Below are 98,311 nucleotides of genomic sequence, written 5' to 3'. Positions count from 1 at the left end.
AGCGCGAGGCCGAGGCCTCGAAGAATTCCGTCCCGCCTGACTGGCTGACCGGAGGTTTCCGTTCAACCCGGCCCGTCGGGGAGGCCGTCTTTTAGAGAAGCGAGAGATCGTCGTCAACCTCTTTTTTCTCTTTTCTCTCCGCCGCTTCACCCGGGCCCGAAGGCCGTCGGCTCCGCCGCGGAAGGCCGGGTTTCTATCGAACCACCCGGACCCTGTCAACCGGAATTTTCGGCCCGCCGTGGCGGCCGACCCGAAGGCCGAAGAAGACACCAATGCACCGCGTGCAGTTGCCTGTCACGAGGCGGTGGGGCCGTTGTTCCGGAAGCCGGAGGCGGAGATGACCGCCGCCGGAAGACGCAATATAGGCGGACCGCCGAACCGCCGCAAGGGAAAAATGCGATACAAAAACCGCGCGCCTGTCCGGGGCCGGTCGGACCGGGCTCACCCCTCGGGGAAGGCCGTCTTGCAGTATTGGCCGAGCGCCTCCAGACGCCCGCACAGGACCTCGGCCTGCTGGGCGGATGAGACGGGGCCGGCATTGAGCCGCCAGTAGGTGCCCTTCCCGGGTCCCAGGTCGACACGCCCCAGCTGAGCCTCCAGACCGGACAGCACCTCGGGGTAGCGCCGGCGCAAGGCGGTCCAACCCTCCCGGGCCTGCTCGGCATCGCGATAGGACGCGAGATGCAGCACCACGCCGCCGCCCGGGGCGGGAGCGCCATTCGCATCGTTCGTGGCTGCGGCGCGTGGCGGAGTCGCGGCGTCCGTCCCGGGGGAGACGGGATTTAGGGTCACCGTCGGCTCCTGCCCCATCATGCGGCCCCGGGCATCGGGGCCGGCACGACGGGCCGCCAGGGCCTCGGCATCCCCTTGCGGAACCAGCACCCGGCCGGCGGGATCAGCGGCCCGCGCCGGACGCGACGGCGGCGGCGTCGGCGCGGCAGCCGCCCGGCGATCGGGCGTATTGCCGTTGATGAGCGTTTCGCGGTCGGCAGCCCCGGCACCGTTGCGCGAGACGGTGCGTGCCTGCGACTCGAGCGCCTTGCGCTCGCGGGCGTACTCGGTGGCCGAGATCACGCCGAGGTCGCGCAGCCGCTGGAGCGCATCCGCCCGCTCTGCCGCGTCGGCCATGGAAAGCGGCGGCGCCGGCGGCGGTGCGGTGGTCACCGGGTCGGCGGGCAGAATGGCGTCCAGAATGGCGCGGCGCTCCGCCGCGTGCTCCTCGGGCGTGAGCGCGCCGGCGGCGAGGGTGCGGCGCAATGCCTCCAGCCGCATCATCACCTGCTCGGCGGTGGGGACCGCCTGCCCCAGCCCCTCGGCCGGGCGGGCGTCGGTGCTGTAGGGCAGGAGCGCGCCGATGTTGGCCGCGCGGCGCCGGGCGTATTCCGATTCGCTGACGAGGTCCTGCTGCAGCAGCTTCTCCAGCACGCGGAAGCGCTCGGCCGCGTTGAGCAGGGCGATCCCCGACAAGGGCGGCGCCTGCCGCTCCACCAGGTCGGAGGCGGGTGGCGCGAGGTCCGGAGCCCCAGCGGCATCCGGACCCGTCAACAGCCCGGCCGTGGCGGGCGCCCCGGCGCTGCCGGTTGAGGCGGCGGGCGCCGGCGGCTCGACGGGCATGAGCGGAGTGGCCGGGCGCACGCCGAGCGTCTCCAGGCGGGCGCGGGCCAACGCGGCGATGCTGCGGTCGTCCTGGCGCGCGCCGGTCCAGCCGCCGCCGATCATGGCCTGTTCGGCTGCCGGCATGGCCGCAAGCCGCTGATAGAGGGCGCGGGCCTGGTCGGTGGCATCGGTGTATTCCAGGGCGACGCCTTGCGCGAACAGGGCGCGGGCGTTGTCGGCATCGCGTTCAAGGGCCTGGGCGGCGCGGCGGGCCGCCGCCGGATAGTCGCCACGCGCGAGGGCCGCGTAGGCCAGATCCGTATAGTCGGCGCGGGGGCCGATCAGGCTGTCGAAGGGCGATACACCGTCCTTCTCGGCACAGGCGGACAGGGTGGCCACCACCGCCAAGTGCACCAGAACTCGTTTCAGACACGTCACCCGCATATCCCCCGCGTGCCGAGTCGCGGGCGGGCCGCCGCGCGACGACGATCCTTCGGACCGAGGGGCGCGCTGCCACCCCCATCGAAAGTCGTGGATACCCTACCCACCCCCATCTTTCGATGCAAGCATCCCACCATTCCGAAAATTTCGATGAACCCCGGGAACTTCGGGTTACACTCCCGCTCGCTCTCGGGGAGCCTGCGGCGGGGGCGGATCGTTCGAAGGGGGTAGGACACAGCCGCGCCGCGACGGGACCACAGCGTCAAGGAGGCAAGGCCTGCCAATGGTCGACGACAACACCGAGATCGAATTGAAGCTGGAAGTGGCCGAACCCGATCTGGAGCGGCTGCGGCGGCATCCGCTTCTCAAGGAGACCAGGAAGGGGCGGGCCACCAGCAAGACGCTCAAGTCCGTCTACTACGACACTCCCGACTTCCTGCTGTTCGATGGCGGCGCGTCGCTGCGGGTGCGCCACTCGGGAAAGCGCCGCATTCAGAACGTCAAGGCCCGCGGCGGCAACGGCGGCGCCGGGCTGTTCTCCCGCAAGGAGTGGGAACGCGACATCGACGGCGACACCCCCGATACCGATGCCATCATGGAAACGGGCCTGGCCGACGTGTTCTCGCGCCCCGGCGTGCTGGACGAGTTGAAGCCGCTGTTCACCACCGACTTCAAGCGCACGGAATACACGCTGGGCAACGGCACCTGGCAGGTGGCGCTGACGCTGGACAAGGGCGCGGTGGTCACCGACACGGGCTCAGTGCCGCTGTGCGAGGTGGAGCTTGAACTGATGCACGGCGACCCGGCCCACCTGTTCGAGATCGCCCGCACGCTGCACGAGGCCGCGCCCATGCGGCTCAGCACCCGCTCCAAGTCCGAGCGCGGCTACGCCCTGGTGGGCGGCCTGGACCGCGTGCCGGTGAAGGCGCCGGAGGCTCCGGTCACCGCGGACATGTCGGTCGCCGAGGCGATCCAGACCATCTGCCGCTCGTGCCAGCGCCACCTGCTGCAGAACGAGGCGCCCCTGCGCGAGTTGCGCGATGCCGAAGCCGTCCACCAGATGCGCGTCGCCCTGCGGCGCCTGCGCAGCGCGCTGTCGGTGTTCAAGGACGTGGTCGGCGGCCCGGAGACCGAGGACCTGAAGGTTGAACTGAAATGGCTGACGGGCGAGCTGGGCCCGGCGCGCGACACCGACGTGTTCATTGACGAGATTCTCGGCCCCGTCCGCTCCGCCCATCCCGACGAGGACGGGCTGACGGCGCTGATCGGGCGGTTCCAGCGCCGCAACAAGGACCACTACCGCAAGGCGCTGGCGGCGCTGGACGACCGCCGCTACACCGGGCTCATGCTGCAGATCGGCGCCTGGATCGAGGGCGGTGCCTGGCTGCGGCCCCAGGACCCGGCGATGCGGGACCTGCTCGACACGCCCTGCGGCGGCTACGCGGCCAAGGTTCTCCAGGGGCGGCACAAGAAGGTGCTCAAGCGCGGCAAGCGGTTCAACGAGCTGGACGCCCCCCAGCGCCACCGCCTGCGGGTGCAGATCAAGAAGCTGCGCTATGCGTCGGAATTCTTCGGCGACGTCTGGGGCGAGAAGAAGGTGAAGGGCTACGTCAAGGCGCTGAAGGCCCTGCAGGACGACCTGGGGGACCTGAACGACATCGCCGTCGCCCACGACCTGCTGCACGAGATCGTCGGCAAGGATGGCGCCGAGAATCGCGAGGTATGGTCGGCAGGCCTGACTGCCGGCTGGCACGACGCGCGCCAGGCCGCCCTCATGGACTCCGCACGGTCGGCATGGAAGGCATTCGCCGGCACCGACGTCTTCTGGCCCAAGCCGAAGAAAGCGGCCGCGAAAGCGGAAAAGGCGGCCCGTCAGGCGGCGCGGGGGCGGTAGTACCCGCCGCCTGGGCGCGCCCGTGCCGCCGACAGTGGATCAGGCCCCGGCCGGACCGCGGTCGTCCCGCTGATCGTCGTTGGTCCGCTGACCGCCCTCGCTCCGCTGATCGTCCTCGCTCCGGGGGACGGCGGCGCCCGGCCCGGCGCGGTCCGCCAGCCGCTTGCCGCTCAGGTCGCGGTCGGCGCGGGCACGCTCGGCGTCGGTGGCGCGGCGCTCGGCTTTGGTACGGCCGTGCTTGCGGCGGTTGTCGGCCGCCTGCTGCTCCTTCTCCGCCCGGGCGCGTTGCTTGCGGGCGTGGCGGAGGTTGATGATCTCGGCCATGCAGAATACGTCCTTTCCGTCTGCCGGCATGACGCCGCGCGGCGGCGTTCGGTGTGCATCACGATGTGGCACGGCGGCGGCGACGGCTCAAGCCTTCCGCCGGGCTGCCCCGATCTTTTCACGATGTTGCCCCTGGGCGGCCCGGAACGGTCCGCAGTATGGTGGCCGCCGCCGCCCCCGCCGCGCCTGAAGAAGGAGCCCCCGTTGCGCGCCACCATCATCGCCCTGTTCGCGCTCGCCTTGCCCGCGCTGGCCGCCGTGCCCGCGGCAGCCCAGGGGCAGCCCGTGCCGCCGCGTCCCGACGTCAAGCCGGACCCGCTGGCGCCGGATGCGCCCGTGCGCGAGCCCGTCATTCCCGGCGGGATCAATACCGAGGTGCCGCCGCGCGTGATCAAGGACGACAAGGGCATCCTGACCTTCCAGCTGGAGAACGACCTGTTCACCGGCACCGACCGGCACTACACCAACGGCGTTCGCCTGTCCTACCTGTCGGCAGAGAACGCGGTGCCCGACTGGGTGGAGAACGCCGCCCGGCCGCTGCCCTTCTTCGCCGACGAGGGCAACCTGCGCGTCTCGTACGCGCTGGGCCAGACCATGTTCACGCCCGAGGACATCACCGTCGCCGGCCCTCAGCCCGACGAACGGCCATGGGCCGGGTTCACCTGGGGCACCATCGGCCTGACCAACGACGCCGGTTCGCGGCTGGACAACCTGGAACTTATCCTGGGCATCGTGGGGCCGGCCTCGCAGGCGGACGACACGCAGGAGTTCGTCCACGACCTCATCGACACCACCGACCCCAATGGCTGGGACAACCAGTTGCACAACGAGCCCATCGTGAACCTGTCCTACAAGCGCACCTGGCGGGGCTGGGTGGAGTCCGAGGCCCTGGGGCTGGAGGTGGACGCCGCGCCTTACGTGGGCGGCGCGCTGGGCAACGCCTTCACCCACGGCAACGTCGGCCTGACCCTGCGCTTCGGCGACGACCTGCCGGCGGACTACGGACCGCCGCGCATCCGGCCGACCCTGCCCGGATCGGACTTCTTCGTGCCGCAGCAGGATTTCGGGTGGTACGTCTTCGCCGGCGTCGACGGGCGTCTCGTGGCGCGCAACATCTTTCTGGACGGCAACACCTTCCGCGATAGCGCCAGCGTCGAAAAGAACGTGGTTGTGGGCGAACTTCAGGCGGGGGTCGCTGTGACCATCGGCGAGGTCCGCCTGGCGTACACGCATGTGGTCCGCTCCCGCGAATACGAGGGCCAGGACGACCTGGACCGCTTCGGGGCACTCAGCGTCTCCCTGCGCTTCTAGCGTGGGATGTGAGAAAAACTTTCTTCGCGCGCATAATTCCGTGTGACAACAACGGTGGTCGGCCGTTATAATGGCGCGCCTGCATCGAGAGCGGCGTAAGCGCTTGGATCAGGCCGGATGCCAAGGGGCGTGGCAAGGGATTCCGCTTTTTCCCACTTGCCAACCGGCGCCGCTTCCTCCAGTTTCGGAGTTGTCGAAACGGCCCTGTTCTTCAACAGTTTAGCGACGTTTTCCCGGACCTGCGCCGCGCCATGTGCCAGTGCCGACCCACGGAAAACGAGAAAGCGACCGGCACGAAAACGAGGGCACCCCCCTTTCCCCAATGCCCTTTCGCCGGTCGTCGGGCCGCCGGGATCCCCAACCCGGCGGCCCTCCCCCATCCAGCCGGTGCCCGTCCCGCGGGCCAGCCGCATGTGCGGCGGTCCTCGACGGCGACTCCGCGATCCCGTAAAAGGTGATCGTGTCCCACGAACGCCGGAGCCGGATCGACCATGCCTTGCCTTCCGCGCCCCTTCCTGCTTGCCGCCGCCCTGGTGCTGACGCTCGGCCTGGCCTCCTGCGGCGGCGGCCGGCCGGCCGCGCCACCGGCGCCGACTGCGGTGTCGGGCCTGCCGACCGAGGGACCGGCCTGTGTGGTGAACCTCGTCGCCGCCAACGTCGCCTTTGACCGCGTCACCGACTTCCGCAACCAGCGCGGCTGCGGCATCACCACGGCAGTCTCGCTCTACGAAGGTGCGGCGGTGCCGCTGAACCGGCCGGTGAAGGTGAGTTGCGGACTGGCGGCGGCGGTTCTGGCGTGGGAGACGCAGGTGCTGCACCCGCTGGCGCAGCGTGTCGTCGGCCAGCCGCTGGTGAAGGTCCACCACGTTGGCGGCTACGTCTGCCGCGGCCGCACCTCCGACCGCTCGCGGCTGTCGGAACACGCGCACGGCCGCGCGATCGACGTCATCGCCTTCGAATTCGCCGACGGCCGCATCGCGCGCGTCGCCGAGCACTGGGACGACAGGGGGCCGCTGGGCCGCTTCCTGCGCGAGGCGAGCCAGGGAGCCTGCGGCGTCTTTCAGGTGGTGTTGAGCCCCAACGCCGATGCCGCCCATCGCGACCACCTGCACCTGGACGTCGGGCCCTGGAAGCTCTGCCAGGGATGACCCAAAGGAAAGGCCCGCACCATGCCGGAGCGAGCCCTTTCTCGGCTGATCACGGGTCAGCGGCGCGGCGCCGCCCTCACCCCCTTTCGCGGGAGAGGTTGCGCTTGTTCATGCGGCGCGCCAGCATGTCGCCGGCCGTCTGCACCGCCTGCACCATGACGATCAGCACCACCACGACGGCGATCATCACTTCGGGCTGGAAACGCTGGTAGCCATAGCGGATGCCCAGGTCGCCCAGGCCGCCGCCGCCGACCGCGCCCGCCATGGCTGAATAGCCGATCAGGCTGACCAGCGTGATGGTCAGGCCCGCCACGATGCCCGGCCAGGCCTCGGGCAGCAGCACCTTGCGGATGATCTGCAAGGGACTCGCGCCCATGGACTGGGCGGCCTCGATCAGTCCGGCATCCACCTCGCGCAGGGCCGTTTCCACCAGCCGCGCGGCGAAGGGTATGGCGGCCAGGCTCAGCGGCACGATGGCCGCCGCCGTGCCGATGGAGGTGCCGACGATCATGCGGGTCAGCGGGATGATCGCCACCATCAGGATGATGAAGGGCGTGGAGCGCGCTGCGTTCACAATGGCGCCCAGCACCCGGTTCACCACCAGGTTCTGCACGACGTGGCCGCGATCGGTGACCACCAGGATCACCCCCAGCGGAATGCCGAACACGGCCGCCAGCGCGCCCGAGACGCCGACCATGACGGCTGTTTCCTTCAGCGCCTCAAGCAGCAGCGCGATGATCTGCGGTGACATGACCGATGATCTCCCCTTTCAGGCCGATGGCGTGCAGGTACTCCAGCGCGTCCGCCATGGCGGCGGCGCCGTTGAGCACCTCAACGGTGAGCACGCCGAAGGGCTTGCCCTGGATGTAGTCGATGGAGCCGTGCAGGATGTTCGCCAGCAGGCCCTCGGCCATCAGCTCGCCCAGGATGGGGCGGTTGGCGGCCGGGCCGGTGAAGGTGATGCGCAACAGCGGGTTGGCGCCCTCCGCCACCGGCACGCCGTCCTCGTCCACGGCGGGGGCCTCCACCAGGCGGGCGGCGACGGGAGCCGGCAGGTCGTGGTTGAGCAGGTCGCCGACGAAGCTTCGCGCCACGGCGCTGGCCGGGGCGGTGAACACGTCGAAGACGCTGCCCTCCTCCACCACGCGGCCCTGATCCAGCACCACCACACGGTCGGCGATCTCCTTCACCACGGCCATCTCGTGGGTGATGAGCACGATGGTCAGGCCGAGGCGCGCGTTGATGTCCTTGAGCAGCGCCAGGATGGACTGGGTGGTCTCGGGGTCGAGCGCGCTGGTCGCCTCGTCGCACAGCAGCACCGCCGGATCGTTGGCCAGCGCGCGGGCGATGCCGACGCGCTGCTTCTGACCGCCCGAAAGCTGGGCGGGATACTGGCCGGCCTTGTCGCCCAGACCGACCATCTCCAGCAGCGGCCCGACGGTTTCGCGGATGTGGGCGGGGTCGCGGCCGGCGATCTCCAGCGGCAGGGCCACGTTGTCGTAGACCGTGCGCGCGCTCAGCAGGTTGAAGTGCTGGAACACCATGCCGATCTGATGCCGCGCGCCCCGCAGGGCCTTTTCCGACAGCGCCGTCATGTCCTGCCCGGCGACCACCACGCGGCCGGCGGTCGGGCGCTCAAGCATGTTCATGCAGCGCACCAGCGTCGACTTGCCGGCACCGGATCGGCCGATGATCCCGAAAATCTCGCCCTGGCGGACCGACAGAGAAATATCGTCCAGCACGGTGGCCGGACCGGATCGGGCGCGGAAGGTCTTGCGGATGCCCTCCAGGCGGATCACCGGCTCGTCCGCCGCGGCCGTGCCCTTCTGCGGGTCCGTGTCCTGTCGCGGTTGGCTCACGGAACTGTCCTCCCTGCACGGCGCACGGCCCTGAGCCCGGGTACGCCGACAAACTACATGCACTGCATCGAGAATGAGCCCCCAACAACAGTCGAATCCGTGTTGTTTGGCGGCCAAGGCGGCACCATAGCCGAGCCGCCGCCACGGGGCAAGATGACCGCTGTGCATGGCCGATCCGCGCCGGCGATGATCCGGAGCCTCGGGCGGGGCGTTGAAAGACCAATGCAACGCCGACAGGAGGACGCCGCCCATGCCGGCCCAGATCATCGACCTGACGTCCGTGCGCCTTGTCCGCGACCTCGACGCCATCAACGCCCGTGCCCGCCATCTGAGGACCCTGGCGGACCGTCAACTCGCAGCCTGCGCGCGCGCCGCCCTGGGCCTGGCGGAGTTGCGCACGGGCCTGCACCGCTTCTCGGACCGCCTGGACCACCACCGCCGCCGCTGCGAAGCCTCGGCCGCCGACCTGCGCCGCGCCACCGACGCCCTGGAGAGCGACGACATCGACCGCATGATCGAGGCCCGCGACACGCTCGCCGACCGCATGGGCTCCCGGGGCCATCAGGCCTGCCGCCAGTGGCCGGCGGTCCCCCGCCGACGCCGCTGAGCCTGCCGGAACGGCCCTTTCCCACCGTCAGCGGCCCTGCTACGGTCCCGCCCTTCCGCCGGCGCGCCGGTGGCACCAAGACCAAGATCAAGAGAAACGTCAGGACCTTTCCCGATGAGCACCCCCGACCGGACGGCGCCCGCCGCCCCGGAAACCGTTACCCTGTTCCGCAATGGCTATCCCGAGAGCCACCACCGCGTCAGCGCCGTTGTCGCCGATGCCGCCGGCCGCGTCCTGCATGCCTGGGGCGATGCCGACGCCACCGTCTTCCCGCGCTCGGCGCTCAAGCCCCTGCAGGCCCTGCCGCTGCTGGAAAGCGGCGCCGCCGACGCCTTCGCCGTGAGCGACGAGGAACTGGCGCTTGCCATCGCCTCGCACAACGGCCTGCCCATGCATGTGGAGCGGGTGGCGGCGTGGCTTGCGCGGCTCGGGCTGTCGACGGACGACCTTGAGTGCGGCGCCCATCCGCCTTTCGACGCGGGCGCGACCAAGAGCCTCTACCACGACCACGCCGAGCCCAACCCGCTGCACAACAACTGCTCGGGCAAACACACCGGCATGCTGGCGACCTGCCTGCACCTGGGCCTGCCCACCGCCGGCTATTCCCGCCCTGAACATCCGTTGCAGCAGCGCATCCTGGAAGTCTACGCCGAGACGACCGGCACGCCGGCGGCCGCCATGCCGCAGGGCATCGACGGCTGCTCCCTGCCCGCCGCCGCCATGCCGCTGGCCGGCCTGGCACGCGCTATGGCCCGGTTCGCCGCGCCAGACGACCATTTCGCCGCCGACCGCGCCGCTGCTGCCCGCCGCATCTGCCGTGCCTGGGCGACCCATCCCGAGCTTGTCGCCGGCCCGTCCACCTTCAACACCGACGCCATGACCCTCACCGGGGGGCGTGCCTTGCTGAAGCGCGGCGCCCAGGGGGTCTACGGCGGCCTCGTGCCGGACCTGGGGCTGGGGCTCGCGATCAAGGCCGAAAGCGGGAGTTCGATCGCCGCCGACGCCATGACGGCGGTGGTGCTCCGCGTTCTGGGGGTGGCCGACGAGACCATTTGGCGGCGCATGACCGATCTGCCATACTTCAAGGAGACGAGTTGGCGCGGCCTGCCCGCCGGCGAATATCGGCCGGTGGAGGGTTGGCCGGGCTGACACGGGACGCCCCCGGCACGCTCGTGCGATCCCAAGGGGGTGACGGGGGGTACCCAGATGTCGGACTCAACGGTTCCGCCCCGGGCGGACAACCCTTCCGTTGCATCGGCCGAAGACGACGATCCCGTTTTCGAACTGGACGCGCACGGCCTCGCCCGCGCGCGCAACAGCGCCGCGTGCCGCCTGCTGGGCGGGGCGGCAGCATCGCCCCTTGCCGACCACCTGATGCCCGCAGACCGTGCCGCCGCCGCAGCCGCGCTTCCCGTCGGTCTTCCCGCCGATGTCCGGTTCTCGGCCGAGCCGCGCCGCTGGTGGTGGATGCGTCCGCGCCGCACACCGGAGGAAGACGGCAGCCGCCTGGTGGTCGCGGTCGAGGTCACCACCCGTCGCGACGCCGAGGCCGCCGCGCGCCAGGGCGCCATAGACCTGGTGCTGTCGGCGCTGGACGAGATCCGGGACGCCTTCGTCATTTATGACCGCGACGGCCGCCTGACCGTCTGCAACCGGCGCTTCCGCGACCTCTACGGCTATAGCGAGGACGAGGCGGCGCCCGGCGTCCACTTCCGCACCCTTGGCGAGATCGACATGATGCGCGGCAGCGTCGTGACGCCCGAAGGGGCCGACGCCGAGGCCTACCTCGCCCGCAAGGCCGAATACCGCCGGACCCTCAAGGGCACCTTCGAGGTTCAGCTCAAGAACGGGCGCTGGCTGGAAACCCGCGACCGACGCACCGCGGACGGCGGCTTTGTCTCCATCCAGACCGACATCACCAAGCGCCGCGCCGCCGAATCCGCCCTGGTCGCCGCCAAGGAGCGGGCCGAGGAGGCCCTGGCCGAGGTGGGGTCGGTCAATGCGCAGCTGGAGCAGTTCGCCTACGTCGCCAGCCACGACCTGCGCGAGCCCCTGCGCATGGTCACCGCCTATCTGGACCTGCTGGAGCGCCGCTGCGCCGATCTGCTGAACGCGGACGGACGCGAATTCATCGCTCATGCCCGCGGCGGGGCCAAGCGCATGGACGCGCTGATCCTGGACCTGCTGGCCTACACCCGCGTCGGCCGCAGCGGCCAGGCGGATGGCCCCGTCGACGCCGGCACCCTGCTTGCGGCCGTGCGCGCGAACCTGGACCTCGCAGTGAGCGAAAGCGGCGCCACCATCCGCCTGCCCGACTCGCCGCCGCCGGTGACGGGCTGCGAGCCCGAGTTGACCAGCCTGTTCCAGAACCTGATCGGCAATGCGCTCAAGTATCGCCACGCCGACCGCGCGCCGGTGGTGACCGTCACCGCCGAGGCCGATGCAGCGGCCGGCCGCGTGTGGTTCGCGGTCGCCGACAACGGCATCGGCATCGCGCCGGAGTACCACGACCGCATCTTCCAGCTGTTCCAGCGCCTCCACCCGCGCGAGGCCTACTCGGGCACCGGCATGGGACTGGCGCTCTGCCGCAAGATCGTAGAGCGCCACGGCGGCCAAATCGGTCTGGCTTCGCAGGCAGGCGAGGGCAGCACATTCCGCTTCGACCTGCCCCTGGCCCGCTGACCACTCCGCCCGCGCGCCCGTTGGCGGATGGCGCGCATGCATTCCGCCCGGAACGACCTGTTCGCGACAAAAAAAGAGCCGTGGCGAAAGCCACGGCCCAAGTCTAGGGAGGAAACGTCCAAGAAAGGCAGACGGTTGGACTGTCAAAGACCGTCCGGTTGCTGCAATGCAAAAACTAACGGTCCGGCCGCCGTCGCGCAAGCCTAAAAAATGGGCGTGACTTAAAACTGGTCAGTGAGACAGCAGGAAATTCGAATTTTTCCTTTTAAAACATAATCTTGACGAGCGTTCCCGCGAACGCGAAGCCGCCATGACCCTGACGCATGGCTTGCTGGCACAGCCGTTGCGCAAACGTTTGCGCCGGGGGTTTCGGCTGCCGCCGTCCACATTCGGCGCCGGAAAGGTGGCACGAGGGGTGCATCGCCCTACCTCAAACGGCATCATTTGCCGCGTCTCTGTTTCGTCCATGGGTGCCCGATCGATCATGGCTGCTCTGCTGCCCCGCATCGTTGCCGCTCTTGTTCTCGCCGCCGCGGTCGCGCTCGTGCCCGGGCAGGCGCCTCTGGCCGCACCCGCCGGGCTGGGGGCCGACCTCTGCCGCGCCGCCACAACGCGGGAGGAAACCCGCGCCACCATGCCCGACAACCTGCTCACGGCGATTTCGCTGGTGGAGTCGGGCCGATGGGACAAGGCACGCCAGGCAAGAGTTGCCTGGCCCTGGACCGTCATGGCCGAGGGGCGGGGGCGCTATCTGCCCAGCAAGCAGGCGGCCATCACCGAGGTGAAGCAGCTTCAGGCGCGCGGCGTGCGCAACATCGACGTGGGCTGCATGCAGGTGAACCTGCACTGGCACGGCGATGCCTTCGGCAGCCTGGAGGAAGCCCTGGACCCCGCCGCCAACGCCGCCTACGCGGCCCAGTTCCTGACGGAACTGCATGCCGAAACCAGCGATTGGGACGTCGCCGCCGCCTGGTACCACTCCCGCACGCCCGAGCGGGCCGACTACTACAGCGGCAAGGTCCAGGTGGCCCTGGCGGAACTGGAAGGATCGCCCGCCGGCGCCGGTGCGGGGGCTGTCAGCGGTCTTCAGTCCGCCCCGGCGCGTCCCGATCCGGTGCGCCTGCGCGTGCTGGCCATCCGCAAGCAGATCGAGGAGCGCCGCCAGGAACTGGCCGAGGAGCGCGAGCGCGCCCGCCGCATCACCGAGGCCCGCCGCGCCACCGCCAAGGCCTTTGCCGAGGACTGGCGCCGGCGGAAGATGGAAGAATACCTCCACGACGAGGCCGAAGAGGCCGTGGACGCCATTCTCCAGCGCCTGTGAGGCACGCTCAGCCCGCCGTTTCCAATCCTGCCGCAGCGCGCAGCCCGGCCACAGCCGCCGGGGCAGCCTGATACCCGCCTGTTCGCCTGTTCGTTGCTATCCCCTTCGATAAAACCCGTTTTCCGGGTCCGACAGGGTGTTCATTCGCGCCGCATCTTGCTACGGTTAAAGGGAGTTGGCTTCACCGCTTTGATTCTGTTCACGAACCGGACAGCATCTTCAGGCATTGGCTGTCCGGGAGCCGGATCGGTTACCCCCTTCGAGGTAGAAGGGCCCGCAACCGCCGGAACAGGGAAGGACAAACGGATGCCAAGCGACCTGCCCCGGCCCACGCAACTGGGCCTCAAGGCCATCGTCTACGACCTGGACGGCGTGGTCACCCGCACCGCCGACCTGCACGCCGCGGCGTGGAAGGATCTGTTCGACGCCTACCTCAAGGACCGCGCCGCGCGCACGGGCGAGCCGTTCCAGCCCTTCGACATCGCCACCGACTACATGACCTATGTGGACGGCAAGCCGCGCTACGACGGCGTGCGGTCGTTCCTGGAGTCGCGCGGCATCGCCCTGCCCTTCGGCGCCCCCGGCGACGGCCCCGAGCAGGAAACCGTCTGCGGCCTGGGCAACCGCAAGAACGCCCTGTTCCGCAAGGTGGTGGAGGAGAACGGCGTCACGGTCTTCCCCGGCGCGCGGCGCTTCATCGAGGACACGCGCGCCGCCGGCATTCGCGCCGCCCTGTGCTCCTCGTCCAAGAACGCCCGGCTGATCCTGGAGCAGGCGGGCATGCTGGACCTGTTCGACTACATCATGGACGGCATCGTCGCCGCCGAGATGGAACTTCCCGGCAAACCCAAGCCCGACACCTTCATCGAGGCCGCTCGCCAGGTCGACGCCACCCCCGCCGACTCGGCCATCGTCGAGGATGCGACGGTCGGCGTGGAGGCCGGCCGCGCCGGCGGCTTCGCCCTGACCATCGGCATCGACCGCGGCGCCGGCGCCGACATCCTGCGCGAGCACGGCGCCGACGTGGTCGTCTCTGACCTGGGAGATTTCGAGCGTGTCTGACGAAACCGCCTTCACCCACAAGCCCGTCTCCGAGGTGCCCCACGCACTGAGCGATTTCGACGCCGTGCGCCGGGCGCTGGGCGGCCGCAAGCCGGCGCTGTTCCTGGACTACGACGGCACCCTGACCGGCATCGTCCCGCGTCCCGAGGACGCCGTGCTGACCGACGACGCCCGCGCCATCGTCAAGCGCGTGGCCGACGCCCTTCCCACGGCCGTCGTCTCGGGCCGCGACCGGCCCGACGTGGAGGCGCTGGTGGGCATCGACGGCCTGATCTACGCCGGCAGCCACGGCTTCGACGTGGAACTGCCCGAAGGCGGCCATCTGGAGCCGCCGGTGGCGGGCGACTGGACGGAAACGCTGGACGCCTGCGAGGCCCGCCTTCACGAGGGCCTGGACCCCATCAAGGGTGCGCTGGTGGAGCGCAAGAAGTTCTCCATCGCCGCCCACTACCGCCTGGTCTCGGACGCCGACTATCCGAAGTTCCGCGAGGTGCTGGACCGGGTGGAAGAAAGCTTCCCCGACCTCAAGGAAAAGACCGGCAAGAAGGTCTTCGAACTCCAGCCCAACATCGACTGGCACAAGGGCAAATGCGTGCTGTGGCTCATGCGCGCGCTCAAGCTGGACCGCCCGGACGTGGCGCCGATCTTCCTGGGCGACGACGTCACGGACGAAGACGCCTTCCGCGCCCTGCAGACGGTCGGGGGCGGCTTCGGCGTGGTCGTCAGCGAGCCCGAGGACGACGCCACCGACCGCCGCACCGCCGCCGCCTTCCGCGTTTCCGACCCGAAAGAGGTGCTGATGCTGCTGCAGCGGCTGGCGGGGGAATAGGCCGGCCGCGGCAAGATACGAACGAGAGACCGAAGACGAAGACACCGAGAAGCAGGGCGCCGGCGCCGCATCGCACGGCCCGCGCCACCGCGAGGGAAAGAGAGGAGACCCGCCCATGCCGCAATGGACGCTCGCCTACGACGCCTTCAAGCCCGAACAGCAGGGCCTGCGCGAGGCCCTGTGTGCGGTGGGCAACGGCTATTTCGTCACGCGCGGCGCCTTCCCCTGGTCGGCGGCGGACGAGATCCATTATCCCGGCACCTACCTCGCGGGCGGCTACAACCGGCTCGTCACGCCCATCGCCGGCCGCGACATCGTCAACGAGGATCTGGTCAACATTCCCAACTGGGCCTACCTGACCTTCCGCATCGACGGCGGCGACTGGTTCAACGTCATGGCCGGCGAGATCCTCGCCTTTCGGCAGGAGCTGGACCTGCACGCCGGAATCCTTGCCGTGCACCTGACGCTAAAGGACAAGCAGAACCGCGAGACCGAGGTCACGGCGCGCCGCTTCGTCCACATGGAATATCCGCACCTGGCGGCACAGGAGCTGACCATCCAGCCGCGCAACTGGTCGGGTTCGGTGGAGGTTCTGTCGGCACTGGACGGGCGCGTCATCAACAGCGGCGTCAAGCGCTATGGCCAGCTTGCCAACAGCCACCTGGACCCGCTGGAGGCCGCCCCCTTCATCGGCGAGGAAAGCGGCGAGGAGATGCTGGCGCTGGTCACCCAGACCAACCAGAGCAAACTGCGCATCGGCCAGGCCGCCCGCACACGCCTCGTGCGCAAGGGCCAGCGGCTGGACGCGCCGCACCGCATCGAGCGCGAGTTGGCCTGCGTCTCGCAGGTGTTCCAGGCCGACTGCGGCCCCGAGGACCCGCTGACGGTGGAGAAGGTGGCGTCCGTCTTCACCGGCCGCGACGTCGCCATCAGCGAGCCCGGCCTGGCCGCCCGCGAGTCCATCGACGGCGCCCCCATCCTGGGCGACCTGGAGGCGACCCACCGCCGCGCCTGGGACCGCCTGTGGCGGCGCTGCGACATCCAGGTCAACGGTGCCGACCGCACCCAGATGATCCTGCGGCTGCACATCTTCCACCTGCTGCAGACGCTGTCGCCCAACAGCATCGACCTGGACGTCGGCGTGCCGGCGCGCGGCTGGCACGGCGAGGCCTATCGCGGCCACGTCTTCTGGGACGAGATGTTCATCCTGCCGTTCCTGAAATTCCGGCTGCCCGCCATCGGCAAGGCCATGATCCGCTACCGCCACCACCGCCTGGGCGCGGCGCGCAAGGCCGCCCACGCCGCCGGCCTGAAGGGCGCCATGTACCCCTGGCAGTCGGGCTCCGACGGGCGCGAGGAAAGCCAGGTCATGCACCTCAATCCCCGCAGCGGGCGCTGGGTGCCGGACAACACCTGGGTGCAGCGTCACGTGTCGCTGGCGGTGGCCTACGACTGCTGGAAGCACTACACCGCCACCGGCGACAAGGCGTTCCTGGAAAGCCGCGGCGCCGAACTGATCCTGGAGGTCGCCCGCTTTTTCGCCTCGCTGACCCAGTTCAATCCGGCGCGGGAGCGGTATGAAATCCACAACGTCATGGGCCCGGACGAGTACCACGACGCCTATCCCGACAGCGACCAGCCGGGCCTGAACAACAATGCCTACACCAACGTCTTCGTCACCTGGCTGATGATGACGGCGCACGAGCTGCTGGAGGTCATAGACCCCGAAACCAAGGCCGAACTGTGCGCCAAGCTGCAGATCACGCCCGACGAGACCGAACGGTGGGAGGACATCAGCCGGCGCATGTTCGTGCCCTTCCACGACGGCGACATCATCAGCCAGTTCGAAGGCTACGGCGACCTGAAGGAATTCGACTGGGAGGGCTATCGCGCCAAGTACGGCGACATCCACCGCCTGGACCGCATTCTGGAAAGCGAGGGCGATTCCGCCAACCGCTACAAGCTGTCCAAGCAGGCAGACGTGCTCATGCTTTTCTACCTGTTCCCGGAACCGGTGATGAAGGAGATGCTGGAGCACCTGGGCTACGCCTTCTCGGCCGAGACCTGGCAGAACAACATCGACTACTACCTGGCCCGCACCAGCCATGGCTCGACGCTTTCATACCTCGTGCATACGTGGGTCATGGCACGCAGCCATCCCGAACAGGCGTGGGAACTGTTCAAGACGGCGCTGGAATCCGACGTCGAGGACATTCAGGGCGGCACCACGGCGGAAGGCATTCACCTGGGCGCCATGGCGGGCACCGTGGACCTGGTCCAGCGCTGTTTCACCGGCCTGGACGAACGGGGCGGCGCGCTGCACTTCGACCCGGTCATGCCGCACCATCTGAAGGATGTGGCCCTGCGCGTGCGGTATCAGGAACGGTGGCTGGACGTGGCCATCAAGGACGACTGCCTGACATTGACAGCCGCGCCGGACTGGCGCGAGCCCATGCCGATCGTGGTCCGGGGCGCGGAAACGACTCTCAACGCCGGCGAGAGCAAGACGTTCCCCTTGAAGGAGCCGCCGCAACAACTGGCGGGCGGGCAGGCCTGAGCGACGGCGTGAGGCGATACGAAAAAGGAGGAAGACCCCTTGTCGAGACTGGTGGTGGTGTCCAACCGTGTGGCCGTGCCGACCGACGGCCCGGCCCAGGCGGGCGGCCTGGCCGTCGCGCTGCGCGAGGCATTGCAGGAAAACGGCGGCATCTGGTTTGGGTGGAGCGGCAAGACCTCGCCCAAGCCGCAGGACGAGCCGACCATGACGGAGGTCGAGCCCGTCACCTACGCCACCCTGGACCTGTCGCGGCGCGACCACCAGGAATACTACAACGGGTTCGCCAACCGCACCCTGTGGCCGCTGTTCCACTACCGTCTGGATTTGGCGGACTTCAACCGCCAGGACTATGCCGGCTATTTGCGCGTCAACACCCACTTCGCCGAGCGCCTGCGCCCCCTGATCCGAGAAGACGACGACCTGTGGGTCCACGACTACCACCTGATTCCCTTCGCCAGCGAACTGCGGCGGCTGGGGGTGGAGAACCGCATCGGCTTCTTCCTGCACACGCCGTTTCCCACCATGGAGGTGCTGCTGGCCCTGCCCAGCCATGACCGGCTGGCGCGGTCGCTTTGCGCCTACGACGTGGTAGGCTTCCAGACCGTCAACGACCTGCGCGCCTTCCACGAGTACATCGTGCACGAGGCGGGCGGCGAGATCCTTGGCGACAACATGGTGCGCGCCTTCGGCCGCACGCTGAAGGCAGAGGTCTACCCCATCGGCATCGAGGTGGAGACCATGCAGCGCACGTCCGCCCATGCCATGCAGGAACCCGCCGTGCGGCGGCTGGTCAAGCACATGGGCGAGCGCAACCTGGTCATCGGCGTCGACCGGCTGGACTATTCCAAGGGCATCCCCGAACGCTTCCGCAGCTTCGAGCGCTTCCTGGAGAAGTTCCCGGCCCACCAGGGCAAGGTCTCGCTCATGCAGATTGCTCCGGTCTCGCGCGGCGAGGTGCCGGAATACAAGAACATCCGCGAGGAGCTGGAGGCGCTGGCCGGCCACATCAACGGGGTCTACGGCGAGCTGGACTGGATGCCCATCCGCTACCTCAACAAGGGCTATCCGCGCGAAACCCTGACCGGTTTCTACCGCACCTGCCGCGTCGGGCTGGTCACGCCCTTGCGCGACGGCATGAACCTGGTCGCCAAGGAGTACGTCGCCAGCCAGAACCCGCACGAACCGGGCGTGCTGGTGCTGTCGCGCTTCGCCGGAGCGGCGCGGGAACTGGACGCCGCGTTGCAGGTCAACCCCTACGACCAGGATAACGTGGCCGAGGCCCTCAACCGCGCCATCACCATGCCGCTGGAGGAACGGCGCGAGCGTTGGGAATCCATGATGGCGAAGGTCCACGACAGTTCTCTGGACAAGTGGCGCGAGCGCTTTCTGTCCGTCCTCCGCAGCGTCCCGCCCGGCGGCTTCGGGAATGCGTGAGCGTGCGGGCGCGCACGCCCGCTTTGAAGGTGTAGGGAAAACGCCGACAGCCTCCAGTATATATGCGGCAGGGTGGCGAACGCCGGTGATGGACCCCCGCTTTCGCAGGGGTGACGGTGATTTTTAAAGAGAATCACAAACTTAAACAGCCGTCATTCCTGCGAAGGCAGGAATCCACCTCCGCTGCTGGCCATTCTGCCGCGCGCCCGTCAGGGGAACGTTCACCGATTTCTTCACACCCTCGAAGGCAAGAATTCACTACTGCTGCCAGACGACTCGCGACATGCCCCCTAACGGATCACGCACCATGACCGCCCCCCACGACGACACCCCCGCCCCGCCGGTCACCGACACCACCCCACCGCCCGCGCGGCCGGGCCTCGGGTTGATCGCCGATATCGGCGGCACCAACGCACGCTTCGCCCTGGTGGACGACGCCGGCGCGACCCTCTCGCCCCGCACGCTGCTGTGCGCCGACTACGACGGACCGGCAGAGGCCGCCGAAGCCTACCTGCGCGAGATCGAGGCGCACCAGCCGGTTAACCGAGGCGCCTTCTGTGCCGCCTGTCCGGTGCTGGGTGACCGCGTGAAGCTGACCAACAACCCTTGGGACTTCAGCGTCGATGCCGTGCGTCGGCGCCTGAAGCTGGATCGGCTGGAGGTGGTCAACGACTTCGTCGCCAATGCGCTGGCCGTGCCGCACCTGGGTGCGGACGACCGGGTGCGCGTCGGCGGCGGCCCGGCGGTGGAGCGGCTGCCGGTGGCCGTGCTTGGCCCCGGCACGGGGCTCGGCGTTGCGTTGCTGGTGCCGCTGGGCGGCGGCAAGGTCATGCCGGTCGCGACGGAAGGCGGCCATGTCACCATGCCCGCCCGCACCCCGCGCGAGGCCGAGGTGCTGGGCGTCCTGCGCCGGCGCTTCGACCACGTCTCGGCGGAGCGGGTGATTTCCGGGTCGGGGCTTGTGAACGTCTATCAGGCGGTATGCGGGCTGGACGGCGCCACGCCGGACACCGACGATCCGGCTGAATTGGGCCGCCGCGCCGCCGCCGACGAGGACCCGCGGGCGCGCGAGGCGCTTGACCTGATGTTCGCCATGCTGGGCACGGTGGCCGGCAACCTGGCGCTCTCGTCAGGGGCGCTGGGCGGCGTGGCGATCATGGGCGGCATCGTGCCGCGCTACCTGGACCTGTTCCAGGCCGGCCCCTTCCGCGAGGCCTTCGAGGCCAAGGGCCGCTTCCGGGCCTACATGCGCGGCATTCCCGTCGACGTGGTCACCCACGCTTATCCCGCCTTTGTCGGACTGGCGGGACTTGTACGGGGCTGAACCGGCGGAAAAGGGGTGGGCGCTTCCCGAAAGGTGGAAACCAGGAACAAATCTGGGGCTTTCTCCGTTCTCCTCGGCACAGAGCCAGCAACGACGATCGGAGACCTTTCCCATGCCGCAGTCCTTCACCGCCGTCACCTGCCCGGAGTGCCGCACGGGACAGGAGATTCCCTCTGCGACGCCGACGCGCTGTATTTGCTGCGGCGCCGAGATCGATGCGATGCCGGGGAAATACATGCGGGTCATCCCCAACCACGCCGGCCAGCATGTCGAAGACGAGGTGTCGCGGCACTCCCGCTGAGGATGAGGCTGGAAGGAAAGGGTCAGGCCGCCTCCGAGGAGGGCGCAGCGAGTGAGCAGCACCGCCCACCGAGTCCCACTTTCGCAGGAAATCCGAGTATTTTGCCTGCTATAACAATGACTTGTTAAAACCGTCGCCCCGGCGGAAGCAGGGCCCCCGCACGCCGTCAGCTGCCCTTGCAAGGCCGATTAAAGGCGGTAGAACTCGTTCAGCGCCCGACCCTGCGTCACCCCGCCCTCAGGACGGCAGCGGAACGGGCACCGGGCGCACGTCGGGCCGCACGGGCCACTGGGCGTCCAGGCCGCATTCCGTCACCGCCGGGCCCAGCATGTCGCGCAGGTAGGCGACGACGCCCGGCCGGTGGGCGATGCCGATGGCGGCCCAGGTCACGCGCAGGTCATCCGCCTGGGCCGTCAGCGCCGGATCCTCGCGCAGCAGGCCGACGGCCGCCGCCAAGTCGCGCGTCTGCCCCACATAGAGGCACCGGCCCGCCGGTTCGTCGGCGCCGGCCCGGGCGCCGTCCCAGACCACGACCACACCCGGCACATCCGACAACCCCTCGCGCATCGGATCGATGGACGCCAGCGGCGGATAGGTGAAATCCACCCTGGACCGGCGCCACATCAGCGGTGCCGCGGGCGGACGGGCATGGGCCGTGGCGGAGCTGGAGATCCCGTGGATGGACATGCCGTGGTGAGCCTTTCCCCGGAGCGGCTGGTTTTTCGGTCGTTATCCCGTCATTATCCCCCAGCACGCAGCCGGGACAACCTCGCTGGACGTCATGGATTTCGTGAACTTTCGGGATAGCACCAATGTCTGAAGACCTGGACGCCCGCCGCATCATCGCCCTGCTCGGCCTGGAGCCACACCCCGAAGAAGGCGGTTTTTTCGTCGAGACCTGGCGCAGCGAACGGCAGGTTTCCGCCGAGGCGCTGGGCGGCGTCTACGAGGGGCCGCGGTCGGTGGGCACCGCCATCTACTATATGCTGACGCCCGACACCTTTTCGGCCCTGCACCGCCTGAAAAGCGAAGAGGTCTTTCACTTCTACATGGGCGACCCGGTGGAGATGCTGCACCTCTACCCCGACGGGCGCGCCGAAACGGTGATGCTGGGCCACGACATCGTCAACGGCCAGTCGCCGCAGGTGGTCGTCCCCGCCGGCGTCTGGCAGGGCGCGCGCCTGGCCGAGGGCGGCCAGGTGGCGCTGCTGGGCTGCACGGTCTCGCCGGGCTTCGAATTCGCCGACTACGAACACGGCCGGCGGGCGGAGCTTCTGGACGGCTGGTCCGCCGCCGCGCCGCTTATTGAAGCGCTGACGACCTAATACGCGTCGATGATTGCAATCATCGACGCTGCGTTCATGCGCCACGCAGGCTCACGCGCCTGACCGGCGCGGGGTCGCAGTCGCGACCCTATGCCGCTCATTTCGATCACCCGGATCGAAATAAGCGGCCAGACACGGAGGCCGCCCCATGCTCGCCTACGACATGCCGCTCTACCGCCCGCCCTCGGAAGGCGATAACCTGATCGTCCAGGCGACGCTGGGGTGTTCGTTCAACCGCTGCGGCTTCTGCTCCATGTACCGCAGCAAGACCTTCAGCGTCCGCCCGCTGGAAGAGGTGGAGCACGATGTCCGCCGCGCCGCTGCCGTCTGGCCGGAGGCGCACCGCGTCTTCCTGGCCGACGGCGATGCCATGACGCTGCCGGCCGACCACCTGCACGCCATCCTGGACATCCTGCACGCCCACCTGCCCCGGCTGGCGCGCGTCTCGGCCTATGCCACGCCGGCCAACATCCTGAAGAAGACGCCGGAGGAACTGGTCGCCTTGCGTGCGCGCAAGCTGTCGCTGGTCTACATCGGGGTCGAGTCGGGCGATGCCGACATGCTCAAGCGCATCACCAAGGGAGCGAGCCCGCGCGGCATCGCCACCGCCCTGAACAAGGCGCGCGACTGCGGCATCAAGACATCCGCCACCGTCATCCTGGGCCTGGGCGGGCGCACCCACTGGCGCAAGCACATCGAGGGCACGGCCCAGGTCATCAACGAGGCGCCGCCCAACTTCCTGTCGACCCTGCAGCTGTACCTGGAGCCCGAGCGCCGGACCGACTTCCTGGACACCTTCGCCAAACAGGGCGATGCCTTCGTGCCCCAGGACGATCTTGCCGTGCTGGACGAACTGGAAACCCTTCTGCGCCTGCTCGCCCCGCCGCGGCCGGTGATTTTCCGCTCCAACCACGCGAGCAATGCCCTGCCGCTGGCCGGCACGCTGCCCAAGGACTCCCAGCGTTTGGCCGACACGGTGAAGGCTGCGCGCGCCGGCTTGGTCGGTATGCGGCCTGCCCATCGTCGTAGCCTGTAGCACATAACCAACGTCCAGGTACGCCCCCTCTCCCCGCAGGGATATAGTGACGGTTGAATGACTCGGGCCGAACGCACGCCCGATCCGTCACAAGGGGGAGTACGATGAGCTTCAAGTCCAAGGTCCTGGCCGTGCTGGCGGCCATCATGCTGATGGCCGGCGCGGCGGGGGCCGCCGTCCTGTGGACGGTATCCGCGCAGCGCCCGGCGCTGAACGACCTCGACCACCAGGCCCACCACCTGGCGGAAACGGTGACGCCGCTGGTGCATGCGGTGGACCGGGTGCTCATCGATATACCCCAGGTGCAGCAGTGGCTGACCGACGTCGCCGCCTCCGGCAACCGCGAGGGCTATGCCGAGGCGGACGCGCACCTTGAAGACGCGCGCCAACAACTCGCCAAGGGCATCGATCTGGCGCGCAGCGGCGACATGCCCGCAGTCGCGGCGGCGCTGGAAGACGTGCAGGTCGGGCTCGCACCCTGGTACGAGGCCGGCCGCGCCATGGCCGAGGCCTATGCATCCGAGGGCCGCGAGGCCGGCAACGCCCGGATGGCGGCCTTCGACGAGGAGGCCGAGGCCATGAACGCCGCTCTCGCCACCGCCGCCGCCCGCGCCGCCGAGGTCCAGGCGGAGGCCCTGGCCGCCGCCACACGCGATGCCCGCGCCGCCGATGCCGCCGCCGAGCAACTTACTACCCTCGTCATCGTGCTGACGGCCGTCGGCGCCGCCGTGGCGCTCATCGGCGGCACGATCCTGGTGCGGCTGGTCAACGGCGTCGTGTCGGGGCTGGAACACGACGTGGCCGTGGTCTCGGCCAAGGGGAGCGAGCCTCTGCGCCTGACCGCCGGCCGCAAGGATGAATTCGGCCGCATCGGCGCGCGGCTGGAGGAATTCCGCGACGCCCTGGTGCATGCCGCCGAGATGGAGCGGGACCAGGCCGCGCAGGCCGCCCGCGCCGAAACCGACCGCCGCGCCCTGCTCGACCGTCTGGCCGACGAACTGCGCGAGGGCGTCCAGGCCGTGGTGGACGGAATCACCTCGGCCGTCGGCGAAATGCACGCCACCGCCGAGGCCATGTCCGACACCGCCAGCGAGACCAGCGACCAGGCGGGCATGGTCAGCGCCGCCGCCGAACAGGCCGCCGCGAACGTCCACACCGTCGCCGCGGCGGCCGAGCAACTGTCGTCTTCCATCGCCGAGATCAGCCGGCAGGTGGAAGAAAGCTCGGATATCTCGCGCGAGGCCGTCGACAAGGCCGCCCGCGCCAGCGACATCATGAACAGCCTGTCCACCGCCGCCGACCGCATCGGCGAGGTGGTGGCCATGATTACCGACATCGCCGAGCAGACCAACCTGCTGGCCCTGAACGCCACCATCGAAGCCGCCCGCGCCGGCGAGGCGGGCAAGGGCTTCGCCGTGGTGGCCAACGAGGTGAAGAACCTCGCCAACCAGACCAGCAAGGCCACCGAGGAAATCGCGACGCAAATCGGCGGGGTGCAATCGGCGACCGAAGAGGCCGTGGCCGCCATCGGCGAGATCACGACCACCATCGACCGCATCAGCACCATCACCCATCAGGTGGCCGACTCCATGGATCAGCAGGACAAGGCGACGCAGGAAATCGCCCGCAACGTCGCCGAGGTCTCCAGCGGCACACAGCAGGTGACCGACACCATCGGCACGGTGAACATGAACGCGCAGGAAACCGGGCAGGCGGCCCAGCAGGTGCTCGCCAGTTCCGACAGCCTGGCGCAGCAGGCAGACCTTCTGAACAGCCGTGTGGCCGAGGTGGTCGACCACATTCGGGCCGCGTGACGGGCTGCCGGCGCAGCGGCCGTGTTCCCGCAGGCGTTGCGCCACGGGCTTCGGCGCGCCATCTTCCAGGGCACCCATCCACGTCACGGAGCCCCGCATGTCCGCCTTCTGGGACGACAAGTTCGCCGGCCACGCCCATGCCTACGGCACCGAACCCAACGCCTTCCTGGTGTCGCAGCGCCACCGGCTGGAGCGCGGGATGGAGGTGCTGGCGGTGGCCGACGGCGAGGGCCGCAACGGCGTCTGGCTGGCCCAGCAGGGCATGCGCGTGACCACCGTCGACGGCTCGGCGGTGGGGGTGCAGAAGGCGCTGAAGCTGGCGCTCGACCGCCGGGTGAACATCCGCGCCCAGGTGGCCGACCTGACCGACTGGCGCTGGCCGGTGTCCACCTTCGACGCCGTGGTGGCCGTGTTCATCCACTTCGCGCCGGAGCTTCGCCGCGACATGCACCACGCCATGTACGCCGCGCTCAAGCCCGGCGGGCTGCTGATCATGGAAGGCTTCCATCCGGCCCAGCGCGACCTGGGCCTGACCAGCGGCGGCCCGCCGGTGCGCGACATGCTGTTCGACGCCGAAACGCTCGCCGCCGACTTCCAGGGCATGGATATCCTGGAACTGGAGGAGGCCGCGCCGCACCTGGACGAAGGCCCGCTGCACCAGGGCGAGGCGCGGACGACCCGGCTGGTGGCGCGGCGGCCTGAATAGCGAACGCGCGAGGTCAGTCCCCGGCCATCTCCGCCAGTTCGGTGCGCGAGTAGGGCACGACGACCCGGCCGTCGGCGTCGACACTGACGTCGTCGACGGGGACGATCAGCGTGTTACGTCCGGCGGGGACCCAGTCACCCTTCAAGGCGAGCGACAGGCGCGGGTTGCCCTCGGCGTCGCCGACCACGTCGTCCAGATCGCCCACGGCCTGACCGTCCGCGGCATGAACCGGACGGCCCATCAGGTCGCCCAGGCGCGCCGACCCGCCGTCCTGTGCGGCGATCATGCGGTCGACGAAGCGATCGGTGGCCGCGTTGACCTCCTCCACCTCCTCCTCGGTCACGCCGGGCGCGTCGGCGTCGGCGGGGGCGGCCGTGGCGGCCTGGTCCGCCTTGGGGACGGGGTTCTGAACGGTCTCGGCCTGGGGCTCGGCCGTCGGCGCCTGCTTCTGCTCAGTCGCGGACTGGCCCATCCAGCTTTCGTCCGGTTTCGTGTCCTTGGCGGGCTCCGCGGCCGCCGCCAGTCCGGCGAAGGCGATCAGCGGTACGGCGAGCGCGATGGTGCGGCGAAACGGGGTCCTCATGGGCGTCTCCCTTGGCGCGTCGGGCCGTCCTTTCAACGGCCGTTGGATTATTATCAACGCGCCACGCCTGTCCGGGATCGTTCGTCGTTGGTGGAAGCGGTCCTTACAGCGGCGGCAACTCCTCGATCTCCAGCGCCCGCGCCGCTGCCGGCCGGTCCTGCACCCGGCGCACCAGGGCCTGATAGGTCGGATAGCTTGCCGGATCGTGGTCCATGCGCGCCGCCCAGCGCAGGAAGACCGTCAGGTGGGCGTCCACCACCGAGAAGCCGCCGAGCGCGAACCCCTCCCCGGGAAGGCGGCCGTCGATCTCGTGCATCAGGGCGTCGTAGCGCTGCCGTGCCGCCGCCTGCATGGGCTCCTTCGCCTGCCCCTCGCCCAGGAAGCGCTCCGGGCGGAAAAAGGTGGCGAAGGTGACATGAACGGTGGACGCCAGCCAGTTCATCCACTCGTGCGCCCGTGCCCGCCCCAGCGGATCGGTCGGAATCAGCTTGGCGTCGGGGTGCGAATCGGCCAGGTAGCACATGATGGCGTGGGTCTCCGTCAGGACCTGCCCGTCGTCCAGTTCCAGCACCGGCACCCGGCGGCGCGGGTTGATGGCGCCGAAGGCGTCGGTCATGTGCTCGCCCTTGGCCAGCGTGATGCGCACGGGCTCGTAATCCGCTCCCGTTTCCTCGATGACGATGTGGGGCGCCAGGGCGCAGGAGCCGGGGGAATAGTAGAGACGCATGGGCGGCAACCCTCCTTCAGGACATTCCGCCGCCAGAATACCCGACCGATCGGTTCGGGTTAAGGGCCGCTACGGGAGTCGTGGCCGGCGCCGGCGCCGGACGCGGGCGCGCGCGGGGCCCGCGCCTCGTCGCCTTCACGCGGGTGCATTCCGGCGTGGTGCCGGCCGGGCTCCACCACCACGTTGGCGGGCTCCTCCGGGGCATCGGGCGCGGCTTCGGCTTCCACGGCCGCGTCGGCGTCCTCGGGCGTTTCGGCCTGGACCACGTGCGTCTCGTGCGCCGACTGCGCCCGGCGGCGCACCGACTCCACGGCGTCGCGGGTGATGAGCCCCAGGCCGCAGGCGTGTTCGGCCATGGCCGTGCTGTCGGACGCCAGCAGCAGGCTGGAGCCCTTTTCCACCGCCTCTTCCGCCATGGCCTCGATCTCGCCGACCCGGCTCTCGTCCTTGGAGACGTTGCGGATGTAGACTGCCAGGATGCGGTCGCAGTGGTCGTGGATGATCTGGCGATAGACCTCGGGGTCGTGCTGGCCGCTGTCGCCGATGAGGATCACCGGCAGGTCGTCGTAGAGGCCCAGCATGCGATCAATGAGCTGGCGCTTGTGGTCGACGGCCTTGCGTGGCAGCGGGCTGCTCCACCGCAGGCCCCACTCGCGCAGGAACAGGATCGGCCCCACGGGAATGTTCCGCGCCTGGAAGAAGGTGTCCAGCATGTCGTAGATGCCCCACGGCCCCCGCGAGACATAGAGCATGGGGTTCTTCTCGTCCCCGCTGACCCCGTCGTGCAGCGCGCGGTAGAAGGCGGAGACGCCGGGAAAGGCAGTGCGGCTGTCGGCATCGGCGACGAACAGGCGCCACAGCATGCCAAGGCGGTTGGCGACGCCCGTGTACATGATGGTGTCGTCAATGTCGCTGATGACCACATAGCGGCAGTGATCGGGCGGGATGAAGACCTGCGCCTCGGCCTCGACCGGCTCTGGCTCCTCCAGGGTCAGGCGCACCGCGTGCCATTCCCGGCCGTCCTCCACCGGCTCGGCGAGGCGCAGGTGGATGCGGAAATAGCCGTCGGCGTCGGTCTCCACCTCCTGCGAGGCGCCCTTGAAGCAGGCGGCGATCTTCGCGCCCTCGATCCCCCGGCGGGAGACGCGGCGGCCGATGTCGCGCAGATGGCGGCGCAGCGACTCGTCACCGTCGCCGGCGTTGCGCCCGCTCTGGCGGAAGACGCGGCCGATAAGAAAGATTTCCGTGCGCGAGCCATAGCCGCGGTAAGGCTGAACCACCACGCCGCCCTTGCCGGCGGAATGCCGCACGGGCCGCGCCGCCAGGCGGGCGGCGGAATAGGTGGCTTTCGACAGGCGCTTGAAAAAGCCGGAGCCGGGCATGGGGCGCATCCTTCCGGTGATACGGGTCCTTGCCGTATCAACGGGTGGAATCATCCCCCGTTTCGCGCCGCCCTAATAGGCGTAGGCTGCCCACAGCGGCTCCAGGCTGCCGTTCCACTGCTTCTCAAAGGCTTCCAGAAGCTCGTCGGCCGGCGTCTGGCCGCTTTCGGCGATGCGCTGGAGGGGTTCCAGGAAGCCGCTTTCGTCGGCGCCGTCGGCCGACAGGATGGAGCGGCGGCCCAGGCCGTCGCGGCAGATGCGCAGAGCCTCAAGCGCCAGGTCCTGCACGGTGCCGTCGCGGAAGGGGGTCTTTAGCGCGGTCCCCGGCACGCCGGCGTGGAGGGCGGCGCGCTCCTCGGCCGTCCAGTCCTTCACCATGTCCCAGGCGGCATCCAGCGACTGCGTGTCGTACAGAAGCCCCGCCCAGAAGGCCGGCAGGGCGCACAGCCGGCTCCACGGGCCGCCGTCGGCGCCGCGCATTTCCATGTATTTCTTCATGCGCACGTCGGGGAAGGCGGTGGAGGCATGGTCGGCCCAGTCGCCCATGGTGGGCGTCTCGCCAGGCAGTTCGGGCAGCTTGCCCTCCATGAAATCGCGGAAGGAGCGGCCGGCCAGGTCAACGAACTTGCCGTCGCGCACCACGAAATACATCGGCACGTCCAGCAGGTAGTCGACATAACGCTCGAACCCGAATCCGTCCTCGAAGGCGAACTCGGGGAAGCCGGCGCGCTGGTTGTCGGTGTCGGTCCAGATGTGGGCGCGGTAGCTGCGATAGCCGTTGGGCCGACCTTCCGTGAACGGCGAATTGGCCCACAGCGCCGTCGCCACGGGCTGCAGCGCGGCCGCGACGCGGAACTTCTTCACCATGTCCGATTCGCTGGCGAAGTCCATGTTCACCTGCACGGTGCAGGTGCGCAGCATCATGTCCAGCCCAAGCTGGCCGACGCGCGGCATGTGCGCCTTCATGATGGCGTAGCGGCCCTTGGGCATCCAGTGCATCTGGTCGCGCTTCCAGGTGGGCGCGAAGCCCAGGCCGATGAGCCCCACACCCAGGCTTTCGGCCACCTCGCGCACCTGGCGGCGGTGCGTGGTGACCTCGGTGCAGGTTTCGTGCACGGTGCGCAACGGGGCGCCCGACAGCTCCAGCTGCCCGCCCGGCTCCAGGCTGATGGAGCTGCCGTCGGGGCGCGTCATGGCGATGACGTTCTCGCCCTCGGTCACCGGCGTCCAGCCATAGGCCTCCAGGCCCTTCAGCATGTCGCGGATACCCGGCCCGCCGGCCGGGTCGGCGTAGGGCAGCGGGGCCTTGTCCGACAGGCGGTAACAGAACTTCTCGTGCTCGGTGCCCAGGCGCCAGTCCTCGGCCGGCTTGCAGCCGCTCTCCAGCCAGGCCACCAGGTCGTCGCGGCCGGTGACGGGTTGCAGGTTCGGCTTGGAGGGTCCGGACATGGACGGGGGCTCCGATGGGAAGGCGTGAAGATGGAAGGAACGCGGCGCATGAGCCCGACGCTTCAGCGGAAGGCAGGACCGCCGGATCGCCAGTCGCCGCGCACCGCCTGCCAGACGGTCAGCGCCGCAAGCGCGGCCGTCTCCGCCCGCAGAATTCGCGGGCCGAGGCCGACGGGAACAACAAAGTCCAGGCTGCGGAGATGGTCAAGTTCCGATTGGGCGAAACCGCCCTCCGGCCCGATCACAAATGCGGCAATGGCCCCTTCGGACCCCGCCGCCACGTCGGAAAGCGGGGTGCCACGGCCCGTCTCGTCGGCGATGAACAGCGGGCGGCCCGGCGCGCGCTCCGGCCAGCCCGCAAGCAGGTCGGGCAGGGCGACGGGCTCCGCCACCTCCGGCACCGTCAGGCGCTCGCACTGCTCGGCGGCCTCGATGGCGTTGGCCCGCGCGCGCTCGGTGTTGAAGCGCGAGGCGTTGGTGCGCGCCGTCATCACCGGCTGAAGGCGCGAGACGCCAAGCTCCACGGCCTTTTGCACCACCATGTCCGTCGCGTCCTTCTTCAACGGCGCGAAACAGAGCCACACGTCGGGCTCCGGTGCCTGCGGCCGCATCCGGTCGGCCACCGTCAGCGTCGCGGCCTTCTTGGACACGCGCGCGATCTCGGCCCGCCATTCGCCGTCGCGCCCGTTGAACAGCGCCACCGTCTCGCCGTCCTTCGCGCGCATCACCGTGCCCAGATAGTGCGCCTGGGCCTGGGGAAGGTCGACGGCGGCGCCTTCGGTCAGGTCCGCCTCCACGAACAGGCGATAGCGCGGGCGGGCGAGCGTCTCGGACATGGAAAACGGCACCTCTTTCGGCGTGGTCGCGACTCCGCCGGCTTGAGCAGCGGGCGGTCCTTGTATATGAATCGGCCCATGGCGAATGGCAAACTTCTCGTCGGCGACATGCCCGTGGACGGCTGGGTGGACCGGTTCGCGCCCGTGCGTCTGCGCCCCTACCTCAAGCTGATGCGGCTCGACCGCCCCATCGGCACATGGCTTCTGCTGCTGCCCTGCTGGTGGAGCATCGCCATGGCGTCGCCCGGCCGCTGGCCCGACTGGGGGCTGATGGCGCTGTTCGGCATCGGCGCCATCGTCATGCGAGGGGCCGGCTGCACGGTCAACGACCTCGCCGACCGCAACTTCGACGGCAAGGTGGAGCGCACCGCCGCCCGCCCCATCCCCTCGGGCGCCGTCACGGTCTTCGGCGCGCTGGCGTTCCTGGGGCTGGAGCTGCTGATCGGTCTGATGGTTCTGATCCAGCTGAACACCTTCACCATCCTGCTCGGCGTCGCGTCGCTGGCGCTGGTGGGCACCTATCCGTTCATGAAGCGGATCACCTACTGGCCGCAGGCGTGGCTGGGGCTGACCTTCAACTTCGGCGCGCTGATGGGCTGGGCCGCCGTGCAGGGGGAGTTGCATCCCGCCGCCGTGGTCATGTACATCGCCGGCCTGTTCTGGACGCTGGGCTACGACACCATCTATGCCCACCAGGACAAGGAAGATGACATCATCATCGGCGTGAAGTCCGCCGCGCTGAAGCTGGGGGAGCGCACGGTGCCCTTCCTCTTCCTCACCTACGCGGTGACGTCGACCCTGCTGATCCTGGCCGGCTGGCTGGCGGGGCTGGGATGGCCGTTCTATCCGCTGGCGCTGCTGGCCTGCGGGCAACTGCTGTGGCAGGCGGTGGACGTGGACATCCACGACGGCCCCGACTGCCTGCGCAAGTTCAAGTCCAACCGCTACTTCGGCTGGATGTTCCTGGCTGCCATCATCATCGGCCAGGCCACCGGCGCCGGTCCGGCGTGACGTTCGCGCAAGCGCGCAGCCACGACACCTTCATCCGGGAGCAGACGGCGCTCTCGCGCCCGCCCCTGGTGCCCGAAGTGCGCCTTTACCTGGCGACCGAGGTGACGCCGCTGTGGCAGGCGACCCAGCACCAGCTCGAATCGCTGGACGTGCCGCCGCCCTACTGGGCCTTCGCTTGGCCCGGCGGACAGGCCGCCGCGCGTTACCTGCTCGACAATCCTTGGCTTGTGCGGAACCGCCGGGTCCTGGACTTCGCCGCCGGCAGCGGCCTCATCGGCATCGCCTGCGGGCTGGCCGGCGCGGCATCGGTGGAGGCCGCCGACATCGACCCCGTCGCCCGCCGCGCCATGGCGCTCAACGCCGAGGCCAACGGCGTGCGGCTGACGGTGCGCGAGGACGACGTGCTGGAGACCCGCCCCACCGCCGCCGGCCTGTGGGACGTCATCGTCGCCGGCGACGTTTGCTACGAAAAACCCATGGCCGAGAAGGTGCTCGCCTGGCTGCGGGCACGGGCGGCCGAGGGTGCGGTGATCATCATGGCCGATCCCGGCCGCGCCTACCGCCCGGCGTCGGGACTGGAAACGCTGGCGGAGTACATCGTGCCCACCAACACGGACCTGGAAGACCGGGACCGGCGAGCGACGGCGGTGTACCGGGTGCTGGCGGAGGCGTGAGCGGCTGCTGGCGCCGCTTGGGCTGCCGCGAGATCCTCCTTGGCACGCCTCTGGCGCGCCCCCGCCCGGAGGCGGACGCCTCCGAGCCTCCATGCGTGGACGGCCCCTGCTTTCGCAGGGACGACGGATCTTTTTAAGCTATTGTTGTATAACATGGAAATGATCGTCATTCCTGCGAAAGCAGGAATCCACATACGGCCCCAACCATCCTGCCGCACCCCTCCGGTGCCCGTACCGATGCCCTGACAGCCTCTTTCGCGGGTGGGGCGAGCATTCCCTTCTATTACAATAGCTTACAAAATCCTTCGCCGCTGCGAAACCATGGCCCTGCCGCAGCCCCTAAGCGGGAGCGCGAGGAGCCGTGCTCCTCGCACCACTTCCCTTTGCGGGCAGCGCAAAAGCACCCTGCCCGGCCGCTACTCGATCCGGTGCGGGATTTCCGGGCAGGTCTCGGGTGCGAAGTTGGTCTCGCCGCGGTGGCGGTGGTGGGCTTCCAGGGCCCAGCGGACCGAGGGGAAAGCCAACTCGGACCAGGGGATGTCCGCCCAGTCCACCAGCGCCACTTCCTGGCTTTCGTAGCCGGCGCCGTGGTCGGGGGTGGTCATTTCGGCACGGTAGATCAGGTGGACCTGGTTGATGTGGTGCAGGCTGTAGACGCCCAGCAGCGCGCCCACCTCCACCTCGGCCTGGGCTTCCTCCATCACCTCGCGGGCCGCACCCGCCTCGGCGCTTTCGTTCAGTTCCATGAAGCCGGCGGGGATGGTCCAAAAGCCCTTGCGCGGCTCGATGGCGCGGCGGGCGAGCAGGTACTTGTCGCCCCAGGTGACCACGGCGCCGACGATGATCTTGGGGTTTTCGTAATTGATGAACCCGCAATCGTCGCAGACCATGCGCGGGCGCTCGTCACCCTCGGGCACGCGCTCCACCACGGGCCCGCGCGGGGCCTCGGTGACGTCATCCATGGAAGAAGTCCGCATCCTGTCCGTCATGCCGGATAATGTGCGGCCTTCGGCGCGGGCTTACAAGCCTCGGCGAGTCCATGCGTGCCGCTGCGCGGCACTTGGCGTTCAGTCGGCACGCAACCTCATGCGCCTGACCGGCGCGGGGTCGCACTTGCGGCCCTATTCGCGGGGCTCGTCCACGGACGTGGCCGAGCTACGCTCTAAAGCCAGTCCTGCAGGATCGGGATCAGCGGAATGTCGGCCGGCGGCATCGGGTAGTCGCGCAGTTGGTTGGCACGGACCCAGGCCAGTTTCTGCCCCTCGCGCGGCTCGGGCCGGCCTTTCCACTGGCGGCAGACGTAGAGCGGCATCAGCAGATGGAAGTCGGCATAGCCGTGGCTGGCGAAGGTCAGCGGGGCGAGGCAGCTTCCCGTCACGTCGATACCCAGTTCCTCGTCCAGCTCCCGGATCAGGGCGCGTTCGGGCGTCTCGCCGGGGTCGACCTTGCCGCCGGGAAACTCCCACAGCCCGGCCATGCTTTTGCCCTCCGGCCGCTGGGCCAGGAGGATGCGGTTGTCGGCATCCACCAGGGCGACGGCAGCCACCAGCACGGTCTTGAGCCGCGCCCGTCGTCCGGCGTCGAAGGCGTCCGCGGTGATCTCCGCCAGCCGCACAACGCACGGCCCGCCGCGCGCCTGGGACGGCCGCTCCTCCGTCCCCAGAAGGCGGAAGCCGGCACGCTCCAGCACGCGCAGCGAGGCCGCGTTGTCCTCGAGCGCGGTGGCGGTGACGCGGGCAAGCTTCAGGTCGTCGAAGGCATAGGCCAGCACGGCCGCCAGCGCCTCTCCGGCGTAGCCCTGGTTCCAGGCGGACTCGGCCATCCAGTAGCCGGCCTCGGCCGTGCCGGCCGCCGGGTCTATGCGCAGAAGCCCGCACGCACCGATGAGCGCGCCGTCCTCCGGCCGTTCGACGGCGCAGACGACGCCCTTGCCGGCGGAGCGGTCGTCGACGACCTCGCGCAGAAAGACGATTTCCGCGCCCTCGGGCAGCGGGTGGGGGATGTCGATGGTGCGGGTCGCCACCGATGCGCTGGAGACACAGACCCGCACCGCCGGCGCGTCCTCCAGCCGCAGGGGGCGCAGGCGCAGGCGGGCCGTGGTCAGCGGAAACACCGACCAGCAGCCGCCGTCCGACTCGTCTCCCAGGCCGGGGAGGCTGTTCATGAGCGGTAGGACCCGTTGATGTCGATATAGCCGTGGGTCAGGTCGCAGGTCCAGACCGTGGCCTTGCCCTTGCCGATGTTCAGGTCGACCTCGATAAGGATGTCGGTGCCCTTCATGTGGGCGGCCACCGGCGCCTCGTCATAGCCTTCCACGGCACGGCCCTTGGCAGCGATGGTCACCCCGCCGACGGAAATCGCGAGCTTGTCGCGTTCGGCTTTCTCTCCGGCCTTGCCGATGGCGGCGACGATGCGGCCCCAGTTGGCGTCCTCGCCGGCGATCGCGGTCTTGACCAGCGGAGAGTTGGCGATGGAGAGCCCGACGCGCCTGGCGGCCTTGTTGCCGTCCGCCCCCGTGACGCGGATTTCCACGAACTTGGACGCGCCCTCGCCGTCGCGCACCACCTGGTGGGACAGGTCGCGCAGCAGGTCCTCCAGCGCCGTCTTGAACCCCTTCAAGCGCTTGTCGTCGGCGTCCTTCACCGGCTTGTTGCCCGCCGAGCCCGTCGCGAACAGCATCAGCGTGTCCGATGTCGAGGTGTCGCTGTCCACCGTGATGCAGTTGAAGGTCCTGTCGGTGGCCTTGCGCAGCACCGCGGTCAGGGCGTCCGCACCGATGGCGGCGTCAGTGACCACATAAGACAGCATCGTCGCCATGTCCGGCGCGATCATGCCCGAGCCCTTGGCGATGCCGTTCAGCGTCACCGTCACGCCGTCGATCTCGGCGGTGCGGGTCGCACCCTTGGGGAAGGTGTCGGTGGTCATGATGGCCGCCGCCGCGCTCTTCCAGTCGCGGCCGGCCTCGCCCTCGGTCATGGCCTTGGCGAACACCGTTTCCAGGTTCTTCGTGATCCGCTCGTCGGGCAGGTCCTCGCCGATGGTGCCGGTCGACGAGACGAAGACGTGGCTGGGATCGCAGCCGATGACCTCGGCCGCCTTCTTCACCGTGCGCTCCACCGAGGCCATGCCCGCCGAGCCGGTGAAGGCGTTGGCGTTGCCGGCGTTGATGAGCACGGCGCGGGCGCGGTGCTTGCCGTCCTCCAGCGCCTGACGGCACCAGTCCACCGGCGCCGAGGGGCACTTGGACCGCGTGAACACGCCCGCCGCCGTGGTGCCCGCCGGCAGGACCATCAGCAGCAGGTCGTCGCGATCCTTGTAGCGGATGCCGCAGGCGTGGGCGGCGAAGGACACGCCGGTCATCGCCGGCATGGCGGGGAACTGGGCGGGAGCCAGGGGAGAAACGGGCACCTTCATGATCGACGCGGGGCTCGCTGAACGGGGGTTGAAAACAGGGACCGGACGGCGCGGCGGCGGCTCCTGACCCAGAAGCCGCCGCCGGTCTTGCGTCCGCGTGGGGCGCAGTATGCCGTTACTCGGCGGTGCTGTCGCCCTCGGTCTTGCCGGTGGGGCCGTAGATCTCGACCTCGGTGTCCTCGCGCAGAGCCTGAACCTTCTCGGCCACCACCGTCTGCGCGAGCTGCTGGCGGAGCTGGCCTTCCACCTGCTCAAGCGGCGGCGCCTCGGCGGTGCGGCGGTCTTCCACCTTGATCACGTGCCAGCCGAACTGGGTCTGCACCGGGCTTTCGCTGATGTCGCCCGGCTCCATGGCGAAGGCGGCGGCTGCGAAGGGCTCGACCATGTCGCCCTTCTTGAACCAGCCCAGCTCGCCGCCCTTGGCGCCCGACGGGCCGGTGGACTCGGTCTTCGCCAGTTCGGCGAAGTCGGCACCGCCTTCCAGCTTGTCGATGATTTCCTGCGCCTTCTCCTCGGTCTCGACCAGGATGTGGCGGGCGCTCACCTCGGGTTCTTCCGGGGTCTGCTGCTTGAACTGCTCGTAGGCTTCCTGGATGCGCGCGTCGGTCAGTTCCTCGTCGATCATCTGCTCCAGGTAGACCTGCTGGATGATGCGGCTCTTGGCGTCTTCCAGGCGCTTCTGGACCTCTTCGCTGTCGGCCAGTCCGGCGTCACGGCCCGCCTGGGTCAGCAACATGCTGTCGATGGCGCGCTCCACCAGCGGCTGGAAGACCGCCTCCATGGGCATCATGGCGACCTGCGGCACCTGCTCGGCCATGCCCTGCTTGATGGCCTGCAGTTCCGAGCGGCGGATTTCCTGGTCGCCGACGCGGGCCACGACCGGGTCTTCGTCCTGGGCGAAGGACGGCGCCGGTGCGGCGACGACGGCCGGCAGGGCGATGGCGGTGGCGAACAGGGCGGCGCGCAGGGACTTGAATACCATGGACGGGCTCCTTCGGGGCCTTGGGTGAAAAGTGTCTTTCGTCTATGCAACGCCGGAGGCGGCGCAACGCGGCACAAAGACCGCCACAGCTTTCCGGCGAAATTAAGGGTGGACAGATCACCACATCGGACGCCCGCCCGCAAGGTCCGCCCCGGCATGGCGCGGCGCGCCCCACCTGCGTTGACACAGAAGCGGGGCCGCTCTATGTGTTTCAGCGTCCGGAAAGGCGTCCGCCTCTCTTCTACAGTCTACGTCCGAGGTAACCATCCCCATGATCGGCGCCATCGCCCGGCGGATCTTCGGCACCGCGAACGACCGCATCGTCAAGTCTCTGCGCAAGACCGTCGACCAGATCAACGCGCTCGAAGCCGACTTCGAACAGCTCTCCGACGACGCCCTGCGCGGCAAGACCGCTGAATTCCGCGAAAAGCTGGCCGGGGGCGCCACACTGGACGACATCCTGCCCGAAGCCTTCGCCGTGGTGCGCGAGGGCGCCAAGCGCTCGCTCGGCATGCGCCACTTCGACGTGCAGCTCATCGGCGGCATCGTCATGCACCAGGGCCGTATCGCCGAGATGAAGACCGGCGAGGGCAAGACCCTGGTCGCCACCCTGCCGGTCTACCTCAACGCCCTGTCCGGCGAGGGCGTGCACGTGGTGACGGTCAACGACTACCTGGCCCGCCGCGACGCCAACTGGATGGGCCAGGTCTACCGCTTCCTGGGGCTGAGCGTGGATTGCATCGTCCACGAAATGTCCGATGCCGAGCGCCGCGCCGCCTATGCCTGCGACGTCACCTACGGCACCAACAACGAGCTGGGCTTCGACTACCTGCGCGACAACATGAAGTTCCGCCTGGAGGACATGGTCCAGCGGCCCTTCAACTTCGCCATCGTGGACGAGGTCGACTCCATCCTCATCGACGAGGCGCGCACGCCGCTCATCATCTCGGGCCCGGCGGAAGACGGGTCGGCCATGTACACCGCCGTCAACGCGCTGATCCCAAGCCTGACGGAAGAGGACTACGAGAAGGACGAGAAGGCCCGCGCCATCACCTTCACCGAGAGCGGCACCGAGCACATGGAGCAGCTGCTCCGCGAGGCCGGTCTGCTTGAGGAAGGCGGGCTGTTCGACATCGACAACGTCAGCCTCCTGCACCACGCCAACCAGGCGCTCAAGGCGCACATGATGTTCACGCGCGATGTGGACTACGTGGTCAAGGACGGCAAGATCGTCATCATCGACGAATTCACCGGCCGCATGATGGAAGGCCGCCGCTACTCCGAGGGCCTGCACCAGGCGCTGGAGGCCAAGGAAGGCGTGACCATCCAGGCCGAGAACCAGACGCTGGCCTCCATCACCTTCCAGAACTTCTTCCGCCTGTACCCCAAGCTGGCCGGCATGACCGGCACGGCCATGACGGAAGCCGGCGAATTCGCGGAAATCTACAAGCTGGAAGTGGTGGAAATCCCCACCAACAAGCCCTTCGTCCGCGACGACCAGGACGACGAGGTCTACCGCACCGCGCGCGAAAAGTACGACGCCATCGTGGAACTGATCGCCGAGGCCAACGGGCGCCAGCAGCCGGTGCTGGTGGGTACGACCTCCATCGAGAAGTCGGAATACCTGGCGGACCTCCTGCGCCGCACCAAGAAGATCAAGCCCAACGTCCTGAACGCCCGCTTCCACGATCAGGAAGCCCAGATCGTCGGCGACGCCGGCATTCCCGGCGCGGTGACCATCGCCACCAACATGGCCGGCCGCGGCACCGACATCCAGCTGGGCGGCAACCTGGAACTGCGCGTCTGGCGCGAGTGCGAGGGGCTGGAGCCCCATACGCCCGAATACGACGCCAAGGTCGACGCCATCAAGGCCGACATCGAGGACAAGAAGAACATCGCGCTGGATGCCGGCGGGTTGTTCGTCATCGGCACGGAACGCCACGAAAGCCGCCGCATCGACAACCAGTTGCGCGGCCGTTCGGGCCGCCAGGGCGACCCCGGCGCCTCGCGCTTCTTCCTGTCGCTGGAAGACGACCTGATGCGCGTCTTCGGGTCCGAGCGCATGGAGGGCATGCTCCAGCGCCTGGGTCTGGAGGAAGGCGAAGCCATCGTCCACCCGTGGATCAACAAGGCGCTGGAAAAGGCCCAGAGCAAGGTGGAAGCGCGGAACTTCGAAATCCGCAAGAACCTGCTCAAGTTCGACGACGTGATGAACGACCAGCGCAAGGTCATCTACGAACAGCGCCGCGAACTGATGCAGGCCGAAGACGTCCACCAGGACGTCATCGACATGCGCCACGAGGTCATCGAGGAGATGGTCCACCGCGCCATCCCGCCCAAGGCCATGCCCGAGCAGTGGGACGCCAAGCTGCTGCACGAGGAAACGCTCCGCGTGCTGGCCATCGACGCCCCCATCACCGAATGGTTCGACGAGGAGGGCATCGCCGAGGAAGAGGTGCGCGAGCGCCTGACCAAGGCCTCCGACGAGCGCATGCGCGCCAAGGCCGCCAACTACGGCCCGGACATCTGGCGCATGGTGGAAAAGTCCATCCTGCTGCAGATCCTGGACACGGTCTGGAAGGAGCACCTGCTGGGGCTCGACCACCTGCGCCAGGGCATTTCCTTGCGCGCCTACGCCCAGCGCGATCCGCTGAACGAGTACAAGGCGGAAGCCTTCGAGATGTTCCAGAAGATGCTGGTCCATCTGCGCGAGCGCGTCACCACCACCCTGTCGCATGTGGAACTGCAGACGGAGCGCAAGCCCGAGCAGATTCGCCCGCAGGAGCGCGAGGCACCCATGCAGGCCGAGCACGCCGAGCCGCAGCAGGCCGTCGGCGGCGGCGGCGTGCCGGGCGTGCCGCGCAGCCACCCGGCCATGCAGTCGGGCGACCGCGACCCCAAGAATCCCGAAACCTGGGGCCGCGTGGCCCGCAACGAGCCCTGCCCCTGCGGCTCCGGCAAGAAGTTCAAGCACTGCCACGGTGCCCTGGCCTGAGGCCGCGCCATCGGGCCGGGCCCGCCACGTTCGGTTGCAAGGGTGCGCCTTTGGGCGTATCCTTGAGCCGAATTACGGGGAGAGTCGCACCATGTCGATCGACAGCCTGAACATGGTCAACCGCGCCGAGGAGCGCGGCGAACTGATCCGCCAGCAGGTCCAGGGCCAGCTGGCGACGAAGATGGTCAAGTCGGCCACCCAGTCGGCCCTGGCGCAGGTGGAGGCGGTGGCCGAGTCCGTCGCACAGACCCGCGCGCTGATGGACGCCGAGCAGGGTCGCGGCACGCAGGTGAACACGGTCGCCTGACGCCGCGCCGGTGCTTGGCGCCGTCTGCTTTACCGGAAGGACGTTTGAACCATGGCCGGACCCGGCCGCGTCGGAGGAAGCCCCGCCAGCCGGGCACCCGTTTCGGGGGCCCGCGACCGTCGGCGCGCCTCCACCTCCGCCTTCTGGGACTCCATCGAGGAGCGCGAGTCGCCCGACGACCGGCCGCGCCACCGCAACCACGTGCGGATCGACGGCGTCACCTTTGACCGCAACGCCCCGCGCGGAACCTACCTGAACATCGTGGTGTGATGCCTGCGCGACGGACGGCGGTCGTGTCGCGCGCAGGCTTCGGACGCCGACGCGCACGTTGACGTGCATGATGGCGTCACTTGCGGCACTCGTACGCCTCGATGATTGAAATCAACAAGGCTGCGATCACGCGCTACGCTGGCTCATGCGCCATAAGGCGCGGCGGCCAGTCGGCCTTGCCGGACAACAAGTGTATGTTTTCGAGTGTCGTCCGGTATCAGACCGCCGTTTCCTGCCGCGGCCTGGCCGTCATCACGCGGTTTCGCCCCTGGCTCTTGGCGGCGTAAAGCGCATCGTCGGCCCGCTTCATAATCCCTTCCAGCGTCTCGACGGTCTCGGCATCCGCCGTGGCCACGCCCAGGCTTACGGTGAAGGTCACGACTGTGTCCGCGTAGGGAACCTGCGTCTCCGACACCGCCAGGCGAACCCGTTCCGCCACGACCGCGGCCCCCGCGTGGTCGGTTTCCGGCAGCATGGCCGCGAATTCCTCGCCGCCCAGTCGTCCCAGGGCGTCGGTTTCGCGCAGTTCACCCCCAATGGCCGCCACCAGCGCCTTGAGCACGGCGTCGCCGGCTTCGTGGCCGTGGGTGTCGTTGATCGCCTTGAAGTGGTCGGCGTCGATCATGGCGAGGGAGAAGGGGCGCCCGTGCCGGCGCGCCAGGGCATGGGCCTCGGTGGTGCGCTCCATGAAGGCGCGGCGGTTCAACGCGCCGGTCAGTCCGTCCGTCGTCGCCAGCTCGACAAGCTTGGCCTCGGCCCGCTTGCGGCGTGAGATGTCGCGGATGATGAACACCATGCTGCCGGCCTCGGCATCGCCGGCCAGTTCGCCGGCCCAGCATTCCGCCGGGAACAGATGCCCGTCGGCGTGCCGCGCCACCGCATCCTCGGGCCGGCCGGGATCGTAATCCGGCACGAGGTCACTGAACCGCAGGCGGGCCACCTGCCAGTCGGAATAGCCGAACACCTGCATGGCCGCCGGGTTGAATTCCAGGATGTTGTCGTCCTGGTCGGTGACGATGACCGCGTCGTGGGCGGCGTCCATGAAGGCACGGCTGCGCGCCTCGCTGTGCTGGAGATCCAGCGTGCGCTCCACCACCCGGGCTTCCAGCTCCTCGTTCAGGCGGGCCAGGGCGGCGCGGCTTTCGACCAGGGCATCCACCGCCCGCCGCCGGCGCGTGGTCTGCCGGTAGACCATGGCGAACAGCAGCACGATCAACGCGTTGCCCATCCCGCCGATCATGAGATAGGCGCCGGTCATGTCGTCGTGCGTCGCCAGGACCTCGGGGCGCCCGACGCTCACCAGCGTCACCGTGCCCCACTCGGGATCGTATTCATAGGATACCAGCCGTTCCCGCTGGTCCAGCGGCGAAACTGTGGCGAAGGACCCTTCCGGCGCGGCGGGAAGATAGCGGGTGAACAGCGGCGCGTCAGAGGCATCGCGCCCCACGTAGTCCTCGTTGGACGGCTCACGCGCCAGGACGATGCCGTCCTCGCGCACCAGGACGGCGGTGCCGCCCGCCGTGCCGGCGTCCGGAAGGATGCGCAGCAGGTCCGTCGGCGTCACGGCAGCAGCCACGACGCCGGCAAAGAAACCGGCCTCCGTGTAGATGCCCCGCGCCACCGGGATGACCCATTTCCCGGTCGTCCGCGACGTGATGGGGCGCCCGACGAACAGGGGCCGCTCGGGCCGCCGGTCGGCGAAGTTCCGGAAGTAGTCCCGGTCGGACACGTTGATGACGGGCGGCACGGCCATGCCGGAGTGGCCGATGATCTCGCCGGCCGACGACACGACGATCATTTCGCGCGTGATTTCCTGGTCGGCAGCGCGAGAGGCGATGAAAAGCTGGTCTTCCTGCCCCAGGCGCTGCGGCAGGTCGAGAACGCGAAGGTAGTCCTCGACGCTGCGCAGAACCTGCGACACCTCGCCCAGCGCGCCGGAGACGCGGGCGTCGGCCACGGCGACGCGGGCGCGCGTCAGTTCGAAGGCGTTCTTGACGGCTTCGGCGCGGCCGTCCCGGTCCAGCGCCCACAAGCCCAGGGACAACGTCGCGCAGGCAGCCAGCGCCAAGGCGCTCCAGGCGATTGCGCGTCCCGTCATCCGTCTCCCCAGGCCGTCCTTCATCAAACTGCCACAACCATAAGGCCCGGACCTTAACAAAGCCTCTCTCCCGTGCCGACCATTGCCGAAGGTCAGCCCTTGCGGCCCTCGTGGACCCGGTGGCCGCGGTTCATGAGAACCATCACCTTTTCCTCCAGCTGCTCGGGCGGGAAGGGCTTGGCGATGTAGGCCGTCACGTCGTGGGCCATGGCCTCCTCCACCGCCGGCTGCGTGGCAAGGGCCGTGACCATCAGGAACGGCAGCTTGGAATGGGTGCTGCGCACCTGCTTCAACAGATCGATGCCCGACATGCGCGGCATCATCCAGTCGGAGATGACGAGGTCGAAGGCATCGTCCTGCTCGGCGAACAGGTCGAGGGCCTGATGCCCGTCTTCGGCGCTGGTGATCTGCGAAACGCCCATATCGCCCAGCACCATGCGGATGTAGCTGGCCGAGGCCTCCTCATCTTCCACCACCATGACGCGCATGCGGGTGACGTCGACGAAAGGCACGCCGGCCGCGCGCATCTTTTCGCCCAGCAGCGCCAGACGCTTGGCGCCCTCGGCACTGTCGCTGGCGCCCGACAGGAACTCTCGGATGACGGTGGGACGCTGGGCATAGCGGGTCAGGTGCGCGCGCGCCCGCTTGACGCATTCGCCCTCGGTGAAGGCTCCCTCGGCGCAGAGGTCCAGCGTCTCCAGCACCTTCTGCGGCGGCGGCTTGTCCTTCTCGAAGGGCGCGAAGACGTGGTTGGTGCGGATGAACGTCAACTGCACCTGGTCCAGCATGGTCGCCCAGTTCATCCGCTCCTCGGCGGCAAACAGCGACTCCTTCACCCGGCGCTGCACGTCGGCCACCGACCGCAGCTTGCGCAGGCGCGTCTTGGAACTGTCGAGCAGCCGGCCGGCGAAGTCACGGTCCTCCAGGAAGCTGCGCAGGTACTCCTCGACGATCTTCCGCGCGTAGGCGCCGAAGACCATCTTCTGCATGTCGAACAGGGTCTCGACCTTCTCCAGCACCGTCTTGCCCGCCAGCATGTCCTGCAGGGCTCCGGTGGAGACGATGCGGGCAACCCGCTTCTCGATCGCGTCTGCCGTGGCATGACCGCCCAGGAAGGCATGGCCGCCCGGCTTCAGCGCCTGCGCAAGGCGGCTGATGAGTTGAAGCTCGGCCAGCAGTTGACCGCCGCCATAGGCGTCGCCGGCCACCGACGGCAGCAGGCGGTCGCGGCGCGCCAGCTCGCGGTGCAGGGCCGCCATGAGGCCGGCCCGCGCCTGCTCCATGCCCTCGTCGGCCAGCACTGCGCGCAGACGCAGCACCTGGTCGATGCGGGTTCGCTCCGGCGGCGCCCTTCCACCCGGCGGATCGGGTTCCAGCAGCGGCGTCTCGGGCGCCAGGACGCCCGCCATGACCAGAAGGTCCTCCAGCACCATGTTGATGGGGTCGACGCGCTCGCAGACGTCGTGGATGGCGCCCCCGGCGCGCAGCACCTCGCCCAGCACCTGGTCGACGCGCGCCTTGGCCTCGGCCGACAGGCTCTCGGCTTCGCAGAGGACGAGGATGCGCTCGGCCTTCTCGCCCCAGTCGCGCCCGCCCTGGAGATACTGGGTCAGCGCACTGTCGGCCAGGAAGGCCGCCTCGGCCACGTCGCCCGCCGCCTGCCGCAGCGCCGCCACCTGATCGGAAAACGCGCCCGGCCTGGCCTCTGGCGGTTTCTTCTCGAGGATGCGGGCGCGGGTGCGCTTCTGGGCCTTGGTGGCCAGGGCTGTCAGGGTACCGATCCGCTCCGACGGCTTGACGCCCAGCTGCTTGGCCTGAATGTCGGCGGCCCGCTGCAGGGCGCCCTGCCAGTGGCGATCGCCCTCCACATGCTTCTGCAGGGTCGGCGAGTGCAGAAGCTCCGTCGGCGTGGCGTGGTGGCCTTCGAGGAACGGCGCCAGCAGGCGCCCGGCCAGAAGGCGCGCCGCCGGCTGATAGAGGTCGTCCACACGTTCACAAAGCGGCGCGGCCTCGGCGTCAAAGCCGGCCGGTGCCGCGGATGGGGCCGTGGGCCCGCCGGCGGTCTGCGTCTGGCTGCTCATGCGTCCGTCCAATCCCTCCTGGCCCGCCGTCGCGGGTCTTTTTGCTTGGCGTCGCGCCCCGCCGCCGGCCGTCAGGCGTCCAGAGCCGCGCGAACGGCGGTCAGCAGGCGGTCGGGGTCGACCGGCTTGGCAAGGAAGGTCACCCCCTCTCCCAGGTCGGCCAGCCGGTGCTCCGCCTCGGCGGCATACCCCGAAACAAGTACCACTTTCAGATGAGGGTTGTCCTCCCGCATCGCGCGGACCAGGTCAAGTCCGCCGAGGCCCGGCATGACCATGTCGCTGACCAGCACGTCGATGCCCTCTCCTTCCGAGCGCCAGACGTCCAAGGCTTCCTCGCCGTCGGCGCAGGAGACCACCTCCATCCCATGCTCCTCCAGCACCAGCCGCAGGTAGTCGCGCACGGGCGCCTCGTCCTCGGCCAGCAGCGCGGTGCCCCACAGGTCGACCACCGACACCGCCCCACCCGAGACGGCAGTTTCCGCCGGCGTTTCCACGGCCGGCAGGTAGAGCCGGAAGCGCGCGCCCTGGCCCGGGCGCCCCTCCACCTCGACAGCGCCGCCGGCATGGGTCGCAAGGGCATAGACCATGGCCAGACCGAGTCCCGTGCCCTTGCCCTGGGGCTTGGTGGTGAAAAAGGGCTCGAAAATGCGCGTCGCCGTTTCGGCATCGAGCCCGGTGCCGGTGTCGGTCACCTCGACCACCGCGAACCGCTCCCCGCGCAGCGACGGCAGCCGGTCGCGCAGCCCGCCGTCGCGCGAGGCATCCACCACGTCAATGGCGATGTCCAACCGGCCGTCGCCGCCCCCCGCCTCGGCGATGGCGTCGCGGCCGTTGATCGCCAGGTTGACCACCGCCTGGGTGAACCGGGCGGGGTCGACCTCCACCCGCGCGGCGTCCACCCTGGGCACGATGGACAGGTCCACGGTCTCGCCCAGGACGGGCCGCAGGAAGCTCTTCAGCTCGCGCACCGTATCCACAACGTCGATGACCACGGCCTGCTCGGCACCGCGCTGACGGCTGAAGTCCAGAAGCTGCGCGGTCAGCGCGGCCGCCCGGTCCGACGCCTTGACCACCTCCGCCAGGCACGACTCGACCCGCGCCGTCTCGGCCACCTGGCGCTGGGCCATGCGGGCGAAGCCGCCGATGGCGGTCAGCATGTTGTTGAACTCGTGGGCGATGCCGCCGGCCAGTTGTCCCACCGCATCCAGCTTCTGCGCCTGCTGGAGCGCCAGTTCGGCCGAGCGCCGGTCGGTGATGTCGGCCAGCACCACCAGCGTCGCGTCGCCCCCTTCCTGCGCCAGCGGGTAGCGCCCCACCAGCAGATGCCGCTCCGCCCGGCCGCCGCCGCGCAAGGTCCGCTCCACCATGGCTTCGACGCCGGCCCCCGCGCCCTCTTCCACCGGCGGCGGCGGCTCATCCCCCAGCAGGTCCGCGAGCGACTGGCCGAGCGGCGAGTCGTCGCAAAGAACGGCCCGGGCGGCGGCGTTGGCAAAGCGCACCCTGTCGCCGCGCGTCATGAGGATGCCATAGGGCGCCCGCTCCACCAGATGGCGGTAGCGGGCCTCGCTGTCGCGCAGGGCGGCCAGGGCTCGCTGGCGGTCCAATTCGGCGGCGGCGCGGGCGGCGAAGATGTCCAGCAGCGCCCGCCCGCCGGCACGGGGCTCGATGGGGCTTCCGTGCACGGCGGCCACAAGCCCCATGGGGCGGCCGGAGCCACCGCGGATCACCCGCACGAGCGTGCCGCCGGCTTCCAGGTCCCGCGCCATGGCGCAGTCGGCCAGCCGCGCCGGCATCTCTTCGGGCAGCGGTTCGCCGCCCCCCGCGCCGGTGGCCTGGCGGAACAGACCGCGGAACGCGGTCTCTGCCAGCGGGCGGGGCGCCACTTCCACCGGACGGCCATTGCGCACCGCCGCCACGGGCACCAGCCGATCGGCCTCCAGCGCGGCGATCAGTGCGCCGTCCACGTCGAGGGCGCGCGCCAGGCTGTCGGCGAGGTCGGGAAAGAAGTCCCCCGTCCCGTCGCCGCCGCGGCGGCGCGATATGCCGGTGGCAAGTTCCGTCAGCACCGCCTCGTGCCGGCGATGCTCAGTCACGTCGGTCACCGTGGCCACGCTGCCGCCGGTGGGCATGGGCGTGACGAGAACTTCCAACCGCCGCTCTCCGGCTGTGATCTCGCATGCCTCGGCAGCGGCATCCAGCGGCACCAGGGGTTCCGCCCCCAGGATGTCCGACAAGGCCCGGCCCTGCAGCGCATCGGGATCGGCGGCCGTCAGGCGGGGGAAGACCGTGTTCCAGGTGACGCACCGGCGGGCATCGTCGAAGACGGCGATGCCCTGGGTGATGCTTTCCAGTGTCGTCTGGAGCAGCGCCGTCGATTCGGCAAGGTCCTGCTCGTGGCGCTTCAACTCCGAGATGTCCATGAGCACCTTGACCACGCCGCCCGAGCCCGTAGCGTGCTCGCTGATGCGGTACCACCGGCCGTCGGACAGGCGGACGTCGGCCGGCTCCCGCGAATCCAGGTGGCGCCGGAGGCGGCGCTCCACCCAGGTCTCCAGGGGGCCCTCGTCGTCGGTTCCCCGGGCGCCGCGGCGGGCGGCCTCGCGCAGCAGGGCGTCGAAGGTGATGCCGGGCTCCAGAATGTCCGCCAGCACGGGATAGGCGCGGCGGTAGCGCTCGTTGCAGAGGATCAAACGGCCGTCCTGCCCGAACAGCACGAAGCCTTCCGACACCGACTCCACGGCATCGAGCATGTGGGCCTGAAGGTCGGCGCTCTGCTCCACGCGGGCGCGGGCGGCACCAACCTCGGCGGCGGCAGTGGTCAGCGCCCGTTCCGCCGCCCGGGCGCGGCGCACCAGGGCCCACACCGCCCCGACCGCTGCAACGGCCGGCCCGGCGACCGCCGGCCACGCCAGTCCCGCCACCGCCGACGTGCTGGCGGCGGCGCAGGCGGCGGCCAGAATCAGCGCCGGCGCGAGCAGCCCCCGGGCGCGCAGGTCCAGGCCCGGCACGCCCCTCGGGGCCGCCATGGCATCTGTGTCTCGCATAGGTCGTGGTCCCTCCGTCCGGCACGACGGGCCGGTGCCGACAGGGTGCCGCGCAGGCTCGGCGGGAGCAAGACTTTCGGAGTAGGTGGGGCGCCGGTCGCGCTGGCGTCGCGTGTCAGCGGGGGCCGACGGCCTGCGGCGGAGTACGCGCCAGGTCTTCCAGGATGCGCATCTTCTCAAGGTCGCCCAGCAGCGTTTCGACGGCGCGGTCCAGCGCGTCGGCGATCTCGGCCGCGATGTCCGCGGCCCCGCCGGTGCGCAGCCGTCGGAGGTCGCCCAGGATGGCCTCGTCGTTCTGCCGCAGCGCCTGAACCAGGGCATGAAGTTCGCCGTGGTTCAGGACCGAAGGCTCCTCCTCGCCGCCAAGGGGCACGCGACCGCCGGCGTCGACGCAGGAGCGCGGGCCGGAGCCGAACGTCCGTGCGTCGCCGCACGGCAAGGGGACCGCGCCACCCTCGTCGATCATCGTGATCGGAGCCTCAACGGGCGCGACACCGACGACGGTGCCGAGAGAGTCGCCGAGATCGTGACGGGCGGCGGCGAGATGCTTGAATTGGAGTCTAAGACCGGGGTCGCCCACCACCCGCGCGGCACCGTGGTAACGGTGCGCCGCGTGACGGCAGGATTCGACGAGAGAGATAAAACCGTCGGGGAGCGACGCGGTCATCAGGCGGGGTCCTCGCGGGAATGTCGGGCCAACATCTACAACCATGTCGAACCCGTTGTTGTTCCACGTCGCAAGCAGGCGGCGCGGAGCCGGCTGCCCGGGCGTGAACCATCAGTATACCCGGAAAACCTCCTGAAAGCGCAAGCTGCCCTGTCGGATTATCCGATCGGCTACCGCCGTCCGCGGATCAAGTGGGCGATCAGCGATACGACCAGCAGCGCCAGGAAGATGAAGAACAGGATCTGCGCGATGCCGGCCGAGGCCGAGGCGATCCCGCCGAACCCGAACACCGCCGCGATAATGGCGATGATGAAGAAGATCAGGGCCCAGTAAAGCATGTCGTCCTCCTTCGGACCGGGCTGTTGCCCTTTTTCTTGGTTGATGGAACGTCTGCGGTCCCGGGCCGCCGCGCCCGCTGCACGGCCGGCGACAGGGGCGTGCCCCTCGGGCACGGCCCTGCCGACACCGGCCGTGGCGGCGTCTCAGTCCCGGTCCAGGATCTTGCCGAGCAGCAGGCCGATGCCGAACGCGACCAGGACACTGGTCATGGGGCGTTCCTCTATGGTCGCCTGCGCCTGTTCCAGGCCGGCACGGGCGCGCGCCTGGTATTCCTCGGCGGTCGCCTGCGCCCGGTGCTGGTAGTCGTCCGCGGTGGCCCGGGCGCGCTCGGCGTAGGACCGGCCACGCGCAGTCGAGACGTCCTTCAGGCTTTCCGTCAGGGCCGCGAAGTCCTTGCGCAGGGCGTCCATGTCGGACTTCAGGCGGTCGACATCGGACTCCGCGCGGGCGCGTGCCGTTCCTTCCGTGGCGCCCTGGGCTGCGGCGGGTTGATTGGCCTCGGCCATGAATGTCCTCCTTCATGCGGTGGGTTGCCGGAAACCGGAAAATCCGTCTCGCCTTTCAACGCAGTGGACACCTCATCCGCTGCAACCTCCACCGCACGAGGCATTCGCCACTTCGCCGCTTGACGCGCAGCCGCCCGCCTTCGGACCATGCTCGGCCCACCAACAGGAACAAGAACGGGAGGATCGGCATGGACCTGAGACTGGACGGCAAAGTTGCGCTGGTGACCGGCGCGTCGGGCGGCCTAGGCCGGCATTTCGCCGGCGTCCTGGCGGCGGCGGGCGCGACCGTCGTGCTCGCCGCTCGCCGCACCGAGAAGCTGGCCGAGGCGGTGGAGGAAATCGGGCCCGGTCGCGCCCACGCCGTGCCGCTTGACGTCACCGACCCGACCTCCGTCACCGCCGCCTTCGAAGCCGCGGAGGCGGCCACGGGCGCGGTGGTGGACGTGCTGGTGAACAACGCCGGACTGGCGAAGACGGCACCGGCGCTGGAAACGTCGCCGCAGGACTGGAGGACGGTTCTGGACACCAACCTGACCGGCGCCTTCCACGTCGCGACGGAGGCCGCCGCCCGCATGAAAGCCGCAGGCCGCGCCGGGTCCATCGTCAACATCGCCTCCATCGTCGGGCTGCGGCCGGCGGGCGCGGTGGCGTCCTACGCCGCCAGCAAGGCGGGCCTGATCCACCTGACCAAGGCCCTGGCGCTGGAGCTGGCGCGCGACGACGTGCGGGTGAACGCCCTGGCGCCCGGCTACATCGAGACCGACATCAACGCGGCGTTCTTCGCCACCGACGCGGGGCAGAAGCTCATAAAGCGCATTCCGCAGCGCCGCCTGGGCCGCATGAGCGACCTGGACGCGCCGCTGCTGATGCTGTGCTCGGACGCCAGCGCCTTCATGACGGGCGCCGTCGTGCCGGTGGACGGCGGCCACCTGGTCTCGTCGCTGTAGGGCCCGGCGGGCGCTGCTTCCGCTATTCGCGGCACTCCCGGACGGACACGCATTTGCCGCCGTTCGGCCCGTCCTCGGTGCACTGGACCACCCACACGCAGCCGTCCCCGTCGGGATCGGTGTCGGCGGGGATCCCCGCCGCGGGGCGGGCCGGCGCGGCGGGAGCAACCGGCTCGGACGGCGGCGCGGCGGGAGCGGGCTCCGGCTCGGTCACGGGCGGGGCCAATCGGGCCGGAACCGCCGGTTCCGCGGTCGCGGCCGCCTCGGGCTTGGCGACCGGGCGGGGCGGGGCGGCAGCACCTGCCCCGGGCGCGGCAGCGGGCTCCGCGGCCGCGCCCGGATCGGGGGCGGCCTGCGACTCGGACGCGGCGGCGGGTTTGGGCTCGGGCTGAGGAGCCGGCGACGCCTCGTCGACCACCGGCTCAGCCGCAGGCGCCAAGGGCGCGGCGGCAGCCGGTTCGACCGGCTCGCCCGGTTCGGCCGGTTCCGGCGCCACGCCCTCGGCAGACGGCTGGCGCGGTGCGGGGTCGGCAGCCGAGTCGGCCATGGGCGCCGCCTCTGGCGCGGCGGCAGGTGCCGGCTCGGCCGGCGACGGTGCGGCGACCGCAGCCGGGGCTTCCTCCGCGGGTGCAGCAGCGGGATCGGCGGCCTCGATCACAGGGGCCGGCGCGGTTTCGGCGGACGAGGCCGTGCCCGCCGGATCTGCGGCTTCCGGCGCGGCCGGTTCCGGCGCCGACGGCGCGGTGTCGGCCTGCGGAGGGGGCGCAGCGTCCACGCCCGGCGCATCACCGGCGCGCGGCACCTCAAGCACCGGCGGCTCCAGCGCGGGCGCCACCGCATCCAGCGTCGGCGCAGGCACGGGATCGGGCTCGGCGGGAGCGGCCGGTGCGGCATCGCCAACGGCAGGCGCACGGAAGGCTGCCGGCGGACGCTCCGGCAGTGGAACGGCCGGGGCTGGCGACTCCGTCACCACCGGGGCCTGCGGCGCCGGTGCGGGATCGTCGTTGCCACCCACCGCCGGCATTTCGACGGCGGGTGTTTCGGCAGCAGGCGGCGCCTCGGCGGCGGGCGCCGGATTGGCGGGCACGGCCGGCAGCGGCGCGGGCACGTCGGGACCGCTGGATGGTTCAGGCGTCGGCGCGGGCGCGGTCTGCTCCGGACCAGGCGCGGCGGCCGGGGTCTGCGGAACCGCCCCGCCTCCGGCCGATCCCGCGGTTTCGGGCTCCGGTGCCGGCGCAACCACGCGGGCCACCCAGGCACGACCGTCGGACACGGCCGCCTCCACCCATTGCCGGCCGATGGGATCGCTCAGCAGGGCGGCGGCGGCCACACCCAGCAGCATGGCGGACAGGAAGGTGCCGCCCCACAGCAGGCCGCGGCGCGGCGGCGGCCGCTTGGCGGGCGGCGGCGGCGGCGCCACGGACGTTATCGGGGCACGAGGCGGCGGCGGCGGAGGCGGCGGCACCCGACGCATCCGGGAGGCGGAGGCCGCGCCCAGGGTTTCCGCCCGCGCGCGGCCGCCGCCCACCTCGAACATCGCCTCCGGCACGGGCGGCAGGACAGCCATGCGGGGGCTGCCCTCCTCCACCGGATGCATGCGGCATTCCACGTCGCTGTCGGGATCGATGGTCAGGGCTTCGTACTCGACCTCGCCCCGGAAGATGCCGCCGCGCAGGAAGTTGACGGCGCGCGCCTTGATGGTCCCCGCGACCGTACCCGCCGAAGCGACACGGCCGGCACCGACCCGCGCGTTCAGGCGCCCCTGCGGCCCCACCACAAGGTCGGCCACCGCGACGTCCCCCTTCACCGCCCCCTCGATCTCGAGGGTGCCGGGGGAATGGACGGTCCCGATTACCGTCAGGTCGGGCGCGAAGAAGGATGCCTGCTTGACTGCCATGGCCGCGCTGATTTCCACATGGATTCAGGCGAGTATACCGCTTTCGGCCGTGGATGCCAGGGATCGCGTGCGCAGGCGGCGCCGGCCATCATGGAAAACGCCGCCCGCGGCCGGAGCCGGGGCGGCGTCTTTCTTGAGGCGGAAGACCGCAGTGGCGGCGATCAGGACCCCGAGAAGGTGATTTCCACGCGGCGGTTGCGCATTTCCGTGACGCCGTCGCCGGTCGCCACGGCCGGCTGTTCCTCGCCATACGCCTCGAGCGCCAGGTCGGCGGTGGGGATGCCCTTGTCGTTCAGGTAGTCGGCGACGGCCTCCGCCCGCTTCTGCGACAGCAGCAGGTTCGGCACGGGCTGGCCGACGGTGTCGGTGTGGCCGGCGACGACGATGCGGGCCGGCCTGGCGGCGCGCCAGTCGGCGACGACCTTGTTCAGCGTGGCAAGGGCCTCGCCGTCCAGCACCGCGCGGCCCAGCGGGAAGTAGACGGTGTAGTCGCCGTCCACGGCCGGCGCCTCGACCACGGCCGTCAGAGCCTTCATGGCGGCGTCGAAGCGGGTCTTGCAGGCGGCGATGTGGTCGGGCTGGATGTTCTCTTCCAGCTCCTGCACCCAGCAGTCATAGGCGGTCTGCGCATCGGCTGCGACGGCGGGCATGGCCTGGCGGTCGCCGCCGTCCAGCTCGGCCAGCAGCGCGGCACGGGCGGCCGCGACCTCGTCGACCGCACCGGCCGGCAGGTCACGGTCGGCAACGGCGTCGGGCAGCACGGTCTGGCCGGCGGCGGCGGCGCGGGCCTTGTCCAGGAAAGCGGCGGCGTCGTCCCAGTCGTATTCCGCCCGCTCCTCGGCCGCCAGGTTGACATAGCCCTCGTACAGCGCCGTCTCGAACGCGCCACCCTGCGGCTGCAGGCCGCGCGCCCCCTCGACGTCCCAGTTGCTGGCGCACGCCGTGAGAAGACCGGCGGAAACGCTGACGAGAAGAGCCTTCTTGAACATGGATCGTGGTGTCCTTCGCTGCGTCTTGTCTGCCCGAATGTGTCGCCTGCCCGTTCGCGCCCCCCTGCGGACGTTCGGGGCTCCACGCATCGTTGGTGGGTCGCGGTGCGGGCGGCCGGCAGTGACCACCCGCAAACCGAGACCTTCCGTTGTTAAATGCCCGTCAAAGCAAGGTCAAGCGCGGCTCGTCCGAAAGGTCGTGAAAAATATACGTCGTTCGGATTGCGGCAGCGGATGGCCGCGGCGGCCAGCGGGAAGCCGCCGCCGCGATCCCCGCCCTTGCGCCGCGGACGGTTTCGCGCTTTGTTCCATCAATGCCCATTGTCCGCCGCCGGCACTGCCCACCATGAGCCAGTCCCTCTGCCGCGCCTGCCTGACCGAGATTCCCGCCGCCGTGGACGCATGTCCGGCGTGCGGCAGCACGCGGCTGGCCCGGCACCCCGAGCTGTTCTCGCTGACGTTCGCGCATGTGGACTGCGATGCCTTCTACGCCAGCATTGAAAAGCGCGACCGGCCCGACCTGCGCGACAAGCCGCTGCTCATCGGCGGCGGGCAGCGGGGCGTCGTGGCGACCGCCTGCTATATCGCGCGGCGCTTCGGCCCGCACAGCGCCATGCCCATGTACAAGGCCCTGCGCCTGTGCCCCGACGCCGTGGTGCTGCGCCCCGACATGCCGAAGTACGCGGCCGTCAGCCGGCAGATTCGCGGCATCTTCGAGACCTACACGCCGCTGGTGGAGTTCCTGTCGCTGGACGAGGCCTTCCTGGACCTGTCGGGATGCGAGGACCTGTTCGGGGAATCGGCGGCGGCGATCCTGGCGCGCATCCAGGCCCGTGTGCGCGAGGAGGCGGGCATCGGCATCTCCATCGGGCTCAGCTACAACAAGTTCCTGGCCAAGATGGCCTCGGACCTGGACAAGCCCGAGGGATTCGCCGTGATCGGCCGGAGCGAGGCGCGGGATTTTTTGGCGCCCCGCCCCGTGCGCGACATTCCCGGCGTGGGCGAGGCCTTCGCGCGGCGGCTGTTCCAGGCCGGGTACAAGACCATCGCCGACCTTCAGGCCGTTTCGGAAACGCGCCTGGCGCAACAGTTCGGGGCGTTGGGACGGGCCCTGGCGCAGCGGGCGCGCGGCACGGACCCGCGCCGCGTCACACCCCACCGCGAGGCCAAGAGCATCTCCGCCGAGACTACGTTCGACACCGACATCGCCAGCCTGGCCGATCTGGAACGCCGGCTGTGGCCGCTGTGCGAAAAGGTGGCGGCACGCTGCAAGAAAAGCGGCGCGGCAGGCGAGAGCGTGGTGCTCAAGCTCAAGACCGCGCGGTTCCAGACCCTGACCCGCAGCCGTCGTCTGCCCGATCCCACCCAGATGGCGGAGACGATCTGGCGCCATGCGCGCCCCCTGCTGGCGCGGGAAGCGGACGGACGCGCCTTCCGGCTGATCGGAATCGGCGTGGCCGACCTGTGCGACCCGGCGCGCGCTGACCCGCCCGACCTGTTCGACACCGCTCAAGCGCGCGCGGTGCGGGCTGAACGGGCCATCGACACCGTGCGCGATCGGTTCGGCACGGACGCCATCGGCCGCCGATCCTTCGGCGGAGATGACGCCGAACCGGATGGGTGACTCAATACCCACATGGTGCTACTCTAGCGTGGGGTGGACTAGACCGTCATCCCGCGGCACGGGAAGAAGCCCATGAAAACCGACCTCATCACCCCGGTCGTGCCGCCGTCCCAGGACATCGCACCACCGCGTGTTGCGGACGCTGCGATCCCGCGGGGAGAGGCGACACAGGACCAGACCAGGATCGCTGCAACGCGGCTCGCCAACGGAAGCGGCATGTCCGCCGGTTCCGACCGCTTTGGCGCGCCCGCCGCGCCGGGCCGTGCCGCCCCCGCGCCGGCCGCCGCCGCCGCACCGGCCGGACGGGGCGCCAACGGCGACGGCGGACCGGATGGCATGGCCTCGCAGCGGGTTGCCCTGTCGCGCACGCGCCTGGAAGCGATGATGCTGGAAGCTCAGGCCGCCTCCACCAGCGGCGACGCGCAACGCGCCCGCTCCATCGCCCGCGCCGTGAAGATGGAGGCCGGCGCCATCCGCGACGCGCTGCGCAGCGCCGCCGATGCCGATGCGGCGGTGGCCGATGCCATGGCCGCGGCCGCCGCCGCGCGCGCGGTGCAGGACGCGCAGGAAGCGGCCCGTGCCGCAGCACGCCGGGCGGCCGCCGAAAGCGGCGAGGACCGGCAGGGCCTGGCCCCGTGGAACGGAAACGGCTCCATGCGGGCCACGCTGCTGGCCGAGTCGGCGCCGCTTGGCACGCCCACCACCAACCTGCACCGCAGCGCCTTCGAGGCCCTGCGCCGGGCGCAGGAAATCCTGGACCTGCTGTCGCGAATCGATGCCGGCGACCGCGCATCGGGCACCCACGCCGACGACGGCGGGCACGGGAGCGTCCTGCTCAACCGCATCGAGGCCGAAGACGGCGCCCTGCTGGACGGCTGGAACCTGCTGGCCTGAGCGGCCGCCTGCCGACGCCGGCGCTACCACGACTCCGGCTGCGGAACGGCCGCCGGCGGTTCCGCCCGCGTGCCAGAGAACACACAGAACTGACGGTCCCGGAACCACACGTCGACGTCGCGGAACCCCACCCGCCGCAGCATGTCCAGTTGCGCCTCGGCCGTGGCGCAGCGGTCGTGCAGCATGCGCGTCCGCGCCGCGGCCAGCTCCGCGTCGGGCAGGCCGGCGGCGCGCACCGTGTCCTCCCAATCCAGGGCCATGCGCCCTTCCAGCGCAGGCGTCGCCGCCGCCACCTGATCGGCGTTGACGAAGACACCACCCGGCGCCAGGGCGTCGTGGATGCGGCCGTACAGGGCCTCCTTCTCCGCATCGGTCAGTTGATGGATGGACAGCGCCGAGACGACGGCGTCCCAAGGCCCGCCCGCCCGCAGGTCGAGTGTGCGATAGTCGCCGACGACGCGGGTGACGGCGGGCGAAGCGCCGGCCGCAGGACCATCGGCGGCGGCGAGCGCCGCGAATCGCCGGCCCGCCTGTTCAAGCATGTCCGGGCTGCCGTCGACCAGCGTGACGGCGAGGCCGGGATAGCGCGCCAGCAGCACGGCCGCCAGCAGGCCGGTTCCCGCGCCCAGATCAAGCACCCGACGCCCGCGCCCCGAATCGGGCGCAAGCCGGGGTGACAGGATGGCCGGAACGGCGCTGTAGAAGGCGTCGAAGCAGGGTATCAGAATGCGGCGCTGGGCGTCGTAGGTCGTAGCGGCGCGACCAAAGGCGGTAAGGATGTCCATGCGCGCCCCCAAAAAATGAACTGCGGCCCGGAATTATACATGTTTCCCCCATGCGCGGCGTCCCTTGCCGTGCTATATGATGCGTGGGCGCCGGTTTTTGTCGGGGCCAGGACGAAGATGGGTCTACAGGGGATTTCGGCACGCATGCAGCGTTTGTCGAAGACGGTTCAGCCGGATGCGGCGACGGTGGGGCTTCAGGCCCTGGCGTATATCGCGTCGGACGACACCCTGATAGACCGTTTCCTCGCCCTGACCGGCATGGCTCCGGCGGAGCTAAAGGAAAACGCGCAGGACCCCGCGGTTCTGGGCGCTGTTCTGGACTTCCTTCTGGCCGACGAGTCCCTGGTGATCGCCTTTGCCGACGCCAGTGATCTTTCGCCCGAAGCCCCCATGCGGGCCCGGATGGGCCTGCCGGGATCAACGGCGGAAGACTGGTAGCCGGTTTTTCGCGTCCGTTGCATCCCACCCGCGTGAATTTGATTTGGCCGCGTCGGCAAGGGGACGCGCGCATCTTTGAGTTGGATACGAACACCATGGCGTGGAATCGAGATTCCGGGGGCTTTCCCGGTCACAGTGGGTCGGGCATGGGCCGCCGGTCGCGGTATGACGACGACGAAGTCACGGGTACGCCGACGCAGGCGACCGTCAAGTGGTTCAACGCGTCGAAGGGCTTCGGCTTCGTGAAGACGGAGCAGAGCGGTGAAGACGCCTTCCTGCACGTCTCCGTTCTGGAGCGCGCCGGCCTGTCCGCCCTTCCGGAGAACTCGGTCATCAGCTGCACCGTGCGTCCCGGCAACAAGGGCATGCAGGTCGACTCCGTCATCTCCGTCATCGAGATGGGCCAGCCGAGCGCTGGCGGCGGCTTCGGCGACCGTGACCGTGGCGGCTTCGGCGACCGCGATCGCGGCGGCTTCGGCGACCGCGGCGGCTTCGGTGGCGACCGTGGCGGCTTCGGCGGCGGTCGCGGCGGCTTCGGCGGCGGCCGTCCCAAGCCCGAGATTATCGGCGATGCCGAGGGCACGGTGAAGTTCTTCAACACTGAGAAGGGCTTCGGCTTCGTCACTCCGGACGATGGCAGCCGCGACATCTTCGTGCACATCCGCGCCGTGGAGCGTTCGGGCCTTGCGGGCCTGAACGAGGGCCAGCGCGTGAAGCTGTCCATCAGCCAGGGCCAGAAGGGTCCGCAGGCCGAGCGCATCGAGCTTGCCTGATCCCTTCGCAGCCCGGCGGCGACAGCCGCGCGACGTGCTGAGATGAAGAACGGTCGGTCCTGCGAGGGGCCGGCCGTTTTTTTCGTGATGCATCAGTGGCTGGCGGGGTGCGGGGATAGCCACCAAGACACGAAGGACACCAAGCCGGTGTGCTGACGGCGGGGCTGCGGCTTAAGCGGCTGGCGTCGGTGTTTTTTGAAACACCAAGGCACCAAGGCACCAAGACAGCGCGCGACGGCGCGCCATCATACTTCTGTCGGCCGCATTGCCCGGACTTCGGGAAGTGGTGAAAGTAGTCGAGGGAGCGCGAGGGAGTTCGTGGCTCCCTCGCATAACAATTCCGGCGCAGCCGGAAAGCCTTGGTGTCTTGGTGCCTTGAAGTTTCTCATCCCCACCATCGGCAGACACGGAACCGCCGTCGTCAAAGACAGTGCGCGACGGCGCGCCAACGTCAGCCGGTCGGCCCCGCTGCTCGGACTGCCGGAAATGATGATGAATAAGTAATTGAGGGAGCGCGAGGGAGCCCGTGGCTCCCTCGCATAAACATTCCGGCGCAGCCGGAAAGCCTTGGTGTCTTGGTGTCTTGGTGTTTCACATCCCCACCATCGGCACGTAAGGCACCGTCGTCAGCTGCCCTCGCTCAGGGTCTTCATGTAGGCGATGACGTCGCGGCGGTCTTCTTCCTTCGGCAGCTTGAAGGTCATCTTGGACCGCACGCCGGAATCGCCGGTCACCTCGCGCAGCCAGGCGGTGGTGTCCTCCAGGTAGGCCATCATGGCCTCGTCGTCCCAGCTTTCCACTTTCTCGGCGGCGGCCGTCAGGCCGTCGGAGTAGTTGAAGTCCTCGGACGCCGCCACGCCGCGGTCCATGATGTTCCACAGGTTGGGGCCGACCTTGCGGGCGCCGCCCTTCTCGAAGGTGTGACAGGCGATGCAGCGCTTGGACAGCTTCTCGCCGTTGGCGGCGTCACCGTCCTGGGCATGGGCGCCGGTGGCGGTGACGGCGCCGACGGCCAGCGCGGCGGCCGCGGCGAACAGGGTGCTCTTGCGCATGGTGTCTCCTCCAGATTCTGCGATCACTCAAGGATGACCGTCGCAAACCCTACGCGTGAAGCCCCCCTATGGTTTTGCCTCTTTCGGAGGATCAGTGGCGGCTACACCGCGACTCCAAGGGCGCCGCAGACCAGGACCACCGCCCACGGCGGCACCCTCCACGCGGCCAGCAGCAGCAGCGCCAGCAGCGCCAAGGCGAAGTCCAACGGTCCGCGCACGCCGGCGGTGAAGACGGGGTCGTAGAAGGCAGCCGCCAACAGCCCGACGACGGCGGCGTTCACGCCCGCCAGCACCTGCCGCGCCCACCGGCTGCCGCGCAACCGGGCCCAGAAGGGCAGCGCGCCGAGCACCAGCAGCCAGGCCGGCAGGAAGATGCCCGCCAGCGCCACCAGTCCCCCGACCACACCGGCCGCCGCCGTCCCCAGGTAGGCGGCGAAGGTGAACAGCGGACCCGGCACCGCCTGGGCCGCGCCGTAGCCGGCCATGAACGATTCGGCGCCCACCCATCCCGGCGCCACCACCTCGGCCTGCAACAGCGGCAGCACCACGTGACCGCCGCCGAACACCAGGGCGCCGGAACGGTACATGGCATCGAACAGTTCGGCCAGCGGCCCCTCCGCCACGAGGGGCAGGCCGACCAGCAGGCCGAAGAAGGCCACCAGCGCCGCAACGGCCCACCGGCGGGAAACCGGCACCGGCAGGTGAACGGCGTCCGTCCGCATCTCGGGCTTGACCAGCGCCAGCCCGGCCGCACCGCCGGCGACGATGGCGGCGATCTGCGCCAGCGGCGAGTCCCAGGCAGCCACGAGCGCAGCCGCGGCGACGGCGACCGAGGCCCGGCGGACATCTGGGGTGAGCGTCTTCGCCATGCCCCACAGCGCCAGCGCCACCACGGCGACGGCGGCGGCCTTCAGGCCGGACAGAGCGTCGAGCGTCAGCCCCGCCTCCCCGGCCAGGACCGCCACGCCAAGTGCGGCCAGCACCATCACGACGGCCGACGGCAGGGTGAAGGCCAGCCACGCCGCCAGCGCGCCCGCCAGCCCCGCCCGGAGCAGCCCCAGCGCCAGCCCGACCTGGCTGGAGGCCGGTCCGGGAAGAAACTGGCACAGCGCCACAAGATCGGCGTAGGCTGCATCGTCCAGCCACCGACGCCGGGTCACGAACTCCTCGCGGAAGTAACCCAGATGCGCCACCGGGCCGCCGAAGGCCGTCAACCCCAGCTTGAGGAAGGCGGCGAAAACTTCACCGGCGCGGGCAGGCGCCGGCGGGGGCGGCGCCGGATCGCGGGCGGTGTCGGCGGGGGCGGAAGGCGGCGCGGAAGGGGCGTCCATCAGGGGCTCCGGGGCAAGACTCGGCTCGCCAGTATAGGCGCGCGGATGGGCAGGAGACCTACCCGAAGGGGGAGCTTCCCCGCCCCTCCGCCGGATTTCATGGAACCGTCACGCCCCCTGTGGACAGCCGGAGCCCGCGCCCTGCCTAGCCCTTGGGAAACACGGCGGGAACGGCGCAATATCAGGGACTCCTAATATCCAGCCGCTCGCGGGCTTGCCCCTTGTCCTTCGCCCGGAAACGCGGTAGGTAATGCCCCCCGTTGGTGTTGCCGCAATTTCCTTGCGGTACCCCGCATCGCAACCGCTCTTCCAGCACGAGGGGACATCCATGGCACGCAACAAGATCGCTCTGGTCGGCGCCGGCAACATCGGCGGCACGCTGGCGCATCTGATCGGTCTGAAGGAACTGGGCGACGTCGTCCTGTTCGACATCGCAGAGGGCACGCCGCAGGGCAAGGGCCTGGACATCGCCGAGTCGACCCCGGTCGAAGGCGTCGACGCCGAGTACACGGGCGCCAACGACTACAGCGCGATCAAGGGCGCCGACGTCGTGATCGTGACCGCCGGTGTCCCCCGCAAGCCGGGCATGAGCCGTGACGACCTGATCGAGACCAACGCCAAGGTGATGAGCGCCGTCGGCAAGGGCATCAAGGAAAACTGCCCCGACGCCTTCGTGATCTGCATCACCAACCCGCTGGACGCCATGGTGTGGGCCCTGCGCGAAGCCTCCGGGCTGCCGCACAACAAGGTCGTCGGCATGGCCGGCGTTCTGGACAGCGCCCGCTTCCGCTGGTTCCTGCACGAGGAATTCAACGTCTCCGTCCAGGACATCACGGCCTTCGTGCTGGGTGGCCACGGCGACACCATGGTTCCGCTGACCCGCTACTCCACCGTCGCCGGCATTCCGCTGCCCGACCTGGTGAAGATGGGCTGGACCACGCAGGAGAAGCTCGACCAGATCGTTCAGCGTACCCGCGACGGCGGCGCCGAGATCGTCGCCCACCTGAAGACCGGCTCGGCCTTCTACGCCCCGGCCGCGTCCGCCATCGAGATGGCCGAGGCCTACCTGAAGGACAAGAAGCGCCTGCTGCCCTGCGCCGCCTGGTGTGACGGCGTGTACGGCCTGGACGGCTTCTACGTCGGCGTGCCCTGCATCATCGGCGAGAACGGCGTCGAAAAGGTCGTGGAGATCGACCTGAACGACGAGGAAAAGGCGATGTTCCAGAACTCGGTCAACGCCGTGAAGGGCCTCGTCGAGGCGGCCAAGAAGCTGATGCCCCAGGGCTAAGCGATCTGTAAGGAAGGCCTGTACAGATGAATATCCACGAGTATCAAGCGAAGCAGATCCTCCAGAAGTTCGGTGTTCCGGTTCTGGACGGCGGCGTCGCCTACACCGCCGACGAGGCGATCACGGTGGCCAAGCAGCTGCCCGGCCCCGTCTACGTGGTCAAGAGCCAGATCCACGCCGGCGGCCGCGGCAAGGGCACCTTCAAGGAGTCCGAAGCCGGCGAGAAGGGCGGCGTGCGCGTCGTCAAGTCGCCCGCCGAGGTCGGCGAGAACGCCAAGCAGATGCTGGGCAAGACCCTGGTCACGCACCAGACCGGCCCCGCCGGCAAGGAAGTCAAGCGCGTCTACATCGAGGCGGGCTGCGACATCCAGCGCGAGCTGTACCTGGCGATGCTGGTCGACCGCGCCACGTCGCGCATCTCCGTGATGGCCTCCACCGAGGGTGGCATGGACATCGAAGAGGTGGCCGCCAAGACCCCGGAAAAGATCGTCACCCAGTCGATCGACCCGGCGTCGGGCATTTCCGGCTTCCACTGCCGCAACATCGCGTTCGCGCTGAAGCTGGAAGGCAAGCAGGTCGGCGCCTTCACCAAAATGCTGACGGCGCTGTACAAGTGCTTCGTCGACACCGACGCCTCCATGCTGGAGATCAACCCGCTCGTCGTCACCGGCGACGGCCAGGTGATCCCGCTGGACTGCAAGATGAACTTCGACGACAACGCCCTCTACCGTCACAAGGACATCGAAGAGATGCGTGACGAGTCCGAAGAGGACCCGTCGGAGATCGAGGCCGCCCAGCACAGCCTGAACTACATCAAGCTCGATGGCTCCATCGGCTGCATGGTGAACGGCGCCGGCCTCGCCATGGCCACCATGGACATCATCAAGCTGTACGGCGGTGCTCCGGCCAACTTCCTGGACGTCGGCGGCGGTGCCACGAAGGAGCGCGTGACCGCGGCCTTCAAGATCATCCTGTCCGACCCCAACGTCGAGGGCATCCTGGTCAACATCTTCGGCGGCATCATGCGCTGTGACGTCATCGCCGAGGGCGTCGTGGCCGCCGCCCGCGAGGTGAGCCTGAACGTGCCGCTGGTCGTGCGCCTGGAAGGCACCAACGTCGAGCTGGGCAAGAAGATCATGAGCGAGAGCGGCCTGCCCATCATCGCCGCCGACAACCTGGCGGATGCCGCTGAAAAGGTCGTCAAGGCCGTCAAGGAGGCCAAGTAACCATGGCTGTTCTGATCGATAGCAACACGAAGGTCATCTGCCAGGGCTTCACCGGCTCGCAGGGCACCTTCCACTCCGAACAGGCCATCGCGTACGGCACCAAGATGGTCGGCGGCGTCACCCCCGGCAAGGGCGGCACCAAGCACCTGGACCTGCCGGTGTTCGACACCGTGGCCGACGCCAAGGAAGCCACCGGTGCCAACGCCACCGTGATCTACGTCCCGCCGCCGTTCGCGGCCGACGCGATCCTGGAGGCCATCGACGCCGAGATGGACCTGGCGGTGTGCATAACCGAGGGCATTCCGGTGCTGGACATGGTGAAGGTCAAGCGCGCCCTGGAAAACTCCAAGACGCGCCTGGTCGGCCCCAACTGCCCCGGCGTCATCACGCCGGGCGAGTGCAAGATCGGCATCATGCCGGGCCACATCCACCAGCGCGGCAAGATCGGCGTCGTCAGCCGTTCGGGCACCCTGACCTACGAAGCCGTGGCGCAGACCACCGCGGCCGGCCTGGGCCAGAGCACCTGCATCGGCATCGGCGGCGACCCGGTCAACGGCACCAACTTCATCGACTGCCTGGACATGTTCCTGAAGGACCCGGAAACCGAAGGCATCATCATGATTGGTGAAATCGGTGGTTCGGCCGAGGAAGAGGCCGCCGAGTTCCTGAAGGCGCAGAAGGTGAAGAAGCCGACCGTCGGCTTCATCGCCGGTGTCACCGCGCCCCCGGGCAAGCGCATGGGCCACGCCGGCGCCATCATCTCGGGCGGCAAGGGCACCGCGGCCGACAAGATGGAGGCCATGAAGTCGGCCGGCATCATGGTCGCCGACAGCCCGGCGGCGCTGGGTTCGACCATGCTCAAGGCGATGAAGGGCTGATCTAACAGACCCCTTCGCCGACCGTATGGGTCGCATGCCCCCGTTCGGGCCTTTGCCCGCGCGGGGGCATGCGGCATCCCGCAGGTAGGAAACCACGGAGTCCCGACGTGGCCCACTGTCCCCGGTCGGGGGCGTGACCGCGCCGGCCTCCAAACCAAGAGAGCCGGAGCTTTGGAAGCTTCTTTCCTCACTGGCGCGAACGCCATCTTCATCGCCGAGCTCTACGAGCGGTGGCTCGACGATCCGAATTCCGTCGATCAGAGCTGGCAGACCTTCTTCGCGGAGCTGCACGACGATCCCGAAGCGGTGCGCGGTGAACGGCACGCCGGCGCATGGGCTCCCGAGGGCCGCGCCAAGGTGATCGGCGCCGTCGATCCCGAGGAGGCCGCCCAGGCCGCCAAGAAGAAGAAAGAAGCGCCGAAGGGCGGCGCCGGCCTGTCCACCGACGAGGTGCGCTCCCGCACGCTGGACAGCATCCGCGCGCTGATGCTCATCCGCGCCTACCGCGTCCGCGGCCACCTGATGGCCAAGCTGGACCCGCTGGGCCTGATCGAGCCGGAACCGCACCCGGAGCTGGAATACACCACCTACGGCTTCACCGACGCGGACCTGGACAAGGAAATCTTCATCGACAACGTGCTGGGGCTGGAAACGGCCACCCTGCGCACGATCCTGGAGGTGGTTCAGGCCACCTACTGCGGGTCGGTGGGTGTCGAGTTCATGCACATCCAGGACCCCGAGCAGAAGGCCTGGATTCAGCGCCGCGTCGAGGGCGCGCGCAGCCATGCCGACTTCACGGACCTCGGCAAGCGCACGATCCTGGAGCGCCTGACCAACGCCGAGGGCTTCGAGAAGTTCCTGCAGGTCAAGTACACCGGCACCAAGCGCTTCGGCCTGGAAGGCGGCGAGTCCGTCATCCCCGCCATCGAGCAGGTGCTGAAGCGCGGCAGCCAGCTGGGTGTCGAGGAAGTGGTGTTCGGCATGGCCCACCGCGGCCGCCTGAACGTGCTGTCCAACATCCTGCACAAGCCCTACCAGGCCATCTTCTCGGAATTCCAGGGCAACGCCGCCAACCCGGACGACGTCCAGGGCTCCGGCGACGTGAAGTACCACCTGGGCACCTCGGCCGACCGCGAGTTCGACGGCAAGAAGGTCCACCTGTCGCTGCAGGCCAACCCGTCGCACCTGGAGGTCGTGGACCCCGTGGTGCTCGGCAAGGTGCGCGCCAAGCAGGAGCAACTGGGCGATACCGAGCGCAAGCGCGTGCTGGGCATCCTGCTGCACGGTGACGCGGCGTTCGCCGGCCAGGGCATCGTGGCGGAGTGCTTCGGCCTGTCGCAGCTGAAAGGCTACCGCACCGGCGGCACGATCCACTTCATCATCAACAACCAGATCGGCTTCACCACGGCGCCGCAGTACAGCCGTTCGGGCCCCTACAGCTCGGACATCGCCAAGATGGTCCAGGCGCCGATCCTGCACGTGAACGGTGACGATCCGGAGGCGGTGATCTTCGCCGCCCGCGTCGCGGCCGAGTTCCGCCAGGAGTTCGCGGCCGACGTGGTGGTCGACATGATCTGCTACCGCCGCCACGGCCACAACGAATCCGACGAGCCGGCCTTCACCCAGCCGCTGATGTACCGCAAGATCAGCGAGCAGCCGACCACCCGCGCCCGCTATGCCGAAAAGCTCGCGAGCGAGGGCAAGGTCAGCGCCGAAGAGGCGCAGAAGATCAACGACGACTTCGTCGCCCGCCTGGAAGACGAGTTCAAGGCCGCCGCCAACTACCGCCCCAACAAGGCCGACTGGCTGGAGGGCAAGTGGAAGGGCCTGATGCAGGCCACCGGCGAGGAAGAGTACCGCACCGAGGCCACCGACGTGGACTTCGAGGTCCTCAAGGAGGTCGGCAAGGCGCTCTCCACGCCGCCCGAGGAGGACGGCTTCGAGGTCAACCGCAAGATCCAGCGCCAGATGAAGGCCAAGGCCAAGATGTTCGAGTCCGGCGAGGGCATCGACTGGGCCACGGGCGAGGCGCTGGCCTTCGGCACGCTGCTGATGGAAGGCGCGCATGTGCGCCTGTCCGGCCAGGACGCCGGCCGCGGCACGTTCTCGCAGCGCCATTCCGTGCTGGTGGACCAGAACAGCGAGCGCACCTTCGTGCCGCTGAACCACATCCGCCCCGGCGAGCAGGCCCGGTATGAGGTCATCGACAGCCCGCTGTCCGAGGTGTCGGTGCTGGGCTTCGACTACGGCTACTCCCTGCAGGAGCCGCACGGCCTGACGCTGTGGGAAGCCCAGTTCGGCGACTTCGCCAACGGTGCCCAGGTCATCGTCGACCAGTTCATCAGCTCGGGCGAGTCCAAGTGGCTGCGCATGTCGGGCCTGGTGATGCTGCTGCCGCACGGCTACGAGGGCCAGGGTCCCGAGCACTCCTCGGCCCGGCCTGAGCGGTATCTGCAGCAGTGCGCGGAAGACAACATGCAGGTGTGCAACATCACCACGCCGGCCAACTACTTCCACGCCCTGCGCCGTCAGATCCGCCGCAACTTCCGCAAGCCGCTGATCGTCTTCACGCCGAAGTCGCTGCTGCGCCACAAGCTGGCCACCTCCAAGCTGGAGGACTTCGGCCCCGGCTCGCGCTTCCGCCGCGTCATGCCGGAGTGGAACGAGAGCCTGAAGCCCGACGACAAGATCCGCCGCGTGGTGCTGTGCTCGGGCAAGGTCTACTACGACCTGCTCCAGGCGCGCATGGACCAGGAACTGGACGATGTGGCCATCATCCGCATCGAACAGCTCTACCCCTGGCCCAAGGAAACCCTGGTCGCCCAGCTGTCCCGCTACAAGAACGCGGAAGTGGTCTGGTGCCAGGAAGAGCCGGCCAACATGGGCTACTGGCAGTTCGTCGACCGGCGCATCGAGTTCGCGCTGGAGTCCATCGACGGCCACAAGTCCCGCAAGGCGACCTACGTCGGCCGCAAGGCCTCGGCCTCCCCGGCCACCGGCCTGTTCAAGATCCACGTGGCGGAACAGACCGGCCTGGTGGAGGACGCCCTGACCGGCGACCTGGACAAGGTGTGGGTGCCGTTCGCGCGTGTCACCCAGCTCAGCAAGATCGGCCAGTAAGCGGCCACGGCAGTTAACGATTAGTCAGAGGAAACTCATGGCGACGGAAATCAAGGTGCCCGCCCTGGGCGAGTCCGTGACCGAGGCCACGGTCGCGAAGTGGTTCAAGCAGGTCGGTGACAGCGTCAATGCCGACGAGCCGCTGGTGGAACTGGAAACCGACAAGGTGACGGTGGAGGTCCCCGCGCCCGCCGCCGGCACCATCCAGGAGATCACGGCCGAGGAAGGCTCGGACGTGGAAGTCGGCTCCATCCTGGGCCTGCTGGGCGAGGGCGCAGGCGCCGCTCCGGCGCCCAAGAAGGAAGAGCCGAAGAAGGAAGAGGCTCCCAAGGCCGAGGAAAAGCCGGAGCCGAAGGCGCAGCCCGAGCCGGCCAAGCCGGCGCAGCCGCAGGAAAGCCAGGCTCCGGCCGGTCAGAAGGCCAACCTGGACCACCCGCTGGCCCCGGCCGTGCGCAAGCTGGTTGAGGAAAACAACCTCGACCCGGCGCAGATTCCGGCCTCGGGCAAGGACGGCCGCCTGACCAAGGCGGACGTGGTCAACTACATGCAGGGCGGGGCCAAGCCGGCCGCTGCCCCGGCCGCCGCCGCGCCGGCGTCGGCCATGCCCTCGGGTCCCGGTCGCGAGGCGGCCGCGAACGAGGAAAAGGTCAAGATGTCCCGCCTGCGCCGCCGCATCGCGGAGCGCCTGAAGGAAGCGCAGAACACCGCCGCCATGCTGACCACCTTCAACGAGGTGGACATGACGAACCTGATGGCGCTGCGCAACCAGTACAAGGACAAGTTCGAGAAGAAGCACGGCGTCAAGCTGGGCTTCATGTCCTTCTTCGCCAAGGCCTGCATCCAGGCGCTGCAGGAAATCCCGGCCGTCAACGCCGAGATTTCCGGCGACAGCATCATCTACAAGAACCACTACGACATCGGCATCGCCGTCGGCACGCCGCAGGGCCTGGTGGTTCCGGTGGTGAAGGACTGCGACAAGATGGGCTTCGCCGAGATCGAAAGCACCATCGGCGACTTCGGCAAGCGCGCCCGTGACGGCAAGCTGAGCATGGACGAGATGTCCGGCGGCACCTTCACCATCTCCAACGGCGGCGTCTACGGCTCGCTGATGTCCATGCCCATCATCAACCCGCCGCAGTCGGGCATCCTGGGCATGCACAAGACGCAGATGCGCCCGATGGTCATGCCCGACGGCAAGATCGAGGCCCGCCCGATGATGTACCTGGCGCTGTCCTACGACCACCGCATCATCGACGGCAAGGAAGCCGTGACCTTCCTGGTGCGCGTCAAGGAGTGCATCGAGGACCCGGCGCGTCTCCTCTTTGATGTGTAAGTGACCACGCTGGGGCCGGGCCATCATACAGAGGTCCGGCCCTTTCGCATGTCTGACGCATAGAGTTTCGGGAAGCCAAATATGTCCGAGAAATCCTACGATCTCATCGTCATCGGCGCCGGCCCCGGCGGCTATGTCTGCGCCATCCGCGCGGCCCAGCTGGGCATGAAGGTCGCCGTGGTCGAAAAGCGCAAGAGCCTGGGCGGCACCTGCCTGAACGTCGGCTGCATTCCGTCGAAGGCCCTGCTGCAGTCCTCGCACCTCTACGAGATGGCCGCGCACGATTTTGAAGGCCACGGCATCAAGGTGAAGCCGAGCCTGGACTTCGACACCATGATGAAGCGGAAAGACAAGGTCGTCGCCGACAACACCGGCGGCGTCGCCTTCCTGTTCAAGAAGAACAAGATCGACCACCTGGTCGGCCACGGCACCCTGACCGCCCCGGACACCGTCAAGGTCGTCGGCGAGGACGGCGAGCAGGAGGTCAAGGCCAAGAACGTGGTCATCGCCACGGGCTCTGACTCCATGCCGCTGCCGGGCGTCGAGGTCGACGAGAAGCAGATCGTCACCTCCACCGGCGCGCTGGAGCTGCCCAAGGTGCCGAAGTCCATGGTCGTCATCGGCGCCGGCGTCATCGGCCTGGAGTTGGGCTCGGTCTACCGCCGCCTGGGCGCAGAAGTCACCGTCATCGAATACCTGGACTTCATCCTGCCGCCCATGGACGGCGAGGTGCGCAAGCAGATGCAGCGCATCCTGGACAAGCAGGGCCTGAAGTTCATGCTCGGCTCCAAGGTCACGGGTGCCGAGAAGAACAAGAAGGGCGTGAAGCTGACCGTCGAGCCCGCCAAGGGCGGCGACGCCAAGGAGGTCGAGGCCGAGGTGGTGCTGGTGTCCATCGGCCGCCGCCCCTACACGGAAAACCTCGGCCTGCGCGAGGTCGGCGTGGACATGACCGACCGCGGCTTCATCACGGTCGACGAGAACTTTCAGACCAACGTTCAGGGCGTCTTCGCCATCGGTGACGTCATCGGCGGCGCCATGCTGGCCCACAAGGCCGAGGACGAGGGCGTGGCCGTCGCCGAGCTGATCGCAGGCGAGACCGCGCACATCAACTACGACGCCATCCCGTCGGTCGTCTACACCTGGCCCGAGGTCGGTGCCGTGGGCAAGACCGAGGAGCAGCTGAAGGACGCCGGCATCGAATACAACGTCGGCAAGTTCCCCTTCACCGCCAACGGCCGCGCCCGCTGCAACGGCGAGACTGACGGCTTCGTGAAGATCCTGGCCGACAAGAAGACCGACACGGTGCTGGGCTGCCACATCGTCGGCCCCGAGGGCGGCGACCTGCTGCAGGAAGTGGTCGTCGGCATGGAATTCGGCGCCTCCGCCGAAGACATCGCCCGCACCTGCCACAGCCACCCGGCGCTGGGCGAGGCGGTCAAGGAAGCGGCGCTCGCCGTCGCCAAGCGCACGATCCATATGTGATCGGGCGACACGCTTGGAGACAGAGGGCGTCGGAGCGATCTGACGCCCTTTTTCTGTGGCTGCTCCGGTGGCGGTGTGCGGCGAGGCCACAAAGGCACGAAGAGCACCAAGAGGAGGTGCTGAATGAGGTGCTGCGGCGTCATTGGTCGACGTGTTGCGGGTGAAACACCAAGACACCAAGGCACCAAGGCACCAAGGCTTTCCGGCTGCGCCGGAATAAGATGCGAGGGAGCCGCGGGCTCCCTCGCGCTCCCTCGATTCCTTAATCAACATCAATTCCACAAACTGGGCCACGACGGCCGGTAGAAGGATGATGGCGCGCCTTCGCGCGCTGCCTTGGTGTCTTGGTGTCTTGGGTTCCAAAACCCGGCCGCCGCTAAAGCGCCGCTCTATCAGTCAGCACACCCTCTTGGTGTCCTTGGTGTCTTAGTGGCTTCACCGCACCACCGCCACCGGAGCCATGCACCTACCCGGCCACGCCCTCTTCCCCGACCGCGACCTGCACCGGCAGGGGCGCGCGGTCCTTGAACAGCAGGATCACTTCGATGCTGTCGCCTGCTGTGAGCGGGCCATTGACATCGTCGAGCAGCAGGTAGAACCCGTGGGGACCGACCGCGTCGTGCGGGTCGATGATGACGTGCTCGACCGGCTCGCCCTTGTGAACCAGCGTCACGCCCGTTGCCGCGCCGGTGTCGGCGCCCATCAGGATCACGGGGCCGTCCTCGTCGTTGCCGATCACCGCTTGCACCTTCACGTCGCCGGCGCGGGCGGGCGGCACCCAGGGACGCACCACCTGGACGGCGGCGACCTGGTCTCCCTCGGCGATGGTGGGCTCGGACGTCAGAACGGCCGCCAGCCCCAGGGCGGCGGCAAAGGCGGCGACGACGGGCAGGCGAGACAGGCGGGTCAGGGCGCGCATGGTCCAATCCTCCGGGGGCGACCATCATCCTTTCACTGACGATGGCGCCCGCGCCGGAACGGAACAACCCGCCGCCCGTGGTGGAATCGCATCGAAAGATCGGAGAGGGCGTCCAACCCCAGGAAAAATCAGGGCTTCGTGCCGGAACTCATGCGGAAGACGTAGACGTGCAATTCGCCGGCGTTGAACGTGTGGGCCTCGCCCTTGCAGCCGCGGGAGCGGGTGAGGTAATCAACCACCTCCTGGGCCTGCACCTCCGTCGCAGCGGTGCGGATGGCGCCGACGTCGCGGCCGGGCTTGAAGCGGTGCCGGCTGGTTAGTTCGGCCTTGCCGTCCTTCGCCATGCCCACATACCACTGCGCCGGATTGCCGCCGTTGCGGGCGATCAGGTGCTCGATTTCATGGATGATCTGCGTCTTCGACTTGGCCATGCGGCCATCCCCCTGCGCGACCGCCGCCCCCTCAAGCGGCGAACTCGGACCGTCGGTATCCTTGAGCGTACAACAGCGCCGTCAGGTCGCCGTGGTCGACCCGCACCCGCGCCTCCGCCGCCACGCTGGGCTTGGCGTGGAACGCCACACCCAGGCCGGCGGCCTTGATCATGTCCAGGTCGTTGGCCCCGTCGCCCACCGCCAGCGTGCGCGACAGCGGCAGCCGGCGCTCGGCCGCCGCCCCGATCAGCGTCTGCAGCTTGGTGTCGCGATCCAGGATCGGCTCCACCACGGTGCCGGCCAGGGCTCCGTCCTCGATGATGAAATCGTTGGACAGGTCCATGTGGAAGCCGCAGTGAGCCGCCACGCGCGTGGTGAAGAACTTGAACCCGCCCGAGACCAGGATGCAGTGCGCATCATTGGCGGCCATGGTGCGCACCAGCGCCTCCGCGCCCGGCGTGTACTCGACGCGGGTGAAGCACTGCTCCAGCGTGTCGGCGGACAGGCCCTTGAGCATCCCGACGCGCTCGCGCAGGGCCTCCTTGAAGTCCAGCTCGCCATTCATCGCGCGCGCGGTAATAGCGGCGATCTTGTCCTTTAGGCCCGCGAAATCGGCCAGTTCGTCCAGGGTCTCGCCGGTGACGATAGTGGAGTCCATGTCGGCCACCAGCAGCATCTTGCGCCGGTCCCCGGCGGCTTGCGCCACCACGTCGGCGGCGACGCCGGCCTCTTCCACCACCTTGCGCACGCAGGCGTCGGCGTGGTCGGGCTCGGCGTCCTCGAAGGGCAGGTCGACGGCGATGCCCTCGTCCAGCCAGTCGGGGGAGCCCACCTGCGCGCCCAGGCCCTTCAAAACCTCGCGCGCGGCCTGGACCGTGCTATCGTCCAGCCCCCCGCGGGCCGGGTCGGTGATCAGCGTCAGCACGTTTTCCATGGCGCGGGTCCTTGTCCTGGCGGCGCGGGGCGTGAAACGTTCGCACACTCGTATAAAGACCCGCCGCAGGGTATGGCAAGCCGCATGAACGATATCCCTCCTTCCTCCGATCCCGCGGCGCCGCCGCTGATCGTCGTCGCCGGCCCCACTGCCAGCGGCAAGTCGGCGCTGGCGCTGGACATTGCGCGCGAGTTCGGCGGCACGGTCATCAACGCCGACAGCATGCAGGTCTACCGCGAGCTACGCGTGCTGACCGCCCGCCCCTCGGCGGAGGAAGAGGCGGCAGCCCCGCACCGCCTGTACGGCGTGCTGCCGGGATCGGAGGTATGCTCGCCGGTGCGCTGGCGCGACATGGCGGTGGCGGAGATCGAGGCCGTCCATGCCGCCGGCGGGCTGCCCATCGTCTGCGGCGGCACGGGGCTTTATATCCGCGCCCTGTTGCACGGCTTCGCCCCCGTACCCGAGGTGCCGGCGGAGGTGCGCGCCGAGGCCAGGGCGGACCTCGACCGCCTGGGCCACGACGCCTTCCACGCACGCCTCGCCGCCGAGGACCCGGAGACCGCCGCCCGCCTCGCCCCCACGGATACCACGCGAAACTTACGGGCGTGGGAGGTCTGGGTCGCGTCGGGCCGGTCCATCTCCTGGTGGCAGCGCCAGCCGCCGGAGCCGCCGCCGCCACGGCTGCGCCCCTTCGTCATCACGCTCGCCCCGCCGCGCGACGTGCTCTATGCCCGCTGCGACCTGCGGCTGGAGAAGATGGTCCTGCACGGCCCGGCGCTGGACGAGGTGCGCGGCCTGCTGGATCTCGGCCTGCCGCCCGACACGCCGGTGATGAAGGCGCTGGGCGTGCCGGAACTGGCGGCCCATCTGCGCGGCGACACGGACCTCGAGTCGGCGCTGAAACGGGCGCAGCAACTCACCCGGAACTACGCCAAACGGCAGATGACGTGGTTCCGGGGGCAGCTTGATGCCGACAAGACTCTCCCCGCGCAATATTCGGAAACTCTTTCCGCCGAAATCTTTCATAAAGTTCGCCGCTTTTTGTTGACCGCCGGATTATGAGTCATTACGGTGCATCGTCCCCGGAATGGTCCGGGGAGAGGCGCGGCGCGCCGGTCGGACACCCCTGACAGCGCACATCCGATCCATCGGAGAGACGACAGGCGGTCACGGTGTTCCGCGGACGCTTTTTTGAAAGTGTTGAGCGGGCGGCGCGCGAGCCGCGCGTGCTTCATAGGGAATACAGGTGCGAATATGTCCATGGATCGCATGAACGGTGCTCAGATGGTCCTCAAGGCTCTTGCCGAGCAGGGCGTCGAGGTAATCTTCGGCTATCCGGGCGGCGCCGTACTTCCCATTTACGATGCGATTTTCCAGCAGAACCAGATCAAGCACGTGCTGGTGCGCCATGAACAGGCCGCCGTCCACGCGGCCGAGGGCTATGCACGCTCCACCGGCAAGGTCGGCTGCGTGCTGGTGACGTCCGGCCCCGGCGCGACCAACGCCGTCACCGGCCTGCTGGACGCCATGATGGACTCGATCCCCATCGTCTGCCTGACCGGCCAGGTGCCCACCCACCTGATCGGCAACGACGCCTTCCAGGAGGCCGACACCACCGGCATCACCCGGCCGTGCACCAAGCACAACTACCTGGTGAAGAAGACCGACGACCTGGGCCGCGTCATGCACGAGGCCTTCCACGTCGCGCGCTCCGGCCGCCCCGGCCCGGTGGTGGTCGACCTGCCCAAGGACGTGCTGATGAAGGAGGGCGAGTACACGCCCGCCGCCCGCGTCAAGCACAAGACGTACAAGCCGCAGGTCAAGGCCGATCGCGCCGCGCTGGAAGAGGCGCTGGACCTGATCGCCAACGCCAAGAAGCCCATCTTCTACACCGGCGGCGGCGTGGTGAACTCGGGCCCGGCGGCCTGCCAGCTGCTGACCCAGTTGGTGCGCATGACCGGCTATCCCATCACCCAGACGCTCATGGGCCTGGGTGCCTATCCGGCCAGCGACCCGCAGCACCTGGGCATGCTGGGCATGCACGGCACCTACGAGGCCAACTGGGCCATGCATGACTGCGACGTCATGATCTGCATCGGCGCGCGCTTCGACGACCGCGTGACGGGCCGCCTGGATGCCTTCTCGCCGGGCAGCAAGAAGATCCAGATCGACATCGACCCGTCGTCCATCAACAAGAACGTCAGGGTGGACGTGCCGGTGGTGGGCGACGTGGCCCACGCCCTGGAAGACCTCATCAAGCTCTATAAGGCCCGCCAGATCCGCCCCGACGCGAGCGCGCTGAAGGACTGGTGGACGCAGATCGAGGAATGGCGCGCGGTCGACTGCCTGAAGTTCAACCAGGACGGCAAGATCATCAAGCCGCAGTACGCCATCCAGCGCCTGTACGAACTGACCAAGGGCCGCGAGACCTACATCACGACCGAAGTCGGCCAGCACCAGATGTGGGCCGCCCAGCACTACAAGTTCGAGCGTCCCAACCAGTGGATGACCTCGGGCGGGCTGGGCACCATGGGCTATGGCTTCCCCGCCGCCATCGGCGTGCAGATGGCCCACCCCGACGCCCTGGTGGTCGACGTCTCGGGCGAGGCCAGCTTCATGATGAACATGCAGGAACTGGGCACCGCCATCCAGTACCGCCTGCCCGTGAAGGTGTTCATCCTGAACAACCAGTACATGGGCATGGTGCGCCAGTGGCAGGAGCTGCTGCACGGCGGCCGCTACTCGGAAAGCTACTCCGAGGCCCTGCCCGACTTCGTCAAGCTGGCGGAGGCCTTCGGCGCCCACGGCATCGTGGCCGACGACGCCGCGACGCTTGACGAGCAGATCAAGGAGATGATCGAGATCGACAAGCCGGTCATCTTCGACTGCCGCGTCGATGCCTCGGAGAACTGCTTCCCCATGATCCCGTCGGGGGCGCCGCACAACCAGATCCTGCTGGGCCCGCCCGGCGAGGACAACGACGCCATCGGCGACGAAGGCAAGGTCCTGGTCTGATCCAAGGGAACCGACCGCACCATCACCACCACCATACCCACCGCACGCTCGCATCGCCCCGGCCCCGCCGCCGCCTTCCGCAGGCGGTCGGCGGGACCGGGGTCCCGCCGCGAGACCCTTGAGGGGGAGACACGTCCCGTGTCCAATGAAGTCGAAGAGATCGTCACCCACACCATCGCCGTCCTGGTCGACAACGAGTCCGGCGTTCTGGCCCGCGTCATCGGCCTGTTTTCCGGCCGTGGCTACAATATCGAAAGCCTGACCGTCGCCGAGGTGGACCCGGCGGAAAAGCTGTCGCGCATCACGCTGGTGACCAGCGGCACGCCCATGGTGATCGAACAGATCAAGGCGCAGCTGGGCCGCCTGGTGCCGGTCCACAAGGTGCGCGACCTGACCGTCGACGGCCCGTCCGTCTCGCGCGAGCTGGCGCTGGTCAAGGTCGTCGGCTCCGGCGAAAAGCGCGTCGAGTCCCTGCGCATCGCCGACATCTTCCGCGCCAACGTGGTCGACAGCACCAACGAAAGCTTTGTTTTCGAGATCGTCGGCAAGACCGACAAGCTCGACGCCTTCATCGCGCTGATGGAGCCGCTGGGCCTCGTGGACGTCTCGCGCACCGGCGTCGCCGCCATCGCGCGCGGCACGGGCAGCATTTGATCAGGGCCACCCGGCCCGTCCCTTCAACAGACTGATTCCAAGGATTTAGGACAATGCGCGTTTACTACGATCGCGACGCCGACGTGAACCTGATCAAGGGCAAGAAGGTCGCCATTGTGGGCTACGGCTCGCAGGGCCACGCCCACACGCTGAACCTGCGCGACAGCGGCGTGAAGGAGGTCGCGGTCGCCCTGCGCGAGGGCTCCGCCACCCGCAAGAAGGCCGAGGCCGAGGGCGTGAAGGTCATGACCCCGGCCGAGGCCGCCGCCTGGGCCGACGTGGTGATGATCCTGACCCCCGACGAGCTGCAGGCCGACCTCTACAAGGACGACCTGCACGCCAACATGAAGGAAGGTGCCGCGCTCGCCTTCGCCCACGGCCTGAACGTGCACTTCAACCTGATCGAGCCGCGCGCCGACCTGGACGTGTTCATGATCGCGCCGAAGGGTCCGGGCCACACGGTGCGTTCGGAATACGTGCGCGGCGGCGGCGTGCCCTGCCTGGTCGCCATCGCCCAGGATGCCTCGGGCAACGCCAAGGAAGTCGCCCTGTCCTACGCCTGCGCCGTCGGCGGCGGCCGTTCGGGCATCATCGAGACGTCGTTCCGCGAAGAGTGCGAGACCGACCTGTTCGGCGAGCAGGCCGTGCTCTGCGGCGGCCTGACCGAGCTGATCAAGGCCGGTTTCGAGACGCTGGTCGAGGCCGGCTACGCCCCGGAAATGGCCTACTTCGAGTGCCTGCACGAGGTGAAGCTGATCGTCGACCTGATGTACGAGGGCGGCATGGCCAACATGCGCTACTCCATCTCCAACACCGCGGAATACGGCGACTACAAGACTGGCCCGCGCATCGTGACGGCCGAGACCAAGGCCGAGATGAAGCGCGTGCTGGACGACATTCAGTCCGGCCGCTTCGTGCGTGACTGGATGCTGGAGTGCAAGGCCGGCCAGCCCAGCTTCAAGGCCACCCGCCGCCTGAACGCCGAACACCAGATCGAGGAAGTCGGCGAGCGCCTGCGCGGCATGATGCCCTGGATCAAGGCGAACGCCCTGGTGGACAAGGAAAAGAACTAAGCCGTAGCGCTTGGCTCGAACGGAAAAGGCCGCTCCCGGTGGGAGCGGCCTTTTTTTCGTCACCATCGGGCGCCTGGGCGGTGCCGGTCAGTCCACCTGGTGCGCGGTCAGGAACATGGCCTTCTCCAGCGCGGCGAAGAACTGCTGGTAGGGCTGCGGCTCCTCGACGGCGTAGATGTTGTACTGGGCGTTGGCCCGCACCAGCATCTGGCTTTCGCTGCGCGGCCGCACGGTGACCGACATGCGCATCTGGTAGCCATCCACCTTGGTTCCGCTGACGGAGCCCAGCACGTCGTCCGCCTTGTCGACCACGAAGCCGAGGTCCTGCAGGGTGGCGATCACCGTACGCAGGGTCTGTTCCTTGTCCGCGGTGTCGAACGCCCGCGTCTGCATGGCGCGCAGGGCCACCTGGCTTTCGCTTGTCTGCAGCGCCTGCTGCCGGGAGTCCGTCTGACAGGCGGCAAGGACAAGGACCGCTGTGCCAACGACGGCGGCGCGGAATATCTCTTTCTTCATCAGGCTTTATACCTCGTGCGCTTCCAGGAAGACCGACTGCGACAGCCTGTCGAAGAACTCCTGGTACAGTTCGGGATCGTCCAGCGGCTCGGCCCGGGAGACGACATTCTGCGTATTCCAGACGATCCGCTGGAAGGTGACGCGCACCGCCGTCCGCTCACCATCCCCCGGAAGCGGGCGCGTCACGAGCGAAACCCGGATCTTCTGGCGGTCGTCGATAGGCGTTGCCACACCGAACAGCACGGCGACCACGACGGCCCCGACCACCTGGCCCGCTTCGGTGGCGTCGCGGTCCTTCGACCCCACGATAACCCCAAGGTCGGTCTCGGACTCATCCAGGGAGAACCCCAGGTCCTGGAGAACGGCAGCCGAGGCCGAAAGAAGCTTCTCTTCTTCAAGCGTGTCGAAATGGCGCGTCTGGCGCTGGCGCTTCTCGACCGTGACCTGCTTCAGGTCCAGCGCCTCTTTCGGGATGGACTGCTGGCAGGCCGCCAGCATGGTGCTGGCCGCGACCATCGCCGCCAGCACCGGCAGCTTGCGGAACGTCGGTTTCATGATGAGGTGTCCCGGAGACGTCAGAAGCTGGACTGACGGTAGGCGAAATCGCGCACCTTGCCGGCCTCGTCGAACTTGACGATGACGGTCAGCGTCCGCTGCGACGTGCTGTCGGCGCCCGCGTTGGACGCGCCGCCGATGATCAGCATCGTCCCGTAGCCGGAGCTGCGCGAATAGGCGCGGTCGGTACTGATCTTGTCCCACACCCACGCTTCACGGCGCTGCTCGTCGGTCGTGACCATGTTGGGCGCACCGAGAACCTCGACGACCTCTGCCGACGACATGCCGACATGGATTTCGCGCTGAACCGTTCCGGCGGTCAGGCGATCGCCCGCGTCATCCCGCACGGCGTCGCGATGCTGCCCGGCGGTCATGCAGCCGGTCAGCGCCAGCAGGACGACCGGCACGCAGAGCGCAAATCTTGTTTTCATGGCAACTATCCTTATCTCACCCTCTGCGCCGGAAGATCGCAAAAGGCGGCTTAGGTTACCACAAAAATATATTGCTTACGCTTGGGGTCAGGGCCGGGACCGTCACCGCCCCGCCGGCAGCCGTAAATCCTGCGGCCGGATGCCCGCCAGAACCTCCACCAGACGGTTCAGGTCCTCGCGCAGGCTTTCCATGGCCGGACGACGGGTGAAGGCGGCCTCGTCCATGTAGAGGCGGCGGTTGATCTCGATCTGCATGGCGTGGACGCCGTGTTCGGGCCGGCCGTAGTGGCGCGTGGTGAAGCCGCCCGCGTAGGGGGCGTTGCGGGTGACGGTATAGCCCGCGGCCGTCAGCCGCTCCTCGGCCACCGCCGTCATGACGCGGGCGCACGAGATGCCGAAGCAGTCGCCCAGCACCATGTCGGGCGGCGGCGGGCGGTTGGGATCGCCGCCGCCCGACGGCATGGAATGGCAGTCCACCAGCATGCAGTAGCCGAACCGCGCGACCGTCTCGTCGATCAACCGCCGCAGCGCCCCGTGATAGGGCCGGTAGAGCGTCTGCACGCGCTTTTCGGCTTCCGCGAACGACAGCTTGCGGGCGTAGATCTCCGCCCCGCTCGCCACCACGCGGGCGATGGTCCCCAGCCCCGCCGCCACCCGCGCGCTGGTGACGTTCACGTGCGCCGGCAGGGGTTCGGCGAACATGGCGGGGTCCAGCTCGTACGGCTCGCGGTTGGGGTCCAGGTAGGCGCGCGGGTAGAGCGCCTTGACCAGCGGCGCCCCCATGGCGGGAACGTCGGCGAACAGCTCGTCGACGAAGCAGTCCTCGGACCGTCGCAGCCCGCTGGCGTCCAGTCGCGAGGCGGCGAGCAGGTCGTCGGGATAATTGCGGCCCGAGTGCGGCGAGGCGAACACCATGGGCAGGCGATGGTCGGCCGGCATTTCCACGGCGACGACGCCCGGCACCGACAGCGCGGAGGCCGGGCTCGATGGCGTGTCCGGCGCGCTGCGAGGGTCCTGTGGCGCCGGTTCGTCGGGACGGGTTCGGGTCATGGCCGCTAGACTAGCGCACCGGCCGCGAAGCCGCCATAGCCGGAAGGGGGCGGACGTGCGCGATTTCGGGAATGGCGTGCGCGGCCAACGCCCTGTCAAAAAAAGGTCTTGCCAAGGCTGTTTCAGTTCGCTACATAGGCGCCCTCACGACGACGGAGCGCACCGCGCAGGCGTCGGAGACCGGTCCCGCCGGGGCCTGATCCGCAAGGGTCCGGCCGAAGACACGGGCGTGTAGCTCAGCGGGAGAGCACTACGTTGACATCGTAGGGGTCGCTGGTTCAATCCCAGCCACGCCCACCACCGAAACCCCCAGGGAAACCTGGGGGTTTCGTCGTTTCGGGGGCGCTTCATCGGGCTCCTGTCCGGCACCCTTTGCGCCGCACTGCGGTGCAATTGCGGTGCTATTGCCAGACCGCCCGGCCGGCCAGGTGTGCAGGGGCCGGCTCGTTCGCTTTACGTGTTCCTGGTTCTTGCCGGCGGGCAGGCCGGCCATGGCTTTTCCGAGCGCGTCTCGAGCTTTGGCTTGATAATCGGGATGGTGATGCGCGTAGACGGCCATCACCATCCGCTCGTCTTTGTGCCCCAGGCGGTGCGCGATATCCCAAAGCGGGACGCCAGCCTGGGCCATCCACGTTGCCGCGGTGTGCCGCAAAACGTAGGGGGTAACTTCGGACAATCCCGCGCGGACAACAGCCGCCCGGAAACTTTTCTTCACCGACTCTAGCGGCGCGCCGGCCCATTCGATTACGAAGTTGCTTTTGTTGTACACCCGCGCATGCTTGAGCATCTCGATCGTGGTCGGGTCAGATATCTGCACAGCGACCCGCCGCTTATTCGTCTCGCGCTGCCCGATCGCGCGCAAATCAAGCACGGCGTACGGCCCTGAGAAGGATATTTTGTCAAACGGTAGCTCCAGGATCGCAGCAGGCCGAGCCGCCGTCTCAAGCATGAGCCGCGTGAAGAGAAACAGGTGCTGCGTCCGCTTTTTGTCCATTGCCTCGAGAAGCTTCGCCGCCTCCTCACGTGACATCCAGCGAGCGCGGCTTTCAACACCCTCGATGCTTGCCACCTCCTCGAAGTAATCAATCCATTTCACCCGCGCGGCAGCATGCAGAGCCGCTCGAAGGACCGACAGTTCGCGGGCTACAGTTGCCGGTGAAAGGCGGCGAAACGTGCCGTCTTTCGCGTAATAACCTGTGTCGTCACGATGGCTGACATAAGCTCCTTGCTTTTCAAAGGATATCGTTCGTGCGTCGTGATCCGGGCCAAAATATGCGCACAGGTGGGTCGTGGCGATCTTCGCTTGCGCGGTCGACGGAACATCGCAAGCCTCGAGCGCCTCTATATAACTCTGAAGCAAATCTCCGAGCCGGGGGACATCACTCCCCACTGCCTGAAGCGTGACTGGACTCTGCGCCGGCACCGGCGAAGCCACCTTCTCGCCCTCGCGAGCCTGCTTCAGGAAGCGTGCGAGGACATCCTGTGCTTCTGCCTCTGAAGCACAACCGGTGGTCTTGTACCTGACTTTCCGCTTTTTGGGGTCGTACCACTGGATGTACCAGTAATCTGAACCGTTGCGCTTGGTGAGTTGCGGGGCACCGCGTTCGCTTCTGTAGCGTGGCATGTCATCTTCTCCAAATACTTCTCGAAATCCTTGCGCCTGATCCGGACTTGGCGGAAGAGCACCGCATATGTGATTTCACGGCTGTCACAGGCAGCCAAAACGGCAGCAGGCTCCACGCCCACTTCCGCCGCTACTTGTTCGACAGTCAACCACTCCACAGACATCAGAAAGTCCGAAAATCAGCCTCACACTCCTCTCATAGGCTTCTTGGAAGATCGTGGTAGGGGATGCGGTGCGAATTTGCCTCCTTCCTGGGGACCGCTGCGTCCGAAGCGAAAGGCGCCACGCAGAGGGTCGTCGTATCGAATCGGTCGCCCCTTCGCCGTGACCCCGCATGCATGCGTCCATCAAGGCGACGTCCTCCGGGGAGCGGGGCGCAAGCCGTCGGCTACCTTGCGCCACTGCTCGCGCGGCTCTTTCTCCGTCGCCTGGGCGAAGGCGGTGCGAATGGTGCCGCCAGTATGGCCTGGTACTTGAGCGGCACACCGGCCAGGGCGTTGCGCATGAAGTGGACGCGGCAGCGGCCGGGGTGGCGTCGCCTTCAGGCTTTCGTGCGCGTCGGAGATCATGAGCCGGACGCCGCACAGTCCGCGCCGGGTCAGCAAGCGCAGGAAGTCGGTCCAGACGGGTTCGGCATTGGACAGGCCGCCGGACAGACCCAGCACCCCGCGGCGGCAGTTGGTATTGACGCTGCCGCCGGCTATGGCCGCCGCGCAGACAATGCGCCCGCCGCGGCGGCCCTTGATGTAGGCGGCGCTGAGCCAGACGAAGGCCCAGTCGGCCTCCAACGGCGGAGCAAGGACAGCGTCGACGCACTCGTCGATCGCCTCGCACAGGCACGAGACGTGCGGCGTGGAGACCCCGCTCATGCCCGACGAGAGCCTTCTCCCATGCACGGCGGGGCTTCAATAGTAGCTGCCGCGGCGGAGCCCGGGGATTTGCAACTCCACGCTCCCCGCCCTGGTCTCCCATGTCCGCGGGCGAAAGCCGTTGCGGTGGTTGGTGCACTCCGGTGTTTCGCTCGCCATGGCCGGCACCGCACAGCCTATCCACCTCGATGTCCATGAGGCCGGGGCGGCGAAGGAGATCATGTCGCGCAGGAAATCCGCATCCGCAAATCTTCCCGACGATCTGCTAAAGGATGATCCTGTCTTCGGTCACCGTGCTCGTTGTAATATCGGTCCTTGAAGTCTTGCAACCTCGACCTACCGAAGACTCACGATAACCGTCCAACCTTCTTGACCGAGGTCGGGGTCGGGGGCCGCTTCGGGCCGCTTTGCGGCCTCCACCTGCCCCCGATCCGCCGTTCCTACCCCACTAACCGAGGCATGGCCTGCTTCGGCAGAGCTACACTCGGCTATCGAAGCAAGCCTCCCTCAAGGTCCCTGTGTACGCCCATGCCCGGAAGTATTGCCGCACGAGCCGCGAGATGAAGCATCTATGCACTTTCTTCGGGGCGTCTATTGAAACGCGGAGGCGCAAAATCGCCGGAGCTCGAGCGGCTGCTGGCCCAAGTGCCCGGACTCGAGAACAAGCTCTACGCTCTGCGCGCAACAGGGGTGGCGCATTGCTATGGGCAAAGCCCGGACAGCCTCCGAGTTGCTGCTCCGCGCGCTCTTCTGCCCGGCTGCAAGGTCGGCGTCGCCGCGACCCGCCGGGAAGGCGTGGTGATCGCCCCGGAAACCTTTGAGAAATTCCCTACGACGGCAACGCCCTGCGCGCCACGGTGGCGCAGGCTACGGCGCTGTCGGCGTCGCGCCCGAACTGGTGTCCGTGGAGAAGGGCTACCGAGGCCAGGACTACAGAGGCGAGGCCTGAAGCAGACCATGAAGCACGCGTTTAAACGCAGGTCGAGCATCAATTCCAACATTGGCCACATAAAGAATAAGGGGAGGCTTGATCGAAACGGCTGCTGGGGCACGCTGGTGACGCCATCAACGGCCGCCTTGTGGCCGCCGGCCACAATCTGCACCTCGCGCTGGCCGCTCTGACACTGTTGCCTGCCCCGATTTGGCAAGCCTTCCCTCGAAAACTGCAAAAACCGCTACTCGACCTGCGTCCCTGCCGTCCGGCGCATTAACCGCTTGGACATTTCTCGGGGCGGACCACCTATAGTCGACAGCCCGCCGCATGGGCTTAGCCGATTCCCAATTAGCCCGTTCTATGATTGACTGCATCGTGGAGGACCTAACGATGCCAAGCGCGCAACAGCTACTCGGACTAATCAAGAGCCATGCGCAGGGAGACGAGGACCGCTTCGTCGCCTTGACGGTGCAAATGGCTGCATCAGAAGAGCGGAAGGGACATATTCGGCTGGCAGAGCAACTTCGGTCGCTGGCCGAAGAAGCGAGCCGTCGAAATTCGACAAAGGCAGCTAAGGGAAAAACCGTCCCGATCGTTGCTCCGCGAGGAGAACTGGCGCAGCTAGTTTCCGCGTCTTACCCAAAAACGCGCCTCTCTCACATGATACTGGACCCGGAGACCAACTCGGGCCTTAGGCGGATTGTGAAGGAACATTGGCAGCGGTGGAAGTTGCAAGAGCATGGGCTCGCACCCCGCAACAAGCTACTACTCGTTGGTCCACCTGGATCAGGCAAGACCATGACGGCCTCGGCTTTGGCCGGAGAGACAGGGCTACCGCTTTTCACCGTACTGCTTCACGGAGTTATCACAAAGTACATGGGAGAAACAGCGGCGAAGCTTCGACTTGTATTCGACGCAATAGCAGAAACCAAAGGTGTCTATCTTTTTGACGAACTTGACGCCTTAGCTTCGCAACGTGGCGCGGGAAACGATGTCGGTGAGGCGCGGAGGGCACTGAACTCATTTCTTCAATTTCTCGATGAGGATCATAACGATTCCCTTCTTGTCGCGACGACGAACCATCCGGAACTTCTCGACAAGGCCCTGTTTCGCCGTTTCCACCTGATCATGGAGTATAAGATTCCAAGTGGGACGCTTTTGATTGACACCATCAGAGCGCGCTTGGCAATGTTCCCTCTCGACTCGATAGAGTGGGACCTTGTCGTTGAGGCTGGCGCCGGTCTGAGCAGCGCCGAAATTATTCGGGCGGCCGAGGATGCTGCTCGGGACGCGGTAATTGAAGATCGCGTTGCGCCAGAAACTTCGGACTTGCTTGCAGCGCTTCGGGCGAGACACACCACCTTTCGCCTAGGATAATTCGAGAACGGAATGCCCACAGACTACAAGTTTCGGCACCTTTTTCCCGTTGTCTCTGCCGAGAATGGGAGCCGCTTTCAACCCAGGTCAACCGGAGGCAATAAAAGGGAGCCGTCGAGGGTCGGCAACCGGACACAGCATGCCGACAACCTATTAGAGCAGTTGGAGGCTCTCTCCGGAGAGGTCGCTCAAGCTGCTCTACGGACAGATGTTCCGCAGGATGAGGCTGGCATCTACATCGCTGTGACGGGGCGGCCCCACGAACCTCTCATGAGCGAAACCTTAGAAACGCGCGGTCTGCGTCTCCTCAGCGCGAGAGCCACACCCGATTGTGAACGCGCTACAGTGTTTATGCCCGCGGCCTCCCACAAAAAACTTGAGGTGGCAATCCAACGTTACCGGAATGAAAACGTACAGCGTGGCAGCTACGACACAGGCAAGCCGAAAAATCGGGCTTTTGTCGAGAGCATGGCCGATATTCGCATGGCGGTTCTGATGGATCTTTGGGACGATCCCGCAGCCCCTTTTCCAGAAGAAGGTTCCTCGACACGGTGGGAGGTATGGCTTCGGCCAGGCACCGCTGCCCGCTTCCTCTCAGCAGCCGAAGCAGCCAACATTGTCACGGGGCCATCTCCCCTGATCTTCCCAGAGGCCGACGTTGTAATGACAAGTACAACGCCGGAGTTGATGTCACGCCTCATGGCGGAAACGCTTTGCATCGACCGCGTCAGGCGTTCTTCAGTTACTGCTGATTTTTTCGACAACCTAGATCCGCCGGATCAAGGGGACTTTCTGCGGGAAGCCCTTTCGCGTGTCGTTGCTCCTCCGCCTGAAAAATGCACCACCAGCGTCTGCCTCCTTGACACTGGCGTCAACCGGGGCCATCCCCTGATCGCGCCGTTCCTAGACGCAGAGGATTGCTACACCGTCGACCCATCTTGGGGCGAGACCGATTCCTTGGGTCATGGGACCCCCATGGCGAGCGTGGCAGTTTTTGGTGATCTTCTGCCGCACTTGGATGCATCGACCACAATTTCGCCGCCACACCGACTCGAATCAGTTAAGATTCTCCCCCCAAGAGGTGTCAATCCTTACGATCAACTCGCCGCGGTCACTCGCTCGGCAATAGAACTGGTTGAGTCGATGAAAGCGAATGTCCAGCGGATATTCTGCTTGGCTTCGACGACCGATCAAGACACCCCACATGATGGGGCCCCCACTGCATGGTCGTCTGAGTTGGACCAATTGGCCGCCGGAGAAAATGGCGGGTCCGGCAGGCTGATTTGCGTCTCGGCTGGTAACGTGCGGGACTGCATTCCCCTAGGCCACCAATACATCCAACTGAATGAAGATTCAGAGATCGAAGCGCCAGCGCAGGCATGGAACGTCCTGACTATTGGCGCTTACACAACAAAAGAGATTTTAACGGATCCTGACCTCACGGGACATGTACCTGTGGCTCCATCAGGCGACCTGTCCCCTGATAGCAGGTGCGCTTCTTGGAACAAGACTTGGCCGGTCAAGCCAGACGTAGTCTTGGAAGGCGGCAACCGTGCAGCCGTAGGACGGGGTGCAGGATATTCTGTTCCCGATCTCAGCGTCCTTAGCAGCCGTTCAGAATTCCCGCCTTTCTTCACGACGATGAACGCCACGAGCCCGGCAACGGCTGAGGCAGCGCGCCTTGCTGCCCATATCGCTAACGCTTACCCTGAACTTTGGCCAGAGACCATCCGCGCTCTTCTCGTCAATTCTGCTTCATGGACAGACGCCATGCTAGCGCATCTGCCGGCGGCTCCAACGAAAAGTGACTACAGAATACTTCTAAGCCGATATGGATTTGGCGTGCCGAACCTGAACAGAGCGCTCAATAGTGCGAAGAACTGCGCCACGCTTGTGCTTCAGGACACCATACAGCCATATCGCGCTTCCACCGCGCGGACTTCATCAGCTCCAGTCCTAAACGAAATGAAGCTTTTCAAGTTGCCTTGGCCTGCGGACGCACTCCAAGCCTTAGGGGCAGCGCAGATCCAGATGCGCGTCACGCTTTCCTACTTCATTGAGCCAAATCCGTCGGAAGTTGCTCGTGGGCGGAAGCTTCGATACGCCTCCCATGGCTTGCGCTTCAAGCTCAAGAGGCCAAACGAAACCGTTGAGGAATTTTGCGCCCGGATAAATGCGGCTGCGGAGGAGGAGTTCGGAATGCCTAGCGCAGGAACTGGCGAAGCAGGCACATGGGCTATCGGTGACAATGCGAGACATGTCGGCTCGTTGCACTCAGACATCTGGACGGGCTATGCGAATGATCTGGCACGTTCTGGTGTTCTAGCAGTGCACCCTGTTGGAGGGTGGTGGAAGGAACGCAAGAGACTTGAGCGCTGGCGCAAGACCACGAGGTTCTCTTTAATAGTCACTATAGACGCCAAAGATTTGGAGGTAGACATTTACACGCCGATTTTAACGTCTATAGCCACAGAGGTATCAATTTAATCTAATATTACTCCCTCACGTTATGCCAGACGGCGCTAAGACTGCCTCATGAGGAAATAGATGGGGCTTGGTGCGATTCCCATGGCAATCCAATGGGAGGCTTGTCATGGCGGCTCCGGTCCCTTTGCGCAGCGACTTTGACGGTTCGACGCTGCGGCACCTTGCGAGGGCATCGGGCGATGAGAACCAGACACGCCGGTTGCTGGCGCAGGCCTTGATCTATGACGGCGGCAGTCGAAGCATGGCAGCGAGGGCCGGCGGGGTCGGCCTTCAGATCGTGCGAGACTGGGTTCTGCGATTCAACACGGGCGGCCGCAAGGGCTGGTTGACCGGAAGGCGGCGAGGGGATGCCGAAGCTCGATGCGGCACAGCGTCGGGCCCTGAAGGGGATGGTGGAGCACGGGCCCATCCCGGCCGTATACGGTGTCGTCCGTTGGCGGCTCAAGGCCTTTGCGCAGTGGCTGTTCGATGAGTTCGGCGTTTCCGTGGACGAGACGACGGTCGACCGTGAAATCCGGGCCTTCCGCCTTCGAAAAAGACTTCGCCCCCCCCCCACCGCGCTCAGAACGAAGCCAAACTGAAGAAATATAAAAAACTTTCCCCGCTGTCCTGGAAAAAACCGAGCCCACCTCCCGGCGGGCACCACGGTAGAAGTGCGGTGGCAGGACGAGGCGCGGTGCGGCCAGAAAAACGGGACTACGCGACAATGGGGCAAGCGGGGACACGGCCCTCCGCGCCGCATGATCAGCGCACCTCGTCCGCCTACATCTTCGGCGCCATCTGCCCCGAACGCAGCGTGGGCGCCGCCCTGGTGCTGCCCCGCTGCGATACCCACGCAATGCAGCGCCATCTCGAACAGATATCGAACCAGGTGCGCCCCGGCGCCCACGCTGCCCTCATCCTGGTTCGGGTCGTATGGGACACAACCAGCAGACTCGCCGTGCCCAGCAACATCGCCCTCTTGCCGCTCCCGCCCCGGGCGCCGGAGTTGAACCTGGTCGAGAACATCTGGCAATTCCTGCGGGACAACTGGTTGTCCAACAGGATCTTCTCCGCGTCCGACCAGATCGTCGCCCTCTGCTGTGACGCCTGGCCCAACCTCACCGATCGACCGTAGAAGATCATGCACATCGGCCGTCGCCGCTGCGCCTATGGGTTCTGATCAAAAAACACCTGTATTAAGTGTTCCTGCGAGATTCATAAAGACACCCTCACTCCTCTCCTGACAAGCGCCGGAACAACGACGTTCTTTGAATTTTCTGACAACGGATTGCCGTAAACTAGAATCTTAAAATCTTTTTTCAGGAACTCCGCATCATGAGCGGGCTAAGGTCCTCAATCTCATTGTACACAATCGACAATTCATGGATTATTTTCAGGTTTAGTAAAGATCTAGCGTCGGAAAGTCCGCATTTCCCCAGAAACAGAATTTCCAGATTTGCAAGACCAGAAAGCGGACCCGTATTACTTATTGGGTTCATGTTAAGAGAAAGAACTCTTAATTTCTTCAGCGACGCCAAATTTGACACGTCAGAAATATTATTATATTCCAGGTTCAGAATTTCGAGATTTGCGCATCCCTCTAATCCATCTAAATTACGTATGCCTCGCTCTCTGGCCTCTAAGCCTGTAAGTGATTGCAGATCTAGATGACCAATTTTACTCCGCTGCTTTGAAAGCGCCTCTGAAATTGCACCAGCCAATCCGTCATCTGGGATTATTACAGGATGTCCAATTGTTAACGATTCCCCTGAAGGTAAGGCGACAGACGGCTCGTCTTTTAACATAGTTGTAGTTTGTTTATATCCCTCGGAGTCAACTTCCACTGTATCCGTTGATCGCGGCTTATACCGCCACAAAACAATTGCGCCAAGAGTGGCAAATACAACCCCTGGACTCGCATTTGTTAGCTTCGATTTTATCGTATTCGCCTCTACAATAAAATCGACGGCGCCAGATATTCCAAGGATAGCAAGAACGAACCCTGCAATTACGAAAAGCGCGCCCACAACTATACCTGCCACTGTACCTACCAAGTAGGCCTGCATCGCATGGCTGCGGCTTTTAGCAAGATCCGTAAAAGCACGACGTAGTCCGGTCATGACCCCCCCCGTCACGCAAGTTCTCACAGTTGACGCCGTGAATTACCGCGTTCTGGCCCGAAAACACCCTCCGCCTATGCCCCGCGTTGATCTCCTAATCGCGCAGGACGCCCCCTTTACCGAGGCTTAAGGTCCGTTCGTCGAGGAGGACTTTGGGCATGCGAGCGTTGCTTCGTCCATAGTCCAAAGACCACGGATCCAGTGCTTCACGCGTCCGGCATCTATTTCCATCGTTCCGTTTGGCAACAATTTACCAATTGAACTTGCGTCATCCTCGATGGCAAGCGTGCATTTGAGAAGTCTGCCATCGGAGCGAACAACGAAGGAATTAGCGTAAGAAGCATAGCAAACGTAGCACTTGCTTTTAGGGACCTGCACCACTTGTTTTTGATTCCAGTGCCCAGCTCTGAGGCGCTCAATTACTTCAGATGCGCGAGACACAGAGAGCACTGAAAAATCTTTGCTTGCCTCAATTCCATAATTCTCTATTGGTACGTAATGAAACCGGAACCGTGGGTCAGAGCCAAATTGCTCTTCCACCGCACTATGAAGATCAATAATGTCGTCTATATTGCTCGGATGAAGATGCATTCGGAGCACGATGACAAACTCAAGATCGGTTTCTTGCAAAGATACAAGGTTGTTCCAAACTCTTAAAAAAGTGCCCCGCCCATTAGCCATTTTCCGCGTCTTATCATGCTGATCCTTTGTACCGTCCAGAGAAACTTGAAAAAAATCCGTACCCGCATTAACAAGTTTCATTACGATGTTTGGGTTCAAGAAATATCCATTTGTTGACATATTCCCGATGACCTTGAAGTCATTGTCTTGTGCAATCACTTTCAAGCGATCAGAAATATCCATAACAATATCACTTGCCGCAAGTGGTTCGCCACCGAACCAGCCGACCTCCAACAGATCAAGTCCCTCCGCCCGGTTCTGAATGAGATTGACCACGCCATCTGCAACGTCCCGAGACATTCGGCCACGCGCAAATGTCTCATAACAGTACGCGCACCGCAGGTTGCAGCTTTCCGTAGCCATAAGAACAAGATGAAGACGGCGAGATGTCAGCGCGGCAGCCCTGAGACGGTCAGGATTGCCGCGCGGGACGAATCCGTCCCTGTTATCAAAGTCCAGCACAACCGGCCCCACAGATGCTCTGCCCGGCCGCCACACCACTTACCGGATTATTGATCGCATCTTTAACTTTTTCTGCCATCTCCTTGTTGTTTATCAATACGGATCCATCTTCATCAAAAGAAATATCGCTCATGTCCGCAGAGGAAGCAAATTTTTTAATAGCCTCCATTGTCTCTTTCTGGTTTTTGAAAAGACCGTTAGATAAATTATGATCGCTAATCTTGACCTTCCCCTCAGGAGACAGGTACATGTCTTGTGGATTAACTACGATCGCCATAGCAAAATCCTCCGAGATATCTTGATGAGGTTGTCGGTTACCTTGTAACGTTGAAGGCAGAGGAAGGCACTGTCAACGACAACCCAATGCTATTCTGGTTTAGGAGGAAAGAAATGGCTGGGGTTCTTGTAAGGATTAGAAGAACAACTTTTTCTCCTTTCTCACTTGTCTCCTTCCGGCCCCGAACAACGGGCGGCCATCAGACCCTGAGGATTCAGGATGACGGTGAGTTGGCGCGAATCTCAGGCACCCCGGGAGTGGAGATCGAGAGGGTTTGGGGAAACCGAAATTTTACGTTTCCTTATGTCCCCGACATCTCCGCTGTTGGTGAAGTGAAAAAGCAGGCGAACTGGGGAGCCGAGTGGTTAGACGTGGAAAGCATATGGCGGGCGGCAGGGCGTGGTAGCGGCATCCGCGTTGGCATCGCTGATAGCGGAGCCGATGTTTCACACCCCGCTCTGAGTAAAGCCCGGGTTGCCGCTTTCGTCGATATCGACCGTCAGACCGGTGAACGACGAAATACCACCCCATACGACAGCGGCTGGCACGGAACCTTTTGTCTCTCCGTGTTGTGCGGAAGTGAGCCTGACGGAATGGCTCGAGGGATAGCGCCTGACGCGGACATGTACATAGCCAAAGCTCTTGATGGATGGAACGGGTCCGTATTCAGCATTCAATCGGCACTCGAATGGTTCTATGAGGAAAAGTGCAAGATCGTCTCCCTTTCAGTGGGCTGGCCGGGGCTACATGACGAGTGGAGCGATGCTATTCGGGCGCTGGTGGAAGAGGGCTGCATTGTATTCGCGGGGATCGGCAATTCGTTTGGAGGTGACTTCCCAACGATCTCGCCGGCAAATTATCCCGAGAGTCTAGTTGTGGGCGTGGGCGCGCACGATCAAAGCGGTACTGTTTGGCACCGAAGTGGAGGCGACGTCATTGGCTGGTCGGAAAGCTCCGTCTATGCAGGAATGGGATCTTATGTCGCGCCAGACTGCGTTTTTCCGGGAGCAGCAGTTGTAGGCCCTTCTCCCGATCGCAAGTATAGAATAGAGAGCGGGACATCGTTTGCCGCACCACATGCAGCCGGCCTTGCAGCCTGCCTCTGGAGCGCGTTTCCGAATGTAGAGGCCCAAGAGATTCTTTCGCTAATTGGAGGTGGGTTCGAGGACGCCGGAAAGGTCGGGCCAGATATCAGGTATGGCGCAGGCATCTTTTCTCCGGGAAAACTGGTCAACAGGCTCCAAACCAAATGACCTCCTCCCGGTTTCCTGGACCACTTGAGGTGAGAAAATTCTCGGTTACCGTGGACGACGAGCAACCGGGAGACGACGATGGAGAGGTCGAACTTCAGCGAGGCGCAAATCGCGTTCATCCTGCGCCAGGCCGAGGAGGGCACGGCGGTTGAGGAGGTCTGCCGCAAGGCCGGGATCTCGGTGCAGACCTACTACCGCTGGCGCAAGAAGTACGGCGGCCTGATGCCGTCGGAGATGAAGCGGCTGCGCCAGCTTGAGGAGGAGGACGGCCGCCTCAAGCGCATCGTCGCCGACCTGGCGCTCGACAAGGAGATGCTCCAAGACGTCATCAAGCGAAAGCTCTAAGGCCTGCGCGCCGACGGGAGCTGGTGGACCATGTGCGTCAGACCTGGCGGGTCACCATCCGCCGTGCCTGCGCGGTCCTCAAGGCTGAGCGGTCGAGCTATCACTACCGCTCCATCCGCGGCGCGCAGGCTGACCTCCGCAAACGCATCCGCGAGATCGCGGAAACCCGCGTGCGGCTTAAGGCTACCGGCGCATCCACATCCTGCTGTAACGGGAGGGCTGGGGTGTGAACCTCAAGCGTGTCCATCGTCTGTACAGGCTGGAAGGGCTGCAACTGCGGGCCAGGGCGCCGAAGCGCAAGGTCGCCGCAAAGCAGCGTGAGACGCGCCCGGTGGCGACCGCGCCCAACCAGGTGTGGGCGATGGACTTCATGGCCGACCAGTTGTTCGACGGCCGCCGCATCCGCCTCCTGACGATCGTCGATGCCTACAGCCGACTGTGCCCGGCGCTCGACGTGCGCCACACCTACCGTGGCCGACGACGTCGAGACGCTGGAGCGCGTCACGGCCGTTTGAGGCGTGCCCAAGGAGATCTGGGTCGATAACGGCCCCGAGTTCGTGTCGAAGGATCTCGACCTGTGGGCCTGGAGCAACGGCATCACGCTGGACTTCAGCAGGCCGGGCAAGCCGATGGACAACGCCTCCAGGTCTGGCCCCACCAGACAGCCATCATCGTCGCCTGCTGCAACTCTTGGAACATGCTGGTTTGAAAGGCTACGTCAGAATCCTCTGCCTCCAGCCCAGGATCAGGAAAGTCATTTAGCAGCTCGGGGGGGAAAAAGGCTGAAACCCAATTATCATCGCAGGACCAAAGGGCGTCGGAGCTTCCGCCACGACCGCGTCCCAACCGGCCGATTTTAGTTGCTCCCGCCAAGGCCAAACAGCTACGCCGAGCGGGTCGACTGGAAAGTCATCTGGATCCTCCGGAGCTGTAGTAGGAATCAACAGATCCCAATATCGCGGATGTCGGACGCCGCGCCGCTCTGCAACAGTGCCAGCCACGATATTGCCGATTGCTTCTGCAACTGGCGGCGGAAGTTGGCTGGAAGGAGTGGCGCTAAATGTCCACACCGTTCGGCGCGCCACAATCTGCAAATCGACGCCGTTAAGCGGACGCCATGCGACACCGGTGACTGACTCGAGGGGCAAATCGATCGTTTTTACAGAAGTAGTGCACATCTTACGTTTCATGAAAGCAGCTCCGTTGAGCAACAGCCGGTCTGTCGCCGCGCCACCACGCGGCAGACCGGCCACAAGGCTGCCACCGGAATAGCAAGCTGCCTCTGAACGCACAGACTGACGCCCTGCTGTTCGTTTCGCGACGTTCAGGCACGCCCACACGCGCACACTGGTCGCACATAGCAAAAAGACTACTTCCGAAGATATCCGCAGACGCCATGCGGATGCCGTCAATTGCGGCTCAATATCTTGCGGAGTCAGTTTATATGTTCATCACACGAAAGCTAAACGGCCCGGATCAGTCCTCAATTGGAGCAGCTCAACATACCTCACTACTTCATCCTGCCGGGGGGCGTGGCGGCGCCGCCGTAATAACCGGCGGTCATCACTGGTCTGAAAAATTAATGGCGATTGCCGATCTGCATCATGAAGCTGAAAACCTTGCAGGACGGCACGACATCTTCATGAGTCAGAACGCATTTTATAGGTGGAGGAGGGTCGTAAATATTGCCTCGCTGAAAGCCTGCTATGTGGACCTTGATTATTACAATGTCCCCTCCCTTGCCCACTCAACCCCGGAAGCTGTTGCCCAGTACGTACTTCTCTGTTTAGATGATGAGGGCGTACCCCAGCCGTCGTATATTCTGTTCACCGGCCGCGGGCTGCTATGCACCTGGCTCATCGAGCCCTTGCCGGCATCCGCCCTAGAAAGGTGGACCGCGGTACAACGGAAATTAGCGACAGTTCTGACAACTCATGGCGCGGATCGCCGGGCTCTCGACGCAGCGCGGGTTTTTAGACTTGCCGGAACCATCAACGGCAAATCTGGAAAAACGGTTCGGCTTGTGTGGCCCAAGCATCAGGAGCCCTACCGCTACACTTTTGATGATTTTGCTTTCGAGGTTCTTGACCTTACGAGAGAAGAGATTTCTTCACGCAAAAAAAGAAAAACGAACCGCCGCACAGATAGGAAGCTGTCCAATAAATCCAAGAAATCTTTGAGCATAACCACCTGGTGGGAAGCAGTTCTCGCAGACCTCCGCCGCCTTCGTCAACATCGGTGGCCCAACGGATTACCGCCGGGACACCGGAACGACTGGCTATTCCTGGCCTGCCTCGCAATGTCGTTTGTCGTCCCCCAAAGCATGCTGCGCCGCGAGTGCCAAGGCCTTGCGAGCGAGGCCGGCTCGGGCTGGACGTCGCATGAGATCGATCAGCATGTGTCGGCTGTGTTGAGGCGAACAGCAGCCGCAGGACGAGGCGAGACAGGACAGTGGGAAGGCCAGAAGATCGATCCACGCTACCGCTATTCCGCTGCGACGATCATTTTTATGCTCAACATCACTGGCGATGAGATGCGCCAAGCGGGGCTTCGCGCACTTATAGACCGAGACCGGCGGCGCGAGCTGAAGGGGGTCGCTGAAGCGGAACGGCGTCGACGTAACGGTCAGCTTGACCGGGCATCGTATCTTGAAACCGTTCGAGCCGGCTCAGCGAGCGCGGAAAGACCTTGGGAAGCATTGGGAATTTCGCGATCGACATGGTATCGCAGGGGCAAGCCGTCGAAGTGAGACACGGTCCGTGGTGGTATATGATGGCAAAGCCAGGGGCCTTTGGCCCCACCCCCTTTTTACCCCCCAAAACCGGCGCTTGCGCCGCCGACGCAACAGCGTCGGCATTCGCGGCGCTCGGGCCGCCCGCAGCCCCGGAGGGGCGAGGAGGCCGATCACCGGGTTCTCGCACGAAAGCCAGCTCTGCTGGTATCCCTCGAATCTGCGCCGGCTGAACTGCTCTGCCCCACTCGCTCCCTTTCAAGAGCAATCTGGCGTTCCTTTTCCTCGATTCTCGTCAATAAGCTAATCCGCAGCGTGAACGACCGCTCGGTAGCATATTCTGCGAGCAAGGTGGCCATTTGCTCGTGCAACCTCGCTAGATACCCATTGGCGACGACCGGAAGATTTGCCCGCAGCGTAACGGCAGTTCGAGCGGTTCTTAGATGCCGACGTTCTGAAGCAGCCACGAGCGGCGCCCCCGACTGGGCCGCTGATGCCCATTGCGTGGCTTCTGAGACGATGTTTTGACTATGCGCCTGGTGCTGCTCGACCGAAGCGCGTTTCACGCTTCTCCGGGCCAATTCCGCTTCCAGATTGCGGACAGGTTGCTCTACTCGCTCCTGCGATGACCGGTGACTCGCAAGCCAAAAAGCCGCCCGTCGAGCGGCCGGGAGCGCGTTCCGATCAATGCCCGGAAGCACCTGGTCCCGAGCGTCGCGGGACAGAATCCTCGACAGAGAGACGCTTCGACCAGACCGAGTGTCGAACACAACAAACCCGCTCTTTTGCCCTCGGCAAAGAACCAAGTCTTCTTCCGCAATAGCGCTGATGAACGCACCTCCCGCGCTTGCTTTTGCTACCGTACTTACGATCCGATGAGCTCTGGAACTCCTACCCGCGCGCCGTTCACATCTGACTTCCCCGGTAGTTTTCGAGTGGCGCGGACGTTCCGGTGGTTCTAGTCCCTGAACTCGAGCCGTGCGTTCCGCGGGCCTGCGGTCACGACCGACGGCGTCGTAAAAGCGCCCTTCCACTGGCCGCAGTCTGAAGACGTGCTCGATCTGTCGCATTGTACGCTCTCGCTGCGCGTAATCATGCCGCAGCGGCGCCGCCTTTCCACCATTGACACGATTGAAGATAGCATGCGCATGCCGCTGTGACCCTGCGCCATGGAGCACTGCGAAGCATTGATGGTGTTCAAGTCCGAGGCTTTTCATCATCATTCCGCAGATTTGAAGCCACTCTTCGTTGCTTAGTGCTCGATCGCGAGGATCTGGCCGCATAGACACATGATAGACAGGCCTTTCACATCGCGATGCATTAGCGGTCAGTTTCATCAACGCTGCGGCGTGATGCGGATTTTCGGTCCCAAGATTCCATTCACCGACAACCTCCGCATCTTTTTGATCGGCAACATAGCGGAGGACTCCCGCGAAACTGGATCCGCGCACACCTTTGCTGATCATGATGAATTCACGAGCAAAGCGCGGAGATCTCGCATTCGGCGCTCGAGTATCATCAAAGCTTTTCTATGATCCGCCTGGAGGTTGTCCAAATCGCCGCGGTTCGCGGCCCTGGCGATCTGGTTTAAATTGTTGCCAATGCGCCCAAGGTCTGCCGCAATGCCAGAAAGCGCTCGTGCATTTGCCGGAATATGCCAAGTCAGCCCACGCTTTCGGAGATAGTCAGAGAGAGATAATCCCGCGGCATCGGCGCGAAGACGCATTTCGTTAAGCTCTTCAGAACTTGTTCTTAATCGAATAATATGCTCGCGCTTTTTCATAGTACCCCCACAACGGAACCGGGTCTGGGGCGGAGCCCCAGATGCAGCCTTTGTAGCCACAACTGTGGCTACAAAGGCATGGCTTGCTCCTCGCCCGAAAAACACTTAATAATCATAATGCAGTTTCCAGATAAATATAAATACTTAAAATACATGTTCGTTGCGGACCTTTATGTGTATAAGTTAGTCCCCAAGGCTAATCGCCACGCCGAAAACAAAAATGGCCCCGGAGGCTAGAGAGCATGTAGCCTCCGGGAACCTATACTCACCAGCCACAGAAAGTAGCCGCCAGTAGCAATGCATCATTTCGGAAATCGGCCGGAAGCTCATTCAACGCCACTGCGGCGTCTCCAGCTTTCAGAGCTAGCCCAGGCCCCTTAAACGCCTCGCGTGCGAGATCGGCGTTGCCGTAGGCCGCGGTTAAGAGAGCGATCACAACGCGGGAGGGGAGAGGAGCCTGGCGAAGCTCGCGCCTGTTTCTAATGATGGTAAGCGACTCAAGCCCGCCCGGCCGGTCAAACCCCGCGGGTCTGACGCTATAGTGTGTTCCGTCGTCTTGTTCAGAAATCTCGAAAAAAGGAGCCACCGTCGGCCTATTGATCAGGGCCCGGAGATGGCGATTGAAGTTACCTTGATATGGATACTCCGCCTCATCCCGCGTCACGCCGGCGAGTGCCGCAATAACAGCTTTCTCGTCCCTGTCCATTTGCGCCATGCAATTGCATATTCCGGTCCACCTAACGTCGCTATGAACTCGCACAGCGACTTCAGGTGCAACGGTCGCTTCGAGCATGGTGCTCGCCAGTAACGCCGTGTGATGCACATGTCCATTCCAGTTCAGGTAAATGGCACTCGCATCAGAAATCACACGATCACTCATCGTTAGCGGCGGCTCCCTCAACGCTCTTGTAATAGCATTTCGGACCGCGCCCGGAATATGTTCAAGGGTGTATTTGTTCCACGTCAACGCAGTGCACTCCGTTCAAGCGCACTTCATCTCTCCGGAAAGAACCCAGAAAGCGAAGGCTCAATTGATTGGATTTGAGGATCGACGCCGATGGAGAAGCACTGCGGTCGTCGCACTGTCTTATTTAGGATTCCACTGACGGCTGTGCAATGGCCGAGAGCCGTCGTGGCTCCACGGTCCTGCGTGAGCGTCAAGCGCTTCCCCGTGTTGCCCGCTGGTAACGTCAAGCGCCTGTCCGCTCCTGGCACGCGGAGCAGGTGACTGCGGCCTTAATGCTGAAGGCGACTGCTCTGAAGCGAGCGCTGTCGCCGACGGTCAGATATGCAGGTCTGCGTATATCCGCTGTAGCGTTATGCTAATTGCCCACTTTTCAAGAGAAATGGCGGCCCCGCCACCTAAAAGGACGGCCACTGCCCAGATGCCGCTCCGCCGACGATGATGAACGGCAGACATCATGTCAGGATTGAGAACAACGATATCGGAGATCGAGGCGATCGACTTGTATGCGCGTATCTTGCTGCTCATCATGCGATCTATACCCGCCGTCGGAAGCACCTCGACAACGAGCACAGGGACACGTTGGCCGCCGCTGCCAAGACACTGCACCTGCAAGTCAGGGCAAAGATAGCTGTCGTTTTCAAGACCCTGGTTACTGCCAGGGATGACGAGGCCCGTCCCGATAGCGGGGCGGCACTTGACAGGCGAGTTTCGCAGCGCAGCACCTGTCAGTTCAGCGAGCGTCGCGACAAGGATGGCATGCTCGTCAGAAACTGGAGGACGGCCGACTACAGCGCCGTCAATTAGCAGGACATGGTTCTCTGTAGAATAACGCGCGGCGAATTCGTCTGCGTCCATAGCGCCACCGAAATCGAGATTATCGGGATGCCGACGGCGATCGGTCCCGTCCATTGCCGCCCCGCCAAGCCACAGGGGCCGCCTGATCACCGTATTCTGGGACCGTCGCGGGCTCGGCCGCAACCATCGCCCGTTGCCGCCCGGCCAAACCACAGGGGCCGCGTGACCGTATTCTGGGGCGGCCGCCGGTTCGGCCGCAAGCATCGCCCGTTGCCGCCCCACCAGACCACATGCCGCTACCGCCTCGCTAGAACGTAGATGGCGGCCGGGCCCGTCCATTGCCGCCCCGCCAGGCCACAGGTGTCGCCTGACCGGCAGGACCGGCCGCTTGCCGCCAAGGCCGCAAGCGGCTTCCATTTCCGTCCAGCAGATTATATGTGGCGTAGCCAACAGAAAGTTCTTTGATCGCAAGTGCGGCAGAGATCGGGGCAAACCCGCAGGTACGGACGCATCATATTCCGTCTGAACTATCCTTGGCTGCGCCGCATGTAGTGATATCGCGGCGTTTTGATTCGCAGCTTTCCTCTTGATTTTGTTGCCTTATCCGCATCGCCCCGAGACATTGACATCGTAGGGGTCGCTGGTTCAATCCCAGCCACGCCCACCACCGAAACCCCAAGGGAAACCTTGGGGTTTCGTCGTTTCGGCGGGCCGCGCACGGGCGGCAGCGCCTCGGGGCATCCAACCGATGGCGTCCCGCGGGCGTACCCTCTTGATACGGTTGACGACATCGCCACCGCAGGAGGCCATCATGCCCGACCCGCACATTCCCGAGCCACCCAGCGACGCCGAAGTCAAGCGCATCAGCGAGCAGCAGAAGTACCTGCACGACGACTGGACCGGCGACGGCTGCGACAACAAGACGCCGACGCGCCCGAAAGACGAGACGGTCAAGCAGGACGATCAGGGGCGCGCAGGCGGCGACTGACCGCCGCCCCGGCGCGCGCCAGACATCGCCCTCCCCGGACGATCCCGGCCGCCCGAACGGCT

The 98,311-nt window shown here is 66.8% G+C and carries 85 protein-coding genes, 1 tRNA gene and 4 pseudogenes; 47 read left to right on the top strand and 43 right to left on the bottom strand.

Features of this window, described 5'->3' with window-relative positions:
* Positions 1-441 precede the first annotated feature (441 nt).
* A complete protein-coding gene (locus C882_RS10820; protein ID WP_009540635.1) occupies positions 442-2,034 on the bottom strand; it encodes an SPOR domain-containing protein in 1,593 nt (530 codons plus the stop codon).
* A 286-nt stretch (positions 2,035-2,320) separates the two neighbouring features.
* Here C882_RS10820 and C882_RS10815 point away from each other — a divergent pair, with 286 nt between their 5' ends.
* On the top strand, positions 2,321-3,931 hold the full coding sequence (locus tag C882_RS10815; RefSeq protein ID WP_009540634.1) for a CYTH and CHAD domain-containing protein: 1,611 nt from the start codon (positions 2,321-2,323) through the stop codon (positions 3,929-3,931).
* A gap of 39 nt (positions 3,932-3,970) precedes the next feature.
* Here the strand turns inward: C882_RS10815 and C882_RS10810 are convergent, their stop codons facing one another.
* A complete protein-coding gene (locus C882_RS10810; RefSeq protein WP_009540633.1) occupies positions 3,971-4,255 on the bottom strand; it encodes a DUF4169 family protein in 285 nt (94 codons plus the stop codon).
* Positions 4,256-4,459: 204 nt separating this feature from the next.
* Here C882_RS10810 and C882_RS10805 point away from each other — a divergent pair, with 204 nt between their 5' ends.
* Positions 4,460-5,566, top strand: coding sequence for a lipid A deacylase LpxR family protein (locus C882_RS10805; RefSeq protein ID WP_009540632.1), 1,107 nt, complete (start codon positions 4,460-4,462; stop codon positions 5,564-5,566).
* Between the two features lie 491 nt (positions 5,567-6,057).
* Positions 6,058-6,714, top strand: coding sequence for an extensin family protein (locus tag C882_RS10800; RefSeq protein WP_009540631.1), 657 nt, complete (start codon positions 6,058-6,060; stop codon positions 6,712-6,714).
* Positions 6,715-6,790: 76 nt separating this feature from the next.
* Here the strand turns inward: C882_RS10800 and C882_RS10795 are convergent, their stop codons facing one another.
* Together C882_RS10795 and C882_RS10790 are read right to left on the bottom strand one after the other, a co-directional pair.
* Entirely contained in the window at positions 6,791-7,465 is a 675-nt protein-coding gene (locus C882_RS10795) for a methionine ABC transporter permease (protein WP_009540630.1), read from the bottom strand.
* A complete protein-coding gene (locus C882_RS10790; RefSeq protein WP_043644988.1) occupies positions 7,434-8,513 on the bottom strand; it encodes a methionine ABC transporter ATP-binding protein in 1,080 nt (359 codons plus the stop codon). The genes C882_RS10795 and C882_RS10790 overlap by 32 nt, the downstream gene beginning before the upstream one ends.
* 310 nt (positions 8,514-8,823) lie before the next feature.
* Between C882_RS10790 and C882_RS10785 the strand changes: the two genes are divergently transcribed.
* From C882_RS10785 to C882_RS10740, 10 genes are all read left to right on the top strand, one after another.
* A complete protein-coding gene (locus C882_RS10785) occupies positions 8,824-9,180 on the top strand; it encodes a hypothetical protein (protein ID WP_009540628.1) in 357 nt (118 codons plus the stop codon).
* Between the two features lie 114 nt (positions 9,181-9,294).
* On the top strand, positions 9,295-10,329 hold the full coding sequence (locus C882_RS10780; protein WP_009540627.1) for an asparaginase: 1,035 nt from the start codon (positions 9,295-9,297) through the stop codon (positions 10,327-10,329).
* A 57-nt stretch (positions 10,330-10,386) separates the two neighbouring features.
* Positions 10,387-11,862 (top strand): sensor histidine kinase, encoded by a 1,476-nt coding sequence (locus C882_RS23195; protein WP_009540626.1) that lies wholly within the window; start codon positions 10,387-10,389, stop codon positions 11,860-11,862.
* Positions 11,863-12,346: 484 nt separating this feature from the next.
* A complete protein-coding gene (locus C882_RS23190; RefSeq protein ID WP_009540625.1) occupies positions 12,347-13,183 on the top strand; it encodes a transglycosylase SLT domain-containing protein in 837 nt (278 codons plus the stop codon).
* 306 nt (positions 13,184-13,489) lie between these two features.
* Positions 13,490-14,245: a beta-phosphoglucomutase family hydrolase gene (locus C882_RS10765; RefSeq protein ID WP_009540624.1), complete on the top strand. Its 756-nt coding sequence runs from the start codon at positions 13,490-13,492 to the stop codon at positions 14,243-14,245.
* Positions 14,238-15,074, top strand: coding sequence for a trehalose-phosphatase (gene otsB, locus C882_RS10760; protein WP_009540623.1), 837 nt, complete (start codon positions 14,238-14,240; stop codon positions 15,072-15,074). Before C882_RS10765 ends, otsB begins: the two co-directional genes overlap by 8 nt.
* Before the next feature lie 115 nt (positions 15,075-15,189).
* Entirely contained in the window at positions 15,190-17,631 is a 2,442-nt protein-coding gene (locus C882_RS10755; protein WP_009540622.1) for a glycoside hydrolase family 65 protein, read from the top strand.
* Positions 17,632-17,670: 39 nt separating this feature from the next.
* Positions 17,671-19,065 carry an alpha,alpha-trehalose-phosphate synthase (UDP-forming) gene (otsA, locus tag C882_RS10750; protein ID WP_009540621.1) on the top strand — a complete coding sequence of 465 codons (1,395 nt, stop codon included), beginning with the start codon at positions 17,671-17,673 and terminating at the stop codon, positions 19,063-19,065.
* Between the two features lie 307 nt (positions 19,066-19,372).
* The gene (gene glk, locus C882_RS10745; protein ID WP_009540620.1) at positions 19,373-20,389 is read left to right on the top strand and encodes a glucokinase; all 1,017 of its coding nucleotides are present in this window, start codon (positions 19,373-19,375) and stop codon (positions 20,387-20,389) included.
* A 112-nt stretch (positions 20,390-20,501) separates the two neighbouring features.
* Positions 20,502-20,690, top strand: coding sequence for a hypothetical protein (locus tag C882_RS10740; protein WP_009540619.1), 189 nt, complete (start codon positions 20,502-20,504; stop codon positions 20,688-20,690).
* Positions 20,691-20,927: 237 nt separating this feature from the next.
* On the opposite strand, the gene C882_RS10735 is transcribed toward C882_RS10740, so the two are convergent.
* Positions 20,928-21,377: a hypothetical protein gene (locus C882_RS10735; RefSeq protein WP_009540618.1), complete on the bottom strand. Its 450-nt coding sequence runs from the start codon at positions 21,375-21,377 to the stop codon at positions 20,928-20,930.
* Positions 21,378-21,502: 125 nt separating this feature from the next.
* Here C882_RS10735 and C882_RS10730 point away from each other — a divergent pair, with 125 nt between their 5' ends.
* The 4 genes from C882_RS10730 to C882_RS10715 all read left to right on the top strand — a co-directional run bounded on the left by C882_RS10730 (position 21,503) and on the right by C882_RS10715 (position 25,571).
* Entirely contained in the window at positions 21,503-22,015 is a 513-nt protein-coding gene (locus tag C882_RS10730) for a cupin domain-containing protein (protein WP_009540617.1), read from the top strand.
* 148 nt (positions 22,016-22,163) lie between these two features.
* Positions 22,164-23,051 carry a radical SAM protein gene (locus C882_RS10725; protein ID WP_009540616.1) on the top strand — a complete coding sequence of 296 codons (888 nt, stop codon included), beginning with the start codon at positions 22,164-22,166 and terminating at the stop codon, positions 23,049-23,051.
* A gap of 104 nt (positions 23,052-23,155) precedes the next feature.
* Positions 23,156-24,865 (top strand): methyl-accepting chemotaxis protein, encoded by a 1,710-nt coding sequence (locus tag C882_RS10720; protein WP_009540615.1) that lies wholly within the window; start codon positions 23,156-23,158, stop codon positions 24,863-24,865.
* 97 nt (positions 24,866-24,962) lie between these two features.
* Complete coding sequence (locus C882_RS10715) at positions 24,963-25,571, top strand: SAM-dependent methyltransferase (protein WP_009540614.1); 609 nt, start codon at positions 24,963-24,965, stop codon at positions 25,569-25,571.
* A gap of 13 nt (positions 25,572-25,584) precedes the next feature.
* On the opposite strand, the gene C882_RS10710 is transcribed toward C882_RS10715, so the two are convergent.
* The 5 genes from C882_RS10710 to C882_RS10690 all read right to left on the bottom strand — a co-directional run bounded on the left by C882_RS10710 (position 25,585) and on the right by C882_RS10690 (position 30,548).
* Positions 25,585-26,154, bottom strand: a complete 570-nt coding sequence (locus tag C882_RS10710; RefSeq protein WP_009540613.1) for a PRC-barrel domain-containing protein — start codon at positions 26,152-26,154, stop codon at positions 25,585-25,587.
* A 103-nt stretch (positions 26,155-26,257) separates the two neighbouring features.
* Positions 26,258-26,881 (bottom strand): glutathione S-transferase family protein, encoded by a 624-nt coding sequence (locus C882_RS10705; RefSeq protein WP_009540612.1) that lies wholly within the window; start codon positions 26,879-26,881, stop codon positions 26,258-26,260.
* Between the two features lie 59 nt (positions 26,882-26,940).
* Complete coding sequence (locus C882_RS10700; RefSeq protein WP_009540611.1) at positions 26,941-28,263, bottom strand: App1 family protein; 1,323 nt, start codon at positions 28,261-28,263, stop codon at positions 26,941-26,943.
* Positions 28,264-28,335: 72 nt separating this feature from the next.
* Positions 28,336-29,712, bottom strand: a complete 1,377-nt coding sequence (locus C882_RS10695) for a glutamate--cysteine ligase (protein ID WP_009540610.1) — start codon at positions 29,710-29,712, stop codon at positions 28,336-28,338.
* A gap of 62 nt (positions 29,713-29,774) precedes the next feature.
* A complete protein-coding gene (locus tag C882_RS10690; protein ID WP_009540609.1) occupies positions 29,775-30,548 on the bottom strand; it encodes a 16S rRNA (uracil(1498)-N(3))-methyltransferase in 774 nt (257 codons plus the stop codon).
* A 78-nt stretch (positions 30,549-30,626) separates the two neighbouring features.
* On the opposite strand from C882_RS10690, the gene ubiA reads away from it, so the two are divergent.
* Positions 30,627-31,559 (top strand): 4-hydroxybenzoate octaprenyltransferase, encoded by a 933-nt coding sequence (gene ubiA, locus C882_RS10685; protein ID WP_009540608.1) that lies wholly within the window; start codon positions 30,627-30,629, stop codon positions 31,557-31,559.
* Positions 31,556-32,233: a class I SAM-dependent methyltransferase gene (locus tag C882_RS10680; protein ID WP_009540607.1), complete on the top strand. Its 678-nt coding sequence runs from the start codon at positions 31,556-31,558 to the stop codon at positions 32,231-32,233. The genes ubiA and C882_RS10680 overlap by 4 nt, the downstream gene beginning before the upstream one ends.
* A gap of 416 nt (positions 32,234-32,649) precedes the next feature.
* Here C882_RS10680 and C882_RS10675 read toward each other — a convergent pair whose 3' ends face one another.
* The 5 genes and pseudogenes from C882_RS10675 to C882_RS10660 form a co-directional block, all read right to left on the bottom strand.
* The gene (locus C882_RS10675; RefSeq protein ID WP_009540606.1) at positions 32,650-33,195 is read right to left on the bottom strand and encodes an NUDIX hydrolase; all 546 of its coding nucleotides are present in this window, start codon (positions 33,193-33,195) and stop codon (positions 32,650-32,652) included.
* A 200-nt stretch (positions 33,196-33,395) separates the two neighbouring features.
* On the bottom strand, positions 33,396-33,833 hold the full coding sequence (mutT, locus tag C882_RS25880; protein ID WP_456059066.1) for an 8-oxo-dGTP diphosphatase MutT: 438 nt from the start codon (positions 33,831-33,833) through the stop codon (positions 33,396-33,398).
* A gap of 54 nt (positions 33,834-33,887) precedes the next feature.
* Positions 33,888-34,397, bottom strand: a pseudogene (locus C882_RS25875) (GNAT family N-acetyltransferase); the annotation flags it as partial.
* The gene (gene argJ / locus C882_RS10665) at positions 34,394-35,647 is read right to left on the bottom strand and encodes a bifunctional glutamate N-acetyltransferase/amino-acid acetyltransferase ArgJ (RefSeq protein WP_009540604.1); all 1,254 of its coding nucleotides are present in this window, start codon (positions 35,645-35,647) and stop codon (positions 34,394-34,396) included. The gene argJ and the pseudogene C882_RS25875, both read right to left, overlap by 4 nt.
* A 115-nt stretch (positions 35,648-35,762) precedes the next feature.
* Complete coding sequence (locus C882_RS10660; RefSeq protein ID WP_009540603.1) at positions 35,763-36,629, bottom strand: peptidylprolyl isomerase; 867 nt, start codon at positions 36,627-36,629, stop codon at positions 35,763-35,765.
* A gap of 271 nt (positions 36,630-36,900) precedes the next feature.
* Here C882_RS10660 and secA point away from each other — a divergent pair, with 271 nt between their 5' ends.
* From secA to C882_RS10645, 3 genes are all read left to right on the top strand, one after another.
* Positions 36,901-39,624 (top strand): preprotein translocase subunit SecA, encoded by a 2,724-nt coding sequence (gene secA / locus C882_RS10655; protein WP_009540602.1) that lies wholly within the window; start codon positions 36,901-36,903, stop codon positions 39,622-39,624.
* Between the two features lie 91 nt (positions 39,625-39,715).
* Positions 39,716-39,931, top strand: a complete 216-nt coding sequence (locus C882_RS10650; RefSeq protein ID WP_009540601.1) for a hypothetical protein — start codon at positions 39,716-39,718, stop codon at positions 39,929-39,931.
* A gap of 51 nt (positions 39,932-39,982) precedes the next feature.
* Positions 39,983-40,201: a hypothetical protein gene (locus tag C882_RS10645; protein ID WP_009540600.1), complete on the top strand. Its 219-nt coding sequence runs from the start codon at positions 39,983-39,985 to the stop codon at positions 40,199-40,201.
* A gap of 217 nt (positions 40,202-40,418) precedes the next feature.
* Here C882_RS10645 and C882_RS10640 read toward each other — a convergent pair whose 3' ends face one another.
* The 6 genes from C882_RS10640 to C882_RS10610 all read right to left on the bottom strand — a co-directional run bounded on the left by C882_RS10640 (position 40,419) and on the right by C882_RS10610 (position 48,936).
* Positions 40,419-42,299: a sensor domain-containing diguanylate cyclase gene (locus tag C882_RS10640; protein ID WP_009540599.1), complete on the bottom strand. Its 1,881-nt coding sequence runs from the start codon at positions 42,297-42,299 to the stop codon at positions 40,419-40,421.
* Between the two features lie 92 nt (positions 42,300-42,391).
* The gene (locus C882_RS23185) at positions 42,392-44,380 is read right to left on the bottom strand and encodes a response regulator (RefSeq protein ID WP_052000123.1); all 1,989 of its coding nucleotides are present in this window, start codon (positions 44,378-44,380) and stop codon (positions 42,392-42,394) included.
* A gap of 71 nt (positions 44,381-44,451) precedes the next feature.
* Positions 44,452-47,424 (bottom strand): PAS-domain containing protein, encoded by a 2,973-nt coding sequence (locus tag C882_RS23180; RefSeq protein ID WP_152415287.1) that lies wholly within the window; start codon positions 47,422-47,424, stop codon positions 44,452-44,454.
* A 115-nt stretch (positions 47,425-47,539) separates the two neighbouring features.
* Complete coding sequence (locus C882_RS24640) at positions 47,540-48,091, bottom strand: hypothetical protein (protein WP_152415286.1); 552 nt, start codon at positions 48,089-48,091, stop codon at positions 47,540-47,542.
* A gap of 170 nt (positions 48,092-48,261) precedes the next feature.
* The gene (locus C882_RS23980; RefSeq protein WP_009540595.1) at positions 48,262-48,429 is read right to left on the bottom strand and encodes a DUF1328 domain-containing protein; all 168 of its coding nucleotides are present in this window, start codon (positions 48,427-48,429) and stop codon (positions 48,262-48,264) included.
* A gap of 144 nt (positions 48,430-48,573) precedes the next feature.
* Positions 48,574-48,936 (bottom strand): DUF883 family protein, encoded by a 363-nt coding sequence (locus tag C882_RS10610; protein WP_009540594.1) that lies wholly within the window; start codon positions 48,934-48,936, stop codon positions 48,574-48,576.
* A gap of 188 nt (positions 48,937-49,124) precedes the next feature.
* Between C882_RS10610 and C882_RS10605 the strand changes: the two genes are divergently transcribed.
* Positions 49,125-49,883 carry an SDR family NAD(P)-dependent oxidoreductase gene (locus C882_RS10605; protein WP_009540593.1) on the top strand — a complete coding sequence of 253 codons (759 nt, stop codon included), beginning with the start codon at positions 49,125-49,127 and terminating at the stop codon, positions 49,881-49,883.
* 22 nt (positions 49,884-49,905) lie between these two features.
* Here C882_RS10605 and C882_RS10600 read toward each other — a convergent pair whose 3' ends face one another.
* Positions 49,906-51,780: a polymer-forming cytoskeletal protein gene (locus C882_RS10600; RefSeq protein ID WP_009540592.1), complete on the bottom strand. Its 1,875-nt coding sequence runs from the start codon at positions 51,778-51,780 to the stop codon at positions 49,906-49,908.
* Between the two features lie 161 nt (positions 51,781-51,941).
* Positions 51,942-52,769: an OmpA family protein gene (locus tag C882_RS10595; RefSeq protein ID WP_009540590.1), complete on the bottom strand. Its 828-nt coding sequence runs from the start codon at positions 52,767-52,769 to the stop codon at positions 51,942-51,944.
* 346 nt (positions 52,770-53,115) lie between these two features.
* On the opposite strand from C882_RS10595, the gene C882_RS10590 reads away from it, so the two are divergent.
* Complete coding sequence (locus tag C882_RS10590) at positions 53,116-54,393, top strand: DNA polymerase IV (RefSeq protein WP_009540589.1); 1,278 nt, start codon at positions 53,116-53,118, stop codon at positions 54,391-54,393.
* 72 nt (positions 54,394-54,465) lie between these two features.
* A complete protein-coding gene (locus C882_RS10585; RefSeq protein WP_152415285.1) occupies positions 54,466-55,287 on the top strand; it encodes a hypothetical protein in 822 nt (273 codons plus the stop codon).
* 23 nt (positions 55,288-55,310) lie between these two features.
* Here C882_RS10585 and C882_RS10580 read toward each other — a convergent pair whose 3' ends face one another.
* On the bottom strand, positions 55,311-56,072 hold the full coding sequence (locus tag C882_RS10580) for a class I SAM-dependent methyltransferase (protein WP_009540587.1): 762 nt from the start codon (positions 56,070-56,072) through the stop codon (positions 55,311-55,313).
* A gap of 144 nt (positions 56,073-56,216) precedes the next feature.
* Here C882_RS10580 and C882_RS10575 point away from each other — a divergent pair, with 144 nt between their 5' ends.
* Together C882_RS10575 and C882_RS25740 are read left to right on the top strand one after the other, a co-directional pair.
* Positions 56,217-56,510 (top strand): DUF3572 domain-containing protein, encoded by a 294-nt coding sequence (locus C882_RS10575; protein ID WP_009540586.1) that lies wholly within the window; start codon positions 56,217-56,219, stop codon positions 56,508-56,510.
* A 95-nt stretch (positions 56,511-56,605) separates the two neighbouring features.
* Positions 56,606-57,283: a cold-shock protein gene (locus tag C882_RS25740; RefSeq protein ID WP_322090747.1), complete on the top strand. Its 678-nt coding sequence runs from the start codon at positions 56,606-56,608 to the stop codon at positions 57,281-57,283.
* A gap of 626 nt (positions 57,284-57,909) precedes the next feature.
* On the opposite strand, the gene C882_RS10565 is transcribed toward C882_RS25740, so the two are convergent.
* Both C882_RS10565 and chrA read right to left on the bottom strand, forming a co-directional pair.
* Positions 57,910-58,335, bottom strand: a complete 426-nt coding sequence (locus C882_RS10565) for a c-type cytochrome (protein WP_009540584.1) — start codon at positions 58,333-58,335, stop codon at positions 57,910-57,912.
* A gap of 101 nt (positions 58,336-58,436) precedes the next feature.
* Positions 58,437-59,666 (bottom strand): chromate efflux transporter, encoded by a 1,230-nt coding sequence (gene chrA / locus C882_RS10560; RefSeq protein ID WP_009540583.1) that lies wholly within the window; start codon positions 59,664-59,666, stop codon positions 58,437-58,439.
* Between the two features lie 328 nt (positions 59,667-59,994).
* Here chrA and mdh point away from each other — a divergent pair, with 328 nt between their 5' ends.
* The 6 genes from mdh to lpdA all read left to right on the top strand — a co-directional run bounded on the left by mdh (position 59,995) and on the right by lpdA (position 68,996).
* Positions 59,995-60,954: a malate dehydrogenase gene (mdh, locus tag C882_RS10555; RefSeq protein WP_009540582.1), complete on the top strand. Its 960-nt coding sequence runs from the start codon at positions 59,995-59,997 to the stop codon at positions 60,952-60,954.
* 26 nt (positions 60,955-60,980) lie between these two features.
* A complete protein-coding gene (gene sucC / locus C882_RS10550; protein WP_009540581.1) occupies positions 60,981-62,180 on the top strand; it encodes an ADP-forming succinate--CoA ligase subunit beta in 1,200 nt (399 codons plus the stop codon).
* 2 nt (positions 62,181-62,182) lie between these two features.
* Positions 62,183-63,058 carry a succinate--CoA ligase subunit alpha gene (sucD, locus tag C882_RS10545; RefSeq protein WP_009540580.1) on the top strand — a complete coding sequence of 292 codons (876 nt, stop codon included), beginning with the start codon at positions 62,183-62,185 and terminating at the stop codon, positions 63,056-63,058.
* Between the two features lie 171 nt (positions 63,059-63,229).
* Entirely contained in the window at positions 63,230-66,178 is a 2,949-nt protein-coding gene (locus tag C882_RS10540) for a 2-oxoglutarate dehydrogenase E1 component (RefSeq protein WP_009540579.1), read from the top strand.
* A 37-nt stretch (positions 66,179-66,215) separates the two neighbouring features.
* A complete protein-coding gene (gene odhB / locus C882_RS10535) occupies positions 66,216-67,511 on the top strand; it encodes a 2-oxoglutarate dehydrogenase complex dihydrolipoyllysine-residue succinyltransferase (RefSeq protein ID WP_009540578.1) in 1,296 nt (431 codons plus the stop codon).
* Between the two features lie 81 nt (positions 67,512-67,592).
* Positions 67,593-68,996, top strand: coding sequence for a dihydrolipoyl dehydrogenase (gene lpdA / locus C882_RS10530; RefSeq protein WP_009540577.1), 1,404 nt, complete (start codon positions 67,593-67,595; stop codon positions 68,994-68,996).
* Positions 68,997-69,462: 466 nt separating this feature from the next.
* On the opposite strand, the gene C882_RS10525 is transcribed toward lpdA, so the two are convergent.
* The 3 genes from C882_RS10525 to serB form a co-directional block, all read right to left on the bottom strand.
* Positions 69,463-69,915 carry a copper chaperone PCu(A)C gene (locus C882_RS10525; protein ID WP_009540576.1) on the bottom strand — a complete coding sequence of 151 codons (453 nt, stop codon included), beginning with the start codon at positions 69,913-69,915 and terminating at the stop codon, positions 69,463-69,465.
* A 128-nt stretch (positions 69,916-70,043) separates the two neighbouring features.
* Positions 70,044-70,346 (bottom strand): hypothetical protein, encoded by a 303-nt coding sequence (locus C882_RS10520; protein ID WP_009540575.1) that lies wholly within the window; start codon positions 70,344-70,346, stop codon positions 70,044-70,046.
* 31 nt (positions 70,347-70,377) lie between these two features.
* Positions 70,378-71,280, bottom strand: a complete 903-nt coding sequence (gene serB / locus C882_RS10515; RefSeq protein WP_009540574.1) for a phosphoserine phosphatase SerB — start codon at positions 71,278-71,280, stop codon at positions 70,378-70,380.
* Positions 71,281-71,364: 84 nt separating this feature from the next.
* Between serB and miaA the strand changes: the two genes are divergently transcribed.
* From miaA to ilvC, 4 genes are all read left to right on the top strand, one after another.
* Positions 71,365-72,342: a tRNA (adenosine(37)-N6)-dimethylallyltransferase MiaA gene (miaA, locus tag C882_RS10510; protein ID WP_043644952.1), complete on the top strand. Its 978-nt coding sequence runs from the start codon at positions 71,365-71,367 to the stop codon at positions 72,340-72,342.
* A 192-nt stretch (positions 72,343-72,534) separates the two neighbouring features.
* Positions 72,535-74,295: an acetolactate synthase 3 large subunit gene (locus C882_RS10505; RefSeq protein WP_009540572.1), complete on the top strand. Its 1,761-nt coding sequence runs from the start codon at positions 72,535-72,537 to the stop codon at positions 74,293-74,295.
* Between the two features lie 138 nt (positions 74,296-74,433).
* On the top strand, positions 74,434-74,949 hold the full coding sequence (gene ilvN / locus C882_RS10500; protein ID WP_009540571.1) for an acetolactate synthase small subunit: 516 nt from the start codon (positions 74,434-74,436) through the stop codon (positions 74,947-74,949).
* Positions 74,950-75,002: 53 nt separating this feature from the next.
* Entirely contained in the window at positions 75,003-76,022 is a 1,020-nt protein-coding gene (gene ilvC, locus C882_RS10495; protein WP_009540570.1) for a ketol-acid reductoisomerase, read from the top strand.
* A gap of 87 nt (positions 76,023-76,109) precedes the next feature.
* Here ilvC and C882_RS10490 read toward each other — a convergent pair whose 3' ends face one another.
* The 4 genes from C882_RS10490 to C882_RS10475 all read right to left on the bottom strand — a co-directional run bounded on the left by C882_RS10490 (position 76,110) and on the right by C882_RS10475 (position 78,574).
* A complete protein-coding gene (locus tag C882_RS10490) occupies positions 76,110-76,538 on the bottom strand; it encodes a hypothetical protein (RefSeq protein ID WP_009540569.1) in 429 nt (142 codons plus the stop codon).
* Positions 76,539-76,544: 6 nt separating this feature from the next.
* Positions 76,545-77,093 (bottom strand): hypothetical protein, encoded by a 549-nt coding sequence (locus C882_RS10485; protein ID WP_009540568.1) that lies wholly within the window; start codon positions 77,091-77,093, stop codon positions 76,545-76,547.
* Positions 77,094-77,113: 20 nt separating this feature from the next.
* Positions 77,114-77,524 (bottom strand): hypothetical protein, encoded by a 411-nt coding sequence (locus C882_RS10480; RefSeq protein WP_009540567.1) that lies wholly within the window; start codon positions 77,522-77,524, stop codon positions 77,114-77,116.
* A gap of 102 nt (positions 77,525-77,626) precedes the next feature.
* Positions 77,627-78,574, bottom strand: a complete 948-nt coding sequence (locus C882_RS10475) for an N-formylglutamate amidohydrolase (protein WP_009540566.1) — start codon at positions 78,572-78,574, stop codon at positions 77,627-77,629.
* A 225-nt stretch (positions 78,575-78,799) separates the two neighbouring features.
* Between C882_RS10475 and C882_RS10470 the strand changes: the two genes are divergently transcribed.
* Positions 78,800-78,874 (top strand) — tRNA-Val (locus tag C882_RS10470).
* Here C882_RS10470 and C882_RS25810 read toward each other — a convergent pair.
* The 3 genes and pseudogenes from C882_RS25810 to C882_RS10460 all read right to left on the bottom strand — a co-directional run bounded on the left by C882_RS25810 (position 78,825) and on the right by C882_RS10460 (position 81,226).
* Positions 78,825-79,604 (bottom strand): site-specific integrase, encoded by a 780-nt coding sequence (locus tag C882_RS25810; protein WP_407637687.1) that lies wholly within the window; start codon positions 79,602-79,604, stop codon positions 78,825-78,827. The two genes, C882_RS10470 and C882_RS25810, sit on opposite strands and share 50 nt — an antisense overlap.
* Before the next feature lie 428 nt (positions 79,605-80,032).
* Complete coding sequence (locus tag C882_RS25805) at positions 80,033-80,362, bottom strand: helix-turn-helix domain-containing protein (protein WP_083875781.1); 330 nt, start codon at positions 80,360-80,362, stop codon at positions 80,033-80,035.
* A 183-nt stretch (positions 80,363-80,545) separates the two neighbouring features.
* Positions 80,546-81,226: pseudogene (locus tag C882_RS10460) on the bottom strand (transposase).
* Positions 81,227-82,391: 1,165 nt separating this feature from the next.
* Between C882_RS10460 and C882_RS10455 the strand changes: the two are divergent.
* From C882_RS10455 to C882_RS25670, 5 genes and pseudogenes are all read left to right on the top strand, one after another.
* A complete protein-coding gene (locus C882_RS10455; RefSeq protein ID WP_043644945.1) occupies positions 82,392-83,378 on the top strand; it encodes an AAA family ATPase in 987 nt (328 codons plus the stop codon).
* 12 nt (positions 83,379-83,390) lie between these two features.
* A complete protein-coding gene (locus tag C882_RS23965; RefSeq protein ID WP_009540565.1) occupies positions 83,391-85,865 on the top strand; it encodes a S8 family peptidase in 2,475 nt (824 codons plus the stop codon).
* Between the two features lie 106 nt (positions 85,866-85,971).
* Positions 85,972-86,154: pseudogene (locus C882_RS25735) on the top strand (IS630 family transposase); the annotation flags it as partial.
* Between the two features lie 58 nt (positions 86,155-86,212).
* Positions 86,213-86,446, top strand: a complete 234-nt coding sequence (locus C882_RS25675) for a winged helix-turn-helix domain-containing protein (protein WP_268870309.1) — start codon at positions 86,213-86,215, stop codon at positions 86,444-86,446.
* A gap of 77 nt (positions 86,447-86,523) precedes the next feature.
* Positions 86,524-86,982 carry a transposase gene (locus tag C882_RS25670; protein WP_407637686.1) on the top strand — a complete coding sequence of 153 codons (459 nt, stop codon included), beginning with the start codon at positions 86,524-86,526 and terminating at the stop codon, positions 86,980-86,982.
* A 184-nt stretch (positions 86,983-87,166) separates the two neighbouring features.
* Here C882_RS25670 and C882_RS24630 read toward each other — a convergent pair whose 3' ends face one another.
* The 3 genes from C882_RS24630 to C882_RS24625 all read right to left on the bottom strand — a co-directional run bounded on the left by C882_RS24630 (position 87,167) and on the right by C882_RS24625 (position 89,387).
* Positions 87,167-87,967, bottom strand: coding sequence for a leucine-rich repeat domain-containing protein (locus tag C882_RS24630; RefSeq protein WP_152415283.1), 801 nt, complete (start codon positions 87,965-87,967; stop codon positions 87,167-87,169).
* Positions 87,968-88,093: 126 nt separating this feature from the next.
* Positions 88,094-89,011, bottom strand: a complete 918-nt coding sequence (locus C882_RS23955; RefSeq protein ID WP_083875780.1) for a radical SAM protein — start codon at positions 89,009-89,011, stop codon at positions 88,094-88,096.
* Between the two features lie 85 nt (positions 89,012-89,096).
* Positions 89,097-89,387 (bottom strand): hypothetical protein, encoded by a 291-nt coding sequence (locus C882_RS24625; RefSeq protein ID WP_152415281.1) that lies wholly within the window; start codon positions 89,385-89,387, stop codon positions 89,097-89,099.
* 113 nt (positions 89,388-89,500) lie between these two features.
* Here C882_RS24625 and C882_RS23950 point away from each other — a divergent pair, with 113 nt between their 5' ends.
* The 3 genes and pseudogenes from C882_RS23950 to C882_RS24610 all read left to right on the top strand — a co-directional run bounded on the left by C882_RS23950 (position 89,501) and on the right by C882_RS24610 (position 93,734).
* Positions 89,501-90,640: a S8 family peptidase gene (locus C882_RS23950; protein WP_160166784.1), complete on the top strand. Its 1,140-nt coding sequence runs from the start codon at positions 89,501-89,503 to the stop codon at positions 90,638-90,640.
* Between the two features lie 78 nt (positions 90,641-90,718).
* A pseudogene (locus C882_RS25435) lies at positions 90,719-91,626 on the top strand (IS3 family transposase); the annotation flags it as partial.
* An 803-nt stretch (positions 91,627-92,429) separates the two neighbouring features.
* On the top strand, positions 92,430-93,734 hold the full coding sequence (locus C882_RS24610; protein WP_152415279.1) for a hypothetical protein: 1,305 nt from the start codon (positions 92,430-92,432) through the stop codon (positions 93,732-93,734).
* 155 nt (positions 93,735-93,889) lie between these two features.
* On the opposite strand, the gene C882_RS25800 is transcribed toward C882_RS24610, so the two are convergent.
* The 4 genes from C882_RS25800 to C882_RS23935 all read right to left on the bottom strand — a co-directional run bounded on the left by C882_RS25800 (position 93,890) and on the right by C882_RS23935 (position 97,375).
* Positions 93,890-95,182 carry a relaxase/mobilization nuclease domain-containing protein gene (locus C882_RS25800; RefSeq protein WP_083875778.1) on the bottom strand — a complete coding sequence of 431 codons (1,293 nt, stop codon included), beginning with the start codon at positions 95,180-95,182 and terminating at the stop codon, positions 93,890-93,892.
* Complete coding sequence (locus C882_RS23940) at positions 95,179-95,499, bottom strand: plasmid mobilization protein (protein ID WP_083875777.1); 321 nt, start codon at positions 95,497-95,499, stop codon at positions 95,179-95,181. Before C882_RS23940 ends, C882_RS25800 begins: the two co-directional genes overlap by 4 nt.
* 265 nt (positions 95,500-95,764) lie before the next feature.
* Entirely contained in the window at positions 95,765-96,379 is a 615-nt protein-coding gene (locus tag C882_RS24605) for a hypothetical protein (protein WP_152415278.1), read from the bottom strand.
* Positions 96,380-96,781: 402 nt separating this feature from the next.
* Entirely contained in the window at positions 96,782-97,375 is a 594-nt protein-coding gene (locus tag C882_RS23935) for a Uma2 family endonuclease (protein WP_160166783.1), read from the bottom strand.
* A gap of 697 nt (positions 97,376-98,072) precedes the next feature.
* Between C882_RS23935 and C882_RS25015 the strand changes: the two genes are divergently transcribed.
* Positions 98,073-98,249, top strand: coding sequence for a hypothetical protein (locus C882_RS25015; RefSeq protein WP_009540561.1), 177 nt, complete (start codon positions 98,073-98,075; stop codon positions 98,247-98,249).
* Positions 98,250-98,311: the final 62 nt, after the last annotated feature.

The organism is Caenispirillum salinarum AK4, assembly GCF_000315795.1.
In the GTDB taxonomy this organism is placed as follows: domain Bacteria; phylum Pseudomonadota; class Alphaproteobacteria; order Rhodospirillales; family Rhodospirillaceae; genus Caenispirillum; species Caenispirillum salinarum.
This window is presented reverse-complemented; position numbering and strand designations above follow the sequence as displayed.

Bases quoted from the DNA above. Each gene is read 5' to 3' on its own strand.
- C882_RS10640 (WP_009540599.1), bottom strand. From the start codon at position 42,299: ATGACGGGACGCGCAATCGCCTGGAGCGCCTTGGCGCTGGCTGCCTGC.
- C882_RS10575 (WP_009540586.1), top strand. From the start codon at position 56,217: ATGCAGCGTTTGTCGAAGACGGTTCAGCCGGATGCGGCGACGGTGGGG.
- C882_RS10735 (WP_009540618.1), bottom strand. From the start codon at position 21,377: ATGTCCATCCACGGGATCTCCAGCTCCGCCACGGCCCATGCCCGTCCG.
- argJ (WP_009540604.1), bottom strand. From the start codon at position 35,647: ATGAAGGTGCCCGTTTCTCCCCTGGCTCCCGCCCAGTTCCCCGCCATG.
- C882_RS25800 (WP_083875778.1), bottom strand. From the start codon at position 95,182: ATGATCAGCAAAGGTGTGCGCGGATCCAGTTTCGCGGGAGTCCTCCGC.
- C882_RS10700 (WP_009540611.1), bottom strand. From the start codon at position 28,263: ATGCCCGGCTCCGGCTTTTTCAAGCGCCTGTCGAAAGCCACCTATTCC.
- odhB (WP_009540578.1), top strand. From the start codon at position 66,216: ATGGCGACGGAAATCAAGGTGCCCGCCCTGGGCGAGTCCGTGACCGAG.
- C882_RS23980 (WP_009540595.1), bottom strand. From the start codon at position 48,429: ATGCTTTACTGGGCCCTGATCTTCTTCATCATCGCCATTATCGCGGCG.
- C882_RS10585 (WP_152415285.1), top strand. From the start codon at position 54,466: ATGAAAACCGACCTCATCACCCCGGTCGTGCCGCCGTCCCAGGACATC.
- C882_RS10520 (WP_009540575.1), bottom strand. From the start codon at position 70,346: ATGGCCAAGTCGAAGACGCAGATCATCCATGAAATCGAGCACCTGATC.
- C882_RS10475 (WP_009540566.1), bottom strand. From the start codon at position 78,574: ATGACCCGAACCCGTCCCGACGAACCGGCGCCACAGGACCCTCGCAGC.
- C882_RS10645 (WP_009540600.1), top strand. From the start codon at position 39,983: ATGGCCGGACCCGGCCGCGTCGGAGGAAGCCCCGCCAGCCGGGCACCC.
- C882_RS24625 (WP_152415281.1), bottom strand. From the start codon at position 89,387: ATGGCGATCGTAGTTAATCCACAAGACATGTACCTGTCTCCTGAGGGG.
- ilvC (WP_009540570.1), top strand. From the start codon at position 75,003: ATGCGCGTTTACTACGATCGCGACGCCGACGTGAACCTGATCAAGGGC.
- C882_RS10480 (WP_009540567.1), bottom strand. From the start codon at position 77,524: ATGAAAACAAGATTTGCGCTCTGCGTGCCGGTCGTCCTGCTGGCGCTG.
- C882_RS10595 (WP_009540590.1), bottom strand. From the start codon at position 52,769: ATGTTCAAGAAGGCTCTTCTCGTCAGCGTTTCCGCCGGTCTTCTCACG.
- C882_RS10490 (WP_009540569.1), bottom strand. From the start codon at position 76,538: ATGAAGAAAGAGATATTCCGCGCCGCCGTCGTTGGCACAGCGGTCCTT.
- C882_RS23195 (WP_009540626.1), top strand. From the start codon at position 10,387: ATGTCGGACTCAACGGTTCCGCCCCGGGCGGACAACCCTTCCGTTGCA.
- C882_RS24610 (WP_152415279.1), top strand. From the start codon at position 92,430: ATGTTCATCACACGAAAGCTAAACGGCCCGGATCAGTCCTCAATTGGA.
- C882_RS10730 (WP_009540617.1), top strand. From the start codon at position 21,503: ATGTCTGAAGACCTGGACGCCCGCCGCATCATCGCCCTGCTCGGCCTG.
- C882_RS24630 (WP_152415283.1), bottom strand. From the start codon at position 87,967: ATGACCGGACTACGTCGTGCTTTTACGGATCTTGCTAAAAGCCGCAGC.
- C882_RS10715 (WP_009540614.1), top strand. From the start codon at position 24,963: ATGTCCGCCTTCTGGGACGACAAGTTCGCCGGCCACGCCCATGCCTAC.
- C882_RS10695 (WP_009540610.1), bottom strand. From the start codon at position 29,712: ATGTCCGGACCCTCCAAGCCGAACCTGCAACCCGTCACCGGCCGCGAC.
- sucD (WP_009540580.1), top strand. From the start codon at position 62,183: ATGGCTGTTCTGATCGATAGCAACACGAAGGTCATCTGCCAGGGCTTC.
- C882_RS10660 (WP_009540603.1), bottom strand. From the start codon at position 36,629: ATGGTATTCAAGTCCCTGCGCGCCGCCCTGTTCGCCACCGCCATCGCC.
- C882_RS23180 (WP_152415287.1), bottom strand. From the start codon at position 47,424: ATGCGAGACACAGATGCCATGGCGGCCCCGAGGGGCGTGCCGGGCCTG.
- C882_RS10800 (WP_009540631.1), top strand. From the start codon at position 6,058: ATGCCTTGCCTTCCGCGCCCCTTCCTGCTTGCCGCCGCCCTGGTGCTG.
- serB (WP_009540574.1), bottom strand. From the start codon at position 71,280: ATGGAAAACGTGCTGACGCTGATCACCGACCCGGCCCGCGGGGGGCTG.
- C882_RS10565 (WP_009540584.1), bottom strand. From the start codon at position 58,335: ATGCGCAAGAGCACCCTGTTCGCCGCGGCCGCCGCGCTGGCCGTCGGC.
- C882_RS10610 (WP_009540594.1), bottom strand. From the start codon at position 48,936: ATGGCCGAGGCCAATCAACCCGCCGCAGCCCAGGGCGCCACGGAAGGA.
- lpdA (WP_009540577.1), top strand. From the start codon at position 67,593: ATGTCCGAGAAATCCTACGATCTCATCGTCATCGGCGCCGGCCCCGGC.
- C882_RS10785 (WP_009540628.1), top strand. From the start codon at position 8,824: ATGCCGGCCCAGATCATCGACCTGACGTCCGTGCGCCTTGTCCGCGAC.
- C882_RS23190 (WP_009540625.1), top strand. From the start codon at position 12,347: ATGGCTGCTCTGCTGCCCCGCATCGTTGCCGCTCTTGTTCTCGCCGCC.
- C882_RS10605 (WP_009540593.1), top strand. From the start codon at position 49,125: ATGGACCTGAGACTGGACGGCAAAGTTGCGCTGGTGACCGGCGCGTCG.
- C882_RS10505 (WP_009540572.1), top strand. From the start codon at position 72,535: ATGTCCATGGATCGCATGAACGGTGCTCAGATGGTCCTCAAGGCTCTT.
- C882_RS10795 (WP_009540630.1), bottom strand. From the start codon at position 7,465: ATGTCACCGCAGATCATCGCGCTGCTGCTTGAGGCGCTGAAGGAAACA.
- C882_RS10485 (WP_009540568.1), bottom strand. From the start codon at position 77,093: ATGAAACCGACGTTCCGCAAGCTGCCGGTGCTGGCGGCGATGGTCGCG.
- C882_RS24640 (WP_152415286.1), bottom strand. From the start codon at position 48,091: ATGACCGCGTCGCTCCCCGACGGTTTTATCTCTCTCGTCGAATCCTGC.
- C882_RS10590 (WP_009540589.1), top strand. From the start codon at position 53,116: ATGAGCCAGTCCCTCTGCCGCGCCTGCCTGACCGAGATTCCCGCCGCC.
- C882_RS10710 (WP_009540613.1), bottom strand. From the start codon at position 26,154: ATGAGGACCCCGTTTCGCCGCACCATCGCGCTCGCCGTACCGCTGATC.
- C882_RS10705 (WP_009540612.1), bottom strand. From the start codon at position 26,881: ATGCGTCTCTACTATTCCCCCGGCTCCTGCGCCCTGGCGCCCCACATC.
- mdh (WP_009540582.1), top strand. From the start codon at position 59,995: ATGGCACGCAACAAGATCGCTCTGGTCGGCGCCGGCAACATCGGCGGC.
- C882_RS10720 (WP_009540615.1), top strand. From the start codon at position 23,156: ATGAGCTTCAAGTCCAAGGTCCTGGCCGTGCTGGCGGCCATCATGCTG.
- C882_RS23965 (WP_009540565.1), top strand. From the start codon at position 83,391: ATGCCCACAGACTACAAGTTTCGGCACCTTTTTCCCGTTGTCTCTGCC.
- secA (WP_009540602.1), top strand. From the start codon at position 36,901: ATGATCGGCGCCATCGCCCGGCGGATCTTCGGCACCGCGAACGACCGC.
- C882_RS23940 (WP_083875777.1), bottom strand. From the start codon at position 95,499: ATGAAAAAGCGCGAGCATATTATTCGATTAAGAACAAGTTCTGAAGAG.
- C882_RS25675 (WP_268870309.1), top strand. From the start codon at position 86,213: ATGCCGAAGCTCGATGCGGCACAGCGTCGGGCCCTGAAGGGGATGGTG.
- chrA (WP_009540583.1), bottom strand. From the start codon at position 59,666: ATGGACGCCCCTTCCGCGCCGCCTTCCGCCCCCGCCGACACCGCCCGC.
- C882_RS23185 (WP_052000123.1), bottom strand. From the start codon at position 44,380: ATGAGCAGCCAGACGCAGACCGCCGGCGGGCCCACGGCCCCATCCGCG.
- C882_RS10755 (WP_009540622.1), top strand. From the start codon at position 15,190: ATGCCGCAATGGACGCTCGCCTACGACGCCTTCAAGCCCGAACAGCAG.
- C882_RS25810 (WP_407637687.1), bottom strand. From the start codon at position 79,604: ATGTCACGTGAGGAGGCGGCGAAGCTTCTCGAGGCAATGGACAAAAAG.
- sucC (WP_009540581.1), top strand. From the start codon at position 60,981: ATGAATATCCACGAGTATCAAGCGAAGCAGATCCTCCAGAAGTTCGGT.
- C882_RS10740 (WP_009540619.1), top strand. From the start codon at position 20,502: ATGCCGCAGTCCTTCACCGCCGTCACCTGCCCGGAGTGCCGCACGGGA.
- miaA (WP_043644952.1), top strand. From the start codon at position 71,365: ATGAACGATATCCCTCCTTCCTCCGATCCCGCGGCGCCGCCGCTGATC.
- C882_RS10815 (WP_009540634.1), top strand. From the start codon at position 2,321: ATGGTCGACGACAACACCGAGATCGAATTGAAGCTGGAAGTGGCCGAA.
- C882_RS10455 (WP_043644945.1), top strand. From the start codon at position 82,392: ATGCCAAGCGCGCAACAGCTACTCGGACTAATCAAGAGCCATGCGCAG.
- C882_RS10580 (WP_009540587.1), bottom strand. From the start codon at position 56,072: ATGGACATCCTTACCGCCTTTGGTCGCGCCGCTACGACCTACGACGCC.
- C882_RS25015 (WP_009540561.1), top strand. From the start codon at position 98,073: ATGCCCGACCCGCACATTCCCGAGCCACCCAGCGACGCCGAAGTCAAG.
- C882_RS10600 (WP_009540592.1), bottom strand. From the start codon at position 51,780: ATGGCAGTCAAGCAGGCATCCTTCTTCGCGCCCGACCTGACGGTAATC.
- C882_RS24605 (WP_152415278.1), bottom strand. From the start codon at position 96,379: ATGAGTGATCGTGTGATTTCTGATGCGAGTGCCATTTACCTGAACTGG.
- C882_RS10810 (WP_009540633.1), bottom strand. From the start codon at position 4,255: ATGGCCGAGATCATCAACCTCCGCCACGCCCGCAAGCAACGCGCCCGG.
- C882_RS10725 (WP_009540616.1), top strand. From the start codon at position 22,164: ATGCTCGCCTACGACATGCCGCTCTACCGCCCGCCCTCGGAAGGCGAT.
- C882_RS25740 (WP_322090747.1), top strand. From the start codon at position 56,606: ATGGCGTGGAATCGAGATTCCGGGGGCTTTCCCGGTCACAGTGGGTCG.
- glk (WP_009540620.1), top strand. From the start codon at position 19,373: ATGACCGCCCCCCACGACGACACCCCCGCCCCGCCGGTCACCGACACC.
- C882_RS10675 (WP_009540606.1), bottom strand. From the start codon at position 33,195: ATGGATGACGTCACCGAGGCCCCGCGCGGGCCCGTGGTGGAGCGCGTG.
- C882_RS10765 (WP_009540624.1), top strand. From the start codon at position 13,490: ATGCCAAGCGACCTGCCCCGGCCCACGCAACTGGGCCTCAAGGCCATC.
- C882_RS23950 (WP_160166784.1), top strand. From the start codon at position 89,501: ATGGCTGGGGTTCTTGTAAGGATTAGAAGAACAACTTTTTCTCCTTTC.
- ubiA (WP_009540608.1), top strand. From the start codon at position 30,627: ATGGCGAATGGCAAACTTCTCGTCGGCGACATGCCCGTGGACGGCTGG.
- C882_RS10650 (WP_009540601.1), top strand. From the start codon at position 39,716: ATGTCGATCGACAGCCTGAACATGGTCAACCGCGCCGAGGAGCGCGGC.
- C882_RS10690 (WP_009540609.1), bottom strand. From the start codon at position 30,548: ATGTCCGAGACGCTCGCCCGCCCGCGCTATCGCCTGTTCGTGGAGGCG.
- C882_RS23955 (WP_083875780.1), bottom strand. From the start codon at position 89,011: ATGGCTACGGAAAGCTGCAACCTGCGGTGCGCGTACTGTTATGAGACA.
- C882_RS25805 (WP_083875781.1), bottom strand. From the start codon at position 80,362: ATGTCTGTGGAGTGGTTGACTGTCGAACAAGTAGCGGCGGAAGTGGGC.
- C882_RS10780 (WP_009540627.1), top strand. From the start codon at position 9,295: ATGAGCACCCCCGACCGGACGGCGCCCGCCGCCCCGGAAACCGTTACC.
- C882_RS23935 (WP_160166783.1), bottom strand. From the start codon at position 97,375: ATGGACGGGACCGATCGCCGTCGGCATCCCGATAATCTCGATTTCGGT.
- C882_RS10525 (WP_009540576.1), bottom strand. From the start codon at position 69,915: ATGCGCGCCCTGACCCGCCTGTCTCGCCTGCCCGTCGTCGCCGCCTTT.